The organism is Actinoplanes missouriensis 431 (assembly GCF_000284295.1).
Taxonomy (GTDB): Bacteria; Actinomycetota; Actinomycetes; order Mycobacteriales; family Micromonosporaceae; genus Actinoplanes; species Actinoplanes missouriensis.
Map to the genome: position 1 here is coordinate 3,231,737 of NC_017093.1, position 113,051 is coordinate 3,344,787.

A 113,051-nucleotide genomic window follows, 5' to 3' on the forward strand; every position below is an offset into this window, starting at 1 on the left:
GGGCTGTCGACGACGCCGGCCTGCCGGAGCAGCGTGTTGTTCGGGATCCAGAAGCCGCCGCCGGAGAGCGCGGTGGATCCGCCGAAATACCGCGACTTCTCGACGATCAGAACCGACAGCCCGGCTTCGGCGGCGGCCAGGGCCGCGAGCATGCCGGTGCCGGAGCCGACGACCACGAAGTCATAGCGTGTCTCGTCCATGTCGCACTCGCTTTCGACGCTGAGGAGGCAACAAGGAGGAACGCTATTCCTGCCGATAACTAAAGGCAACGGGTTGTTGCCATCGAGGCGGGATAGGGGTCAACCGCACCACCCTCTACCGCCGCTGGCCGTCCAAGGCCGCCCTGCTCGCCGCGATGATCGAGCCGGTCCTGGAGCGCTGGGACACCGACCCGGACACCGGCTCGCTCCGGCAGGACCTGCTGACCCTCACGCTGATGATGCGCGACAGCACCGCGCTGCCCGAAGGCCGGGCGCTCACCGCCGTGGCGACCGCGGGTGAGCTGCGGGATCTCCTGCGGCGCACCACCGAGCGGGCGATCGCGCCGTTCCACCGGGCGTTCGACCGGGCGGTCGCCCGTGGTGAGATCAGCGCGGTCGCCGACGCGTACATGATGGCGCATGTGATTTTCCACGGCGTGGTCGGCTGGGAACCTCGGCACGGCGCGCTGCCGACCGACGAGGAGTGCGCCCGGATGGTGTCCGTGGTTCTGGGCGGGCGTCAGGGTGAGAGCCATCCCCGGTAGATGACCTGCTCGGGCAGCCGCGCGGCGAGTCCTTCCCAAGCGTCGAGCCACCGGCGCCGGATGCGGGTGGGCGCCCAGTCCGGAGGCCGCAACTCCAGCGGGATGAGCGGATCGTCGCGCATCGCGCGTTCCAGCGCGTCGGCCAGCAGGATCTGCCGGGTCACCACCGGCACGTCATCGTCGTCGCTTCCCGCGAGCGCGCGCGCGACCGCCCGGTAGCCGTCCACGATCGGCGCGGCCGGCCACAGCAGTTCCGCGATCTCCGGCGGGGAGGTCACGCCACGGACGTCGAGGGTGGTCGCCACGGCCCGGACCAGGTTGCCGCCGTTGATCATCTCGGTGAGATCGTGCGGGCTCGCATAGAGGCCGGTCGACACCACGGCGGCGCCCGCGTCGATGAGCTCACGCCGTAACGCGTCACGGACGGCCCGCTCGCTCTCCGGGACGCTCACCGCGAGCAGCTGCCAGGTGCCGTCCCAGGGCGCCTCGCCGTGGTCCTGCGCGAACGCGAGACGCAGCCCGAGCCGGTCCCGGGCGAGCCGCTGCCGTCCGTTTTCGGTCAGGGTCAGGCGACCGCGCCGCCCGCGTCCGTCCTGCGTCACCTCACCGGCGGCGATCATCCGGCGGATCGCCAGCCGCAGCGGCTGATCCTCGATCCCGGCCGTGTTGCCCGCGTCATAGACCAGGCCGAGTTCGACATCACCGGCAAAAGGCAGAAAAGCCTCGATCACCGTACGGGGTAGCGGCCCCATCACCACGTCCTCTTCCGCATCGTCCGGTAACGGTCGAAACCGTACAGGTGACGCAGTGGCCCGAGGGATCCGTGCTCGGCGGTCGCGAAGCCGTGGCGGCGGTAGAGCGCCTCGGCCCGCGGGTTGGTGTCGATGACGGACAGCTGCACCCACTGATCGCCGTGCCGGGCAGCCAGCTCGGTGACGGCGTCGAGCAGCGCGGATCCGATGCCTCGGCCGCGGTGCTCGGCGGCGACGCAGATGCCGTCGAGGACCAGTACGCCGTCCCGCTCCCGGCGGTCGAGCGGCGCCAGGGTCAGGGCTGCCCAGGCGGCCGCGACGATCCCGAGGCCGGCCCGCAGTCCCGCCCACGACAGGTCGACGGCGCCGTGGCCGTCGTGGTGGAAGCCGCACATCCCGGCGACCTGCCCGTCCACCCGGGCGATCAGGGCGCGGTCCGGGCGCAGCGCCGCCGTGACCTGCGCGACGCCGGTGGCCTCGTCGCGGAAGGCGATCCGCAGCTTCGGGCCGAAGGCGGCCCAGTACAGCTCACCGACGCGCGCCCGCTCGGACTCGGTGAAACCGATCGACAGCTCAGTCATGCCGTTGATCCTATCGGATACTCTACGACCGTGAAGAAAATGATAGTTCCGCTTCTGCTCCTGCTCGCCGGGGTGGTCGTCGTGCTGATCGGCAACGACTACCGCATCGACGAGACCAGGCTGACCATCCCCACGACCGGCGGCAGCCTGGACGCGGTGCTGGCCGCCCCGAAGGTGGGAACCGCGCGCGGGCTGGTCGTGATGATCCACGGCGACGGGCCGGTCGAGGCCACCCACGACGGCCTCTACCGGCCCTGGTTCGAGGCGGCTGCCGACGCCGGGTTCGCCACCCTGGCCTGGAGCAAGCCCGGCGTCGGCGCCTCCACCGGCGACTGGCTGCGGCAGAGCATGGACGACCGGGCCGCCGAGGCGTCCGCCGCGATCGACTGGGCACGGCGGCAGCCCGGCGTCCCGTCCGGCCCGCTGGTGCTCTGGGGCGCCAGCCAGGCCGGCTGGGTCCTGCCGAAGGTCGCCGCCACCCGCGACGACGTCAGCGCGGTCATCGCCGTCAGCCCGGCCGTCAACTGGCTGCGCCAGGGCCGGTACAACCTGCTCGCCGAACTCGACCACGACGGCGCCGACGCGGACGAGCGGGCGCGGGCGATCGCTGCGAGCGACCGGACCCGGCAGTTGCTCGCCGAGGACGCCGGCTACGACACCTACCGGTCGAACACGCTCGACACCGAGCCGATGGACGCCGCACGCTGGGATTTCGTGCGCCGCAACTACCGCTCGGACGCCACCGCCGACCTGCGGGCGATGAGCGCGAAGCCGGTCACGGTCCTGCTGATGCTCGGCGAGCACGACCGCAACGTCGACATCGCCGAGACCGAGGCCACCTACCAGCGGATCCTCGGTGACAAGGTCACCACCGCGCGGTTCGACGCGGCACACTCGATGGCCCGCCCGGTGATGGAGGACTCCACGGTGGCCGGCCTCGTCACCGGCGTCTTCTGGCCCCGGGCGCTGTTCGCCGGCGGCGTCCTCCACGCGTACCGGGATTTTCTCGCGGCCCGGTGTGCCGGGTGTGGTCAGCCGGGGAGGTAGGGGTCGGCCCAGGCGCTGATCACGCGGGCCGCCCGCTGGGCCTGGCCCGGCGCCGTGAGCAGGTGATCCGAACCCTCCAGGGACACGAAGCTGCGCGGATGCTGCGCGGTCCGGAAGATCCGGCTGGCGTTGTCGACACTCACCGTGCTGTCCGTGGGGGAGTGCATCACCAGCAGCGGCAGGCCCAGCGCGACCACGTGATGGTGCAGCTCGGCGCGGCGGAAATCCTCCACGAGACTGCGCTTGAGGATCAGCGGCTTGCCGCCCACCAGCCACTCGGCGTGACCGTCCTCGATCACCCGGTCGACGAGGTCCTGATAGTGCCGCTCCACGTTCTTCGGCTCGAACGGCGCGCCGATCGTGGCAACCGCGCGGACGCTGGGAATCCGGTTCGCCGCGGCGATCACCGCGGCCCCGCCCAGCGAGTGACCGACCAGCACGTCCGGCGGGGTGCCGCGCCCGGCCAGGAACTCGGCCGCCAGAACCGTGTCGTCCACCTTCACCGCGAACGAGCCGTCACCCCAGTCGCCCTCCGAGTCGCCGAGCCCGAGATTGTCGAAACGCAGCATGCCGATGCCCTCGGAGGCGAGCTGCTTGCACGTCCGCGACGCGGCGGGGGAGTCCTTGCTGAGCGCGAACCCGTGCGCGAACACACCCCAGCCCCGAACCGGCTCGGCGGGCGGATCGACGAGCCCGGCCAGCACAGGCCCCCGGCTGCTGGCGAATCGGACGCGCTCGGCCACACCCCGATCCTAAGGCGGCCCGGGCGCCGGGTGGCCCGATACGGTCGTGGAATGAGCACCCCGTTGCCCGCCGGCGGCCGGGAAGTGACGCCCGACGATGCCGCAGCACTCGAGTCGCGGTGGGCCGCGTGCTGGGAGCCGGCCGAGCTCAGGCGCCGGCTCGCCGGGATCTCCACGCCCTGGTACACAGCGGGAGGCTGGGCCCTCGATCTGTTCCGGGGTGAGCAGACCCGCGAGCACCACGACATCGAGATCGGTGTCCCGGCCCGGCGATTCCCGGAGATCCGGGAGCGCCTCGCCGGATTCGTCTTCGACGCGGTCGGGGACTGTCACATCTGGGAAACCCCGACGCCGCAGGTGATGGGCGCCACCTGGCAGACGTGGCTGCGCGAGCCGGCGACGGGGCACTATCTGCTGGAGGTCTTCCGCGAGCCGCACGACGGTGACGTGTGGATCTGCCGCCGGGACGAGACGATCAGGTTCCCCTATGCCGAGATCATCCGATACACCGTGGACCGGATCCCGTACCTCACGCCCGAGCTCGTCCTTCTCTTCAAAGCCAAGCATGTACGGCCGGAGGACCAGCGCGATTTCGAGGGGGTCCTGCCGTTGTTGACGCGTCCCCGGAGAGAGGCTCTGTCCCGGCTGTTGAATCGGGTGCACCCGGGACACGAATGGCTGGCGGCCTTGCCGGAGTGAGGCGTCAGAGCCGAAGGCGCGCAGGTCTTGGAAGCCTCGCAGATCTTGGAAAGGCCGGTGCCGGCTGGCGCTCAGTGCGGACAAACCGGGCGCACGACAGCACTGGCAGCCAGCTCGGGGAGCCGAGCCGGTTACCAGTGCTGTCAGCGGGTGCGCGGGCAGCGCTCAGAGCCGGCCGGACCGGCCGGCGCGCAGTGTCGGCCCGCGGGGCAGCGCTCAGGATCGGCCGGACCGGCTGGCGCTCGGTGCGGACGAACAGCGCGTCGTCCGCCCGCCGATACCCTTTCGCCGTGCCGTATCGCTACTACCGCCGCCACTGGGACGACACCCGAGGCGACGAGTTCGACGCCTGGGGCCATTCGACCTGGTTCTTCGAGGTCGCCGACGACGGGCTCCCGGTTCGCCAGGTCGAGATGTACGCCGCCGGCCCCGTCATGCGCTACGGCCCCGATCACGAAGAGGACCGTTACGCCGGGCTGAGCGAAGCGCCCCTCTACGAGCCCGGCGACGACTGGAGCCGCTTCGAGATCACCGAAGCGGAGTTCGAGCGGGCCTGGAAGCCGGCCGATCAGGACCGTCGCCGCAGCATGTGACCAGCGGCGGCTGAACCGGCGTCAGGCAGCGTCGTAGTCGACGCTGCGGCCCAGTTCGGCCCAGCGGTCGTCCTCGGCCTTCAGCCGCTTCATCTCGGCGTCGAGGATGCCGACCGCGTCACTGCCGAGGGGCAGGTTCAGCGGCGGCTCGTCCATGGCCGCCACGTCGAGCAGGACGCGGGCGACCTTGACCGGGTCGATCGGCTCGCTGCCGGTGCGGCCGCGGATGTAGCGGCCCATCGCGCCGACCGTGGCGTCGTACTGCGGGGAGATCTGCGGGATCTCCATGGAGGAGCCGGCCCAGTCGGTGCGCATGGCGCCCGGCTCGGCGAGGGTGACCTTCACGCCGAGCGGGCCGGTCTCCTTGGCGAGGACGCCGGAGAAGCCCTCGACCGCCCATTTGCCGGACTGGTAGGCGCCCACGCCCGGCGCCGTGCCGCGCCCGCCGACGGAGGTGACCTGGATGAAGTGGCCGGCGCCACGGGACACGAAGTGGGGCAGGGCGGCTTTGGTGACGTACACGGTGCCGTAGAAGACGGCGTCCATCTGGGAGCGGAAGTCGTCGAGGGTGATGTCCTCGATGGCGACGAGGTTGGCGTACCCGGCGTTGTTGACGACCACGTCGAGGTGGCCGAACGCGGTGATGGCCGCGTCGACGGTCCGTTGTGCCTGGTCGGCGTCGGTGACGTCGAGCTCGAGGCGGAGCAGCCGATCGCCGTACTTGTCGGCGAGGTCGGCCAGGGAGTCGGTGCGGCGCGCGGTGGCGGCCACGCAGTGGCCGGCGGCGAGGGCTTCCTCGACGATGGCGCGGCCGAGGCCGCGGGAGCTGCCGGTGACGAACCAGACCTGCTCGGTCATTTCTTCTCCTTGAGGAGGGGGTGTGCCTCCGAGTATTACGCAAGCAACTTGCGTTAACAACGCAAACGGCTTGCGTTAAGGTGGTGTCGTGCCCCACACCCCGAATTTTCAGCGCGCCCGGTCGACCCAGGCCAAGGAGGAACGCTCCGCCGCTCTGCTGCGGGCGGCGGTGGAATTGGCCACCCGGTCCGGCGTACGGGCCGTCACCCTCACCGAGATCGCCACGGCCGCCGGGGTTCACGTCTCCGGCGTACGCCGATACTTCGGGTCCCGGGAGGAGATCTACCTGAGACTGGCCGCCCAGGAATGGGACTCGTGGGCGTCCGCCGTCGCGGAGGCGCTCGCCGGCCGCCACGACGTCCCCGCCGTCGACCTGGCCGATCTGCTGTCCGGCACGCTCGCCGAGCGCCCGCTCTTCTGCGACCTGCTCCCGCATGTGCCGCTGACGCTCGAACGCGAGGTTCCGCAGGAGACGGTCCGCGAGTTCAAGCTCGACGCTCTCGACGCGGTCACCACGCTCGCCGGAGCGATCACCGCGTCCACCGCGCTCACGATCGAGCAGGTCCACGACCTGATCGCGGCCATCACCGCGCTGGCCGGCAGCCTCTGGCAGATCGCCCATCCACCACAGACCCTGGCCACCCTGTACGAGCAGGACCCCCGCCTCGCCCATGCCGCATCCGACTTCACGCCCCGCCTGGCCAGGCTCGTCACGGCGCTGCTGACCGGTTTGCCCACCGCCGGATAGGCCCCGGACAGGACACCAACCCAGGTTCCTAGGATGCCACAGGCGGAGTGATCACGGCCCTGGTGTGACGCGTACGCGGCTCGCACACGAGAGATCCCGCCGCCGGAGGGCGATGTGCGGCAGCTGTGCGCCCCCTGCCAGTGACTCCCGGCAACCTTCCGTCCGAGATCGCGGCGCAGCGGCTGCGACAGGGCAGGGGCTCACCATGTACATCCGACAGTGGATCTCCGGCTGGGGGACGGCGCAGCAGCTGACGCCGGCCGCCGTACCGGAAGAATCAACCATCAAGATTGGCAACCAGACGGTACGCATGGTGGCGCGCACCACCGCGGCCGGTGCGGCCGTCCGTGTCGCTCTGGCGAACTCCTTCGGCGTGGCGCCGGTGCGCGTCGCGTCGGCTCGGATCGCGTCGGCTCGGATCACCGAGCCGGACGGCGGCGGCGGGGGCGTTCACCGGCTCACGTTCGCCGGGCGGCCGGAGGTGACGATCCCGCCCGGCGCGTGCCTGACCAGCGACCCGGTCGAGTGTCCCGTCACCGCGCAGGCCGATCTGGTCGTCTCGCTCCACGTCCCCGACCAGGGTGTCATCCCGACGACGCACGAGGTCGGCCTGCGGACGGCGTGGCTCGCGCCCGGCGACCAGACCGCCGCGCCCGAGCTGGACGACGCCACACCGTTCCGGTCCTATCTCTGGCTGACCGGTGTCGACGTCCTCGCCGAGCCGGACGCCGCCACCATCGTCGCCTTCGGTGACTCGGTCGTCGACGGCATGGAGACGACACCCGGCGCCGACGCGGCATGGCCGTCCGTCCTGGCGCGGCGGCTGGCCGCCCGGCCGGACCTGCCCCCGCGCGCGGTGGTCAACATGGGGATCGCCGGCAACCGGATCCTGCGCGAGACCGACGGCCTCGGCGCTGCCGGGCTGGCCCGCTTCGACCGGGACGTGCTGGCGCGGCCCGGTGTGCGCTGGGTGGTGCTGTCCGAGGGGCTCAACGACCTGATGTTCGGTCTCCTGCCGGGCGGCGAGCCGGTGACCGCCGAGGACCTCGTCGCGGGATATCGCCTGCTGATCGCCCGCGCGCACGCGTACGGCATCCGGATGATCGGCTGCACGCTGCTCCCGGTCGGCGGCGCCGGCATCGACGGCCTGGAGCCGCTGCGCCAGGACGTGAACCGGTGGATCCGCGAGTCCGGCGCGTTCGACGCCGTGGTGGATCAGGATGCCGCCGTCCGCGATCCCGACGACCCGGCACGGGTACGCCCCGGCCTGCTCGCGCACGACGGCGTCCACCCGAACGACGAGGGCCATCGCGTGCTGGCCGGCGCCGTGAACCCTGAGTTGTTCCGGGCGACCTGAGAAAGACGACGACCTGAGAAAGACGACGACCTGACAAAGACGACGACCTGACGACGACTCACCGCGCGGCGACCGGCACCGACAGCACCCCCGCCGGATGATCCGGTGTGTGCAGCGCCAGCGGCATGGTCAGCACGAACACCGAACCGTGCCCGGCAGCCGGCCGGTAGGTGACGTCACCGCCGTTGGCGCGGGCCAGCTCGCGGACGATGTAGAGGCCGAGCCCGGTTCCCGGCGCGGTCGACGCGGTGCTGTCCGCCCGGGTCAGTCGGCCGAAGAGCCGGTCGCGGAAGTCCGGTGGAACGCCCGGCCCCTCGTCGTGCACCTCGAGGACGGCGGTCCCGGACGCCCGCCGGGCGAACGCCACGATCGCGGTGACCCCGCCGCCGTACTTGGCGGCGTTGCTGATCAGGTTGATCAGGACGTGGTCCAGGTGACTGGGCTGCATCAGGGCGACCAGGCCGCGCGGGCAGTCGACCGGGACGCCGGTGGCGGCCCCAGCGGCCAGGGCGGCGTCGATGTGGTCGGCGACCACGGTGGGGCTGGGCAGCGCGGTGAGCTGGCCGGCGTCGATGCGGACCAGGGCGAGGACCTCGTTCACGATGGTGTCCAACCGGCGGGCGTTGCGGTGGATGCGTTCGAGCAAGCCGGCGAAGGGCTCGGGCAGGTCGTCGTCGGTGCGGGCCAGTTCCAGATGCCCGAGGATCATGGCGAGAGGGTTGCCGATCTCGTGGCCGAGCATGCCCATCAGGTCGGACTTGAGCTGGTTGGCCGCCTCCAGTTCGCGGTTGCGGTCGGCCAGTTCGAGGTGGGCGGCGTCGCGGGCGGCCTCGGCGGCCCGGCGCGCGCTGATGTCCTGCAGGATGCTGACCAGCTGGGCGGGCCGGCCGTCGGCGTCGCGGACCGCGGAGACGGTGACCTGGGCGTCGAGGTGGCGGCCGTCGGCGCGCATCAGGGTGAGCTCGCGGCTGATCCGCGGGCGCCGGTCGGCGATGACCTCGTCGAGGTCACGCCGGTGCGCATCCCGGTCCGGTACGGCGAACAGCTCGGTCAGCTTGCTGCCGGTGAGTTTGCGGGCGGTCGTGCCGACCATGTCGAGGAACGCCGGGTTGGCCTCCTCGATGCGGTCGTCGATGCCGTGGATGACCTGGCCGACCGCGGCGTGCTCGAAGTGCGAGCGGACCCGGCGCTCACTGTCGGCGAGGCGCCGGGTGGCGGCGGCGAGGTCGGCGGTGCGGGCCCGGACCGCGCTGTCCAGCGAGTCGTAGAGGATCGCGTTGTCCAGCGAGACGGCGAGCTGGCCGGCGATCAGCCGTACCGTCTCCAGCCGGTCGGTCGAGAAGATGCCGCGCTGCCGGTGGTTCTCCAGCACGAGCACGGCGTGCGCCACGTTGTGGCTGGGCACCGGGACGACCAGCAGAGCACAGAGATCAAGACCGGACAGGTACGGGTCGTGACTGAACCTGTCGTCGCCGGTGGCGTCGTCGACGAGCAGCGGTTCGCGGGTGCGTAACGCGTACCGGATGGCGGCCAGCGGCAGGCGGCTCTCGCCCGGGTTGGCGGGGTCGGCGACCACGGCCGCGGGCTGTTCCCGGTCCGGCCCGGCGATCGCCGACGCGTACCAGTCGGAGGTTTCCTGGTGTTGCAGGACGAGGTGCGCGACGGTGGCCCCGGTCATGCCGGCGAGCAGGTCGCCGACCTGGGCCTGCAGGCCGGCCACGGTGGTCTGCGAGCTGAGCGCCTGGGACGCCCGCAGGACGGCCATCAGGTCGATCGGCAGCGTCTCGCCGCCCGGCCCGTGCGATCCGGTGGCGGGGGAGGCGGCGGCCCGCAGGAACGGGTGCGCCGCGGTCATCGCGTCGGCCTTGCCCTGGGCGCCCCACCGGCAGTAGGCGTCGAGGGCATCGGCGAGCAGGCGGCGGCCGCCGTACTCCAGGCCCTGGCTCAGGTGGAACAGCCCGGCTCGTTCGGCCAGCAGCGCCCGGTGCCAGGGTCGTCCGGAGACCTCGGTGAGCCCGGCGTCGTACTCCCGGGTGGCCGTGACCGGGTCGCCGAGCGCCCACGCGCGCTCGGCCTCGACCAGATGCAGCAGCGGCCGGAAGTTGTGCGGGCAGTCCGCCGCGCGCCGGGCCAGCCAGCTGCGGGCCTCGTCGAGGTCGCGCACCGCGGCAGTGTCCGCGCCGGCGCGGATCCGCCGGGCGAGGCTGACCGCGCGCGTCACCCGGGCCAGCATCGAGTTGTAGAAGCCGCGGATGGCCCGGACGCCGGTCATCGCGGCGGCCGACGCCTCCTCCAGGCGTTCCTCGTCATCGAAGATCATCGCCGCCAGGGCGCGGTTCGTGTGGTAGGTCGCCAGCCCGGCCTGGGCGGCGGCGATCCCGGCCAGATACTCCGCCTCGTCGAAATCGGCGCTGACCAGCGAGCCCGGCCCATCGGTGCGGCCCTGCAACGCCCGGATCAGCTGCCGGTACCCGGTCAGCGAGAGCACCGAGAAGCGGGCGCCGGTCCGCTCGGCGAACGCCAGGCTCGAGGTGATCTCGTCGGCGGCCGCGTCCAGCGTCTCGCCGCAGTCGACGAGCACGGCCGACAACCGGTTGGACAGCATGCTCGCGACCTGCACGTCGCCGACCGCGATCAGGTCGTCGCGGGTCTGCTGGGCGACCTCCAGGATGCCCTCGGCGGGTTCGCACCAGTGCGCGGCCAGGCACAGGTGCATGTACCGGGCGACAGCGGTCTCGGCCTGGTAGCCGTGCCGGCGCCCGACAGCGGCGGTGTACGCGGTCAGCCGGTACCCGGTGCGGTAGTCGTCGCGCAGGTCGATGGTCACGGCCACCACCGCGCCCAGGGTGCCGACGAAGGGCGCGCACACGCCGTGCCGTTCCCACAGTTGCTGGGCCTGCAGCACCAGCCAGGCGTGCATCAGCGGATCGAGGTAGAACGCGGGCGCCAGCAGCCGGTTGATCACCCGGCCGGCCGCGATGATGCGCGGATCGGTGGTCTCGGCGGTGTTCTCCTGCCCCGCCTCGATGCGTTCCGCCCACCGGTACAGCCAGTCCACGCCGGCGTCGACGGCGGCGGCGAGGTCGGTGGGCAGGGCGATGCCGAAGCGGGCCAGGACCCGTACCCCGAGGTCGATGGCCGCCACGCTGGCGCCGCGCTGGGTCAGGCTGTTGATCTGGGTGGGCGTGGCGGCGGCGAGGGCCGGCAGCCCGGGGGAGCGGTCGACGAGGGACCGGTAGACCTCGTCGGCGTCGGCGAGCCGGCCGAGGCAGTAGAGCGCGGCGTGCCGGTCGGCCAGGATCACGTCCGCCGGGGCCAGCCGGTCGGCGCAGCGGTACAGCTCCTCGGCGACCACGTAGTTGGTCAGCTGGGCGGCCCGGCACCCGGCCGCGTGCAGCAGTTGCGCGGCGGCTCGTCGCTCCCGGGGGTCGTCGAGCAGGTCGGCGGCCGCGAGGTACTGCTCGGCCGCCTCCTGCCGGGCGTCGTCCCGGTCGGCCAGGTTGCGGGCCATGGCGAGCTGCATCCGGGCGCGTTCCGGCTCGTCGAGGGCGTCGTAGGCGGCGCGGTGGATCAGGTCGTGCCGGAACCGGACCGTGCCGGACGTCGTCCCGGGCCGGTCGGCGCCGATCAGGCGGGCCGCGGCCGCCGGCGCCAGGTGCTGGATCAGGGCGGCGGCCGGCATGCGCAGCGCGGCGGCGAGCACCGCCGGCGGGGTGTCGCCGCCGAGGCAGGCGAGCGCGGTCAGCACCCGGCGGGTCGGGCCGGGCAGCCGGGCCAGCCGGTCGGTCATCACGTCCGGGACGAGTTTGCGGGCCAGGAACGCGCGGGCCGCCTCCGGGTCCCAGCGCCAGCCGTCACGGCCCAGCGTGAGCAGGCCGTCCCCCCGCAGCGCGTTGAGCAGCTCCACCGCGGTGTACGGGTTCCCGCCGCTCGGCTCGTGCAGCAGCTCGGCCAGACCGGCCGCGGCGTCCACCGGCAGGCGCAGCACCGCGCCGACCAGCGCGGTGAGGCCCCCGGGGTCGAGACCGGTGATCCGGATCGGCGGGTCGATCCGGCCGTTTCGCTCGCCCCGGGCGGCCAGAGCGGCCAGCGGGTGGCCGGCGTCGTGGTCGCGGTAGGTGCCGACGATCAGCAGGCCGGGGATCGGGCCGGCCGCCACGATCGTCTCGAAGATCTGCAGCGAGGAGTGGCTCGCCCACTGCAGATCGTCGACGGCCAGGACCACCGGGCGCTGGCCGGCCACGGCCTTGAGCAGCGCGATGATCGCGGTGGTGACCCGCGCGGGCGCGGTGCCCGGGTCGTCGGCGGGCTCGGCCCGGGCGCCGAGCAGCGGCGTCAGCTCGGGGACGGCGGTGAGGATGACCGGCAGGTTCGCCCCGAGCGCGGCGACGATCCGGCGCCGGTCGGCGGTGATGTCCGGTTCCGGTTCGGCGAGCAGCAGCCCGGCCAGCTTCGCCATCGCGCGCCGGATGCCGCCGCTGCCGGTCCCGGTGCGAAACTGGTCGTACTTGCCGTTGATGAACCAGCCGCCCCGGGCGGTGACGACCCGGCGCAGCGCGGTCACCAGGGAACTCTTGCCCACTCCGGCCGGCCCGCCGATGAGCAGCGCTGGCCCGCCGGTCTGTGCCCGGTCCAGCGCCGCGACAAGCATTCTGATCTCGTCGTCGCGCCCGACCAGGTCGGCGGGCCCGGTCAGCACCGCAGGGAAGTCGTGCTCGCCCAGGCGCCAGTGCCCGGTGCCGAAACAGTCCAGGTCGTGGGCGAGGGCCTCGGCGCTCTGGTACCGCCGGTCGGGGTCCTTCTCCAGCAGCCGCAGAATGATGTCGGCGAACGCCGGGGGCAGCCCGTGGCGCCCGGCGGGGGAGACCGGGCAGCGGACCAGGGTGTCCCGGATGACGTCGAGCGGGTCGTCGCCGGGGAACGGGGACTCGCCGGTGGCCAGGGCGTACAGGGTGGCGCCCAGGCCGTACAGGTCGGCGCGTTGATCAACCGGCAGGCGCAACCGCCCGGTCTGTTCCGGCGCCTGATAGCCGAGGGTGCCCAGCGGCTGGTCCGGGGGCGCGATGGCGGGCGAGCCGGGCGGCAGGATCTCCGCCATGTCGTAGTCGATCAGCACCGGCGTGCCGGATCCGGTGAGCACCACGTTCGCGGGGGTGATGTCGTGGTGCAGCACGCCGGCCCGGTGCATCGCGGCGACCGTGCCGGTCAGTTCCCGTGCGACGTCGAGCAGGCGGGACGCGCTCAGCCGGCTCACCGCGATCGGAGCGCCGCCGTCGTCGATCGAGAACAGCGACTGGCGGGCCTGCCGGTCCGCGAGCCGCGGAACCCCCGGGACCCCGGCGAGATGCCGCAGCACGGCGCGCTCCCGGTCGATCCGCCGGACCGCCCCGGGGCCGAAGGCACGTTTGCAGATCAGGGAACCGGCGTCATCGGTTGCGGTCTGGCGGAGGACCTGGGTGCTGTCGTTGCGGTACAGCAGCTCCTCTGCCATAAATCATGATAATGCCACCCAAAACCTGATCGGGTGCCCCGACGGCGGTCGCATTCCGACCACCCCATCGGGTACGGCCGACGCACTCCCGCCCCGGCCGCCTGACCGCTCCCGGATCGCGCGGACCACCGTGCGCCGCAAGCCACCCAGGACGGCTCACCACGCACGGCGCCGCGCAGCGGTGACGATCAGAACCCCGGGAAGACCGCGCGCAGATCGTCCAGCGTGACGTTCCCGCTCACCGTGACGCCCTCGGGGGTGTGGCGCGGCGTCAACCGGCCGTAGATCAGCCGCAGCGCCGCCTCCAGCGACCCGGTGAACGTCGCGGTCACCGGCAGCTCCTCGGTCGTCAGCCGGACAGATTCATCAACCACGATCCGGTACGGGGTACCGCCGACCTCCACCACGGCCGGCTCGGGCGCCTCCTTCGGCTTGCCGATGAACCCCAGCATGAACCCGAGGTCACCCGCCAGATGCTCGGCGAGCACCGCGGCCGAACCCGCCGCGACCGTCGCCGCCGAATCGAGGCCGGCACGGACGTCCCAGGTGTGCTGGGCGACCTCACTGAGCCGCAACGCCGTGAACGTCGCGAGTGACACGGGATCCGGGAGGAACGTCCGTACCCGAAGGGTGTCGTGGTCCTGCTCCGGCACCGCCTCGAGGGCCGCGACCAGCGCCTCGTCGGACGCGACCGAGCCGGTGGCCTGCTCCTGCGGGCTCGCGGCGTTCCAGCGGTCCCAGACGGACTGGTTGAAGTCCGGGCCGGGCGCCTCGGCGGCCCCGACCGCCGCCCGGAATCCGGCAAGCGTGATCTCCGCGCCGCTGCCGACGTGCGACAGAACATCCGCGATCGTCCACTCCGCGGCGCCGGACGGCCCGGTCAGCTGCTTCGCGGACAGCGCCGGGACGAGCGCCGCGAGATCGTCGTGCTCACTACGCAGGGCCGTGACAGTGCGGCCGGCAAGGGAAGTCATGTGCCAAAGCCTATCGACCGAGTGTGCTTAACGCCGCGCGGCACCGCCCGCGCCCGCCGCTCTGCCGATGATCCGCTGAACCGGGCCCGGGGTGGGGTTATCCCGACCGGCCGGGGACCTGCTTCCTGGAGTGTGTATCGGCCCGGTGCCTGGATGTTGAAAACGATCTTGAGAAAGCAGGCTGAGCATGTCGCATTCACCGATCAGAGGAACTGTCCATGTTCACCAGGAAAGCCCTGCTCGCCGCCGCCGTCGGCGTCCTCGCCGCGACCATGACGGCCGGCAGCGCCCAAGCGATCGTCAACGGTTCCGACACGCATCGGTCCTACCCGTTCATGGCGACCATCCCGGAGTCCGCACCGGAGCTCGGACTTGTCGACGGCAACTGCGGGGCCTCGCTCATCGATCCCCGCTGGGTGCTGACCGCCGCCCACTGCGTACGCGGGGAAGGTCTCGTTCTCGACGGCACCGTCCGGGTCGGCAGCGAGAAGCGTAAATCCGGCGGCACCGTGCGTGACATCGAGCGGATCGTCGTGCACCCCGGCTACGTCAACGGCAACAACGAGGCACCCAACACCCACGACCTCGCCCTGATCCGCCTCGACCGGCCGGTCAAGCAGAAGCCCGTCGCGCTGGCCGAGCGCGCCGTGCAGCCCGGGACCCCGACCAGGCTCCTCGGCTTCGGCACCGTCTCGGACACCGAACTCGCGTTCGCGGAACGGCTGCAGCAGCTGGACACCCGCATCGGCTCCCGCGCGGAGTGCGCGCCCGGCTGGGCGAGCCGCTCCCGGTTGTGCACGATCAGCCGGAAGCCGAAAGCGATGGCCTGCTTCGGCGACTCCGGCGGCCCGCAGGTGCGCAAGGCACGGCATGGCCGCTGGGAGCTGGTCGGCGTCACGTCCGGCCCGGGCGCTCCCGGGGTGGCCTGCTCCGAGGGGCCGGGCCTCTACACCGACGTGTCGGCGCACGCGAGCTGGATCCGCAAGACGATCCGGTCCCGCGCCTGACGGCGGTGAGGACGTTGTCGCACGGAGGTTGCCTTGCCTCGATCGAGCACGATGGCGGTGAAGGCTGGGCGAAGGCCCGCGACAGGACTCTCGGAGGAGACGCGGTGACTCGACGGGAGGAGCGGCGGCGGGGCCATTGCCCCGTCTGCAGACGGCTCGTGGCCCTCGCCGCCGACGGGACGGTCGTGCGGCACAGCGGCACCATCCGGGCCTACGCCCCGCCTGAGGACTGCCCCGGCGGTGGACGCCGAGTGGAAGCCGCAGGTCACTAGGGGGCAGGGCAACGCCGCAGGTGACCGAGGTGATCGCTTACGCTCTGCGTGTGCTGGAGAGTTCGCGGATCTGCCGCTGCGTCATCTGTCACGACTACGGCGACCGCGACGAGTACGACGCGGGCGACCAGGGCGTGATCGGCAATGTGAAGGAGTTCGGGTCGAGCGTCACGGGCGTTGCGGCGGATGAGAAGGGGCCGGGGTGGTCGTACACCATCGGCCGCTGGCACAGCCGGGGTGAGCCGGAGCTGGCCATGTTCGGGCTCGATCTGCGTGTCATGCAGTCGTGCCTGAACATCCTGGGGGAGCGGGACGGCCTCGCCGACGGGCAGTCCCACGATGACGTCGTGAAGGGCTATCCGCTGCGCCTGCGGACCGTCGAGCCGGCCTGGTTCCGGGCGTTCTTCGGTCAGGCCATGTGGTTCTACCGGCAGCCGCCCATCCCGGTCCTGCAGGTCGTCTGGCCGGACCGGGAGGGCGCCTTCCCGTGGGACACCGGCAGCCTGGCCCAGCCGCACCTCTGGCGCGCGCCCGCCGACCATGTGCCGGGAGTGTGGACCCAGGACGTCTGAGCGCAGGTGAGCGCCGCCGGTCAGGTACGCAGGGCGCGGGCCGCGGTGGAGGAGACCGTCGCCAGTTCGGGACGCGCGGGGACCAGCAGGGTGGGGATCCCCAGCGCCTCGTTCATCGCCGCGAGCTGGTGCTCGTGCTGCAGATCGGCGGCGTTCCGGACGCCCCGGACGATCACGGTGGCCTGATGCTCGTGACAGAACGCAACGGTCAGGCCCTCCCATGCCGTCACGGTCACGGTGGTCCAGCTCTCCGGGAACCGACTGCGCAGGGCCGCTGACCGCTGCTCCGGTGTGGCGGTCGGCTGCTTGGCCTCGTTGACCGCCACCAGCACGGTGACCCGGTCGAACAGGCGCCGCACCCGCTCGACGACATCGCGGTGCCCGGCGGTGAAGGGGTCGAAGGTCCCCGGGTAGACCGCGTGTGAGCCGCGCGTTCGGTCAGACATCGGCTAAGTCTCCCGCCCGGTCACGCAGGGGTCGAGCCCTTAGGACTGGACCGGCGCGACGGTGCGGAGTTCGGCGGTCAGCCTGGCGGCGAGCTCCAGCGCGGACTCCCCGGGCGGCGGTGGGGTGGGCTCGAAGAACGTCACCTTGAGCCGGGGGCGTCGCGGGAAGCGGGCGATGTCCACGGTGCCGGAGACGGCCGCGCAGACGATCCGGGCTTCGGGGACGGCCTGGGCGAGGCGGCCGACACCGCTGCGGGCGCGCAGCTGGCGGCCCTGGGAGCGGGTGCCCTCCGGGAAGATGCCGATGCAGCCGCCGGAGGCGAGGCGCTGCACCGCGGCGTCCAGCGCGTCGGTGTCGGCCTGGCCGCGCCGGACCGGGATCTGGCCCATGCCGTCGAGGATGCGGCGCAGCAGCGGGTTCTTCCACAGTGACGCCTTGGCGAGGGCCTGGATCTGCCGGCGCCGGCGGGCGGCGTGGGCGATGACGACCGGGTCCCAGGCGCTGTCGTGGTTGGCCGGAATGATCGTCGCGCCGCTGGCCGGGACGGTGTCGAGGCCCTCCACCTCGAGGCGGCCCCACCAGCGGACGATCGGGCCGGCCGCGGCCATGACGGCTCGGTAGACCGGCGGGATCCGGCCGGGGGTGCCGGCCTCGGCGGGGGGACGCTCGCGTGTCATGGCCCCTATCTAACAGGAGCCGTGCTCACCGGCTGACGCGAGCAGGTCGTGCAACTGTGCCACGCACTCCGCCACCTCCGGCAGCGCCGCGCTGTGCCCCAGCGACCGCGGCCTGGCGATCTCCACGTCGAGGACCTTGCGTACCCGCCCGGGCCGTGGCGTGAGCACCACGACCCGGTCGGCGAGCAGCACCGCCTCCTGGATCGAGTGGGTCACGAAGACGGTCGTGGCCGGGCGGGCCAGGTGCAGCGCCTGCAGCTGGGCGGCCATGTCCTCGCGGGTCAGCGCGTCCAGCGCGGAGAACGGCTCGTCCATCAGCAGCACCCGGGGCTGCTGGATCAGCGCCCGGCACAGCGCCACCCGCTGCTGCATCCCGCCCGACAACTCGTACGGATGACGGTGTTCGAAGTCGGCCAGGCCGACCGCGGTGAGGAGTTCGCGGGCGCGGGCGGTCCCGTCGGCGCGTGGCAGCCGGGCCATCTCGACCGGGAGCAGGACGTTGCCGAGGGCGGTGCGCCACGGCAGCAGGGCCGGCTGCTGTTGCATCAGCGCCACCTCACGGCTCGGCGCGCGGACCGGGCGGCCGGCGACGGTGATCGTCCCGGAGGTGGGTTCGAGCAGGCCGGCGATGAGGCGCAGCAGGGTGGACTTGCCGCAGCCGGAGCGGCCGATGACGGCGACGAACTCGCCTTCGGCGACGGCCAGGTCGATCTCGTGGAGCGCGGTGACGGCGCCGGTCCGGGCGGGGAACGTGCGCGACACCTGATCCAACAGAATCATCCGCTGATCGCCCGCGCCCACGGCACCACCAGCCGTTCCAGGAGCACCACCAGGTAGAACAGCGTGGTGCTCAGCAGTGCGAGCAGGGCGATCGCGGCGAACGCGAGCGGGGTGTCGAACGACATCCCGGACAGCACGATCACCGAGCCGAGCCCGCCGGTGGGGTTGTTGATCTCGGCGACCACGGCGCCGATCACGGCGAGGGAGATGGCGACCTTCAGGCCGACGAACATCTGCGGCAGCGCCCAGGGCAACCGGATCTTCAGGTACGCCTGCCAGACGCTCGCCGACAGCGACCGGCTCAGTTCGCTCAGCTCGGCGGGGGTCGACGTCAGCCCGGCCATCGTCGCCACCACGACCGGGAAGAAGCAGATCAGCACCACCAGTACGATCTTGGGCTGCGCCCCGAAGCCGAGCCAGACCACGAGCAGCGGGGCGACGGCGACCTTCGGCACCGAGTTGAGCGCCACCAGCACCGGCAGGGTGGCCCGTTCCAGGGCGCGCCACGCGGTCAGCACGACGGCCAGCAGCAGGCCGGCCGCCACCGCGATGCCGAAACCGGTCACCGTCACGGTCACCGTGGACCCCGCCTCGCGCATCAGGTATCCCGGCTGCCGGCGGAACGCGGCGACGATGTCCGGCGGGGCGGGCAGGAAGAACGAGCGGATCCCGAAGACCGCGGTGGCCGACCACCAGAGCGCGACCGCTGTTACCGCGCCGAGCAGCGGCAGCGCGGACGAGTGGATCCGGCTCACCCGCGGCGTCCCGTCGTGGAGTAGGTGAGGTGGCCGCGGACCACCAGCCGGGGATCGGCGGCGAGCGCGGTCAGACGGTCCAGTTCCGCATCGGTGAACCCGGCGTCGCGCAGACCGTCGCCCACCTGTGCCACGTTCACCGCGATCAGCCGGGCCCCGGCCGTGCCACCGGCCCAGGACTCCGCGTGGATCGTGGTGCGCACGCCGGTCAGCCCGGCGTCGATCATCGCGGCGTGCACGCGGGCGGCCCAGGCCGGGTCGGCGCCGTTGGCCGGCAGCAGCCGCTCGACGACCGTGCGGTGGTAACGCTCGACCAGTTCGGCGGCGGCCGCGTCGGGGGCATCCAGGACCACATCGGGGTACGCCGACAGCCACTCCTCGATCAGCAGGACCCCGCCGGGGGCGAGGGCGTCCGCGAGCCGTGCCAGGATCCGCTCCCGCTCCGGGATGTGGGCCAGCACCAGGCGGGCGTGGATCAGGTCCCAGGGCGGGTCGGGGACGGGGTCGCCGGTCAGGTCGTGACGGCTCACCTCGTACCCCTGATCGTGGGGTAGGTGCCGGGGGTTGAGATCGGTGGCCAGGACCCGTCCGCCCGGCCCGCTGAGCGCCACGAGCCGTCGCGCGACGCTGCCGCCGCCGGCGCCCGCCTCCAGGCAGCGGCGTCCGCGCAGGTCACCGGCCGCGCCGAGCCGGTCGAACGTGACATGGTCGAGGATCTCGGCGAGCAGCTCGTGGCGCAGCGCGGCGTCCGGGGCGTCGTTGTCGAAGGAGTAGGCCGCCCTCATGCCGCCGGCACCAGGGAGAAGTCGACCACCGACTCCGGTGTCAGGCCGGGCGGGATCAGCGCGCCGCTTCGCAGCGTGGCGATGGCCGCGGCGACCCGGTTCTTGTCGATCTCGCCGGACGGTTTCACGGCCGGCGCCATCAGGGTGATCTCCCCGACCGCGGCCGTCACGTCGGCGGCCGGCTGCGCCTTCTTCAGGATCTGCGCGGCCTCGTCGGGATGCTCCATGGTGTAGCGCAGGCCCCGCAGCGCCGCGTCCCGGAACCGGCGCACCAGGTCCGGATCCTTCTCGATCACCGCGGTCGTGCTGACCAGCCCGTTGCCGAACAGCCCGGGGAGGAACTCGCTGTACGGCAGGACGACGGTCTTCTTGCCGCCGGCCGCCTTGGAGATGCCGCGGGCGCCGATCAGGAACGTGCTGAGCGCGTCGACCCGGCCGCTGGCGAGCAGTGCCGGGAGCTGGGCGGGCGGCGCGTTCACCCAGGTGACCTTGTTCGCGTCGATGCCGGCCAGTTTCGCGTACGCCGGGAAGAGCAGCTGGTTGACCGAGCCGGTCGCCGCGCCCAGCGTGCGGCCTTCGAGGTCGCGCGGCCCGGTGACGCCGGCGCCCTCCAGCGCGATGATCGAGACGAGGGTCTGCTGGTGGATCGCGGCGAATGCCCGGATGTCGCGGGCCTGGCCGGTGCCGGCCAGGATCCAGGTGCCGGTCATGTCGAGGTTCGCGAACTGGGCCTGACCGGCGCTGAGCACCTTGACGTTCTCGCCGGTGGCGGCGCCGAGCCGGATGGTGACGTCGAGCCCGGCGTCGCGGAAGTAGCCCTTCTCCTGGGCGACCCAGGCGAAGGCGTCGCGGCCGACCGCGCCGAAGGCGGTCAGGTAGGTGACCTTGTCGGCCTCGGTGGACGGGGAGTCCTCGGTGTCGTTGCAGCCCGCGGCGAGCAGGACGGCGACGATCAGGACAAGTGTGAAGATCCGCTTCATTGCCATGATCCCCCGCATCGGTGGCAAATGCGATCAAACGATACCTCTCGATGTGCATGATCGGTGCGGATCGGACGCGGGTGTGTGCGTGATGCCGATTCGGCCACCCGCCGGCGGTCAGTGACGGGTGGGCGCCGTCCAGCGCTCCAGGACGCTGCGCAGCTCGTCGGCGTCGATCGGCTTGGCGAGGAAGTCGTCCATCCCGGCCTGCCGGGCCCGCCGGCGGTCCTCCTTGAGCACGCCCGCGGTCATCGCGATGATCGGGATGTGCTCGCCGGGCGCCTCGGTGCGGCGCAGCTCCTCGGTGGCCTGGTAACCGTCGAGTTTGGGCATCTGACAGTCCATCAGCACGGCCTGGTAGGGATGGCTGCGCGCGAGTTCCAGGGCCTCGGCGCCGTTGCTGGCGATGTCGACGTCGTAGCCGAGCGTGGCCAGGGTGTCGGTGGCCACGATCTGGTTGATCTCGTTGTCCTCGGCGAGCAGGACCCGTCCCCGCGTGGACGGTGCAGGGCCGTCCGGGCCGGGCTGATCGTCGCCGGCGGCGCCGGTGGGCAGGCGCTGCAGCAGGTAGTTGTAGAGCGTCGAGGGGCCCACCGGCTTGGCGAGGACGTCGACGCCGTCGGTGTCGGTGAGGCCGTGGTCGGTGGACGGGTCGCGGGTGACGAGCAGGATGTTCGGCCGGGGCAGCCCGGGTGTGGCGAGGATCGTGCGGACCAGGGCCGGGCCGCCGATGTCGGGCAGGTGCTCGTCGATGACCGCCACGTCGAACGGCGTGCCGTCCCGGTCCGCGGCGGTCAGCTCCCGCGCCGCCGCCTCGGCGGTCGCGGCCGCCTGCACCGACAGCCCCCAGGCGCTGCCGTGCTCGGCGAGGAACTGCCGGCTGGTGTGATTGCCGTCGGCGATCAGCAGCCGCTGGACGGCCAGCTCGTCGCGGATCCGCCGGGGCCGGCGGGCGTACTCCTCGGCCCGTTGCAGCGGCAGCGTGAAGAAGAAGCGGCTGCCCCGGCCGGGACGGCTCTGCACCTCGAGGCGCCCGCCCATCAGCTCGACGAGCTGGCGGCTGATCGTCAGGCCCAGCCCGGTCCCGCCGAACTCGCGGGCGTGGCTGCCGTCGGCCTGGGTGAACGGCTCGAAGAGCGAGGCGATCCGGTCGGCGTCGATACCGATGCCGGTGTCGATGATGCTGAACGTGAACCGGTCACCGTGGTCCGCAGGGTCGAGCCGGAGCAGCACATGGCCCTCGTGGGTGAACTTGACGGCGTTGCCGACGAGGTTGAGCAGGACCTGGCGGATCCGGCCCTCGTCGCCGTGCACGGCCGCGGGCAGGTCCGCCGGGTAGTAGGTGAGAATGTCCAGGTCCTTGTCCCGCGCGGCCGCGGCGCCGGCATGTGCCACGTCCTCGACCAGGGCGCCGAGGTCGAACGGGGCGTCGACCAGCTCCACCTTGCCGGCCTCGATCTTGGAGAAGTCCAGGATGTCGTTGATGATCGCCAGCAGCGCTCGTGCCGACGTGCGGATGGCCTCGCCGTACCGGCGCTGGGCCGGCTGCAGCGGGGTGTCCAGGAGGAGCTTGGTCAGCCCGATGACGCCGTTCATCGGGGTCCGGATCTCGTGGCTGACCATGGCGACGAACTGCGATTTGAGCCGGGCGGCGGCGAGCGCCTCGTCGCGGGCGGCGGCGAGCGCCTGCTCGGTCCGGCGGCGTTCGGTGTCGTCGCGGGCGACCGCATAGATCACGCCCTCCTGGTCGGCCGCCGTGGCGGTCCAGTTCAGCCACCGATAGTCGCCGCCGCTCGTCCGGAAGCGGTTCTCGAAGGCGATCGCCGGGCGGCCGACGGTGAGCCCGGCCGCGGCGTCCGCGGTGCGACCGATGTCGTCCGGGTGGATGAACTCGACGTACGGCCGGCTCACCAGCTCGTCGGCGGAAAAGCCGAGCACCTGTTCCCAGACCGGGTTGACCCGCTTGAAGTAGCCGTCGGTGCTGGCGATGCAGAGCAGGTCACGCGACATCGTGAAGAAGTGGTCCAGCTGGCGGGCCATCCGCTGCCGCTCCGCCTCGTCCCGGTCCCGCCGGGTCAGGTCGCGGTAGGTGACGACCGACATGTGGGCGTGGTCGTCGGTGCGCAGCGCGGACATCGTGACGTGGACCGGCACCCGATGGCCGTCGGCGTGGACGACCTCGGTGTTGAACTCGAGCCGCCCGGACGAGCCGGATCGCTCACCGGCCCGAGGCGCCGGCCACCACGGGTACGGCGGCCGGCGTCCGACGACGTCGCCCGCGGCGTACCCGGTGAGCTCGCACCAGCGCGGGTTGACGTGCAGCACCTGGCCGTCCGGCGCGAGCGTCAGCACCCCCTCGTTCAGCGAGGCCATCACCGTCTCGTTGAAGTCGCGCTGCTCACGGAGCTGGTCGATCAGCTCGGTCTGCCGCTGGTCCGCCTCGTCGAGGACCGCGCCGGCGCGCAGCAGGACGACGTGGAGGGCGAGGAACAGCGCGCTGAGCGCGATGGTGACCACGAGCCCGTCGACGGCGATCCCGGTACGGGTGATGGTCGCGATGACCGCACCGATCAGCACGACCACGGCCGCCATCGCGGGGGCGAGATGGCGGACTGTCCGGCCGCCGAGGCGCGGGCTGGTGTAGATCCGCACGGTCAGGCCGTCGCGCCGGCAGGCGATCACCGCGACGGCGAGCAGCAGCAGGGTGACCTGCGTCGGGATCGGCATCACGTAGCCGCGCAGCTCCCGCGACACCGCGTCCAGGCCGAGGAAGGTGCCCAGGCCGGCGACGGCGACCACGAGCGCGCCGGTCGCCGCGAGCAGCTGCGCGGGCCGCCGCCCACGGCGGGCGTCGGTGTCCAGCAGCAGCAGGCTCAGGCCGATGAGCAGGAGAACGAGCGGGGACCGTACCGGCGACGGGCCCTGCGCCAGGTAGGTCGACGGGCTGGCCTCACCCCTGCCGAGCGCGAGCAGGTCGGGCAGTCCGGTGTCCAGGAAGCCGAATCGCTTGAGGATGCCGGATCCAGCCGCGGCCACCACCAGGGCGGCGAGGCCATAGCCCGTCCAGCGGCGGTAGCGGCCGGTGCGGGCCGGGGCCAGCAGCAGCAGCGCGAGGCAGGTGAGCAGGCTCAGGACCGCGATGCTCGGGGCCATCGGCGGCCAGCCGGGAATGACGCTGATCATCACCTCGACGCGGAGCAGGTATCCCAGCACCACGCCCGTGGCGACGAGTCCGGCGAGGGTGGCGGCGGCGGTCCCGAGCGGCGGACGCCTGCGGAACGGAAACCCGCCCGAAATACTCACAATAAGGAGCATTCCAGCTACCGTGAGACTGAGGTTCGGGTTTCCGTGGAGTCATGGATGGTCGTGGGGCAGGGCAGCGGCGGAGACGGCCGGAGTCGCGTCGTCGCCCTCGGCGCGCCGTTCGACCAGGCCGCGCCGTTCGACCAGGCCGCGCTGTCGAAGCTGGGGCACGAGCTGCGCGGCCCGCTCACCGGCATCATCGGCCTGTCCGGCCTGATCTCCCGCAAGATGACGCAGGGCGGCGGCGATCCGGCCCAGTGGGCGCGCCAGCTCGAGATGATCCGGGGCAGCGCCGCTGAGCTGCTCACCACGGCCGAGCGGGTCAGCGACCTGGCCCGGCTCGGCGCGGAACCACCCGGCGAGAGCAGCGCGTTCGACTGCCGCCCGGTCGTCACCGAGGTCGCCGAGGCGCTGCGCCCCGCCGCCGCCGAGCGTGGCAGGCGCATCGTCACCGGGATCCCGCCCGAGCCGGTCGGCGTCACCGGCGACCCGGACGACCTGCGGCGGCTGCTCGTCGAACTGGTCGACAACGCCGTCAAGTACGGCGACGGGACCGAGCTTCACCTGGACGTCCGGCGCGACAGCGCGACGCCGGAGATCGACGTGCGCGACGACGGCCCGGGCATCGCCCCGGACGAGCTGGGCCGGGTGCTGCGGCCGTTCGAGCGGGGCGCCGCAGCGCACGAGCGGGGCGAGACCGGCACCGGGCTCGGACTGTGCATCGCGGCGCGGCTGGCCACCCGGTCGGGGGCGCGCCTCGCGATGCACAGCGGCCCCGCCGGCACGCGCGCCACGGTCACCCTGGTCGCCACGCAGGCGCCCGAGCAGCCCGGACAATCGGAGCACCCATGGCCACCATCCTCGTCGTCGACGACCGCGCCGCCAACCGGGAGGTAGCCCGGATGACCCTCGACGACGGCGGTCACCACGTCGTCGAGGCCGCGGAGGGCGCGCAGGCCCTGGACCTGGCGCGCCGGATCCACCCCGATCTGGTCCTCGCCGACGTGGTCATGCCGGGGATCGACGGGTACGAGTTCGTCCAGCGGCTGCGCGCGGACACCGCCACCGCGGGCATCCCGGTCGTGCTCTACACCGCGAACTACCGGCCGGAGGAGGCCGCGCCGCTGGCGTCCGCGTACGGCGCCAACCAGATCATCTCCAAGTCGGCCGACCCCGAGCAGCTGCTGATCGCCGTCGAGCAGGCGCTGCACGCGTCACCGCTGCCGCCGCACAGCCCGGCACCGTCCGCCGATCACCTGCGCACGGTCAACGCCAAGCTGGTGGAGAAGGTGCTCGCGCTGGACGAGAGCGAGGCCCGCTTCGGCGCGCTCGCTGATGTCTCGCCGGTCGGCATCGTGACCGGCGACAACGAGCTGTCCGCCACGTACGTCAACCCGCGCCTCGCCGACATCACCGGCCTGACCGCCGAGGACCTGCTCGGACCCGGCTGGATGTGCTGCCTGCCGGCCGGCGAGCGGGCCCGGCTGCGGCGCGACGGCGTGCCCCGGGCCCAGACCGCCCTGCACGGCGACGTGACCCTGGCCGATCACCGGCGCCGCTGGCTGCACACCACGATCCGGCCGATCACCGACGACAATCAGGACCACACCGGCTTCGTCGCCACGATCGACGACGTCACCGCGCTGATCGAGGCCGAGCAGCGCCGGCACGCCGACGAGCGGGAGCGGGAGGCCGCCGAGCGCCGCCGGATCGCCGAACGGTTCGAGAGCCTGGCCCGGCTCTCCGGCGCGGTGGCCCACGACTTCAACAACATCCTCAACATCATTCTGTCGTTCAGCGAGTTCATCCAGGACGAGCTGCGCGACGCGGTCGGCGCGCCGCTGGACGCTGCCCGGGCCGCACCCATGCTCGACGACCTCGGCAACATCCACCGGGCCGGCAAGCGCGCCGCCCACCTCGCCCACCAGCTGCTCACCTTCGGCGGCCGGGAGATCGTGCAGCCGGTGGTGATCAACCCGAACGCCGTGGTCGACGAGGTCCGGGCCATGATCGACTCCAGCATCGGGCGGCAGATCACGGTCAGCGTCGAGCTCGACCCGGACGCCGGCAACGTCGTGGTCGACAGCAACCAGCTCAGCCAGGTGCTGCTCAACCTGGCGGTCAACGCCCGCGACGCGATGCCGCACGGCGGCCATCTCGCGCTCAGCACCCGGCACCTGCGCACCGCGGAGGTGAGCCGGGGCCTGCCACCGGGGGAGTACGTCCACATCGCGGTCCGCGACGACGGCGAGGGCATGCCCCCGGACGTGGTGGACCGGGCGATCGAGCCGTTCTTCACGACCCGGCCGAAGGGGCACGGCACCGGCCTGGGCCTGGCGACCGCGTACGGCATCATGCGGCAGGCTTCCGGTGACCTGCTCATCGAGTCCGCGCCGGGGGAGGGCACCACCATCAACCTCTATCTGCCGGCCACCGACGAGGCGGCGCCCGCGCCGGTCGCTCCGGCGAGCGTCACCGCCGACGCCGGCCGGACCGTCCTGGTCGCCGACGACGAGGACGGCGTCCGCGAGGTGGCGGCCCGGATCCTGACCAGGGCCGGCTATCACGTCCTGCGCGCCGCCAACGGGCAGGAGGCCCTGGATCTCACCCGGACCCATGCCGGCCCGATCGACGTGGTGCTCTCCGACGTGGTCATGCCGCACATGAACGGTCCGGAGCTGGCCGCCGCCCTCCGTGAGGACCATCCCGGGCTGCCGGTGCTCTACATGTCCGGGTACGCGGATCCGCTCATGAGCGAGCAGGGCATCGTCGACGGCGGCGTCACCGTCGTCGGCAAACCGTTCACCACGGAGGAGCTGCTGTCGGCGGTGGCCGGCACGCTCTTGAGTATCGACAGGTCGTGACTGGCTGCGCACCGGCAACCGGTGGGGTGATGTGACGATCGGCGAGGCCCGGTTCGGCTCCGCGATCACCGGACGGCCGCCGTGGGCGCTCAGGTGTCGCGGCGCTCCCGGATCCAGGCGGTCGCGTCGGCGTAGGCCCGCCGCACCGACGCGCCGACCCGCTCGTCACCGCGGTAGACCTCGACCAGCTCGGTCAGGCCGTCGACGCGCAGCTGCTTGCGGACCCGCTCATTCGCCGACACCAGCATCAGCCTGCTGTCGCAGGCCCGCAGCGCCTCCGCGTACCGGCGCACCACGCCCAGGAAGGTGGTGTCCAGCTGCTCACGCCCGCGCAGCCGGATGATCACCACGCAGTTCCGGGCCGGCGCCGGCAGTTGTTCCTCCAGCACCCGGGCGGCGGCGAACATCAGGCTTCCGTACGGCTGGAGCACCACCACCTCGTCGCCGGCCAACGCGGCCGGCGGGTCGGACTCCACCACCCGTCCGCCGTCGTCCAGCTGCCACCGCCGGATCGTCACCTGATGCGACTGGCGGATCACGTGCAGGACCACCGACAGCCCGACGCCGGCCAGCACGGCGTACTGCAGCGGGATCAGCATCGTCAGGACGAACGTGCTGACCAGCACCGTCTTCTGCACGCCGCCGGTGCGCCACACCGCCGCCAGCGCGGCCGGTTTGATCGTGCGCAGGCCGATCAGCATCAGCAGGCCCGCGAGCGCCGGCATGACGATCCGCCCGACCACGTCCGCGAACGCCATGACGACCACGGCCATCACCGCGGCGGCGATGAACAGCGACAGCCGGGAGCGGGCCCCGGCGGCCCGGTTCAGGCTGGTCCCGGAGACCGAGCCGCCCACCGGCATGCCCTGGAACACTCCGGAGGTGACGTTCGCGGCGCCCTGGCCGACGAAGTCACGGGACGCGTCCGGGTACCGGCCGTCCGGGTTCGGGAAACCGGCCGAGATGGCCGCACCCTGCAGCAGCCCCACGAACGCGAGCGCCAGCGCCGGCACCAGCAGCCCCGGAACGGCCCGCGGATCGGGGGCGACAGGCATCGGCAGCGCGTTCGGCACGGCGCTGAGATCCTCGACGACGCGCACCCCGGTCCAGCCCAGCAGCGGCACCGCGACCGAGGTGACGACGACCGCGACGACCAGGCCGAACGCGCCGACCCGGGTGCGCTCCAGGAGCAGGATCAGCGCGATCGTGACCGCTCCGGTGGCGACCGACTGCGCGTCCAGGAGAGTGGGGTGCAGCAGGGTGTCCAGGGCACGCAGCACCCGGTTGGCGCCGTCGGCCTCGTACCCGGTGAAGTTGGAGAGCTGGCCCAGGACGATGTTGACGCCGACCGCGCTGAGGAACGCCACCATCACCGTGTTCGGCACGAACCGCAGCACGAACCCGAGCCGCAGCAGACCCGCCACCACCATGATCAGTCCGGTCAGCATGGAGAGCGTGAACAGCGCCCGCGCCGGGTCGGCGGCGGCGTGGACCGAGGGCACGTCGGCCACGATGATGCCCATCGCGCCGGTGCCCTGCACGGCCATGAACGCCGAACTGGTGAAGACCGCGCCGCCGAGCGTGCCGAACAAGTAGGCGTAGAGCCCGGCCAGCGGGTTGACCCCGGCGAGCAGGCCGGAGGCGAGACCGTCGGGCACGCTCTCCACGCCGAGCACCACACCGGCGACGGTGTCCTTCCGGAAGGTCTTCTTCACGCCCCGATCCTCGGACCCGTCCCGTCCCGGCACGCCATCCACGGCGAATGAACCCGGGCGTGGCAGGCTCGGGGAACGCAGTGCCGACGGATCGACGCGAGGAAGGAAAACGGCGATGGGGTACGACCGTGAGCTCGCCGAACGGATCCGTGAGGTCCTCTCCGGACGGCCGGTGCGGGAGGTGAGCATGTTCGGCGGACTGACCTTCATGGTCAACGACAAGATCGCCGTCACCGCGAACACCGGGGGCGACCTGATGGTCCGCTGCGACCCGGACCGCGTCGACGACCTGCTCGACCGCGACGGCGCCCAGTGGCCGTCGATGCGCGGCCGGCGGATGAGCAAGGGCTGGATCGTCGTGGAGTCCGGGCGCGTCCAGTCCGACGAGGACCTGCGGTCCTGGATCGAGGAGGCCCTCACCTACAACGCGAAGACGACCGGCGGCGGCGAGTAGACGCCGCCGCCGGGCCGTGACGGGGATCGCTCAGCCCTTGATCTGTTTGCGGCCGGAGGTGCCGCCGCCGATGGCGATGCGGCGGGGCTTGGCGCGGTCGGAGATCGGGATGCGCAGGGTCAGCACGCCGTTGTCGTAGACGGCTTCCAGTTTCTCGGTGTCGAGGGTGTCGGCCAGGAACAGCTGGCGGTTGAACACGCCCATCGGCCGTTCGCTGATCACCGCCTCGACGCCGTCCCGGCTGCGGCGCTGTCGCTGCGCCTGGACCTGCAGGACGTTGCGCTCGACCGTCACGTCGATCGAGTCGGGGTCGACACCGGGCAGATCGAAGTACACGTAGAAGGTGTCGCCGTCGCGTTCGGCGTCGACGTGCATCACCGCGGGCCGGGCGCTGGTGCCGGTGAACTGCTCGAACATCCGGTCGAGCTCACGGAACGGGTCGGTACGCAGAAGCATGGTCATCTCCTCCTTCGGTGCTCCTTCACCGAGGTCTCGTCGTCTCTTCCTGTATTAGCACTCGATCCTGTCGAGTGCAAGCGCCAGCCATGGTGGGCTGCGAGAACGTGCACGCGACGGTACCGATCTCGCAACCGAACCGCTGCCCCGCACCACTAAACGGCCACGGCGAGATGTCGATCAGAGCTGCCGGACGGGATCGAATCGCGGCAGAGGAGAAGGACAAAAGCCATGGGTGACCGGCACAAGGTTGTCGTCGTAGGGGCCGGTTTCGGCGGGCTCTCCGCCGCGAAGGCGCTGCACCGCGCGGACGTGGACGTCACGCTCATCAACGGCACCACGCATCACCTGTTCCAGCCGCTGCTCTACCAGGTGGCGACCGGCATCCTCTCCGAGGGCGAGATCGCGGTTCCGGTACGCGAGATCCTCAAGAAGCAGGACAACGCCGAGGTGCTGATCGGTCACGTGGCCGACGTCGACGTGGACGGCCGCACGGTGACCGCCACCGCGCCGAACGGGACCGAGTACCAGGTCGGCTACGACACCCTGATCGTCGCCGCGGGCGCCTCGCAGAGCTACTTCGGCAACGACCACTTCGCCCAGTACGCGCCCGGCATGAAGACCGTCGACGACGCTCTGGAGCTGCGCGGACGCATCTTCGGCGCGTTCGAGATGGCCGAACTGGAGACCGACCCGGAGGCCGTGCAGCGCTGGCTCACCTTCGTCGTGGTCGGCGGCGGGCCGACCGGCGTGGAGATGGCGGGCCAGATCGCCGAGCTGGCGCACCGGACGCTGCCCGGCCAGTTCCGCCGGATCGACCCCCGGCAGGCCCGGGTCATCCTGGTCGACGCGGTCGACGCGGTGCTGCCGACGTTCGGCGGGAAGCTGTCCGAGAAGGCCAAGCACCAGCTCGAGAAGATCGGCGTCGAGGTCCAGCTCGGCACGAAGGTGGTCGGCGTCGACGGGACCGGCATCACCGTCGAGACCGCGCAGGGCCGGCAGCGCATCGAGTCGGTCACCAAGATCTGGGCCGCCGGTGTGGCCGCTCCGGCGATCTCCCGCCGGGTCGCCGAGGCGGCCGGCGCCGAGGTGGACCGGGCCGGACGCGTCATGGTCAACCCGGACTGCACGGTGCCCGGGCACCCGGAGATCTTCGTCGTCGGCGACATGATGTCGCTGGACCGGCTGCCCGGCGTGGCCCAGGTGGCGATCCAGACCGGCACCTACGCCGGCCGGACGGTCGCGGCGCGCGTCGCCGGCAAGCCCGCGCTCGCGCCGTTCGCGTACCGCGACAAGGGCAGCATGGCCACGATCTCCCGGTTCTCCGCGATCGCGTCGACCGGCGGCATGAAGTTCAGCGGGTTCACCGCCTGGATGATGTGGCTCGTCGTGCACCTGATGTACCTGGTCGGCTTCAAGAACCGGGTCTCCGCCGTGGGCCACTGGTTCGTGTCGTTCCTGGGCCGGGGACGCTCCGAGCGGGTCACCACCGCTCAGCAGGTGATGGCCCGGGAGGCGATCCAGCAGGTCACCGCGGCGGGCGAGCTGGTCAAGGCTGGTCGACCCGAGTAAACGTGCCCTGCAGCAGGAAGTCCACGAGCCGCTGGGCGTGCGCGGCCGGGTCCTCCTGCTTCTCCCTGGGCGTGCTCAGCGCGTGCATCATCGCCCCACCCGCCAGCGTGTCGAGCAGCATCGTGATCGACACGCTGGCGGGCAGCTCGCCGCGGTCGATGCCGCGCCGCACGATCGCGCGGGCGGCGTGGAACTGGGCCTCGCGCATCGCGTGATAGTTCTCCGCGACGCCGGGGATCGTGCCCGCCTCCAGGGTGAGGCGCAGCGCGGCGCGGCTGGACGGCCCGCCGTAGAGGCCGAGGATCTGGGCCGCCAGTTCGACCAGGTCGCCGCGCAGGGTGCCGGTGTCGACGTCGGCGACCCGGACCAGGCCGGTGTTCAACGCGTGGGTGAGCAGCGCTTCCTTGCTGGTCCAGCGCAGGTAGAGGGTGGCCTTGCCGATGCCGGCGCGGCGGGCGACGACCTCCATCGCGAACCCGGCCCAGCCGGTGTCGCCGAAGACGTCGAGCGCGGCCCGGGCGATGCGCCGGTCCACGTCCGGGTCGCGGGGCCGGCCCGGCCCGGGTGCTGCGCTCATTCCGGTCATCCTACGGGTTCGGCGCTATTGCTGAACGGTTACCGTCAGGATACAGTCGCGAAAAGTGAACGGGAATCGTTCAGGATCCCTGGAGCGCGACATGCCGCTGAACTACGACGATCTCGACCCGCGCACCCCGATCGTGGTGGGTGTGGGACAGGCCTCCGAGCTGCTCGACAGCCCGGGCTATCGGCGCCGGTCGCCGGTCGAGCTGGCCGCCGACGCCGCCCGTGAGGCGATCGCCGACACCGGCGCCGGGCTGATCGCCGTCTCCGCGAGCATCGACACGGTCGCCGCCACCCGCCAGTTCGAGAACTCGTTCCCCGGCGTGACGGCACCCCTGGGCCGCTCCGACAACTTCCCCCGATCGGTCGCGCAGCGCGTCGGCGCCCGGCCGCGGCGGGCGGTCCTCGAGGTCGGCGGCGGGCAGAGCCCGCAGCGTCTGGTCAACGAGTTCGCCGCGGCTGTCGCCGCCGGCTCCGCCGAGGTGGTCCTTCTGGCCGGCGCGGAGGCCATCTCCACCATCGAGCGGTACGCGGGAAGCGACGGCGCACCGGATTTCTCCGAGCAGGTCGAGGGTTCCCTCGAGGATCGCGGGTTCGGGCTCGAGGGCCTGCTCTCCGAGCATCACGCGGTCCACGGCCTGACCGACGCGCCCAGTCACTACGCGCTGTTCGACAACGCCCGCCGGGCCCGCCTCAAGCTGTCCCGCGCCGCGTACGCGCAGGCCATCGGCGAGCTGTTCGCCCCCTTTACCAGGATCGCCGCCGCGAACCCGCACGCGGCCGCCCCGATCGAGCGGACCGCCGCCGAACTCGTCACCCCGACCGACGCGAACCGGCCGATCGCCGATCCCTACACCCGGTACGTGGTCGCACGGGAAAAGGTGAACCAGGGTGCGGCGATCGTACTCATGTCCATTGCCGCGGCGAAGCGGCTCGGCGTGCCCACCGACCGGTGGGTCTTCCTGTCCGGACACGCCGACCTGCGGGAACGCGACCTGATGGACCGCGCCGACCTGTCGTCGTCACCGGCGTCGGTGCTGGCCGCGCGGCACGCCCTCGACGTCGCCGGCATCGGCGTCGACGATCTCGCGCACCTCGACCTCTACAGCTGTTTCGCGGCGCCGGTGTTCAACCTCGCCGACGCGTTCGGGCTGACGGCCGACGACCCGCGCGGGCTGACCGTCACCGGCGGGCTGCCGTTCTTCGGCGGCGCCGGCAACAACTACGCGATGCACGCGATTGCCTCGGTGGTCGAGCGGGTGCGTCAGTCGCCGGGCAGCCACGGGTTCGTCGGGGCGAACGGCGGCATGATGAGCAAGTACTCCGCGGGCGTCTACACCACGACGCCGTCGCCGTGGCGGGCCGACGACAGCGCCGCGCTGCAGGCCGAGGTCGACGCGTGGGCGGCGCCGGAGCAGGCGGTCCGGGCCGACGGGTGGGCGACCCTCGAGACGTACACGGTGAAGCACGCGCGCGACGGCAAGCGCACCGGTGTGGTGGTCGGCCGGCTGGAAGCCGACGGGCGGCGGTTCCTCGCGCTCGCCGAGGACGAGATGGTCCTCGACGACGTGCTGTGCAGCGCCGAGCCGATCGGGCAGCTCGTCCACGTGCGCTCGTCCAGCGCCGGCAACCGGATCGCCATGTCCGACTACTAGCTTGCCTTCAACGCCCGCCCCTGCCGGGCGCGGGCAGAGACGGGCAGCGCGCGCACCGCGGCATGTGAGTGAATCGGTCTTTACAGGCGCCGTCAGATCGAACTCCGCTGGCAGCGGTTAGCGGTGAATACTTACGGCATGATCACGTGGTGAGTGATGTGTGGGGCAGTCCGTTGACGGTCGCCGTCGGTCAGACCCAGATTCTGATGGGTCTGACGCCGCCAGCCGTGCTCGGCGGCTACCGGCAGCATGCCGACCTCTCGGAGGATTTCCCTGTCTCCGGTGACAGTGGATACGACGGATACTTCTTCCTCGCCGTCAACGACCATGGCGGCGAGTGGCCGCGACTGGTGGTCACACAGCGATTCGCGCCATCCGGAGCCGGTTTCACGCCGGGAGCGCTGTACGTTCCTGAGCAGCGTCAACTGTTCGTTGGAGCGGGCACCCGTCTACTCGCCTACGAGACACGCTCCGGCCTGTGGCACCGGAACTGGCTGGATGAGGCCGAGTGCGGGTTCTGGTCCTGGCGTCAGCATGACGACGTGGTCATCATGTCAGCTGAGCTCGAGATCGCCGCTTGGCGCACAGACGGCACGAAGCTCTGGACGACATTCGTCGAACCGCCCTGGTCTTACCGGGTTGATTCGGATCAAGTCGAGCTCGACATCATGGGCTCCGTGCGAACCTTCCACCTCAGCAAGGGCCCGTAGACCGGGCTCACATGGTCGCGGCAGAGGAGGGCTCACGAGAGATGGTGATCGCCATAGCCGGGACCCGGGCACACATGGTGCGTTGATCAAGAATTACCGTGGTCTCCATCGGCAACCCAGACCCGGAACTGGTGGATGGCTTCACTGAGATTGAGCGGTCCGCATGCCACCTCGAAGCGGTTGTCGACCACGCGGGCAATGAGCCAGTCGTGCTTGCTGCGGTGGACTTCATGCTTAGGGAACTTCAGGCCGTCCATCGCAGTTGCCTGCAGGTCGACTTTCAGGAACCAGCCAGGATTGTCGAGCGTCTCGATCGACACGCCGTACTCGTGTTCCCACTCTCCATCGCACTGGGTGGTGTACCACCCCTGAAGCCACGTCAAGGCGTCAGGCCCGTCGTAGTGGAACTGGAGATCTTGTCCGGTCACCCGGCCATGATGCCGAAAATAGTTCCGCTCCAACATCCGCTCATCGGCACGAGCGTGCGTCGGGCCGCCAACGGCTCGTGACGACTCGTCGCGGCCCGCCGTCGGCTCAGTGGTGGGACTTGCTTATCGCGGCCGCTGACCTGATGTGGCTTGGCTGAGACCGCGGCTTGGTGCCGGTGGGGTCGTTGGGAGAGCGTTCACGGGATCATCCGCGCTGAGTCGCGGTTGTTTCGGTCAGCGGAGGCGGCCGGGCCGCTGCCATCCCAAGTCCCGGCGTTCTGCGTCCTCTCTGGGATATCGAGCAGCGAACGCCGGCGGGAAAGCCCGATCTTCGAGTGGCGCGCATGTGGGTGGAATCTGCGCCGGAGTTGGCTCCGGGAACCATAGGGTTCGTCCGTCTCGCGCCTCTCGCGCCTCTCGCGCCGCTCGACTGGCGAGACCTGCAGGCAGGCCAGTCAATCACCATGCACGAGGGCACACACCCGCAGTCGGAGCAGGCACCGTCATCGAAGTAGCCGGACCGGTCCGACAGCGGTGACAGCACGCAACGCGCCAGGTCGATGTCAGGCGTATCGAACCGGATGACCACGCTCGACGACACGCGCGATCGGCGGCAGATCAGTGCGTTCGCCGCCTCGACAAACCTTGCGTTTCGACGGCTATGGCCGGGCGAATCCTCCGCCGTCGCCAGGCCGCAACCGCCCCGCTTGCGGGTCGAAGCAGACAAGTCCAAAACGGGCTGCCAGTTCTGCTGCGCAGAGCGACACCTCAGCGGCTCGGCTGTAGCTGAGCGTGATGTAGGCGATCGGTCCGGAGACGGAGACTCCCGACGAGTACGGACTGTCCTCGGAATCCTCGGGCCAGCGTGCCAGCAGGGCCTCAGCGAAGGCAGCGACAGGACCGACCGGTTCCGTCAGCCAATCGCCCTCGAGGTGCCGCCTGAACAGATTCTCGAAGGTCGCCTTCCCGCCAGCATCGGTTGTCGGCTGCGGCCCTTCCCACACGGCCAAGTCATAGCTCACGAGTAGCAGTATGCCGGGACGCTGCGGCGCCTCTACCCGGCGGCACGACGGCCTGCGCCCGGCATGACAGCATGTCGTTCACCATGATCAATGAGGCGACGACAGGGGACCACAATGATCGACATGCAGGTGCGTAGCGCGAGCGGTGAGGTGGTGGTTCATGGCGCGAATGGCATCCGATGGTCCGAGGCGCTGGCGCGGCTGGATCCAGAGGACTTCCCGTTTTTGAGTAGCTTGCTGCCATATGCGGATGCCATCTTCAATTCAAGGCAGACCGAGAGGCTGCGGCGGGAACTCTCCGATCAAAATGTTCGAACCATCATCGGAGAAGACGCCGCGGTGGAAGCTGAAAGACTCAGCAGGAAAGTCGAGGAGGGTTCCCATCTGTATTTGTGGTTCGTGGGCGACTGACTCACGTTCCGCCTGCTCAAGCGGGCGCCGGGTTGGACCGCTCCGCGGTCCCGGGCGCTCTGGCCCTCTTGAAGCAGGACCCAGCCCATCTTTGCTGAACGGTTAACGTCGGGATACCATACGAATAAGAGTACGGTTGGCGTTCCGTTATCCTCGCCGGAGGTCGTGATGGCCGGACTGATCGTCGTGGGCGTCGATGGCACCGACACGTCGATGCGGGCGGCCGCCTACGCCGTCGGCCTGGCCCGCCGGCAGGACGCCCGGCTGGTCGGCGTCTACGTCCGGCCGTTCGCGAGCAGCATGGTCTCGATCGCCGACACCTACGGTTCCGCGGTCGCTTCCGAGGTCGAGGCGCAGAACGAGGTGGAGAGCCAGTTCCGTGACACGGTGGTGCGCGAGCGCCCGCGCCTCGGCGTCGACTTCGAGCTGGTGGTGCGGCACGGTGACCCGTTCGCCGAGCTCTGCCGGGTGGCCTGTGAGAGAGCCGCCGACGCGGTGATCGTGGGCCGCTCCGAGCAACCCCTGCACCGGTTCGCCGGCTCGGTGGCGCAGCGCCTGACCCGCTGCGGCCGCTGGCCGGTGACCGTCGTCCCCTGAGCGGCTGACCGGCTCAGGAGCGGCGGGCTGCCGCCGATCGTACGGATATGCACAGTCGGGCCGGGGAGCCGTCGCGCTGGATGGGCGTGGGGCACAGCGCGAGCGCGGAGGCGGAGACCGCCGGCAAGGACGCCGCGGCGCAGGCCGCCGGCGGGCGGGAGCCGGGTCTGCTGATCGTCTTCTCCTCCACCGGGTACGACTTCGACCGCCTGCTCGACGGCGTCCGCGGGGAGGCCGGCGCGGGCACCGCCATCATCGGCTGCACCACCACCGGCGGGATCGCCGGCGGACCCGGCGGCGCCGATGCCGGGGTCGTCGTGACGGCCCTGGGCGGATCCGGTCTGGAGGTCCGCACCGCGGTCGGGCGGGACGTCTCGGCCCGGCCGCAGGAGGCCGGCGCCGACGCTGCTGCCGGGGTGGCCGGGCTGACCCGGGAGCACCGGGCCGGGCTGCTGCTCTGCGACGGGCTCGCCGGGGTGCAGCACGAGGTGGTGCGCGGGGCGTACTCGGTGGTGAGCGCGGTGGTGCCGCTGGTCGGCGGATGCGCCGGGGACGACATGACGTTCCGCCGCACCCACCAGTTCATCGGCGACCGCGACGGCGTGGAGGTGCTGACCGACGCGGTCGTCGGGCTCGGCCTCGGCTCCGACGCGCGGATCGGCGTCGGCATCGCGCACGGCTGGCAGAAGCAGGGCGAGCCGATGGTGGTGACCCGCAGCGACAAGGGCCGCCTGTACGAGCTCGACGGCGATCCGGCCCTCGACGTCTACCTGCAACGCCTCCGGGCCGACCGTTCGCTGGCCGCCGACGGGCAGGCGTTCCAGAACGCCTCCTTCGCCAAACCGCTGGGGCTGTCCCGGCGTACCGGGGAGGACATCCGCACCGCCCACGCCGCCGACCTGAAGGACGGCTCGCTGGTGTTCATCGCCGACGTGCCGCAGGGTGCGCTGGTGTGGGAGATGGCCACCGACGAGGACGCGCTGATCGCCGCCGGCGCGGAGTCGTGCCGCCAGGCGGTCGACGCGCTCGACGGCGCCGGGGTGGCCGGTGTGCTCGTCTTCGACTGCGGCATCCGCAAGGCCCGGCTCGGCCCCGAGGGCGTCGCGCAGGAGATCGCCGCCATGGAGCAGGCGATCGCCGGGGCTCCGATGGCCGGCTTCTACACGTACGGCGAGGTCGCCCGCACCCGGGGCGCCCGCGGCATGCACTTCCTGACCGTCGTGACGCTCGCGGTCGCCTGAGGGCGGCCGCCTGTGGCCCTGCACTGGTCGACCCACCAGCTCACCGAGTTCTTCTCGGCGGTCAGCGCCTCCGGCGACGCCGACGCCGCGGTCCGGATCGCGGTCCCGCGGGCGCTGGAGGCCCTCGACGCCGACGCCGGCGCCGTCGTCCTGGACGGCGAGACGGGCGTACGGGGGCTCACCGGCCTGCCCGGGGAGATCCGCGCCGAGCAGCTGAGCGCCGCCGTCGCCGGGGAGCCGATCATCGACCTGCCGCTGCTCGGCGAGGTGAACAGCGCGTACGCGGCTCTCGGCAGCGGCATCGGCGGCGGTCTCGTGGTCGCGCGCCTGGACGACGAGTTCAGCGCCGAGGAACGCCAGATGCTGCAGGGCATGGCCCAGGTGCTCGGGCTGGCGCTGCGCAACCTGCGGACCCTGGCCACCGAACGGGCGCTGCGGGAGGAGGGCGCCCGGCGGCAGGCCCTGCTGGAGACCCTGCTCGCCGTCCAGCGGTCGATCTCCCGGCGGGAGCCGCTGCAATCGGTGCTCGACGCGATCACCGTCGGGGCGTCCGGGCTGCTCGGGCAGGTCCCGGTCGCGCTGGCGCTGTGCGACCCGGCCGAGCCGGGCCGGCTGATCGTGGCGTCCCGGGCGCACTGGCCCGAGCCGGCCACCACCGCGAGCGTCGTGCTCGGTCCCGCCGCCGACGCGATCGAGGCGGGGCAGACGGTACGGCGTACCAGCCCGTCCGGCGACCGGATCACCGCCACGCCCGTGCACGCCCGCGGCGACGTCGCCGGGAGCCTGGTCGCGGCCGGGCTCGGCGACACCGACACCTCACACGTGATGACGGCGCTGAGCCAGCAGATCAGCATCGCCCTGACCGACGCCCGCACGGTCGAGGCGATGCGTGAGGCCTACCGGGACCCGCTCACCGGGCTGCCCAACCGCAGGCTCTTCGCGGAACGCCTGGACCAGTCGCTGACCGGCGAGCAGTGCCGTGCCGTCGTGCTCCTCTTCATCGACCTGGACCGGTTCAAGGCGGTGAACGACACCCTCGGCCACAACGCGGGCGACGAACTGCTCGCGGCGGTGAGCGAACGCATCCGCGGTCAGCTGCGGCCGTCGGACGTGGCGGGGCGTCTCGGCGGGGACGAGTTCGCCGTACTGATGGAGGATGTGACGATCGAGGATGCCCGCGCGGTCGCCGAGCGGATCGTGGCCCGGACCGCCGAGCCGTTCTCCATCGCCGGCCGCGTCGTGCACATCGGCGCCAGCATCGGCATCGCGGCGGCCGCCGTGGGCGGCGTCGACGCGACGGGAATCCTGGGCAACGCCGACATCGCGATGTACCGCGCCAAGCGGACCGGATCCGGCCGGGTCGTCGTCTACACGGCCGACATGCACGCGGGGGAGACCACCCGGCTGCGGCTGCGGGCCGACCTGGAGGACGCGGTGCCGGGCCGGCAGCTCCAGCTCACCGTGCAGCCGCTGGCCCGGCTCAGCAGCGGCACCCTGGACGGCGTCGAGGTGGCGGTCCGCTGGCGCCACTCCAGCGGCGCCGTCGCGTACGCGGAACTCGCCGCCCTCGCCACCGAGGCCGGGCTGATCGGCGAGATCGGCGGCTGGATGCTGCGCGAGACCATCGCCTGCCTGCACGACTGGCGCGCCGTGCGGCCCGGCCTCACCGCCGGCGTGAGCATCTGCGCGCAGCAGATCGCCGACGAGCGGTTCGCGTCCGACGTGGCGGCGGCCCTGGAGAACGGGAGTCTCCCCGGCAGCGCCCTCGTGCTGCAGGCGACCGAGGCCGCCCTCACCGCCGACCCGGTCCGGGCCGCGAGCACCCTGCGCCTGCTGCGCCATTGCGGGGTACGCCTGGCGGTCGCCGACTTCGGCACCGGACCGTCCTCGTTGTCCCTGCTGCGGCAGTTCCCGGTCGACCAGGTGCGGATCGACCGCAGCTTCGTCAGCGGCATGACCCGGTCGAGCGCGGACCTCGCCGTCGTGCGGGCGATCGTCGGCGCGGCGCGGGCGCTCGACCTGGAGATCGTGGCCGACGGGGTGCAGGACGCGGAGCAGGCGCAGGCCCTGGTCCGGATGGGGTGCCACCTCGGTCAGGGCAACCACCTGTACGGTCCGATGGAGCCCCGCCTGTTCACCACCCTGTTGCGGCGGGGGCAGGCCCTCCCCAGACTGACCGACCCCCTCACCGCCTGACGGTGCCGGCGGGCGTCAGGCGTTTCCCGTCGCGGGTGGAGTGATCACGGAGAGTTCCAGGATCGCGGGGAGGGGGGCCACACCGGGACCGCCGGCTCGCACCCAGGTCATCAGGCCGCCGAGCACCGCGTCGTCGTGGACCAGCCCGAACCACACCGGTCTCGCGCCGCCGCGCCGCGCCGCCGGGTCCGGCTGGACGACGATCACGTTGGACTGGTCGCACACGTCCAGGCACTGGCTCACCCGTACCCGATGGTGTGGTTCGAGGCCGGCGCGCAGCGTGCCGAGCTGGACGTCGTGATCTGTCGACGGGTGTTTGCGCGGGCTGCCGCAACAGCAGTCCCGGCACACCGTCACCGTGTTCCCCAACCCGTGCCCCTTTCGCTCCCGGCATTATGAACCGTCGCTAACTCGAACCCGCCGCCCGGCCACTGCAGCCGGTGCGTCCCCCGCTGCGGCCGCAACAGCCGTTCCCCGGCGTGCCCACCGTCGGCGGGCACGCACAGCATCGCCTGCACGCTGGTGGTCAGAAAGATGAGCCGCCCACCGGGCCGCAGCAGCCGTGCCGCCTCCGGGATCCACCGTTCCGGGTCGCACCACACGCACGCGCCGTACTCACTGATTACAAGATCAAAAGACCTGTCGGGCAGGGGTACGGTGGTCGCGTCGGCCTCCACGAGCGGGAACGACAGCCCGAATTCCTGCTGGCAGCGCCGGGCCGTGTCCAGCTGCGCGGGCGTCAGGTCCACACCGACCGGTCGCGCGCCGAGCCGGGCGAGCCGGGCCGAGACGTACGCGGTGCCGCACCCGAGCTCCACGACGTCCACGTTGCGGACGTCGCCGAGCACGCCCAGCTGCCGTTCGGCGTTCCCGAAGAGCCCCCAGGTGAACTCCTCGGCGGCCCACGCGTCGTGGGCGCGCGCGTCGGTGAACTCCGCGTTCACCAGCGTCCACAGCGCCCGGTTGACGGCCGGCTCGTCCCGGGAATCAAGCATGGCCCGACTGTCCCAGCCGGATCGGGCGCGTCCGTCATCCCGGACGGACGAGTTTTCCAGCCGGACATCCGACCCTGCACGAGGGAAAACGATTCCCGGTAGCGCTCAGGATCCCGGTCCACCCGACCGAGGTATTCAACCCGGTGAAGTCGTTCGGTCACGATGAGTTCCATCAACGACGAGATCGCGAAAAAAGCGATTTTGTACGAAAAATCATTGGGAGCATTGTGATGGGAACAGTCAAGAACGCATCCCGCGGCACGTCGCTCAACCACACCGAGGTGGTTCTCGGCCGGGGCCGCGAACTCAACCACACCGAGGTGACGCTGCGCCGCGGCGCGTCGCTCAACCACACCGAGGTGACGCTGCGCCGTGCCTGGGCGCTCAACCACACCGAGGTGACGCTGCGCCGGGGCGCGTCGCTCAACCATTCCGAAGCGCTGCTGAGCCGGTCCGCTCGCTGATCCGCCGACGGGCGATGGCGCTTTCCGTCGAGCAAGCCGTCGCCGGACGGCCGGGGAACCTCGCGGGGTTCCCCGGCGCCGTCTGGCTGCTGCTGGCCGGCGACCTGATCACGGCGGCCGCCGTCGGGCTGACCCAGCCGTACCTGGTGGTCTTCCTGCACGAGACGCGCGGTGTGCCGCTGGCGGTGGCGACCGGTCTGGTGGCTCTCGCCGCCGTCGCCAGCCTGGTCGGCAACCCGGTCGCCGGGGCGCTGATCGACAGGTGGGGTGGCCGTCCGGTCATGCTCGCCGGGCTGGCGGTGGCCGCCGCGGGCATGCTGACGCTGGCCGGCGCGCCCGGCTCGGCGGTCGCCGGGCTCGGCGTGGCGGTGACCGGCCTCGGCTGGTCGGTGTCGATGCCGGCTCTGTCGACCCGCCTGGCGACGCTGACCGTGTCGGCGCGGCATCCACGGGTCTACACCCTGCAGTACGCGCTGTTCAACGTGGGCATGGCCGGTGGCGCCGCGGCGGGCGGGCTGGTGATCGCGCGGGTGGCGCCGGCATCCGCGCAGGGCCGTACCGTGCTGCCGTGGCTCTGGATCGGCGCTGCTGTGCTGTGCCTGGCCGGCATGGTTCTCGCAGCCTCGGCCGGCCGGCAGGCGCCACCGGCCCGGGCGGCCGGAACGCCGTCCGGCGGCTATCGGCAGGCTCTCGCCGACCGGCGGCTGCTGCCGGTGCTGGGCGCGGCGACGCTGCTGTCCACGGTCGGGTACGGGATCTACAACGCGGCCCCGCCCGTGCTGGCGGTCGCCGCGAACGACGCGGCCGCGCTCTCCTGGCTGACCATCGCCAACGCGGTGACCGTGGTCGTGGGCGCACCCGTGGCGCTGCGGTACGCCGAGCGGCTCCGGCCCCGTACCGCACTGCTGTGGACCGCGCTGCTGTGGGCGCTGGCCTGGCTGGTCTGCGTGCCCGCCGTGGCCGGCGCCGGATTCGAGCTGCGGACGGCGCTGGTGTGCGCCGCGGTGCTGACCGGCGCCGGGGAGCTGCTCATCGCCGGCGCCCTGCCGAGCCTCGTCAACGCGGTCGCGCCGGAGGAGCTGCGGGGACGCTACAACGCGCTGTCGAGCTGGTCGCTGACCGCCGGCATGATGGCCGGGCCGCTGCTGACGTCGGCGGCCACGGCGTCCGATGACACGCTCGCGCTGCTGTGCACGGCCGCCGGGCTGGCCGGAGCCGCCGGGCTGCTCCTGCTGCTCACCCGCCGATCGGGGACGTCGTGACGACCGCGCAGGCCGAACTCGACCGCGCGGAGGAGCTGCGGGAACAGGGCCGGTACGCCGAGTCGGAAGCGGTCCTGACACCGCTGATCAGGCGCGTCGACCGGGAGTGCGGCGCGCGGTCGGTCGCCGCGGCGCGGGTGCGCAACGCCTACGGGCTGCTGCTGAAGGCCACCGGACGGTACGCCGAAGCGAAGACCTGCTACCTGCAAGCGCTGGACATCCTGTCGTCGTGCGGCTCTTCCCCGGGTGAGGTGGTGACCGATCTCGCGGCCGTGCACCACAACCTGGCGGGCATCGGGTTCGTGCTCGGCGAGATCGAGGAGGCGATCGGCTGGGGGAGCAGGGGACTGGAGCTCCGGCGTACCGTGGCCGGGCCTGATGATTTTGATCTTCTCTGCGACGAGGGGAACCTGGCGCCGATCCTCATCGCGGCCGGTGAGCTGGACCGGGCCGAACGGATGCTCGCGCACGTGCACGATCAGTTCGTGGCGCGGCTCGGCGCCGACGACTACGAGGTCGCGGTGGTGCTGACCAATCTCGGTGTGCTGGCCGCCCGGCGGGGTGATCGTGCGGCGGCGCTGACGCGTCTCGGCGAGGCGATCCGGATCAAGACCGATCGGCTGGGGCCGGAGCATCCGGAGCTGATCCGGACGCTGATCAACATCGCTGTGGTGGCGGAGGACGCGGGGGAGGCGGAGCGGGCCGGGGAAGCGGTGGCGCGAGCCCGGGGGATCGCGGAGCGCACGCTGCCGGAGGGCCACGAACTGCGGCAGACCCTGCGCGACTGGTGACGCCGAGGCCGCCCTCTTCGGCGACCTCGGCGGCTACTCGTGGATGGCCCCCGGGCGGATGTCCCGGATCAGTCGGGCGGGCCGATCGGGCTGCCCTGAGCGGCGGGACTGTCCGCGGCCCGCCCCGGAACGCCCGGCCCGCTCTCGTCGGCGAGGTGCCGGTGGTCGTGATCGAGGTCGCCGGGATTGTCGTTGTCGGGTTCGGTCATCGCGTCGGGATCGAAGGAGCCGGGATCCGCGACGCTGCTCAGGTCATGATTCGGGAGGCTCATGACACCGGGATACCCGCGAGCCTCGGTGCTATCCGCGATCAGCGCGCATCTCACAACCGGAAACGGTCGACGATGCGGCGCAGGTCCTGGGACATCCCGGCCAGCTCGCCGGCGGCCTGGTCGGTCCGGGCCACACCCGTGGTGGTCTGGCGCACGGAGGCCGCCTCGATCGTCGCGTTCAGCGCGAGGAGGTTGGTCTGCTCGGCGATCGCGGTGTTCGTCTTGATCACATTGCCGATCTCGGCCGACGACTCACCCAGTTTCGCCATCACCGCGCTGGTGGTCGCGGTGACCGCCACGGCCCGACCGGCCACCTGGACGGCCTGCGTCGTGCTCTCGCTGATCTCCGGGATCGACGCGCCCATCTCCTCGGCGCCGGCCGCCACCGTCTGGATGTTGTGCGACATCGTCGCCGCCGAGTCGGCGACCGAGGCGGCCTGCTGCGCGCCCTGGTCGGCGCTTGTCGCGCTCTGCCGGCTGGTCTCCGCCAGCATTCCCGCCTCGCTGGACAGGGTCTGCGCGTGGGCGGTCAGATCGGTGACGGTCTGCCGCAGCGTGCCGGTCGCCCGGCGCAGCGAGTCTGCCATGTGCCCGAGTTCGTCCCGCTGGTCGACCTGAGGGTCGCCGGAGAGGTCACCGGCGGCTACCGCTCCATCGGCCCGGCATCGATCGAAGTGATGACAACGGGCACCAGTTCACCTGCTGTTCACGACACGGGCGTCCGCAGACCCACCGTTCACCGAAGGTTCCCGAGGCCGGTACTGCCACCGCCCCCGCCCGGCCGAAGACTGGACCACAGACCTCGATCCGCGTCAGGCGGAGGACGACATGATCCTTCTGGTAGTCGTGCCACTCGCCCTCGTCGGCGGCAGCACCTGGCTGGTGCTGACCCAGTCCGTCGCCGGTGATCCCGGACGGCATCAGCGGCTGACCCGCGCCGCGCTGCTCGCCTGCGTGGCGGTCGCCGCCGCCGTTCTGGCCGTGACGGTCATGAGACTCTGACCGACTGTCGTACCGGTGACGGGTGCTGGCCCCGGAGGTCCAGGGGGTCGACACTGGACGGGTGGCGGCTTCCGTCCTCGGCGACGTCATCGAGCAGGCGCGCCGGCGCACCTTCGTCGGCCGCCGTGACGAGCTGCGGTCGTTCGGGGAGGCGCTGGCCGGGCGGTCGCCGCGGCGGGTGCTGTTCGTGCACGGGCCGGGCGGGATCGGCAAGACCGCGCTGCTGCTGGAGATGGTGGCCCGGGCGCGTGCCGCCGGCCGGGCCCCGGTGCTGCTGGACGGGCGGGAGATCGATCCGACGCCGGAGGGTTTCCGGCGGGCGGCCGGCGGTCACGGGTCGCTGCTGCTGATCGACTCGTACGAGTATCTGAGCGCCATCGACGGCTGGCTGCGCCGGGAGTTCGTCCCCGGCCTGCCGGTGGACGGCCTGCTGGTGCTCGCCGGCCGGGAACCGCCGCCGGCCGCCTGGCGGGTGGATCCGGGCTGGCGGCAGATCGTCGCCGTGCACCGGGTCGACCACCTCGACGACGGTGACAGCGCGGACCTGCTGGCCCGCGCCGGTGTCGCCGAGGCGGCGCTGCGGCAGCGGCTGCTGACGCTCGGCCGGGGCCACCCGCTGACCCTCGCGCTGCTGGCCGACGTGGCCGACGGCGGGGCCGTGCCGGAGAGCCTCGCCGAGGTTCCCGATCTCGTCTCGGTGCTGCTGGAGTCGCTGCTGCGCGACGCGCCCTCGGAAGCGCACATGACCGGCCTGGCGACGTGTGCGCGGGCCTGGCTGACGACCGAGGACCTGCTGCGCAAGACGGTCGGCGACGACGCGCCCGAGGTGTGGGGATGGTTGCTCCGCCGCCCGTTCGTGCACTGCCGGCCGGGTGGGCTGACCCCGCACGATCTGACCCGGGAGGTGCTGGAGGCGGAGTTCGAGCGCCGGTCGCCGGACCGATACCGATCACTGCACCGGATCATCCACGATCATGCCGTCGCGGGGATCCGGTCCACGACCGGGCTGGACCGGCAGTGGCTCGCCCAGCAGCTGGCGTACCTGCATCGGCGCAGCCCGCTCACCGACGCCTACTTCACGCTGCGCAGCCAGGGCACGGCCGCGGTGGTGCCGGCCAGGCCGGAGGACCATGCGACGCTGCTGGCGCTGATCGAACGCGACGAGGGCCGGGTGAGCGCGGCGCTCGCCGAGGGCTGGTTCGCCGACGAGCCGGGCCAGATGAACGTGGTGCGCACCGAGGACGGGGTCGCCGGTTTCACGTACGGGATCTACTGCCCCTGTGGCTCGCCGATGGAGGACCGTGATCCGGTCGTGCGGGCGATCCTGGACCACGTGGCCCGGACGGCGCCGACGCGTCCCGGCGAGCGCGTCGACATCGGCCGTTTCTGGTCAGGTGTGCGCGAGGGGCAGCGGGACAAGTACGCGCTGCTGGCCGGCTCGGTCACCTCGATCATCACCTGGTGCACCGAGCCGATCGCGTGGTCGTTCGTGGTGTCGGTCGACCCGGAGCACTGGGGGCCGTTCTTCGGCTATCTCGGCTTCTGTCCGCTGGTGGAGGTCACCGTGGACGGCCGGCTGCACGTCGCGTACGGGATGGATTGGCGTCGTTTCCCGGTCGAGGACTGGCTGGAGCTGATGAGCGAGCGGGAGCATCAGGGCGGCGCGGGACCGCCGCCGGAGTCGGCGCTGCGGCCGCCGCCGCTGACCCGGGAGGCGTTCGGTGACGCGGTACGCCATGCCCTGCAGAATCTGCACCGCCCGGACCGCCTCCGTGCGTGCCCGCTGGTCGGCAGCCGGATCGGCGCCGACACCGCCCAGGTGCGCGCGAGCGTGATCGCCGCGATCGACCGGCTGGCCGGCACACCGAAGGGCGACCAGCTCCGGGCCGTGCTGAACCGGACGTTCCTGCGGGCGGCACCGAGCCAGGAGGCCGCGGCCGAGGTGCTCGGGCTGCCGTTCAGCACCTATCGGCGGCACCTGGCGCGCGCGCTCGACCAGGTGACCGAGCTGCTGTGGGCAGTCGAGATCGGGACGGGTGAGCAGGAGTTGAGCACCGACTGACCTGGAGACCGGGCAGCTGCCCGGACCACGATGCCGCCATCGGCACATCGATGGAGGTGCGACATGGCACGGATCGTGGTTCTCGGTGCGGGACTCGCCGGTCTCGGCACGGCGTTGCTGCTGGCCCGCGACCGGCACGAGGTGATCGTGGTGGAGCGTGACCCGGCCGGGCCGCCGCCTCCCGCGGAGACCGACACCGCGTGGAACGACTGGCAGCGGCGCGGGGTCAACCAGTTCCGGCTGCCGCATTTCATGCTGCCGCGCTGGTGGCAGCTGGTGCGCGAGCAGCTCCCGGAGGTCGGTGACGCGCTGCCGGCGGTCGGGGCGCGCCGGGTGAACCTGATCGGCATGCTGCCGGAGGAGCAACGCGGCCCGATCCGTCCCGGCGACGAGCGGTTCGACACGGTGACCGCCCGCCGGCCGGTGCTCGAAGCGGTGCTGTCGGCCGCCGCCGCGACCGCCGGGGTGACGATCCGCCGCGGCGTCGCGGTCACCGGCCTGACCACCGACGGGCACACGCGGGTGACGGGCGTCCTGACCGCGGCGGGCCCGGCGATCCCCGCCGACCTGGTGGTGGACTGCGGCGGCCGGCGCTCGGCCCTGAGCGCCTGGCTGCAGGCAGCCGGCGCCAGAGCGCCCGCCGAAGAACGGTCGGACTCCGGCTTCGTCTATCACTGCCGGCAGTTCCGATCGGGTACGGGGGAACTACCGTCAGCGCTGGCCAACCTGTTGCACCACTACGACTCGCTGTCGGCCATCACCCTGCCCGGCGACAACGGCACGTGGAGCGTGGTCCTGGCGACCGCCAGCCGGGACAACGCGCTGCGCGGCCTGCGCGAGCCGTCCCGCTGGCACGCGGCGATCGCCCGTTACCCGCTGCTCGCCCCCTGGGCCGACGCCGAACCGATCTCCGGCGTCGACGTGATGGCCGGCATCGAGGACCGCTGCCGGCGTCTGGTGGTCGACGGCGATCCGGTCGCCACCGGCGTGGTAGCGGTCGGTGACGCGTGGGCCTGCACCAGCCCGTCGGTCGGCCGGGGCGCGTCGATGGCGATGATCCAGGCGGTGCTCCTGCGTGACCTGCTGCGGGAAACCGACCCGGCCGACCACGACAAGTTCGCCCGCGGTTTCGACGAGGCGAGCACCCGGGTCGTCGAGCCGCTGTACCGGGCGACCGTCTGGACCGACCGGCACCGGCTCGCGGAGATGGCCGCGGACGCCGCCGGCACGTCCTACCAGCCCGGGGACCCGCGGTGGGCGATGAGCAAGGCGCTGTTCGCGGCCGGGCTGGCCGACCCCGATCTGGCCCGCGGGTACGCCTCGATCGCGGCCTTCATCGCCACACCCGACGAGGTGTTCGGCGCTCCCGGCGTCGTGGACCGGGTGGTCGCGCTCGGCATGGGCGCACCGCGGTATCCGCTGCCCGGCGCCACCCGGACCGAGTTGCTCGCCGCTCTTTCCTGAGTTTACCGCTGCCGGTCCATGACTCGCGCCACGCCCCGCGCCGTCGGATAGTGGTTCGGGTTGCCGAGCCCGTCGAAGTCCGGGGCGGGGCGTCCGTCGACGTCCGCCGCGGCCGGGTCGCCACCGGCCGCGAGGGCCCGCTTGCGGGCCAGCACCCGGCGCGCCACCAGGAAGATCACGAAGGCGACGCCGAGCCCGAGCACGACCTTGGAGACCGGGCCGAGGATGCCCTCCACCCGCTCCCAGTTGTCGGCGAGCAGCCAGCCCGCGCCGATCAGAGCCGCGTTCCAGATGCCGCTGCCGATCGCCGTGAACAGCACGAACGTCTTCAGCGGCATCCGCGCCACACCGGCCGGGAGCGAGATCAGACTGCGGATGATGGGCACGCACCGAGCCGCCAGCACCAGCCAGGAGCCGTACTTCTCGAACAGCGCGTAACCACGCTCCACGTCCGCCCGCGTCGCCAGCACGAACCAGCGTTTGCCGGCCAGGGCGTGCAGCCGGTCGTACCCCAGAAGGGCGCCGACGTAGTAGAGCACCAGCGCACCGGCGAGCGCGCCGATCGTGGCCGTGGTCCAGACCGCGAAGACGTTGAGGTCGCCGTCACGGGCGCGGAAACCGGCGAGCGGCAGGATCAGCTCGGACGGGATCGGCGGGATGACGGTCTCGAGGAAGAGCAGCAGGCCGACGCCGATGGCTCCCAGCGCATCGACGAGCCGGAAGACCCAGTCGGTGATCAAGTCGGTGATGCCACCCACGCGGAAATCGTCTCCTCTGGCGGACCGGCCGGCCGGTGCGGCCGATGAACCGCCGAAGATACGGGCGAAATCTACGGACTTCCTGAGAACGTGCCCAGCGGGAACGATCTTGCCTGGTCGTTTGTTGCTCCGCGTATGAGTCAACCGCGTCTTTCGATCCTGGACCTCGCGCCGATCGCCCCCGGCGACAGCGTCGCGCAGGCCTTCGCGAACTCCGTCGCCATCGCGCAGGCCGCCGAACGGCACGGGTACGAGCGCGTCTGGTACGCCGAACATCACAACATGGCCCGCATCGCGTCCAGCGCGACCAGCCTGCTGATCGGGCACGTCGCCGCGCACACCTCCACGATCCGGCTCGGCGCCGGCGGCATCATGCTGCCGAACCACTCGCCGCTGGTGATCGCCGAGCAGTTCGGCACCCTGGCCTCGCTCCACCCGGACCGGATCGACCTCGGCCTCGGCCGGGCGCCCGGCAGCGACCAGGCCACCATGCGGGCGATGCGCCGCAACCCGATGTCCGCGGAGAGCTTCCCGCAGGACGTCCTGGAACTGCAGGGCTACCTCAGCGGCGAGTCCCGGATCGAGGGCGTGCGGGCCACACCGGGCGCCGGGACGAACGTGCCGCTCTACATCCTGGGGTCGTCGATGTTCGGCGCGAAACTCGCCGCCGCGTACGGCCTGCCCTACGCGTTCGCCTCGCACTTCTCGCCCGGGCTGCTGGAGGAGGCGGTCACGCTCTACCGCCGCGAGTTCACCCCGTCGGCGCAGCTGTCCTCGCCGTACGTGATCGCCGGCGTGAACGTGGTCGCCGCCGCGACGCCGGAAGCCGCGCGGGAGCAGTTCGAGATCACCCGCCGGATCCTGGTGCGGGGGCTGGTCACGCGGACGCCCGGAGCGCCGGACTACAGCGACGCAGAGATCGACGCCTTCCTGGGCACGCCGAACGGGCGTCAGCTCGCGGCGATGCTCACGTACACGGCAGTGGGCACGCCGGACGAGGTGGGCTCGTATCTGACGAGGTTCGCCAAGGAGGCCCAGGCCGACGAGTTGATCGTCGTGCACCAGGCGACCCGGATCGAGGACCGGTTGGAGTCGGTCGCCCTGACCGCCCAGGCCATCGCTGCTTAGCGCCCCGCGTGTGGATTTCGGGCGCGCTCCGCACCCGAAATCCACACGCAGGCGAAGGACTCACGCGGCGCGTGGAGTCCGGGTCCGCTCACGAGTGGCGGAACATCGCCGCCAGACTGGTGTCCGAAGCGTCCAGCGCCGCCCGGTCGAACGTGCTCCCCGCCGCGACCACCTCCACCGCCCCCGTCCGCTCGATCAACTCCGCGAGCCGGCTCTCCACCCGCCCCGCCGTCCCGATGATCGCCGCCGCGACGGTCTGCTCCACGTACTGCTGCTGCCGCGCCGTCTTCCGCGCGGCCCGGACCTCGGCCACCGGCTCCAGCGGCGGAAACACCCCCGTGGTACGGCTCGAAGCCATCGCCCACGCCTCCGGCAGGATCAGTTCCGCCGCCTCCTCGGCGGTGTCCGCGATCAGCACGTCGAGACTGACCGCCACCCGGGGCTCAGCCTGCTGAGCCGACGGCCGGAAGTCCCGCCGATATCCGGCCAGCGCCTCCAGCCCCGGCCCCGGATCCCCGCCGATCCCGAGCAGCGGCCCGCCGACGATCACCGGCAGTCCGGCCTCGGCGGCGACCCGTAGCCCGGTCCCGGTGGCGAGCACGTGGAGCGGCACCGGCCCGTCCGGCTGCGGGTGCAGGGTGACGTCCGCGGTCCCGCCGAGGAACCCGCGCAGCTCGGCGATGTCGGCGGCGAAGTCGTTGTCGCCCTGTCGCAGGGCACGGCGTACCGGCGGGGTGAATCCGGGGGAGCGGCCCAGCCCGAGGTCGACCCGCCCCGGCGCGAACGCGGACAGGGTGGCGAACTGCTCGGCGACGACGAGCGGCTGATGGTGCGGCAGCATCACGCCGGCCGAGCCGAGGCGGATCCGCGAGGTGGCGCCGGCGACAGCGGTCAGCAGCACCGCCGGTGCCGCACCCGCGATCCCGGGGACTCCGTGGTGCTCGGCGACCCAGAACCGGTCGTACCCATTCTGCTCGGCGTGGGATGCCCGCGCGACGGTCCCGCGCAGCGCCGCCGTCTCGGTCTCTCCGGCGCGGGTACGGGACCGGTCCAGCAGCGAAAGCATGATCACGAGAGGTGCAGCGCCGGGAACGGGCCGGCTGTTCCCCCGGTGGGCGGATCAGGAGGTGGCGAGCCCGAAGCGGCGGACCACGTCGGCCAGCCACGGGGTGTCCACGAATTGGAGCCCGTGCTCGGCGGCCAGGGCGGCGCCGCGTTCCGGATCGGGGTCGTCGGCCTCGATCATGTCGGCGACGGCCCGGAAGAACAGCTCGAATCCGGCCGGGCTGATCACCTCGATCATGCGGGCCGGCTCGGAACCGGCGTTCCACATGGCGTGGGCTTCGCCGCGCGGCTTGGTGATGTAGCCGCCCGCGCCGAGGACGGCCTCCCGGTCGCCGGAGCGGAACCCGATCGTGCCTCGGGTCACGATCGAGTGTTCGTCCTCGTACGTGTGGATGTGTGGTGGAACGAGCGCACCGGGCGGGAACTCGTGCTCGACGATCGCGAGGGCCCCGCCGGTGTCGGCGCCCCAGAGCTTGAAGTCGACGGTGATGGCGCCGAGGCTGCCGGAGCGGCCCTCGCCGGGCCGGACGACGCGTAGCGGAGGTGGGGTGGTCATGACTGCAGCCTGACCGAGACCGCCCTCTTCCGCCATCGGGTTACGGCATGGAGAATCGTTCGCCGCCGATCATTGCCGACCCGGGGACCGGACCATGCCTTTTGACGGGTTCATCTCGTACAGCCATGCCGCTGACGGGCGCCTCGCGCCCGCCGTGCAGCGTGGCCTGCACCGGCTCGCGCGGCCCTGGCACCGGCGCCGGGCGTTGTGGATCTTCCGGGACCAGACCGGGCTGGCCGTCACGCCCGGCCTCTGGTCGTCGATCCAGACCGCGCTGGACGGCTCGCAGTTCTTCGTGCTGCTCGCCTCGCCGGAGGCGGCCCGCTCGCCGTGGGTGAACAAGGAGATCGAGCACTGGGTGGCCACGAAGTCGCCGCAGCGCGTCCTGCCGGTGCTGACCGACGGCGAGTGGCGCTGGGACCCCGCGACCGGCGACTTCACCGACGACTCCACGGCGGTGCCGGACGCGCTGCGCGGGGTCTTCGCCGAGGAGCCGCTCTACCTGGACCTGCGCTGGGCCCGTGACGACCTGCACCTGACCCTGCGGCACGCCCGGTTCCGGGACTCCATCGCGCAGCTCGCCGCGCCGATGCACGGGGTCAGCAAGGACGAGCTGGAGAGCGAGGACGTGCGCCAGCACCGGCGGGCCCGCCGGCTCTGGTCGGCGGCGACCGCGACGCTGGTCGTGCTGGCGATGGTGGCCTCGTTCACCGGGGTCCTCGCGATGCGCAACGCCGGCCGGGCCAACGCCGAGGCGGTGGAGGCGCAGCGGCAGCAGCGGATCGCCGCCGAGCAGCGCGGCAGCGCCGAGCGGGCCACCGAGGAGTCCCGCCGCCAGCAGGAGAACGCGCAGACCCAGGAGGAGCGGGCGCGGGCGGCCGCCGAGGAGACCCGCCGGCAGGAGCGGCTCGCCGGCGAGCAGCGCGTGCTGGCCGACGAGGCCGCGGCGGAGGCCGCCACGCAGCAGGAGAACGCCGGCCGGCAGGCGCAGAACGCGCGGCGCGAGCAGGAGAACGCCCGGCGCGCCGCGGAGGACGCCCGCCGTGAGCAGGAGAACGCCCGCCGCCATGAGGAGGACGCGCGCCGCCAGAAGGAGAACGCCCGGCGGCAGCAGGAGGACGCCCGCCGCAACGCCGAGGACGCCCGCCGCCAGCGCGAGGACGCCGAGCGGCAGAAGGACAACGCGCGGCGCTCCGAGGGCGAGGCCCGGCGGCAGCAGCAGCTCGCCGATCAGGCCGAGGAGCGGGCCCGGGAGCAGGAGAAGCTGGCGCGGCACCACCGGGATCTGGCAGCCGAGGCGACCGAGGAACGACGCCGGCAGGAGAAGATCGCCCGCGAGCAGGAGGCGCTGGCCCGGGAGGCGGCCGAGGAGGCCCGCCGGCAGCGCGAGGAGGCCGCGCTGCAGCGTCGGATCGCGATCAACCAGCGGCTCGTCGAACGCGCCCGGGCGATGATCGAGGACGATCCGCAGAAGGCCCTCATGCTCGGCGTGGCCGCCCAGCGCGTGCACCCGGGCACGACCACCGATGACCAGCTCAGCCACCTGGTCATGTCCACGAATTACGCCGGTGCGATGCCCGGTGTGACCGATGTCGTCACGGTCGCGGACGATGTCCTCGCCACCGCGGACGCCGACCGTACGGTGTCGTTGTGGAACGTGGCGGATCCGGCGCGCCCGGCCCGGCTGACGCGGCTGCCCGCCACCGGCACGGCCGCTCCGACGCTGACGGTGAGCACCGACGGGAAGACCCTCGCGATCGCCGACGGGAGTCCCGCCGCGGCCTTGTGGAACATCACGGACCACACCTCCCCGGTACGGGCGGAACCCCTCACCGACGCGGCGGGAATCGTCACGGTGGCGTTGAGCCCGGACGGCCGTACCGTGGCGACCAGCAACCGCGCCAAGGACACCGTCCTGTGGGACGTGACGCCCGGCCGGGCCCCGGTCATCCTCGCGACCCTGCCGCAGGCGTCGTCGCTGACGTTCAGCCCGGACGGGCGCACCGCCGTGACCAGCGGTCCGACGGTCACCGTGTGGAACCTGGCCGACCGCGCCACCCCGGCCGCGCTCAGCACGCTCACCGGCGCCCGCCCCGGCGGCATGGTCGCCTTCAACCCGAAGCTGAACGTGGTCGTCGTCGAGGAGGATCTCGGCTGGGTGGCGCCCTGGGACCTGCGGAACCCGGCCGCCCCGAAACGCGGCTCCGGACTGGATGCCAAGACCCGCGGCTCCACGCTCACCGGGGTGGGGTTCAGCCCGGACGGGCTCATGGTGGTGGTCAGCGACTCCAGCGGGACGACCAGCCTGACGAACTTCTCGCTCGGTTCCATCCCGGGCCAGGCGATCGCGCTGGGCCGGGTCGCCACGCTGACCGGCCGGGACGGGCCGATCACGTCGGTGACGATGAGCCGTGACGGCCGGATGCTGATCACCGCGGGGGAGCGCCGGACCGCCACGCTGTGGCGGATCCGGGGAATGTTCGGCCGCGACCCGATCGGCGCGTTCACCCGGCCGTCGCCGGCGGACGTCGTCGGCGTGGCGTTCGGCCCCGACGGCCGTACGGTGCTCGCCGCCGACGCGCCGGGCACGGCCGTCACCTGGGACCTGTCCGATCCGGCCAACCCCGTCGAGCGTCCCGCGCGGGAGCTGAACACCGGCCGGATCCAGCTGATGAAGCAGAGCCCGGACGGCCGCACCCTGGCCGTCGGCGGCATGGACGAGGTGGTGACGCTGCTGGACATGACCGCCCCGGACGGCCCCGCCGTGCTGGCCACGATCGGCAAGGGCGGCGAGGACGTCACCGCGTTCACGTTCAGCCCGGCCGGGAAGACCCTGGCCGTCGGCCGGGCGGACGGCACCACCACCCTGTACGACCTGACCGACCCCACCGACCCGGCCGCCATCACCAAGGTCACCGACCGCGCCACCGTGAACGTGATCGCGTTCAGCGCGGACGGCCTGACGATGGCCGTCGGCGCCGGGTTCGCCGTCTCGCTCTGGACCCTGGCCGACCCGTCGGCCCCGATGCGCCACGCGGAACTCGGCACGGGCGACTTCGTCTTCGCCGCGGCGCTCACCCCCGACGGCCGCACCCTCGCCGTCGGCGCCGGCCTGACCGGGGCGTCGACCCTGTGGGACATCGCCGACCTGGCCCGCCCGCACCGGCTCGCCACGGTCCAGGGCACCACGAGCGGGGCGCGCTGGCTGGGCTTCAGCCCGGACGGGCGCACCCTGGCGACGGCGGGCACCGGCGAGGCCCGGCTGTGGGACGTCACCGACCGCAGCACCCCCTTCCGGTACGCCACGCTGGCGAACCCCAAGCTGAAGACCATCGACCTGACGTTCAGCCCGGACGGCCGCACCCTCGCCGCAGGCGGCAGCCGTCACGTGACCCTCTGGGACTACTCGGTCCCGCAGTCACTCGCCGCCGCGCCCGAGGCCCACGCCTGCGCCGTCACCGGCCGAGGCCTCACGAAGGAGGAGTGGACCGGCTACATCCCCGAGCTCCCCTACCAGCCCACCTGCTGACCTCCGCCGCCCGCCCCGCCCCGTGCCTGATGCGCGTGCGCGCCGTGGGTGACGTCCTGCGGTCCGGGGCGGCGTCTTGCCCGGTCCGGGGTGGCGTCTTGCCCGGTCCGGGGTGGCGTCTTGCCCGGTCCGGGGTGGCGTCTCGCGGTCCGGGGTGGCGTCTCATGGTCCCCACGTTTGCGGATCTTGGAAACGCCGATGCCGGCTGGCGCTCAGTGCGGACAAAACGGGCGGCTGGCAGCACTGTTAACCAGCCCAGCGAGACGAGCTGGTTAACAGTGTTGCCGGCAGCGTGCTCGGACAGCGCTGGGAGCCGGCTGGACCAGCTGGTTCACAGTGTCGGCCCGGCGGTTTTGATCACGCGTGCGGGCGTCATCGACATGCGCGATCGCTTAGCTTGTGTTTTAACCCGTGCGCCGGGGTTTGGTGCCTTCTTGTGGTGGGCCAGGCGTAGCTGAGTATGCGCGGCCAGCACCAGCCAGGTCCACCGGTCGGCCGCGGCCGGCTCGTAGAGCTTCGGGGCGGTCCAGCCCAGGGTCTGTTTCAGCAGCCTGAAGGTGTGCTCAAGATCGAAGCGGCGTAGGAACGCCTGCCAGCACCGGTCCACGTCAGCGGCGGTGGCGTCGACCTTGGACCACCACAACCAGACCGGCTTCGGCTCGCCGCTGCTGGGCAGATGGTCGACGGTGAGCCGGATGACCGTGCCCGCGATGATCGGCAGCGGCTCGCCGTGGTCGGCCCAAGCGGCGCGGCGGGTCAGTCGCGGGTGCAGCCGGTCCCACGATTGGGCCCGGGCCTGGCCGTAGAGGCGGGTGTCGGTGTGTGTGACTGCCTGCTCGACGCCCCAGCTGGCGGGGTCACCGAAGACGAACTCGCCGCCGTGCTTGGCCGGCCGACCGCCCTCAGGGTTGTAGACCCGTGGCGGAGTCGGGCGGCGCAGCACCCGATCTGAACGCATCCGGCCGAGGATCTCCACCGGCAGGTCCCGCAGCAGCCAGGCGATCCGCGGCGCTTCGTAGCCGGCGTCCAGCACGATCAGAATGTCGCGGTCCCCGGCCCGCCACTGCTCGGCCTGGATGAGACGGTCGACGAGTTGCCGGATCTGCGCGCACGTTATCGCGGTGAGATCCGCGCCGGGCGGCAGCCGCACGGCATCCAGCAGCGCGGTCCACGAGGTGCGGCCGGTTTCGAGGGCGGCGATGAACGAGTACGGCCAGCCCGGGATCATGCGGGTGTTCTTCCTTGCCACGGCCGTAGGTGTGGCAGAACGAGCGCTGCGGACTACAGTTCCCGTCCGGGCGCAGCCACGGGGAGACGTCCACCGCGAGAACCAGGCGGCCGTCCGCAGCCCCGCGGCAACGGTGTCTCGGCCAGCTGCCGGCGCAGCGCCTCCACCTGGATACGGCCGTGGTTGAGCGCGTCGTACAGTGCGCCGTGCCCCCGGCGGTGCTCCGGAGCCAGAGACAATCCGACCAGGGTCTTGACCGGCCCGTCGGTGCACAACAGCGCCTCGGTCAGCTCGAACAACGCATCCGCCCGCGCAGTCAGGCACCGGTAGAACTGCTGCCGGAAGCTCGCCAGCGCATCGATCGCTTCCGCCTGATCCGTCATGCCCGCAACAACGAACATCGATACGGCCGGACACGGCTGGAGCTTTGTCAGGGCTGCCTGCTTCGCGACGCCATTTCTGAAGTCGTCGCGAGATGCCCCTTCTCCGGGGTGGCACCCATCGGCAAGGGCCGGTAAAGTCGCCGCAGTTGGATCCGCAACGTTGATCTAAGTGGTGCGGGAAAGCCGCCCGGCTGACCACTACTGATCACGCGCAAGATCCCCGCCAACTCTTGGAGGGTCTTGCCATGGACCGATCTCACTCGTCCCAAAGCCGGCCAATCGCCGAGGACGTCAAGCTACTCACGGTCGTCGCGCCGAGTATGGATGAGGGCTGCAGCCCTACGGGGCTTGTCGGACGACGCTTGGCACGGCAATTGCTTGCCGCCGGGCATCCCGTAAGGGCGCTAGCGGAGCCCGAGGAGTGCAGTGGCTGGCCGGCCGAGGTAGAAGTGGTAACCGGCTCCATCAGTCAGCCGTTGCCGTCAGCCGAGATCTTCGCTGGCGTTGATGCGATATTCCTTGCCGGCGCGCATCCCTCAACCGTCGAAGCGTCATTGAGGTTGGCGCGTGACGCCGGTGTCCGACGGATCGTGCTGCTGTCGTCCCACGGGCCCGAGTACGAGCAGTACAACCCGCCGGAGACCTGGCACTGGCTCGCCATCGAACGCGCTGTAGAGCGTTCCGGGCTCGAGTGGACTCATCTCCGGCCCTCCGCCGTGATGGGCTCCGTCAGGAGCGGCACGTATCCCGCGACTGGCTCAGACTGGCCGCAGTCCATCCGAACGGAGGGAGCCGTCCGGGAGGCCTTCCTCGACACCGGGCACTACCCGTTCATCCATGAAGACGACCTTGCCGCTATCGCTGTGGCGGCGATGCACACTGACCACTATGCCGGCACCGTCATCGAGGCGGTGGGATTGCCTTTGTCCACCCAGTCTCGAGTACGCAGCATCGCTGACGCCATCGGTCGCGACATTCAGGCTATCAACGTGACGGCTGCTGAGAGCCGGGCAACGTGGCAACGTAACGGCTGGCCCGAAGGCGCCATTGAGGTAACGCTATACGCCCTCCAGGAGTACGGTGCGCGCTTGACTGAACTCACCGAATGGACGGTCACACAACGGCCCTCCGTCCGCGACATCATCGGCCGCTCGCCGCATACCTACGACGAATGGGCCGCTGAGAACGCCGACCTATTTCTCTAAACAGAGCGCCCTGCGTCGCGAAAAGGAGGCGCTCTCATGACCGCAGCCCGGTCCTGCTCGCGCCCGGCACGCTGGTAGGCACTCGCTGTAGTCAGTCTTGATCACCAGCGGTCGGGTCTGGTGCCCGGCGATGCTGGAGGGGGCGGGAGGTTAAAGCACAAGCTTAGTGCCTGTCTCTCTACTTCAAGGTCGAGTTGAGGCCGGTTCTACGCTCGGGGAATGAGCGGTGTGAAGCGCGCTGCCCGGGGCCGGTTGTCGCTGGTCCCGCAGCCGACCGGCACGGTCGAGAAGCCGTCGCCGCGGCGGTGTTCGGTCTGTGATGGCCGGTTGCCGGTAGCGCCAGGTCCTCGATGGTGTTCTGTTCTCCGCGGTGCCGCACGAGGGCCTGGCGGCAGAGGTCCTCACACCGGGTCAGGCGGACGGGTGACCGCTGGCGGGTGACCGCGACCTTGCTGACCTGCGGTTCAGCCTGCCTGGTATCGACCGTAGTTGCTGACGGCGGACCTTGTTCGCCGCGCTGCGGGCGCCCCGGGTGGTGGAAACGATGGTGGCGACGATCGGGCAGGTGACCCAGCAGCGGTATGACGAGCTGGGGGGCGCAGTCGCGGGAGCTGGTGCGTGAGCATGGCCGCATTCAGTTCAAGTTGGGGGACAACGCGCTGGAGATCGAGCCGATGGGCCCGCACGGTGGTTCGCAGCCGCATCAGGTGCCCGGTCTGGGTGTGACCGAGGCGTTGCGCATGTTCGCCGAGGACATCGTGGTGTCACCGAACACGATGAAGGACTGGCGATGGGTGGCGTCACGGTGGCCGGCCAAGCAGCGCCGCGACGACGTGCCGTTCCACATCCATCGCGTGCTGGCCTCGATCGCCGATGCCGACCAGCGGTTCGCGGTGATCGCCGAGCCGCCGATGCTGGCCCGCACCGGTGAACGCCGATGGACCGAGGACGAGGCGAAACGACGGCTGGGCTGGCAGGTGAGCCGGCCGGAGACGGTCCAGGAGAAGGTCAACGCAGTGCACGCGCTGGTCGACGATGACGAGGTCGCCACCCGCGTCGCCACCGATCTGCTGCGCCGGCCGGAGGTCGCCGCGCGGGCGATGAGCGACACCACGGCCCGCCACCTGGTCAACCGCGCTCAGGCCGACCAGGCCCGCCAGGGCACCGAGCTGGTCCGGCAGCGCACGCCCGCGCTGCAGCACATCGAGCACACCCGTGAGTTCCTCGACCTGGTCGGGGCGTGCGCGCAGTTCGTCGCCTCGGCCGGCCGGATCGTCCCGGGGCTGCGTGGGCAGAACTACACCGAGGACGAGAAGGCGACGGTGCAGCGCAACCTGGCCCGGGTCCGGGCGGCTGCGGACTGGATCGAGGGCGCGGTCGCCACCGGTCAGGTCACTCCGGAGGAGGGCCTGGCCCGCCTCCTGGCCGGCGAGTAGGGCCGAGCCCCGCTCGGGCCCACAACCGGCGCCAAGCCGCTGCGCCCGTGACGGTCGCGGCCTCGAGTCACCTCAGTGGCGCGGCTTGATGACTTTCATGGTCATGCGGAAGCCGGCTCAGGCGACGGCAGATCTTCGAGCAGCTGGGCGGTCAGCCAGCTGCCGTAGGCGGGCAGGTCGCCGACCTGCCCGCGGTGTCGCCGCGAGGGAGCGCTGCCTGCTCGAAGGCGATTGCGCGGTGGTCCGATGACAAGAGCCTCGTGCCGAGGCCATGCCATCTTCTGAGGGGACTTGTCGTAGGCGTCCGGGGTCTGTTGCACGTCGAATCGGCGCCCGTTCGTGCAGCAGCCCCGCCGGTCCTTGTGGTGCTCAGATCTGGCCCAAGCCACCGTCTACGGGGATGTCGGCACCGTTGATGAAGGACGCCGCATCAGAGGCGAGGAAGGTGACCGTGTTCGCCATCTCGAATGGCTCACCGATGCGGCGTGCGGGAGACCTTCGGACAGCGTCGTCGATGAACGCCTTGAAGGAGTCGTCCATCTCGCCGCTCTTGAAGCCTTCGCTGGCGATGGGGCCAGAGGTGACGACATTGACACGGATCTTCCGGTCGGCGAGCTCCAAGGCCCATGTGCGCGCGAAACTGCGCATCGCGGCCTTGGTCGCGGCGTAGACGCTTGCCGCCGGGACGCCCTGCTGCGCCGCAAGTGACGAGGTCATGATGATCGACCCGCCGTCCACCATCAGCGGAAGGGCGGCCTGGACAAGGAAGATCAGCCCTTTGATGTTGACGCCGAGCTGTCGGTCGAGGGCTTCTTCGGTGATCTCGCCGAGGGTCTGATAACTGGCTGCTGCGGCGTTGGCGAAGAGGATGTCGAGCTTGCCCGTTGTTGACGTGATCTGTTCGATCAGGGCCTCGATGTCTTCCTTGCTTCCGGCGTCTGCACGCACTCCGATCAGCTTCGGTCCGAGTGCGGCTTCAGCCGCGCGCAGCTGCTCGACCGTGCGGCTGGTCACGAAGACCGTCGCCCCCTCGGCGATGAGCTGCTTGGCAGTGGCGAAGCCGATGCCCACACCGCCCCCGGAAACCAGTGCGACCTTCCCATCGAAACGACTGCTCATTTCGCTTTCCTTAATGATTGTTCGCTGATGCCATGTATTGCTGGTGCGATGAACCGACGTGCAGCTCCCGGGCGGTTAGCCTGGGAGCCGCACGTCAGCGGCCGGCCGGCGGACAGGTCGCCGGCTGCGGAGGTGTCCGGGCTCTGTGAAGGGGTGCTACCGGTTCTACTTGGTGATCTCGCGGTAGATGTCGACGCCGTTCACCATGTCGACCCCGGTCTCGGGCGTGTACACGGCTTGGATCATCGCGACCCGGTCGTGGTCCAGTCGCGTCCTGTCGGCGCGCGCGAGCGCTGCCCGCAGAGCGGTGGCGTCCAGATCGGTGCAGTACGCGGGCGAGCCCGGCTGCACGCGCCACGAGTCGGCCAGGCTTCCGGCGTCGACAGCCTCGAACCCGGTGTCCTCGACCAGCCGCATCACGACCTTCTTGGCTTCCAGGTCGTCCCCGGCCACGGGCAGCGCCACCCGCTCCGGCTCGCCGGCGGTGCGTCCCTTGAGGGCGAGGCTGCGGGAGAAGATCGAGCTCCAGGCCTTGATGATGGGCCGGCCGACCTGCTCGCTGAGCCAGGCGGTGTCCGAGGCGGCCTCCGCCACCCCCTCGATCACGCCGGCTTCCGGGTAGTAGTTGGACATCTCGACGATGACCGTCGACGCGGGCGCGTCGCGAAGGATCTGCCCCAGCTCGGGAATCGCCACGAACGGGATCGACAGCACCACCACCTCAGCCGCCGCCACGGCGTCAGCGACCGTGGCAGCGCGCGCCCCGAGCTCCTCGGCCAGGTCCTTCAGAGACTCCGGGCCGCGGGAGTTGGCCAGGATCACGTCGTGGTTGGCGCCGGCAAGTCGCCGTGCGAGCTGGCTTCCGATGTTGCCGGCTCCGATGACCGCGATGTTCACAGCATTTCTCCTTGATCTGGCGCCGGGCTCGACCCGTGCGCCGGGTGGTTCGCCGGAGCTCGTGAGACGGGAGGAACCGTCCCGCGCCGACCTTTGTCACTGTACGCCGAACGTGTCAGCGACTGTCAACATCGCGGGCTGCTAGAGTTTGTGACATGGGCAGGCAAGGGGTTCGTGAGGTGGCGCGGCGCGCCGTCCACGCCGAGATCACAGCCGTGGCGGAGCGTCTGTTTCGCGAGCAGGGCTACGACGCGACCACGGTCGACCACATCGCCGAGCAAGTAGGCATGTCGCAGCGCACCTTCTTCCGGCACGTCGGAACGAAAGAGGATCTGGTCCTGGCGGACGCCGATCTGCAAGGAGATCGCATGGTCGAGGCCCTGCGGTCACGTCCCGCCACGGAGAGCCCCTGGACTTCTCTGCGGCATGCGTTTCAGGTGGCCGTCGACTCCCGCCGGGAGAAGGCCGCTCGCGAGCGCGCCCAGCTGATGTGGTCGATCATCGAGTCCAGCCCGACCCTGCGCGCCGCGTATCTCGACCGGATGGACCTCGTTCAGCGCCGGCTCGTCGACGTCCTGCTCGAGCGCTCCCTCGACGCCGGAAGCCGTGTGCTCAACCGGGCCCTGGTCGGGGCCGCTTTCGCCGCCCTGCATGCCGTCATGGAGGGCTGCGATCCTGATGCCGAGGGACCGGACACCTTTGCTGCCGACCTCGATCACGTCCTTGCCCGGCTGGAACCCACCAGCGCTTAGCCAGAGCAGAACCCGGGTTCGCGCCGAACCCAGACGTCCCCGCCGCGCCGAACTTCACTGACAGGAGTACGCGGGGAACGTAACCGCCGGTGGCGCGGAACCGCGCGCTACGGGGAAGCCTTCCCGAACGTCGTCTTGGATACTCGGCCCTTGAAAGTCTGTTCACCTGCAAAAACAGGTTCAAAGACAGCCATTTGACTGCTCGGCATTGCGCCCTGGGGGGCGGTCAGCGCACGCGCACGGCCATCGTGTGCGCTGGTAGCCGCTCCGGAGGCGATGGTCGCGCACGCAGTGTCAGCTAGGTGGGTGGCTGTCACGCTCGAGTTCTCACGCGGGTTGCGCAACGGTCAGTGGCTTATGAGCCGCGGCCATTGCGCGAGGCCACCTCCTCCCCCCGTGGCAGGAGGTGGCCTCACCCCCCCTGTGCTGATTCCCAGGTAACCGGGTGCCGGGGTTGTTCAGTAGCCCCGGCCCGGACTGAACAACCCCGGCTCATCGCGGTGGGAGGCGGAACGTTTCACGTTCGGCCGCGGAGAGGGTACGGGTGACCAGCGTGCCCGCCTCGGCACGGACCCCGGCGATCGGGCCGCAGACCCGGCACTGCCAGATCCGGACGGTCCCGTCGCGATGCGCGGTGACCAGCCGGCCGTCGGGAAGGAAGTCGGCCTGGGTGGCGGTGGAGCCGTGACCCCGTACGGTGACCAGCTCCTGCCCGGTCCTGGCCTCCCAGATCCGGACGCCGTCGCCGTCCTGGCCGCTGCTGGCGAGCAGCCGCCCGTCCGGGCTGAAGGCGACGCTCCAGACGGTGTCGCGATGCCCGTGCAGGGAGACCGGGGAGCCGTGACCGTCGGCCGGCCAGATCCGCACCGCGCCGTCCTGGCCGCTGGCCGCCACCCGGCTGCCGTCCGGGCTGAAGGCGACCGACCAGACCTGCCGGCCCGGCGGCTGGTCCTGGATGACCGTGGGCGTGCCGGTGCCGTCGGCGTTACGGACGTGGACCGTGCCGTCGCCGCCGGCGCTCGCCACCCGCCGCCCGTCCGGGCTGAGCGCCAGGCCGCCGATGCCGCCCCGGTGGCCCTGCAGGATCCGGGACAGATCCCCGGCGAGCGACCAGATGCGGGTCGTGCCGTCGTGGCCCGCGCTGAGCACGAGCTCGGAGTCCGGGCTGAAGGCGACACCGGACACCGCCCCGCTGTGACCGGCCAGCGCGGCTCGCAGGTCACCGGTCCGGGCGTTCCAGACGCGGACCGTCCGATCCGTGCCGCCGCCGGCCACGAGGCGCCCGTCCGGGCTGACCGCGACCGCCGAGACCTCGCCCTCGCTGCCCCGCAGCACGGTCGGCGCTGCGGTCCACGGGTGCCGCCAGACGCGTACCGTGCCGTCGGACCCGGCGGCGGCCAGCACCCGCCCGGCGGCGTCCGCGTCGACCGACCACACCGGTCCCCGGTGGCCGCGCAGGACGAGCGGGTCGGCGGCGACCGCGGGATCCCAGAACCGCAGCGTGCCGTCGGTGCTGGAGCTCGCCAGCCGCCGCCCGCCCGGGCTGAACGCGAGACTCCACACCGCGCCGTCGTGCCCGCGCAGCACCACCGGGTCCTGGTCGCCGAGGACGCTCCAGATCCGGATCGTGTTGCTGCCGCTGTGGCTGCTGGCCACCCGCCGGCTGTCCGGGCTGAACGTCACCGTCTCCACCGAGGAGTCGTTGCCGCGCAGGATCACCGGGTCACCGGCGCCGACGGCGGGCCAGATCCGGACGGTCCCGTCGTCGCCCGCGCTCGCCAGCAGCCGCCCGTCCGGGCTGAAGTCCACCTTCTTGACCGCGCCCTCGTGGCCGGTGAGCGTCCTCGGCGTACCCAGGCCCGACGCGTTCCAGATCCGGATGATGCCGGTCCCGGCGGCGGCGACGCGGGTGCTGTCCGGGCTGAACGCGACGCCCAGCGCCGGGCTGCCCAGCTTCAGCGTCGCGAGCGGCCGTCCCGTCACGTCCCAGATCCGGACCGTGCCGTCGCCGACCGCGGCGGCCACCCGCCTGCCGTCCGGGCTGAACGCGACGGCGTGCACACTGTCGCCGATCGGCGAGCGCAGCATGCGCGTGGTGCCGCTGGCGATGCCGAGCACCGAGACCAGGCCCGCGGCGCTGCCCATCACCAGCCACCGGCCGTCCGGGCTGAAGGCGACGTCGTTGATCGCCACGCCGCCGGACGGGACGACCTGCGGGGTGGCGTCCAGCCCGTCGGCGCCGTCACGGCGCCACAGCCGGACCGTGCCGTCGACACCGGCGCTGGCGACCACGGCGCCGTCCGGCCGGTACGCCACGTCCAGGACCTGACCGTGTCCGGTGGGGACGACGGCCCGTACCCGGGAATCGGTCACCGCCTGGCGCAGCGCGGCCTGCGCCTGCGCGGTGGGCTGGGTGTCGTAGGCCTCGATCGCCAGCAGCAGGGCGACCTCCTGGTCGACCCCGGCCTGCGCCGCGGCGTTCGCCACCAGCTGATGCGAGCGGGCCAGATCGCGCTGCTGGTGGGCCCGGGACGCCTGGACGGCGGCGACCGCGGCGAGGACCGTCATCACCACCACACCGGCGGTCAGCGCGGTCAGGGTGAGCCGCTGCCGGCGCCGCCGGGCGGTCGCCTCCCGGGTACGCCGGTCGCGGCTCGCCGTCAGGAACTCCCGTTCCAGGGCGTTGAGCCGCTGCAGGTCACGGCCGTCCCAGGCGGCCAGGGGAGCGCCCCGGTAGAGCGCGCCGCTGTCCCGGTGATGCGAGCGCCAGGCACGGCTCGCCTCGGTGAGCCGGCGGTGCAGGCGCAGGTCGTCGCGGCTGCCGTGCAGCCAGTCGTCCAGCCGCGGCCAGGCCGTGATCAGCGCCTCGTGGGCGATCTCGACGGTGTCGGCGTCGAGCACCAGCAGGCGCGCGGCGGCCAGCGCGCCCAGCACCGTGCCGGCCGCCGGCTGGTCCAGCTCGTCGCGTGGCACCCGGCGCCGGGTGTCCGGCACGCCTTCGCCGAGCGTGACCAGCCGGGTCAGCACCTCGCGGGCGGTCTCCCGCTCGGGCGGGGTCAGCTGCTGGTAGACCGATTCCGCGGTCTGGGCGATCGCGCCGCTCATCCCGCCGGCGGCCTGGTAGCCGGCCACGGTCAGGACGTCGCCGCGCCGGTGCCGCCAGGTCTCCAGCAACGCGTGCGACATCAGCGGCAGGGCACCCGGCTGGCCCTCGGCGTCGGCCACGATCTGGGTGACGAGCGCCCGTTCGGCGCTGAGGCCGGCGCGGCGAGCCGGTTCGGTGATCACCTCGCGCAGCTCGTCGGGGGTCAGCGGGCCGACCGGGACGTTGGCGCCGGCGAGCAGGCCGGCCAGCGGCGCGGACTCGGCGCAGCGGGCGTAGAAGTCGGCGCGGACCGCGATCACGATCCGCCGGTCCGCCGCGGAGGCGCCGGAGTCCGGTTCGGCCGGAGGCGGGCCGGGCTCGGCTGCCGCTGCGAGCTCGGTGATGAAGGCGTCCCGCTCGGCCGGGTCGGCACAGAGCGTGAACAGTTCCTCGAACTGGTCCACCACCAGCAACGCCGGCGCCGGATCGAGGGCCCGGCGCAGAGCCTTGTGCGGTTCGGCGCCGGGGGTGATCACCGTGACCGGGCCCGCTCCGGCGTGGTCGCGGCGCCAGGCCGGGATCAGACCGGCCCGCACGAGCGAGGACTTGCCGCTGCCGGATGCGCCGAACACGGCCACGAAGCGATGGCGTTCGAGCGTCTCCCGCAGCCGGGTGACGATCCGTTCCCGCCCGAACAGGCGGTCCGCGTCGTCGGCACCGTAACTGATCAGCCCCAGATAGGGCGGCCGCTCCCCGGAGGCGCGCTCCTGCCGCTGGGCGGCGGAGGCCTGCCGCCAGCGCTCCTCCCAGGCGGACTCGTCGCCGCCGCAGGCCCGGACGAACGCCAGCGTCACCGGCAGGCTCGGCAGCTGCCGGCCGCCGGCGGCGTTGGAGAGGGCCGCCACCGAGTACCCGCTGGCGGCGGCGAGCGCGCGGTAGCCCGGGTTGCCCGCCTGCCGGCGCAGGTCACGCAGCTCCGCGGCCAACAGCTGCACCGGGCCGGCCGCGGGATCCAGCGAACGTTCCGGACGCGGCATCCCGTCACATCCATTTCAATCGATGGGGTACGCCCAGCATCTCGGTAGATGAGCGGAAAGTGCCGGTGATGTCGGATTGTCGTCGCCCGCTTCCCCGCGGTGCCGGACGCATCCGCCTTCGACCTACCATGGTCGATGTCTGCCCGCGTCCGGAGGGGGAACCGGTGACGCTGTTCGACGACGCGTACGCGAAAGACCCGCACCCGGCCCTGGCCGCGCTGCGGCAGGCCGGCCCCGCGCACCGGGTGACATCTCCGGCCGGGATCCCGTTCTGGCTGGTCACCCGCTGGGACGAGGCGCGCCGGGTGCTGGCCGATCCGTCGCTCTCCAAGCAGCAACCGGTCGACCAGCTGCCCCCGCCGCTGCGCGCGGCCCTCGCCACCCAGATGCTGCTGCGCGACCCGCCGGATCACACCCGGCTGCGGCGACTGGTCTCGGCGGCCTTCACCCCGCGCCGGATACAGGCCCTGGCGCCGTGGATCGAGCGGATCGCCGACCGGCTGCTCGACGACATGGACACGGTGTCCGAATCGGATCTGATCGAGCGGTTTGCCGTACCCCTGCCGTTCGAAGTGATCTGCGAGCTGCTCGGCATCCCGGTGGCCGATCGCGGCCCGTTCCACGCCTGGTCCACCGTGATCATCACGGGTGGCGCGACGATGGTGGACGCGATGTCGCAGATCGTCGGCTACTTCCGGGACCTGCTCGCCCGCAAGAGCGCGCAGCCGGCCGACGACCTCCTCAGCGCGCTGGTGACCGCCGGCCGCGCAGACTCAGACGCGCGGGTCACAGGCGGCGGCCGCGCCGGCGACGGGCTGCTGCCGGCGGGCGGCGGCCTCTCCGATGACGAGCTGGTCGGCATGGCCCTGCTCATGCTGGTGGCCGGCCACGAGACCACCGCCAACCTGATCGGCAATGCCGTCTACCTGCTCTGCCGCTGGCCGGACCAGCGCAAACGGGTCCTGGCCGACCCCGCGCTGCTGCCCGCCGTGATCGAGGAGGTGCTGCGGATGGCGAGTCCCGCGGCCACCAGCACCTACCGGGTCACCACCCAGCCGATCACGCTGGGGGAGACCACGATTCCGGCGGGGGAGCAGGTGCTCGTCTCGCTGCTCGCGGTGAACCGTGACCCGCAACGGTTCCCCGACCCGGACACGTTCGACCCGGATCGGGGCGATGGCGGGCATCTCGCTTTCGGTCACGGTGTCCACTTCTGCCTGGGGGCGCCGCTGGCCCGGCTGGAGGGCCGGATCGCCGTGGGGAGGCTGCTCACCCGGTACCCCGGCATCCGGATCGCGGCGCCGCCGGACAAACTGCGCCGGCGGACCGGCCTGCTGATGCACGGCCTGGAGGCCCTGCCGGTCCACCTGCGCGGGGCCCCCTGATCGCACCGGTCAGGGGGACACCGCGTCAGGCCACCGAAAAGCAGACCGCCGAAAGCGGACCACCGACAAGCACGCCGCCGGCAATCAGGTCGCCGGCGAGGAGGCCACTGGCGATCAGGCCGCGGGCAGGCGCAGACCCGGCGTCGGGAACCGCATCGCCCCCGTCGCGGCCGGAGCCCTCGTCGCGGCCGGAGCCCCCGTCGCGGCCCGGGCCGCCGGCGCCGTCACCCCGAACGCGGCCAGGGCCAGATCGTTCAGCGCCTCGTCGAAGTCACCGATCCACGGATTGACCGAAACCGTGAGCTGCGTAGCCGCGTCCGCCGTGGAGAACGAGTAGCTGAGATACCCGAAGATCCCCCCGCTGTGCCCCCACAGGGTCAGCCCGCCGGGCAAGATCTGCTGATAGATGCCGAGGCCGTAGCCGCTCTCGCCCACCGGGTCGGCCAGCATCTCGGCCAGCTGCGGGCGCCGCAGCAGCCGCCCGCCCAGCAGCGCCCGGTAGAACCGGTTGAGATCCCCGGTCGTCGAGACGATCTCCCCGGCGGAGCCCGCCATCGACGGGTTCAGATCAGTGAAGTCCAGCGGGACGGTCTCGCCGTCGCGCTCGATCGGCTCGTACCCATGGGCGTGTGGTCCGTCGATCGTGGTGTCGATGCCGGGCACCTCGGTCCCGCGCAGGCCCAACGGCCGCAGGATCCGACGATCGACTTCCTTCCGGTACGGGTGACCGGTCACCACCCGCACGATCATGCCGAGAAGGATGTAGTTGGTGTTGGAGTACGACCACGACGTCCCCGGTTCGAACACCGGCGGCCGTCCGGCGGCGAGCGCCACGAGCTCCTCCGGCCGGAACGTGCGGTACCGGGCGGCCAGCACGTCGTCGATGCTTCCGAACAGCGCCTCGGTGTAGTCGAAGATCCCGCTGGTGTGCTGCAGGAGGTTGCGGATCGTGATCCGGTTCCCGTTCGGGATGGCGCCCGGCAGCCACCGGTCCAGGGTGTCGCCGAGGCGCAGCCGCCGCTCACCGGCGAGCTGCAGGATCACGGTGGACACGAACGTCTTGGTGATGCTGCCGACCCGGAACTGCCCGCCCGCCGCCGGGCGCGCCGGATGCCCGAGGCGCACCACCCCGCTGGCGCCGCGCCAGCTGCCGGAGGGCCCGTCCACCCGGGCCAGCGCGGCCGTCGCACCGGTCGCCACGATCCGATCCAGCGCCTCCTGCAGAGCGGCCCGATCCAACCCGCCGGCCCGATCCAACCCGCCGGCCCGATCCAACCCGCCGGCCCGGTTCAGCCCGCCGGCTGACGCGTCGGCTCGGGTCGCTGTGCCGACACCCGCGACGATCGCCGCCGCGGCCGAGCCGGCCAGAACGGATCTACGGCTGAGCATGATGAGTCTCCCCCCGAACGGTGACGTCTGACGCTGCCGACGCTTCCAGCATCAGTGATCACATTCAATGTCCGCGGGCCCTGGTCGCGCCCCTAAGGGAAGCCCCGCACTGATAGGTTCGGTCCCGCTGACCGATGCGGACCATGTCTGGAGACGCTCATGGGTGAGGTGGCACTGCGGCCGGTCGACGACTCCGATCTGGACGCCCTGTTCGAGCAGATGCGCGACCCGGAGTCGGTCACGATGGCCGCCTTCACCGCGGCGGATCCCGACGATCGCGCCGCCTTCGACGCCCACATGGCGAAGATCCGCAGCACGCCCGGTGTCCACCTGCGCGCCATCACCCTCGACGGCCGTCTCGTCGGGAGCATCAGCAGCTTCGTCATGGACGGTGACACCGAGGTCACGTACTGGATCGAGAGGTCTTCCTGGGGTCGGGGCATCGCCGGCCGGGCACTCACGCTGCTCCTCGCGGCGGTCCCGGTCCGCCCGATCTTCGCGCGCGCGGCGAGCGACAACGCCGCCTCGCTGCGGGTGCTGCGCAGGGCGGGATTCACCCCTATCGGTACGGACGTGGGGTTCGCCAACGCCCGTGGCGCCGAGATCGAGGAGACGATCCTGCGCCTGGACGAGCCGGCGCCGTAATTCGGAGGCGGCGTCGATCTTGACTGGACATACTGCTCCCATGAAACTCGCCGAAGCTCTCGCGCTGCGCGCGGATGCGTCGCGCCGTGCCGAACAACTGCGCTCCCGCATCGCCGGCAGCGCCCGTTTCCAGGAGGGCGAGGCGCCGGCCGAGGACGCGACCGCCCTGCTCACCGAGGCGGGCGAGGTGCTCGACGAGCTGGAATCACTGATCCGGAGGATCAACCGCACCAACGCCGCCACCGTGGTCGACGGCGGCACGCTGACCGACGCGCTCGCCCGCCGGGACGTCCTGCGGCTGCGGCACAGCGTGATCACGTCCGCGGCCGATGCGGCGGCCGGTGAGGGTCAGCGCGGTTACCGGCAGCTGCGGTCCGAGCTGAAGATGATCCCGGCCCTGCCGGTCGCCGAGCTGCGGCGTCAGGCCGACGACCTGGCCCGGCAGATCCGGGAGGTGGACACGCTGATCCAGCGGACGAACTGGGAGGTCGACCTGCTCGACTGACAGGCGCGGAGCAGGTAGCCGACGTGGAGGCGTGCGCGAACCCGAGAGCCGGCGGGTAATCCGGCTCATGCCTGGCGCGCCGGGGGCAGGCGCGGGGGTTCGATTCCCCGACACACACCGCATGCCCAGCACACGGCACAGGTGACGGCGCACAGGGCACAGCACACCACCGGGCGCAGATCCACGACGGCGAGGGCGGGACAGGGGCACTCCGCGCCCCGGCTTCCGGTCGCTCAGGGCACCACGCCCCGGCTTCCGGTCGCTCAGGGCACCACGCCCCGGCTTCCGGTTGCTCAGGGCGCCACGCGGGCGACCGGAACATGCGCGACCGATGGCGTGTCAGCCGATGCGGGCGCAGCCGTCCTGCCTGCTCTGGATCCACGGTGTGCCGTGCAGGGCCACCGGCGCGACCGTCCGCATCTGCTCGTCCTCGGTCTCCGCAGTGATCGACGCGGCGAGATTCAGGGGCTCGTCAGCCGTGCAGTCGAACTCGACCGTCACGTCGACCGGCATCTCCGCGCCCGGCGCGATCTGGCGTTCCCTCTCCGCGCTGCGCACGGTGACGCCCGGCTGCCCGGCCCGGACGGCCATCACGTTGACCGGTGCCGGCCCGGCGTTCACGACCGTGACCTGGGCTTCGATGCGGACCCGCCGCCGCGCGCCGTCTGCCGTCACCATCCCGGGTTCCGCGAAGAGCAGCACCGAGACGGTCGAGCTCGCGGCCCGATCGGCCTCCTCCGCCGAGGAGGCCAAAGGCCGATACCACCGGAGGTACGCGGTGACGCCGCCCACCAGCACTCCGGCGAGGAAGGATCCGAGCACGACCAGGGCCAGCGCCCGCGTGCCGGTGAGCCGCCGCCTCGAGTCGCGCTGGGGCGGTTGGTCCAGATCTATCACCACGGCCGCAGCGTACCCATCGACGGCCACCGTTCGGATCAGAAGGTCGCCATGACGAACGACCCCGCCAGCACCAGCACGACACCGATCGCGACGCCCGTGACCTTGATCCCCAGCACCGGTCCGGACCGCGCCGACCGTGACATGACGACGATGGCGGCCGCGCTCAGCGCCATCCCGATGAGCATCATCGGCAACCCGAAGAGGAAGCCCATCGCGAGGAGCATGCCCCGCGTGTTGAGGCATTGGATCCCGCTGCAGCCGGGTGGCGCCCCCTCGGTGGAGAACGCCACGATCAGGTAGACCACCGCCACCCCGAGCCACCCGGCGACCGAGACCAGCAGCGCCCGGCTCCGCACCCGCCCGACATCGGGTCGCGCCTCCCCGCCGTCGAGGGAGGGCCGGCTCACGGGGTGGTGCGCGCTTCTCACGGGTACACCGATCGCGCGCTCATCATCCGGATCATGGCGGCGACCCTACGCCCCGGTTGTGCGCAACCCGTGGAGATCCCGGGCCCAACGGGTGCAGGGTTCGCCGCCCTCGCCGGGGTAATCACCTTGGTTCGAATCACGCCGAGCTTTGTACTTGCCCTGGGCACAAGCTCTGGGGAGGGCAAGCGCGGTGGCGGCCATCCTGGGAACCGCTCGCTACATGGCCCTAGTGTCGTCTGTCCGGAGTGGATCGCCGGCCCCGGCCTTGTCGTACCTGGATGTCAGGATGCGGACGTGGATGATGCATTGACCGTGTTGAGGCAGGAGTTCGAGGCAGCGGAGGGTAGTTTCCTGTTGCGCTTGCGAGGCGCCGACCTCGTCTGGGACCGGGCGGCTTTCAGCCGGCTGGAGCAGGCGATGCGGAAGGCCTGCAAGCAATACGAAGGCCATGATGGCCTGCCTCGCTGGATGGCGGAGGGGTTCTACTACGCGTCACACTTCGTGGCGGAGTGGACCAGTCACCCGAACTTTCCTCGCCCTGAGCCGGTGCAGTACTACGAGGACTGCCTGGAACGGCTGCGGGACCTCGCGGACTGGTTCTTCTACGGCTGGCACGCCTACCAGGAGCCGCACGTATGGCAAGACCTCTGAGGTCACGCCGAAGGCTTACGGTGAGCGCTCGTGAAGCTGCCGCGGCGGATGGCTTGGGCCGGTGGGCTTCGGCGACCTGCTCAGGAAAGCCAGGAACTCGGCGTTGAAGTGCTGCTCGTAGCAAGCATCCCCGGTGACGCGGTGTCGGCCGATAGGCGCACTGGCGTCCCTGGCGAGCCCCTGTGATGTTCGCGTCATCGCTCCCTCCAATATGGTCGATAGACCAGGAACAGGTAGCCGTCCGGGCGAGGCTGGCCGCCCGATCTGGTAGAGATAATGCGTCAATGCCACAACTCGAGGCGCATGAAATGCCGCTCCATAAGGTCTTCTGCAGCGACTACAGCTTTAGCATCCCTGATTATCAGCGCCCCTATGCGTGGCGTAAGGAACAGGCGCTGCAGTTACTGGACGATCTGAGCGAGGCGCTGGACCGCGACAGCACGGAGCCATACTTCCTCGGCTCCATCGTTCTCGTGAAGGACAAGCAGGAGCCGGCAGTTGAGGTCATCGACGGCCAGCAGCGGCTGACGACCTTGACCATTCTGCTCGCGGTCCTGCGGGATTTGGCCGACGATGATGAGGTTCGCTCAAGCCTTGGCCAGTTGATCTCCGAACCGGGTGACAAGATCCTGGGGTTGGAATCTCGGCCCCGTCTTGCGCTGCGGAAACGTGACCGCGCGTTCTTCGCGCATCACATCCAGCGCGCTGGGAGCGTGACGCATCTGCGGGCTCTCAAGGAAACGGCGGCCAATACCGATGCGCAGAGGGCCGTTCAGGAGAACGCAAATGCCCTGCACGGACGCCTCGCCCAATGGCAGCCTCACCGCCGCCTCGACCTCATGCGGATGTTGAGCAGGCGCACCTACCTGGTAGTCGTCAGTACCCCGGACTTGGCCAGCGCCCACCGTATCTTCAGCGTGATGAACGCCCGTGGGCTCGATCTGCTCCCCACTGACATCTTCAAATCGAACATCATTGGCAGTTTGCCACCTGGTGACTTAGATGCGTACGCCGAGAAGTGGGAGAGCGCTGAGGAGCTGGTGGGCCGTGAACTCTTCGCCGAGCTCTTCCAGCACATCAGGATGATCTTCGCCATGAAGCGCCCGGAGAGGGAGCTGCTCAAGGAGTTTCCCGAACAAGTTCTCGCTTCTTACCTACCGGGCAAGGGCGCCGACTTCATTGACGACGTGCTAACGCCGTATGCCGAGGCCTACGGTCAGATCCGAGACTTCGCTTACGCGGCGCCAGTTGGTGCAGAAAAGGTCAATAACTGGTTCCGGAGGCTGGCGCAGATCGACAACGGTGACTGGCTGCCGCCTGCTTTGTGGGCACTCCGCCGTCACGGTGATGATGCCGCATGGCTGGACGACTTCTTCAAGGCACTCGAACGGCTGGCGGCCAGCATGCTCATCCGCCGGGTCTACGCGACCCCGCGAGCCCAGCGCTACGCCGCACTGCTGCGAGAGCTCACTGATGGCGCGGGACTGGACGCACCGTCGCTAGCCCTGTCCGAAGCCGAGAAGGAGGAAGTCGCGCAAAAGTTGAACGGCGATCTCTATCTCCAGGAAAAGGTGCGGCGTTACGTGCTGCTGCGCCTCGACGAATTGCTTGCGCAGGCACCCGGCGTCACGTATGAGCATGCGCGGATCACCGTGGAGCACGTGCTGCCGCAGAACCCGGCACCCGCCTCCATGTGGAAGGTCAAGTTCACTGATGAGCAGCGGGAATACTGGACACATCGTATCGCCAACCTGGTGCTGTTGAACCGTACGAAGAACTCACAGGCACGGAACTTTGACTTCACGAAGAAGAAGTCGGCCTACTTCGCCGGGAAGAATGGCGTCGCCACGTTCGCGCTGACGAGCCAGGTCCTTCTTCAACCCCAATGGACTCCGGAGGTCCTGCGCGCGCGTCAATCCGCGCTTCTCAACGTGCTGAAGGAGGCGTGGTTGACGAATTGATCGCCTCTCGGGAACGGCTATGTGGCTACACCCATGACGGGTCTGGCCACATCCGGGGGGCGGGTGTAATGACGACGGGACAGCAATGTCTCGAGGATCTGTTCAGGGCGCTACGGCATGCGTCGCCCGCGTCCGCCACGTCATGCCGGCAGGCGTGACGCTGGCGTCACGGCCGCCGAGTCGGAACGCGCGGCGTCGATGACCGCCGCGAGGTCAGCAGGTGCGGGCGGGACGGTCTGAAGGGGCCGAGCTCGTCCCGGCCGCCCGGGCATCGACCGAATCGGTCAGTGTGGGAAGGCGCGGGGCGTACGGAAGGTGATGTCCTCGCGGAAGGCCTCGATCCGCGTCGCGACCTGGCGCATGCCGACGGTCTGCTCGATGCGGTCGAGGTAGAGGCATCGGCCGGCGAGCATGACCAGGTCGACCGTGAAGTACGCGGCCATCAGCGGGTTGACGAACAGCGTGCTCCCGGCCGTCCGGCGGGTGAACTGGACGTCACCGAAGTCGCCCCGGGTCGCCGCGGCGATCTGGCCCTGCACGATGCTGGGGCGCATCGGTGTGGCCCGGTGCGCGTCGGCGACGGCGTCGCGGTACAGCACGGCTTCCCGACCTGCACCGGGGATGGAGAGCATGCCCAGGTAGCCGCCGTCCCGGTCGAGCGCGGCCAGGTTCTCCAGCACCTGGCTGTGCACCACCCCGTGATAGGCGTCGATGCCGAAGCCGAGGCAGCTCACCAGCTTCACCGGCACGTCCAGACCGGCGACCGCGGCCAGGCTGGTGATGTCCTCCGCGGGCGTGCCCAGGCCGGACTCGTCGCCGCGCATCAGGATGTCGGTGCCGCCGTCGATCAGCACGATCGCGTCGATGCCGAGTTCGCCCGCCAGATGCCGGTACGCGGCCCGCAGCGGCTGCACGCCGGTGCGCGCGAAGGCGTACACCGTCGCCGGTAGGTCGTGGGCGGCCAGCCAGCGGGCGAGGGTCCGTTCCGGGAAGTACTCCTCCGGCCCGGCGGTCTCCGGGCGGACGACCGCCACATCGGGCGCCGTCCACACGTTGAGATCGAGCATCTCCAGTGGGGTGAACGACAGATTCGCCAGGTGAACCGTGACGCCGCGGTTCCACAGAGCGATGGCCAGCGGCAGTGCCGCGTACACGTCGAAGCCGCCGCCGGCCCCGGCGAGCAGCACGCTGCGTGCGCCGTGCAGGGCCGCGAACAGCGGTGGTGTGTCCAGCGGGCTCGACGCCGGCGGGGTGGAAGCCACTATCGGGCCCATTTGGTGACGGCGTGGAAGCCGTCTGCCTGGCGCATCCAGAAGTAGCCGTACGCCGGGGTGCTGCCCAGGTACGAGCCGATCTGGGTGAGCAGCGCCCGGGTGCCCTCGCGGTCCCGGTCGGACAGGTGATTGGCGAGCGCGAGCCAGTGCCGCAGGGTGATGCCGCGGCCGGTCAGGCGGGGTTCGCCGGCCGCCCGCCACTTGGTCGCGCACCAGGTGATCTCCTCGATCACCTCGGGGCGGTGGAAGTACTCCTTCTTCGCGGCCAGCGACTCGGCGCGGGTCTCGAAGCCGAACTCGCGTAAGGCGTACTCGAAATGGGCGAGCAGCGGCAGCAGGACCACCGACGCCCCGGCCGGCGCCGCCGTGGCCGGGCCACGGGCGGCCACGAACATCTCCTCGTGCGAGCCGTACCACTTCTGGCAGAGGAAGGTCACCGCCGTGAGATGGGCTTCGAAATGGTGCGGGTCCCGGGCGACCGCCTCACCCAGGGCGACCGGGAAGTCGTCGCGGTGCTGGTACCCGTTGGCGAGCATCGAGTCCATCCGCAGCACCCAGGGATAGGGGTCCTCGGGGTTGAGCGTGACGGCCCGTTCACTGGCGTCGGCGGCCAGGGCGGCCAGCCGGTGGAACTCCTGGAACTGCTCCGGGGTGGTGTTGCGCGCCGACGCCGCGCCGCGGGCCCGGCCGGCCAGTTCCAGCAGCCCTTCGGCCCGCAGGATGGCGACGGTGGGGTCGCCCGGGATCGCCGTCTCCCAGGCGTCCACCCACTGCGGGGCGTGCCCGGCCGCGATGCCGAGAACCGCGAGCCGCCGGCTGCGTAACTCCCAGTCACGGCCGGTCGCGTGCATGAGCTGTGAGGCCGCGTTCCAGTCACCGGAGGTCGCCCGGCTACGGGCGTCACGCAGCTGGAGATCGGCCTGCGCGTAGTCGGTGTCGGGGGTGAAGGTTCTGCGGAAGCGTCCGAACATCCGGTGATGCTAGAGCGGGCGCCATTCGCCGAGATCACTGGCCCGGCCGGTGCGGAGAAAGGCGCGCACCAGGTCCCACGCGCGGTGAACCGCGAGCACCACCTCGCCGTCGACCAGGCCCGGCTCGCGTCCGCCGCCGTGGACCGATCGTCCTCGGGCGTCAGGTCGGGGATCACCACGGCCGCTATGGCGGCTCCGGCAGGGCCGCTATGGCGGCTCCGGCAGGGCCGCTATGACGCCTCCGGCAAGGCCGCTATGACGGCGTCGAACGCCTCCGCGTCGCATCGGCCGGCCCTCGGCGGCGGCAGCTCCGCGGGCAGTCCGGCAGGGGGCAGCTCCCACACGACGTGAGCGGCGCCGGCGCGTTCCACCGCCCGGTACCACTCCCGCAGCGGCCCGGCCAGCCGGACATGGAGGTCGAAGTTGCGGCGCCGGCGCGTGGGGTCGGCATCGCGGCGCCGGCGCAGCTCGTCCTCCGGCGGCGCAGAGACCAGGACCAGGTCGGCGAATCCGAGCCGGCCCGCCGCCACGGCGGTGCGGTGCGCGTCCACCTCGGCCCGCCAGTGCGGCCACGACAGCTCCCCGATCCGGGCGAGCGACCAGGCGTAGTGCAGCTTCAGCGGGTCGTCGTCGCAGACCGCCAGGCCGCTGCGGCGCTCCTGGCGTTCGGCCTGCCGCCACCGCCGGGCGCCGGCCTCGCACCAGAACGCCGCCTGGCCGGCGGGGTCCGGCCCGGGCGTCTCGCCGGGGTCCGGAACGTGCTCGGGCACGGTGTCGTCCGGGACGTGCCGGCGGCACCACGTCGTCTTCCCGGCGGCGCTCGGGCCGGTCACCACCACGATCACGTCACCGTTCTACCGCCACACCGCAAGACCAGGGGGTACGGGGTGAACCCGCCCGTTGGGCGCACGGGCGCTCGTGTGGTTTCCTTTGACACGGGCGACGGGTTCTCCGGCGTACCCGTCGTTGTGGTGGCGCAGCGCTAGGTAACAGGTGTCGGATGACTACTCTGACAGCACACTTCGACGTACCCATCGGCCCGGATTCACCCCGGACCGCACGGAAAGCCGTGGTCAGCGTGCTCCAGGTCTGGGGTTACGCCGACGAAGGCTGGGCGGCCGACGTCGCCGTGGTGGTCAGCGAGCTGGTGACGAACGCCGTGCAGCACGGCGCGGGGTCGGTGGTGCTCGAGATCGAGGCGTACGGCGATCAGGTGATCGTCTCCGTGGCGGACGGGTCCTCGGTGGTTCCCCGCAGACGGGAGCCGGACGGCCGGGGCGGGCGCGGGCTGGCGCTGATCGAGGCGCTGACCCGGCGCTGGCACGTCGAGGAGCACCAGGGCGGCAAGCGGGTCCGCGCCGAGATACAGGGCTACCCGGATCCCTGGGGTCCCGCCACGGAGACCGGCAGCGGCAGGGAGCACCCGTGAAGATCACTTCGCAGTACGCCGACGGTGTGACGCGGTTGCTGGTCTCCGGCGAACTGGACATGTCCACGGCCCCGGACCTGCACGATCACGTGGCAGCGGCGCTGGCCGGGGCCGAACCCCGTACCCTCGTGATCGATGCTGTTGATCTTGACTTTTGCGACTCGTCGGGCATCCAGGCGCTCGTGCAGACCCATCGGCGGGTCACCCAGCGAGGCATCGCGTTCCGGCTCACCAACGCACACGGCGTGACCCGCCGGACGCTGCAGCTCACCGGCGTGCTGGACGTCCTCACCGGCGGGCCCGGCGACGGAGAGCGGATCAGGTGATCGCCCTGATCACGCCCCGGACGTGACCACGTCGCCGGGGAAGGAATGCATGCCGATGGCGCCGAGCAGGGCCAGCGTGCGCGCGTCGGGCGATCCCGGGTCGGCCGTGTAGACGACGATCCGCAGATCACTGCCTTCGACGGTGAGGACGTCGCAGTCGAGGGTGAGCTGACCGACCTGCGGATGCCGGATCGTCTTCCGGGTCGAGGCATGCCGTGCCACCGCGCCGCGCTGCCACAGCTCCGCGAACCGCGGGCTGGATTGCCGCAGCTCAGCGATGAGAGCCCGCAGGTTCCGGTCATGGCGATGACGCCCCGCCGCGGCGCGCAGGTCGGCGACGGCGGCGGCCTCGAAGGCGGCGTCCGTCTCCGGCGTGGAGACCACCCGGGACGCCACGCCGGTGAAGTGACGCCACAGCAGGTTGCGCCGCCGCCCCGATTCGCCGTTCAGGTCGCCGAGCAGCGCCGCGCAGAGCGGGTTGAGGGCCACCAGCTGCCACGCCGCGTCGAGAACCATGACCGGGACGTCACCGAGCCGGTCGAGCATGCGCTGGACGCCGGGCGTGAGATGCCGGTTCACCCCGGCGGACCGCGGATTGGCGTGCCCAGCGAGCTGGAAGAGGTGGGCGTTCTCGTCGTCGCTGAGCCGCAGGGCCCGGCCGAGGGACTCCAGCACCGAGGGTGACGGGTTGCCGGCCCGGCCCTGCTCGAGACGCGCCAGGTAGTCGACGGACAGGCCGGCGAGATGCGCCACCTCCTCGCGGCGCAGGCCGGGGGCTCGCCGCAGGGCGCCGCTGGGCAGGCCGGCGCTCGCCGGGGTGAGGCGGTCGCGCCAGGCGCGCAGGCAGCGCGCCATCTCGTGGTGACTCATGCGCCCATGGTCGCGTATCCGCGGCCGATCAGGGTCGCCCTGTCAGTCCTAGGCAGAAGCGGTCTCTCGTGCTCCGAGCCGGTCCGCGGCACGGTGGTGATCACGCCTCCAGGGCTCCTGGAGAGAACGACATCGTGGAGATCGACATGACAGTCAACCCCAACCACCACCCGGCCCCGATCACCATCGAGGGCCGCCGTCTGCAGGGCCGCGTCATCCTGATCACCGGTGCGTCCGCCGGCATGGGCGCGGCCGCCACCCGGCGCTTCGCCGCCGAGGGCGCGCACGTCATCGCCGGGGCCCGGCGCACCGACCGGCTGGCGGAGCTGGCCGCCGAGCTGTCCACCGGCGACAACGAGGTGGTCGCCGTGCCCCTCGACGTCACCGACGAAGCCTCGGTGGAGGCGGCGGTCGCGCTGGCCGTCACGCGGTTCGGCCGGCTCGACGGCGCACTCAACGCGGCCGGTGTCACCAGCGACGGCACGCCGGTTCACCAGAAGGCCACCGCGACGTACGACCGGGTCATGGACATCAACGCCAAGGGCGTGTTCCTGTCGATGAAGCACGAGATCCCGGCGATGCTGGCGGCAGGCGGAGGGTCGATCGTCAACGTGTCGTCGATCGGCGGCATGGTCGGCGTGGCGGGCATCTCCGAGTACGTGGCCTCGAAGTGGGCCGTCAACGGCCTCACCAAGAGCGCGGCGCTGGAACTGGCGCCGTTCGGCGTCCGGGTCAACGCGCTGGCTCCCGGCTCCACGCGTACGGAGATGTGGGACCAGCTGCCCGTCGACTTCCAGATGCACCTCGCGGCGATGGCGCCGATGAACCAGATCGCGCTGCCCGACGACATGGCGCGGGCCGCGCTGTTCCTGCTCTCCGACGAGAGCCGCTGGACCACGGGTGCGGTGCTGCCCGCCGAGGGAGGCCATCACGTCGGGCGGTGATCGCCCGGTCCCCGGCTGATCCGGTCGACCGCTGCCTTCGCCTCGGCCAGGCTCGCCCCGGTGCGCTGCCGGTACCGCTTGATCGCGGCCACGCCGCCGCTGCGCGCGAGCTCCTGAGCGATCTCGGCGCGCAGCGTCTCGGGATCGACCGGCGGGAGCGGGGCGGCGGCCGCGCGGCGGCGCCGGAGGGCGGCGGCCGCGAGGAGCAGGAGCACGCCGGCGACACCGACGGCGACGGCAACAGTGATCATCGGGTACCCCGTTCGGTCAGCAGCGCCGTGGTCAGCGCCTCGGTGGCCCAGGTCTCGGACTCGTCGAGCGACCAACCCAGGTCGTCGGTGCGGATGAAGTAGGCGGCGTTGCACAGGTGCAGCCACAGGATGTCGGCTGCTCGGGCGGCGTCCACGCCGTCGCGCAGACCGCCCAGGGCGGCGAGCCGGTCGGCGGCCAGCCGGAAACCGCCGCGCATGCTGTCGTGCGCGATGTCCAGGGTTTCCCGCACGCCCGGCTCGCGCGGGGCGGCGGCGACGACCTGCCGCATCAGCGCCGACCACTGCTCGAAGGTGGCCCGCGTCGCGTGCGCGATGAAGCGGAGCAGCTCCGCCGGGTCGGTGATCGCCTCGATCCGGGCGATGACCTGTGCGACGTCCTGGCCCGCGGTGCCGTCCGCGATCAGGGTGCGGAGCAGGCCGTTCTTGCCGCCGCCGACCGCGTAGACGGTGGCGGGCGCGACCCGGGCCACCGCCGCGATCTCCTCGACGCGGGTCTCGAAGTAGCCCTGGGACACGAACAGGTCCCGCGCGGCTTCCAGGATCGCCTGGCGGGTCAGTTGGGCGTATTCGGCTCTTCGCCCGCGAGGGTCGGAAGTCCGGGGGCCGGAGGTTCGGGGGCCGGAAATCATGTGGTGATCATAGCTGCTACTTTTCATCAGAGTCAGCTCTACCGAATAGAGTCGACAGTGATGACTAGGGAGTTCCTCATGCGAGCGGTGTGGCTGACGGCCTTCGGGCCCCCGTCCTTGCTTCAGGTTCGGGACAGGCCGGATCCGGTCGCCGGCCCGGGGGAGGTGCTGATCGCGGTCGAGTTCGCCGGCATCACCTGGATCGAGACGATGTTCCGGGCGACCGGCTTCGGCCCGTTCCCGGCGCCGCCGATGATCCCCGGCAACGGGGTCGCGGGCACCGTGCTGGCGGCCGGCTCGGCGGACGTGCGGCACCTGGTCGGCAGGAGAGTGGTGACCGGCACCGGCGGCTCCGGTGGCTATGCCGAGCTGGTCGCCGTGGACGCCGGGCAGGTGATCGAGGTGCCGGCGGGCGTCGCGACCGAGGACGCCGCCGCGCTGCTGGCCGACGGGCGGACCGCGCTCATGATCATGGAGGCGGCGGCGGTCCGGTCGGGCGACCGGGTGCTGATCGAGGCGGCCGCCGGAGGCGTCGGGTCGCTGCTGGTGCAACGGGCCGTGGCCGCCGGCGCCGAGGTGGTGGCGGTCGCCGGGACGGCCCGCAAGCTGGAGGTGGCGCGCGGGCTGGGTGCCCGGCACACCGTCGACTACCTCGAGCCGGGCTGGCCGGAAGCGGTCCGCGCGGCCGCAGGGGAGGTCGACGTCGTGCTGGACGGTGTCGGCGGCGCCGTCGCCGAGACCGCGTTCGACCTGCTCGTCACGGGCGGCCGGATGATCAGTTTCGGATTCAGCGGGTCGACCGGGTGGCCGGACATCTCGGACGAGGCGGCCGAGCAGCGCGGTATCCGGATGCAACGCGGCGTCTTCGCGTCGCCCGAGGATCAGCGCCGGCACACCGTGGCGGCACTCGACCTGGCCGCGGCGGGCGCCCTGCGAGCCGTCGTCGGCCAGCGGTTCCCGCTCGAACAGGCCGCGCAGGCGCACGCCGCGATGGAGTCCCGCGCCGCTGTCGGCAAAACCCTACTGAAGGCCTGAGGAAATCATGCGAATCCTGTTCACCAGCGTGCCCGCTTTCGGCCACCTGCTTCCGATGCTGCCCCTGGCTCGCGCCGCCGTCCGTGCCGGTCACGAGGTGGCGCTGCTGACCCACCCGTCCCTGCGCGACGCGGCGCCGGACCTGACCCTGCTCCCGGCCGGCCCGAGCATGCCCGAGACACTGGCCGACGTGACCGGCCGGACCAGTCTGGACGCCCTGCAGGACATGGCCCGGGGCGCCGTCGAGTTCTTCGTCGAGTCCCGGTTGAACCTGGGCGCCACCGAGGCGCTCGCCGCCGCGGCCACCTTCGCGCCGGACCTCGTCGTCGCCGACATGGTCGATTTCGTCGGGCAGCTCGTCGCGGCCGCCCGCGGCGTCCCCTTCGCCGTCCACGGCTCGACCCTCCCGCTCGCCGAGCCCCTGCACCGTGCCTTCGAGCAGGAGATCAACACCAGATTCACCGGGTACGGGGTGACCCGCACCCCGCCGGTGGCCTTCGTCGACCCGTGGCCGGACAGCCTGCTGCGCCCCACCGACAGCTTCCCGGTCCGGAGGATCGCGATCCGCCCGGAACCGCACACCGCCGGCGGCCCGGCCTGGACCCCGCCGCGGTTCCCCGGCCCCGGCGCCCGGCCGACCGTGCTGGTCACACTCGGGACCGTTGTCGAGGACGCGGACGCCCTCGCCGCCGTCGTGGCCGCGCTGCGCCGGCTGGACGTGAACATCCTCGTCGCCCCGTTCCACGGGGACGAGGCGTCCACCGGTGACCGGGTGTGCACGGCGGGGTTCGTACCCATGAAGCAGCTCCTCACGACCGCCGACGTCGTCGTGTCCGCGGCCGGCGCCGGCACCGTCCTGTCCGTGCTGAGCGCCGGGCTGCCGATGGTGCTGTTCCCGATGGGCCTGGACAAGCCGGTCAACGCCGAGCGCGCGGCCGCCGCCGGCGCGGCCCTGGTCGTCACCGAGCCGGCGGACATCGCCACCGCTGTCGAGAAGGTCCTCGCCGACCCGTCCTACCGCACCGCGTCCGCGGCCGTGGCGGCCGAGATCGCCGGGCGCGCGGCACCCGGTGACGTCCTGGAGCAGCTCCTGGCCCTGCGCTGAGCGTCCGGGGCGGGGCTCAGCCGCGTGGTGTCAGCGGAAGGCCGCCTTCGGCCCTGCGCTGAGCGTCGGGGGCGGGGACTAGATTGTCCTGATGGGTTCCCTTGACGAGGTCGCGAAGCGTGACGGCTGGCGCTGCTGGGTGTGTGACGAGCCGGTCGATCCGGACATGTCCGTGAACGATCCGCGGGGGCCGAGCGTCGACAGCCGTACCGCGGACCGCAAAGCCAAGATCGCTGAGCGCCTCGCGCATCGGGCCTGCAACACCCGCAAGGGCGCGGTCAAGGTGGTCATCGCGTGGCCGGAGCGGCTCAACGTGGTGGAGCCAGCGCCGCTGATCACCGTGGCGGAGCGGCTCGAGCGCAAGGGCGGTCGTGAGCTGGTGGCCCGCTGCCCGAGCAAGAGGGACGCTCAGGAGGCCGCGGACTGGCTGGTCGACCGCTTCTCCCGGCTGGTCCCGGGTCTGCCGGTGACCGCCACCGTCGACGCGGGCGGCGGCCAGTTCCTGGTCGCCCTCTCCACCGGCCGCCGCTGATCCCCGCCGGATCGACGTGGCTGCTCGGTTCGTGTGCTTCCATCCCTGCCCTGGCGTTGATGGATCGCCACGCAGGCGTTGCGTGTGACCTCGTCCCCGCGGTGCCGGCGTTGCGTGTGGCCTCATCCACGCTGCCACGGCCGCACCGCCGCGGGTCCGGCGCCCGCGGAGTGGGAATGCGAGCGAACCGGTTTGCGGCGGCGGGGCAGCATCGGGTCCATGAAGGTGCATGAACGAATCGACGGGCGCCTGCGGGCGTTCATCGAAGCCCAGCCGATGTTCTTCGTCGCCACCGCCCCGACCGGGCCCGGCGGGCATGTCAACGTCTCGCCGAAGGGGATGGGCGGCACGTTCGCGGTGCTCGGTGAGCATCGGGTCGCCTACCTGGACTATCACGGCAGCGGCGCGGAGACGACGGCTCACCTGAGCGAGAACGGGCGGATCACCCTGATGTTCTGCGCGTTCCAGGGCCCGCCGAACATCGTCCGGCTGCACGGCCGGGGCCGGGCCGTGCCGGTGACCGAGCCGGAGTTCCCGGAGCTGCTGCGCCTGTTCGGCGCGGCGCCGGACACCCACGGCGTCCGGTCGGTGATCGACGTCGCCGTCGACCGGGTCAGCGACTCCTGCGGGTACGCGGTGCCGTTGATGTCCTACGAGGGCGACCGGGACCTGCTGCTGCGCTCTCACGGCCGGCGCACCGACGCCGACCTGGCCGAGTACCGCAGGGTGAAGAACGGTCACAGCATCGACGGCCGTCCCGTCTTCGCCGAGGCGGCGGCCACGGACGGCTGACCTGAGGCCGCGCGGGTCAGCCGTCCACCCGGTACCGGGCGAAGATCGTGCCTTTCGAGAACGTGCGCTGGTCGATCAGGGTCAGGTCGCGGCGGACTCCGCCCTGCAGCGCCCGCGTGCCACCGCCGACGATCACCGGGCAGATGAGCAGGCCGACCTCGTCGATCAGGCCCGCGCGGTAGGCCTCGCCGGCCAGGGTTGCGCCGCCGATCGCCAGGTCCCGGGTGGACGACTCCTTCAGGGCGCGCACCGCCTCCGGGTCGAAGGTGGGCTCGATGCGGGTGCGGGCGGTCCGCGGCTCGGTCAGCGTCGACGAGTACACGATCTTGTCGGAGGACCGCCAGATCTCGCTGTAGTCGAGGACGTAGTCGGGGGCGGCCGGGTCCTCGTGGGCGGTCTCCCAGAAGGACATCACCTCGTAGAGCCGCCGCCCGTACAGGTGGGTGCCGATCTCCCTGTCCAGGTCGTTCATGAAGCGGTGCACCTCTTCGATCGGCTCGGCCCAGCCGAACTTGCCGTTCTCGTCGTTGACCCGCCCGTCGAGGGACACGATGTCGATGTTGATCAGCTTGGCCATCGGTATGCCTCCGCATCCGGTTGCAATTTGCAACCAGTAAGCAGCCTAAGTGGACCGATTGCGGAGCGCAACCGGTGGATCAGGCGGCGCGGACGCGGAACTCGTGGACCGGGCGCCAGCGATCGTGCAGCGTTGTGATCAGGGAGATCATCGTCAGGAAGAACAGCGTCTCGTAGCCGTCGATGCGCAGCCCGAGCAGCGCGTTGGCGACGACGGACAGCACGATGTTGAGCACCAGCCGGGCGGCGAAGGCGAGCGCCGTGGAACGGATGGTCCAGCTGCGCCGGGCGACGGCCAGGGAGATCGCCGCATTGAGTACGACCGTGACGCCCACGCCGAGGAACAACTCACCCGTGCTCCCGGTGAAGTCCGGCAGCATCTGCCCGAAGACGCAGCAGATCAGTCCGAGCAGCAGCGCCTTCTCGGCGGTGTTCCAGGACAGGACCCGGTCGTTGCGGATGCGCCAGGCGCTCTGCTCGTGCGGCTCGTCGATCTGCTCGGGCAGCGGCTCGGGGCGGAACCGCCATCCCCAGTCGGCGGGCCGCAGCCGGGGCCGGAGCAGCCGCTGGAACGTGACCGCGAGACCGGCGACCAGGGCGACGATCAGCCCGAGGATCCACCGGTGTGCGGCTATCTCGTCGGTGAGGTCGAGCTGGGCGACGTGCAGCCACCACTCCTGCGGCAGCTTCACCACCACCCAGATGATGCCGGCGAGACTCAGCCACCAGGTGGTCAGCACGGTGACCGGCGACCAGCGGGACCGGATGGTCTCGTACCCGATGAAGAAGTATTCGAAGACGTTGGGGAAGACCAGCAGCAGCCAGCGCGCCTGCGTCAGCTCGAAGATCAGAGCGCCGGCGAGCCGGTAGAAGAACAGGAACCGGGAGATCCGGAACGCCGCCTCGCTGGTCCAGTTCCGCAGCGTCGACAGGTAGGCGATCGCCAGGTAGTAGACGTCCATCGCCTTGTCGTAGGACTGGTAACCGGGAGGGTCGTACCCGAAGGTCTGGAAGATGGTCTGATCGACGCCGTCCAGGACGAGGCAGGCGATCACGGCCGGCAGCGGGAAGTACGGGATGGCCAGCGGCAGCAGGAAACGCGCCGCGACGACGGCGAGGAAGACCACGGCGACGCCGGCGCTCATGATCATCATCCTCGCACGACGCCCGCGGAGGGTCAGCCGGGATCGGACTCGTGCCCGGCCGGGTGGGTGCGCAGCAGCCCGTCGTAGGCCCGCGCGGCGGTGATCTCGCCGGTGACCACCCGGTGGATCGTGCGGGTGATCGGCATCGCCAGCCCGTGCCGGTCGGCCAGCCGGACCGCGGCGTGCACCGTCTTGACCCCCTCGGCGACCTGTCCCATCTCGGCGAGGATGTCGTCCAGGCCGCGCCCTCGGCCGAGCTGCTCGCCGACGTGCCGGTTGCGGCTGTGCGGGCTGATGCACGTCGCCACCAGATCGCCCATCCCGGCCAGCCCGGCGAGCGTGGTCGGCTCGCCGCCCATCGCGACCGCCAGGGTGGTCAGCTCGGCCAGACCACGCGAGATCACCCCGGCCCGGGTGTTGTCGCCGACGCCCAGGCCCTGCGCGATGCCGGTGGCGATCGCCACGACGTTCTTCAGCGCCCCGCCGACCTCGCAGCCGATCACGTCGTGGTTGGTGTAGACGCGTAGCAGCCCGCGCCGGAACACCCGCTGGATCTCGGTCGCGACGGTCAGGTCCTCGGTCGCGATCACGGTGGCCGCGGCCATCCCCGCCATGATCTCCTTGGCCAGGTTCGGGCCGGTCAGCGCGGCGGCCGGGTGTCCCGGCAGTACCTCCTTGATCACCTCGGTCATCCGGGAGAGCGAGTCCCGTTCCAGACCCTTGCTGAGGCTCACGACCGGGATCCACGGGTGCAGATCCGGGCGGACCAGCTCCAGCGTGGTGCGGAACGCCCCGGTCGGCACGCCGACGACCAGCAGCTCGGCGTGGGCCGCCGCCTCGGCCAGGTCCGCTGTCGCGCGCAGCCGGTCCGGTAGCGGGAAGCCCGCCAGGTACCGCTCGTTGGTGTGCTTCGCGTTGATCTCGTCGGCGGTGGCCGGGTTGCGCGCCCAGATCAGCGACTCATGATCGCGGCGGGTCAGCACGGACGCCACCGTGGTTCCCCAGGAGCCGGCGCCCAGCACGGTGATTCGCACCATCAACCTCCACGGGTACGCAGGGATCACGCCCGCCGAGCACTCATCCGGACGGGGTGATCCGGCAGCGCCGGCGCGATGCCAGGCTGCCGGGCATGAGGAGCATCCCATGACCGAGCCGGAACCGGGGGCATGCTGCTCGCCGGCACGCGCGGGAGGTGCGTCGGCCGTACCGCGGACCGTGGTTCTGACACCCGGCCGGCCGGACACCGGGGACATGATCGAACTCGGCGGCGGGCGTTTCCTGATGGGGACCGATGACGCGGACGGCTTCCCGGCCGACGGCGAGGGGCCGGTGCGCGCGGTCACCGTCAGCCCGTTCCGGATCGCCCCGGTCGCGGTGACGAACGCGCGGTTCGCCGAGTTCGTCGCCGACACCGGGTACGCGACCGAGGCGGAGCGGGCCGGCTGGTCGTTCGTCTTCGCCGGCCTGCTGCCCGACGACTTCCCGCCCACCCGCGGGGTGCGGGCGGCGCCGTGGTGGCGGCAGGTGGAAGGCGCCGACTGGCGGCATCCCGAAGGCCCGCAGTCGGCCGTCGGCGATCGGGCGGACCATCCGGTGGTGCACGTGGCGCACACCGACGCCGTCGCCTACTGCCGCTGGGCCGGCGTGCGGCTGCCGACCGAGGCGGAGTGGGAGTTCGCCGCCCGCGGTGGCCTGGAGCAGGCGCGGTTCCCGTGGGGGGACGAGCCGCCGCAGGGCCGGTGCAACATCTGGGAGGGTACGTTCCCCGGCCGCCACACGGGTTCGCCCGGAACGGCGCCGGTACGGTCGTACCAGCCGAACGGGTACGGCCTGTACGACATGGCCGGCAACGTGTGGGAGTGGTGCTCGGACTGGTTCAGCCCGGCGTACCACCGGGACGGGCCGCGCGCCGACCCGGCCGGCCCGCCGACCGGCACGGCCAGGGTGATCCGCGGTGGCTCGTACCTGTGCCACGAGTCCTACTGCAACCGTTACCGGGTGGCCGCCCGCAACCAGAACACCCCGGACAGCTCCACCGGCAACACCGGCTTCCGGGTGGCTCAGCCCTTCGTCTCGATCTCTGCGCGCATGTCCGGGAAATCGCCCTTCACGTCGACCGCGGTCTCGTAGAAGAACAGGAACATGCCGACGCTGCCCTCGTCGGCCCAGCCGCAGAGCGCCACGTTCTCCTTGCCGATGACGCTGTCGCCGCACTGCGCCACACCGCCGAGCGCGCCCGTGCTGGCGGGGGAGACCCCGGTGAGCTGGCTCTCCCCGCTGAACGACTGGAACATCGTGTCGAGCATCCCCTGCGGGTCGTCGATGTCGACCTCGGCCGCGAGCGCGGCGATCAGCTTCTTCTCGCCCAGCGCGCCGTAGGCGGCGCCGAACGCGTTGTCCGCGCCCGGATAGCCCTCCACCTCCTTCTCCAGGTCCCGGGTGAGCGAGGACAGCTCCTCCGCCTCGATCTTGTCGTGGCCGTTCAGCGTGTCCGGCTCGCTGATCGTGATCGTGTCCTCGGGGCGGGCCACCGACGCGCTCGGGGCGGCGCTCTCCACCGACGGGCTCGGGGCGGTGCTCTCCCGCTGCGCCGTGCCGTCCTTGCTGTTCAGCTTCTTGCCGGCCAGATAGGAGACGGTGCCGCCGCCGACGAGCAGGACCAGCGCGATCGCCACCGACAGCAGGACGATCGCCGCGGTCCGCGACCGGGCCGGCGGAGGCGGGGGCGGCGGGACCGGCGCCATCGGGTACGTCGGCGGAAGGTAACCGGGATGAGCCGGGCCGGCTTGATGCGGACCGGCCTGATGCGGGCCGGGCTGGGCGCCGGGCCGGCCGTAGTCGGGCTGTTCGAAGAGCGGCTGCGTGTGCTGCGGCGTCTCGAAGGGGTCGACAGGCGGCGGGTATGTCATCGACGCTCCAGTGGTCGAACTGTCTGTGGATACTAGCGACGGCCCCGCACCGGACCGACATCGAGGAGCGCACCCCATGGCACGAGTCATCATGCAAGCGGTGGTTTCGGTGGACGGATACATCGCGTATCCCGACGATTCGGTCGGGCCGCTCTTCGACTGGTACGGCAACGGCGACGTGACGATTCACGCGAACGAGAAATGGTCCTTCCGGGTGAGCCGCGCCTCCGCCGATTACGTGACGCCGTTCTGGGACGCGATCCGCTGCACGGTGATCGGCCGTCACCTGTTCGACATCACCGACGGCTGGCAGGGTGTCCCGGCCGCGGGGGAGCACGTGGTCGTCGTCACCCACCGGCCGCTGCCCGAGGAGTGGCTGGCCCGATTCCCCGACGCCCCGTTCCACCCCGCCGGCTCGGTCGAGGCCGCCATCGAGCTCGCGGCGGAGCTCGCCCGGGACGGCCTGGTCTGCGTGCCCGCCGGCGACGTCGGCGGCCAGGTGTTCGCGGCGGGCCTGGTCGACGAGGTGGCGATGGACGTCGCCCCGGTGGTCCTCGGCGAGGGGGTGCGCTTCTTCGGCAGCCACACCGGCACGGTGCTGCTCGACGACCCGGACACGGTGGTCCAGGGCGACCGCGTCCTGCACCTGCACTACACCGTCAAGCGGTGACCGGCGTCGTGGTCCGGTGCAGTACTTAGGCAGACGGCGGCGGCTGACAACGGCGGCAGACTCGTGGCTCGGGGAGCGCCCGGTCGGTCCGGGGCGTGTTGTCTGAGGAGAGTTCGTCGTGACGTTGATCGGCCGGGAGCGTGAGCTGGCTGACATCGCCGCCGTCGTCGATGCCGCTGAGCGGGGACCGTCCGCCATGCTCGTGCACGGTGACGCCGGCATCGGCAAGACCGCTCTGCTGAACGCCGCCACCGCGCGCGCCCGCCGCCGTGGCCACCGGGCTCTGACGCTCGGCGTCACCGGGAAACGGCCGTTCGCGCTGGTGCAGGCGCTGCTCGATCCGCGATGCGGGGGACCCGCCGATCTGCCGCGCCCGCTGCGGGAGCCGCTCGCGGTGCTCTGGGCGCCCGCGCCGCCCGGTGACCTCGCGGATGCGCCGGCCGTGGTCAGCGCGGTGCTGCTCGCCCTCGAGGAGCTGTCCCGTGACTGCCCGATCCTGATCCTGGTCGACGACGCTGACCGGGTCGACGGCGAGTCGCTGCGGCTGCTCGGGCACGTGGTGGCGCACGGCTCCGGGGAGCGTGTCGCGCTGCTGCTGGCCGTGCGCGACGACAGGCTGGCGGGAGTGACCGCGCCCGGTGTGCGCCGCTACCGGATCCGGCCGCTCGCCGAGCAGGCCGCCGCCCGGCTGCTCGACGCCCTGCCGGTGACCGTGCCGGCCCGGCGGCGGCTGGACGTGCTGCGCCGGGCACGGGGCAACCCGCTGGCCCTGCGGGTGTTCGCCGGCGCGGGTGAGCCGATCCCGGCGGAGTTCGCCGATCGGGTTCGGGGCCTTCCGGCCGCGACCCGCTGGCTGTTGCTGCACGCGGCGCTCACCGAGGACGCCGAGCAGATCGGGATGCTCACCGCGGTGGCCGAGGGTGCCGGGGACCTGCGGGACTGGGCGCCGGCCGAGAGGGCCGGGCTGATCACCGTACGGGATGGGCGGGTGCACTTCCCGAATCCGTTCGTGCGGGCGGCGTGGGCGGCCGGTCGTGGCCCGAACGACGTGGTGCGGGCCCATCGGGCGCTGGCCGCGGCGACCGGGCGGGTCCTGCACCTGGCCGAGTCGAGCACCGGACCGGACGAGGCCGTCGCCGCCACGCTGATCGAGGCCGCCGACGCCGCCGTGGCCCGGACCGACTACTTCGCGGCGGCCGACGCGCTGCAGGCGGCGGCCGAGCGCAGCGTGCGGGACACCGACGCGGCCCGCCGGTACGCGCGGGCCGTCTACGCCGCCTACCGCAGCGGCCACCCCGGCTGGGCGATCGAACTGTACGAGCGGGTCACCCGGACCGCCGCCGACCCGGACTCGGCCGGCGCGGCGGCCAGCGGCGCCGCGTTCTCGCTGTTGCAGCTGGCCGAGCCGTGGCAGGCCTTCGAGGTCGCCTCCCGGGCGCTGCTGCGCAGGCCGGACGACGACCGGCTGGTGCTGTCGGCGGTGTTCGCCGCCGCGTCGGCCGCCTTGCAGTCCGGCGCCGCCGCACACCGCGGGCAGCTTCTCGGGCTGCTGGCGCTGATCGAGGAGCGGGACGGCGACGGCGGGCCCGCCGAGGCGCCGCAGCCGATGATGCCGCCGCTGGACGACGCGGTGGTCCGGGCCGCGGTCCGGCTCGTCGCCGACCCGGCCGGTTACACCGGCCGCTGCCCGGTGCCGGTCGGCACCGGACCGTCCGAGCTGGTCCGGATGATCTGTACGGGCACCGTCGCGTTCCTGCTGGACGACTCCGCGCGGGCGGCCACCGATCTGCGGGCGGTCTGGGACGCCGGCGCGCGGTTCGGTGGCGCCGGCACCACGTTCATCACGTTCCAGTTCATGATCATGGCGATGATCGACGCCGGGATCTGGTCCGGCGTGGACGATCTGCTGGACCAGGCCGAGGACCTGGCCGTGGTCCGTCACGTGCCGCTGTTGGTGACCGTCGTGCCCGCGCTGCGGATGATGCTGCGCGCGCTGCGCCACGACGGCCCGGCCCCGGTCGCCGGTGACCTGCCGATGCTGCCGGGCAGCAGCATGGTCGACAACGTCATCCAGCGGGCGGCCGGGCTCGCCGCGCTGGCCGACGGCGACCACGACCGGGCGTATCTGCATTTCCGCAGGATGTTCGACGAGGACGGCGAACCGCGGCACTACCTGCTCGGGCCCCGGTCGCTGCCGCAACTGGCCCTCACCGCGGCGCGAACCGGGCGGACCGCGGAGGCGCAGCGGGCGCTGCACCGCTGCCGCCGCGCCGCCGGCCCGGCGCCGACGTCCCGGCTGACCATGCTGTTCGCGCACGCTGCCGCGCTGCTCGACGACTCCGAGGACGCGGAGACCCACTTCCAGCGTGCCGTCGAGGACCCGGAGCGGATGCTGCGCTGGCCGCTGGAGTACGCCGAGGCGCAGCTGAACTACGGCATCTGGCTGCGCACCCGGCGTCGCTGGCGGGTCGCCCGCCCGCACCTGCTCGCGGCGCGGGACACGTTCCTGCGGCTGGGCGCCCACGCGCACGCCGACCAGGCCGCCCGCACGCTGCCCGCCGGGCTGCGGCCGGCCGGGGAGGCGGCGCCGGAGCCGGCCGCGTTCACGGCGCTGACCGCGCAGAAGCAGATGATCGCGCGGATGGCCGCCGGAGGCATGAGCAACCGGGAGATCGCCGGTCGCCTCTACCTGTCGCCCCGCACCGTCGGCTCCCACCTGTACCGGATCTACGCCGAGATCGGCGTCGGCAACCGGTACCAGCTCCGCGCGCTGATCGGCGGCGCGGGCACCTCCACCGGCCACGAATCGGCCTCCCACTGAACAGATCACGAAAGCTGACCGATGCACCCCGTCACGTCCTCGCCGCCCGGCCACCAGCTGATCGGGCGCGACACCGAACTGGCCCGGATCGAACAGTTCCTCGGCGCCGACTCCGCCTGCTGCGGCACGCTCGTCATCACCGGTGACCGCGGTTCCGGCAAGTCCGCGCTGCTCAGCGCCGGAACGACCCGGGCAGTCGGCCCTCGCGGGCGCCGGCTGGTGCGGGTTCAGCACCGGGAGCACGCCGCTTTCGACCCGATGCGGCAGATGCTGCTCGCCGTGCGTCACGACCTCGTCGCGCTGGAGCCTGCCATCAGCGAACCGGCGCTGGCGCTGCTCGGCCTCGCGCCGGGAACGCCGCCGGCCGACGGCGACCTGCCGTCGCTCGTCGCGGCGGCGTTCCCGGCGATCGCCGCCCGGTCGCCGCTGCTGATCGTCGCCGACGACCTGCACGACGCCGGCGACGCGTTCGCGGGCCTGCTGTCACGGCTCTCGGCGGCGCCCGGGACCGCCGTGCTGGTGACCAGCCGGATGCCGATCCCGCCGGCCCTCACCGGCATGCCGGTCATCGTGCTGAACCCGCTGCCGGGCGACGCCGCGGAACGGCTGCTCGCCGACCGGCGGCCCACGCTGACCGCCGCCGCGCGGACCCGGGTGCTGCACCGGGCCGGCGGCAACCCGGCCGCGCTGCTGGAGCTCGGCGTGGTCAGTCCTCCGCCCGAGGGCCTGCTCGCCGAGTACGTCGAGGCCTTGGCCGGGCTGCCCGGCGACACCCGCGCCCGGCTGCTGCGCGGCGCCGCCCTCGGCCCGGCACATCTGGACCTGCTGGACGCCGGCGGCCACCGCGACGGCGGCACCGATGCCGGCACTGATGCCGCGTGGTATCCGGCGCTGCGGGCCGGGCTGATCACCTGTACCGGAGATGATGTGGCCTTCGCCCATCCGCTCGTCGCCGAGGCCGCCTACCGGTCGGCGCCCGCCTACCTGCGCCTGCGCACCCACCGGGACCTCGCGGTGGCGCTCACCGGCCACCCGGAGCACCAGGCCCTGCAACGCGCCGCGGCCGAGCCGGACGCCAATGAGGAGACCGCGGCGGCCCTGGAGACCGCGGCGGCCATCTTCCGCGGGCGGGGCGACAGGTACGCGGCCGGCGTCGCCATGCATGAGGCCAGCCTGCGGTCGCCGTCGCGGCAGAGCGCGGCCCGCCGCCTCACCCAGGCCATCATCGACGCGCGTGACCTGCGCGACAGCGCCTGGGTGGCGGAGCTGCACGCGCGGATCTGGCACCTGACCGACGACCCGGACGTCCTCGCCGTGGCCGCCGCCCCCGCCGCCACGGCCATGCTCTGGGCCGGCCGGTACCACGACGCGTACGGCATCGTCCTCGCCGTCCACCACGCCGGCCGTCCGGCCGACCGGCGCCACGCGCTGCAGCTGACCGTGGCCGCCGCCCTGATCGCGTGGCTGACCTGCGACGAGGAGCACCTTACCGGGCTGGGGCCGATGCTGGGCGCCGCCGAGCCGGCCCCCGACCAGGTCGCGGCCGCGCTGGTGCGCACCCTGATCGACCCGCACGCGCATCCCGGCCGGGAGATCTGCGCCGCGGCGAGCCTGCCGCCGGCCGGCACGCCGCTGAGCCCGGAGGCGCGTTCGCGGATGGCCCATCTCGGGATGCTGGCCTGGCTGGAGGACCACTGCCGGCTCGCGGTGCGGGCGCTGCAGCACGCCCTGGCCGACGACGTCGCCGGGGATCTGATCGTCCGGCAGTCGTCGCCGACGCTCGGCCTGCTGCTCTCCCGGGCGAGCGCGCTCATCGACATCGGGGACTGGCGGCTCGCCGACGTGTGCGCCAGTCCGCGGCTGGCACACGGCATGCCGGCGGTGGAGCTCGGGTTCGCGTCGCTGCGCGCCCAGCTGCACGCCCTGCGCGGCGAGAACGAGCAGGCGCTGACCCTGGCCCGGCAGACCTGGCAGCAACTCGATCTGCGGGCGAATCTGCCGGCGCACGTGCGGCTGCTGCGCGCCGCCGGGCTGGCCTCGATCGGCAACGGCGACCACGACGACGGGTACCGGTACCTGCGGTCGATGTTCGACGTGAACGGGCGGCCGTTGCATCCGTACCTGTCGTCGCGCTGCGTGGCCGACTTCGTCGTCGCGGCCGTCCGCTGCGGCCGCGACGAGCAGGCCCGGATGGTCGTCGACCGGGTCCGCGAGACCGCCGGGCCGCAGCCCGGGGCACGGATGAGCATCCTGCTGCACCTGAGTGAGGCGATGCTGGCCGGGCCGGACCGGGCCGAGGAGCACTTCCGGCTGGCCGCCTACGACCCGGCCGGGCCGGAGTGGCCCTACGAGCACGCCGTGGCGCACCTGCACTACGGGTTCTGGCTGCGCCGCCACCGTAGCCCGCGGGAGGCGAAGGCGCTGCTCGCGCATGCGGCGTACATCTTCACGGCGCTGGGCGCGGCGGACGCCGGCGCGGCCGAGCACGAGATCGTGGTGGGCGCCCGGCCGCACCAGCGGGACGGCGGGTTCGACGTCGACGCGCTGACCACTCAGGAGCGCCAGGTGGCGGAGCTGGCCGCCCGCGGGCTGGTCAACCGGGCCATCGCCGAGCAACTGTTCCTGTCGGTCCGGACGGTGAGCACGCACCTGTCGCGGATCTACCGCAAGATGGGCATCCGGGGCCGGCACGAGCTGGCCACCGCCCTGTTCGCCGGATCCGCCGCCGAGGGCGACCTCAGCTGAACGCCGACCACAACTGGTGCCGGCCCTCCAGGCCGGCCTTGCGATAGACCCTGGTCAGGTGGGTGTTCACGGTCCGCGCCGAGATCAGCAGGCGGTCCGCTATCGCCCGGTTGCTCAGGCCCTGCGCCGCGAGCTCCGCCACCTGCCGTTCCTGGGTGGTGAGGTGGGTCGCCACCGCATGCCGCGCGGCGGTGGCCGGCTGCGCGCCGACGGCGATCTCGCGTTCGGCGATCGCGGCCGGGCCGGGCGCTCCGAGCCGGGTGAAGTCGGCGGCGGCGCGGGCCAGCAGGGTCCGTGCCTCCCGCGGGCTGCGGTTGCGGCGCAGCCAGAGGCCGTACTGCAGGTTCGCGTACGCGTGCTCGTACGGCCACCGCGGCGCGGCGGGATCGGTGACCGCGGCCCGGAAGTCCGCCTCGGAGTCGCCGAGCAGGGCATCGCTGAGGCGCAGCAGGATCCGCATCCGGGCGCTGGGCTCGGCGCCTGCGGTCCGCCGGACCTGCTCCACGACGAGACCCGCGGCGTCGTGGTGGCCGCCGCGCACCGCCGCGACCGTGAACTCGGCGACGCAGCGCGGGGAGAGATGCGGATGCAGGGGCCGGCCGTCCCGGTCGAACATCGAGCGCAGGTACCGGTACGCGTCGTCGTGGCCGCCGCCGGCCGCCGCCGCCAGGGCCGCCGCCCGGAGCAGGCGGATGTGGGCGGCCCGGTTGCCGTGCACGTCGAGCCCCTGCCAGGTGGTCCGGGCCAGCCGCAGCGCGTCGTCGCCGTGCCCCCGCAGGGCGAGCAGCTGGGCGCGGACGGCGGCGAGGTTGGCCCGCATCATCGGCCAGCCGGCCGCCCAGCGCTCGTCGGCGAAGACGTCGGCGCGCGCCCAGTCCCCGATGTCGATCAGCGTGCCGGTCAGGGCTGGGAGGGTGTGGAAGGTGGGCGCGGGAAGCGGCGGGGGAGTGTCGCCGATCGCCCGCAGCAGCAGCCGGGCGGCGAGCTCGCTGTGGTCCTCGAACCAGGCGATCATGCCGAGTTCGGTCAGCCGGTGCCAGGTCCGTGGGTCCAGCTCGGTGTCCGGCGCCGGGACGACGGCGGTGTCGCAGAGATCGCGGCCCGGGTGGGCGCCCGGGTCGATGAGCTCGCGGACGTAAGCGGCGATCGACGGCTCCGGCACCGGTTCGGCGGCCGCGAGCAGGGCGGTCAGGCCCTGCCGATGGTCGTCGTCGCCGGTCGAGTCGGCCACCCCCGTCGCGATCATGGCGAGAATCAGGGCGGCGGCCGGATCGGTGGCGGGTCCGGCCCGGTGCGCCGCCATGATCATTCCGTACGCCTGGTGCTGGCGGTCGGCGTAGAGCAGGGCGGTGGCCGCCGGACGGGTGGCCTCGGCCAGCACGTCGGGGTCGCCGGTGAGGTTCCAGACCCGGGCGTGCAGGTCGGCCGCCCAAGTGGCGTCGCGCAGGTCACGGGCGTCGGCGATGGCCCGGGTGAGCCGGCGTGCGGCGCTCGTCGGGTCGGGGGAGAGGTCGGCGGCCTGCCGCATCGCGTCGGCCGCGCGGTAGCGGTCGCCACGGTCGCGGAAGACGCTCGCGGCGGCTTCCAGCCGGGCCGCGATCGTCTCGCCGGGATGCGGGTCGGCGGCGGCCAGGTGCAGGGCCTGCCATTCGGGGTACGCGGCGACGGTCGCCGCGAGCCGCTGATGCGCCCGCCGGAGCGTGCCGGCGGTGGCGGTCCGGAGAACGGCCTCCGCAGCCAGCGGATGCACGAACGCCAGGCCCTCCGGAGTGTGCCGGACGAGACTCGCCGGGGCCTGGGCCTGGGCCTGGGCCTGGGCCTGGGCCTGGGCCGGGGCCGGGGCCGGGGCAAGGGCTGGGTCCGGGTCCGGGACGCCGGTGACCGGCAGCAGCGCGGGATCGACCGGGCGACCGGCCGCCGCCAGGTGCAGCAGCATCGTCCGCTCCCGCTCGGTCAGCGATCCGAGAGCGGCGGCGAACGCCGACAGCAGACTGCCCGAGGGCACGTCGGGAGCGGCCAGTTCGAGCAGCGCGGCCGGATTGCCCTGCGCGCGGTGCAGGATCGACGCGCGGACGCCGGCGGTCAGATGCGGGGCGCCGGCGTCGAGCAGCCGGACCGCGTCGGCGGGCGGCAGCGGCGCCAGCTCGAGCCGGGGCTGACCTCGGAGCGCGGCCGGCAGCGGCGCGCGGGCCGCGACGATGACCGTGACCGCGGGCAGCGCGGACAGGCCCACCAGCGTGGTCAGCGCGTCGTCGTCTAAGCGCCTGGCCAAAGGTTCTGTCCGTAACCCTCGGGGAGCCACGGTGAGGTCCAGGGTGCTGTGGTGGTGAGGTTGTCGGCGTCGGTGCGGTAGCGAAAGAACGCGTGGGCTTGGCGGACGCGGTCGGCCATCGTGGCGGGTGCGGTGTTCGCGATCTTGCGTTTCAGGGCTGCCCAGATTCGTTCGACCGGGTTGTCCTGAGGGCTGTATTTGGCGCCTTCGATCACCTGCAGGCGTGGGTGTTCGGTCAGCCAGCGTTTCGTGATGCCGCTGTGGTGGGTGGTGCCGTTGTCGCAGATCACGGCCACCACGGGTGCGTCTGGGTAGGCGTCGAGCAGTTGTTGCAGGAAGTAGCAGAACACCACGGAGACGTTCTTGACGCTGACGTGGTGATGCCAGGTGCCGGTGGCCAGGTTGATCGCGCCGTGCATGGTGCGGCGCAGGTTGGTGCCGGGAGTCAGGATCCGGTGGCGGATCCCGGCCGGCATCCAGCAGGCGCGGATGCGAGGCAGCAGGTCGAGGTGGGTTTCGTCTTCTGCGAGGACGACTGACCCTGCCGGAAGGGCGGCGATGCGGTCGCGGATGTCCGCGCATTTCTGATCGTGGTCGGGGTCGCTTTTGGCGATCAGCCGGGGCCGGCACCAGCGGGCTTGTTCGCGGATGCGGCGGCGCAGCGTGGACAGGCTGAGCTGTGGGCGGCCCAGAGCACGCCAGAGCCGGGCTGTGGTCCAGGCCTTCGGAGTCAGGAGCAGCCGGTGGATGCGTTCGCCGAGGCGGCGGCTGCCTTTGCGGGGTCGTCCGCTGCGAGGCCGGTCGGGTAGCCCGGCCAAACCTTCGTGCTGGTGTCGGGCGATCCATCGCCGGACGGTGGCGGGGTCGTAGTGCAGCAGATCGGCGATCTCGCTAGCCGGCCAGCCTGCGGCGGACAGCACGACGATGACCATGCGGGTCGCCGTCCGCCACGGGCCGTGCAGGGCGGTAATCAGTTCGGTGTGTTGCTCGGCCGGCATCCGGGCGTAGATGTGCGCAGGGCGCATACTGGTCGTGACCTCGTCGGGGGTTTCGGTCTTGTGTGGAAACCTGATCCGAACCCACGACGAGGTTTTTCTGTCGCTATGTACCTCTAACTGAGCAAGTCCCAGCCGAGACCGTTACGCGCAGAACCTTTGCTCACGCGCTTAGGTGGCACGCGTCGTCGACCACGATCGTGATCGGCCGGTGTCGGGCGGCCGCGGCGACGACCGTACCTACGATGGTGTTGATCCGGTCGTGAGCCGGCGGCGGACCGCCCGGCGCGAGACCCAGGAAGGTCATGGCCGGACCGCTGACCGCGGGCGGCGCCGCGGCGAGATCGTCGCGCAGGGCGAGCAGGAGCGGCAGCGGCCACAGCGCGGCGGTCTCGGCGCCGTGCCCGGTGATCACCCGGCGCCCGGACCCGGCGGCCTGCCGTGCCGCGGCGCTGAGCAGGGCGGACTTACCGCAGCCGCGGTCGCCGGTGACCACCAGCAGGCCGCTCGGCGGCAGCGCGGCGAGCCGGGCCAGCTCAGCGTCGCGGCCCAGCAGGATCGGATCCATCGTCACACACCCCCGCCGTCGAGCAGCGTGCGCAGCTGATGGCGGTTGCGCACGCCCAGCTCCGGATAGAGCCGGTAGAGATGCGAGGCCACGGTGCGCGGCGACAGGTGCAGCCGCTCGGCGATCTGCTTGTTCGTCAGTCCGGCGGCGACCAGTTCGGCGACCATGCGCTGGTGGGGCGTCAGCGCGTCCAGCGGGTTCGCGGTCTGCCCGGCGGACGGCTGCTCCGGCGGCAGGGCCTTGCCGGCCTGCTCGGCATGGGCGTGCGCGCCGAGCCGCAGGAAGGTGTCGCGCGCCGGCAGCAGGTGCGCCCGCGCGAGCTGGCCGCGACGCCGGGTGCGCAGCCACAGTCCGAACGCGAGTTGCGCCTCCGCGTACTCCAGCGGCCAGTGCAACGCCCGCTGGGTGTCCTCGATCGCCTTCTGGAACCACTGCTCGGCGGCGGGAGTCTCATCGAGCAGGGCGGCCGCGTGGGCCAGCAGCATCACCATCCGGGAGCCCGGCGCGTCCCCGGCGGCGCGACGGCACCTGTCGAGGATCCGGCGGGCCTGCTCGGCGTGACCGGCGCCGGCCGCGCTCAGCGCCAGCTGGGGCAGGGACCGGGGGCCCAGGAAGTAGTGCCGCGGATCGCCGTCCTCGTCGAACAGGCGGCGGAAGTGCGCGTAGGCGCGGGCGTGGTCGCCGGCGCTCAGCGCGGTCAGTCCGGCCGCGCGTTCCCGCAGGCTGTCGCTGAGCGAGGTGCCGGGCAGGGTGGGCAGGCCGGCGACGGGCGGCGCGGGCCCGTCCCCGCGCAGGGCCCGCAGCGCCGCGCGCAGCGCCGGCACCACGATCGACAGGTACGGGGAGCGGACCGCCGTCGCCCGCTGGGCGGCCACGTCCAGCAGCCGCTCGGCGTCGGACCACTTCCCGCCGTCGATCAGCGCCGTCACCAGCAGCGGGAACGAGGCCAGCGTGGATCCCGGCGCGCCGAAGTTGACGCCCAGCTCCCAGGCGGCGCGCAGCTCGGTGGCGGCCGTGAGCGAGTCGTCGAGCAGGAAGGCGATCGTGCCGGCGAACAGCGTGCGGGTCAGGTCGGCCGGTCCCTTGCCGGCCGGCTGCGGGCTGCTCGCCGTACGGGCGTAGCCGGCCGGGTCACTCATCGCGCGGATCGCGGCGCGGGCCAGGCCGGCCTCGGCGCACGGGATCATGCTCTCACCCAGCGGGCCCCCGGCGCCGCTGCCGGCGAGCGCCAGCAGGCCGGGCAACTGCTCGCGGTGGGCGGGCGCGCCGGACAGCAGCGCTGCGGCGGCCGCCACCACCACCGTCGTGAGCGCCACCTGGGTGTCCGCGGGCCCGCGGCGGGCCGCCCGCGCGGTCACCTCGAACGCCTCCCACGGCTGGGCCAGGTGCAGCAGCGCGAAACCGGCCCCGCACGCGGCGACCCCGGTGACGTCCGGGTCACGGGTCAGGGACAGGGCCCGGTCATAGAGGTCGAGCGCCCACTCCGGCTCGCCGCTGCGGTGCGCGGCGAAGACCGCCCGGGCGTACCGTGACGCCGCGTCCGCACCGTCCGGGCTCAGCTCGGCCGCGAGCTGCAGAGCGCGGGTCGCCGCCGGGTAGTCGGTGCGGCGGATCGCGCCGGCGGCGGCGTCCTCCAGCGCGGCGGCCACGGTCTCGTCCGGCCCGGTGGCGGCGTGCGCGAGATGCTCGGCCCGGCGGAACGCGTCGCCGGTGGTGGCGGCGAGCTCGCGATGGGCCCGGGCGATCTGCTCGGCCGGGTACCCCGCCACGGCGGCCATCCGGATCAGCGGATGCGGGAACCGCACGTGCCCGTCCCGGACGACGACCAGTCCGGCCCGCTCGGCGGGCGCCCAGTCGCGCAGATCGGGGGACGCGCCGGCCGCCCGGGTCAGCGTCGTGATGCGCTCGTCGTCGCCGGCCACCGCGGCGTGCGCCAGCAGCCACCGGGTCGTCTCCGGCAGCGCCTGGACGCGGCGGGAGAACTCCGGCGGCAGCGCGGTGGCGGGCTCGCGGAGGAGCCGGAGGGCCAGCGGATTGCCCGCGGCCCGGCGCAGATCACCGGTACGCCGGGACGGTGACGCGCCGAGCAGCCGGGCCGCCGCGTCCTCCGGGAGCGGGCCGATCTCGTACCGGACGATGCCCGGCGACACCCACGGCAGGTACCGCTCGTCGCGCGCCCCGATCAGCAGCGCGACCCGCGCCGAGCTGCTCTGCAGGGCCGTGGTGAGCAGCCGCATCCAGGTGTCGTCGGCCCGGTCGGCGTCGTCGGCGACGATCAGGGCCGGCCGGTCCCGGGCCAGCTGTTCCAGGGCGACGACCAGCGCGGTCACCGCCGCCGGGCGTAGATCCGGCGCGGCCGGCGCGCCGCGCAGGTGCTCGGGCAGCCCGGTCGGGTCGATGCCGTGCGTGGTCAGCAGCGGCTCCGCGCCCTGCACCTGCACGCATCGATGTCCGCGCAGCCGGGCGTGTGCCACCGCGGCGTCCAGCAACGCGGTCTTGCCGATGCCGGCCTGGCCGCGGAGCAGCACGGCGACCGGTCCGCGTGCGGCGGCGTCGACGGCGGCAGTCAGGTCCGCCAGTTCCCGCGCGCGGCCGGGCAGCGCTGTCCCTGGTTCGACCCCCACACCCGCGGAGTCTAGGAAGCCGGATGCCGTGCCGGCCTCCGGCGGCGAGTGAGGTCACACGTCAAAACGCCCGAAGCAGCAGTAGGGCGACGGATGGTGGCGGCGTTTCCGGGCGGCAGTCTCGGTGGTGAAAGGAGCGCCGATGCCATTCCTCACCACTGACGACGGAACCGAGATCTTCTACAAGGACTGGGGCAACCCGGACGGGCAGCCGATCATCTTCAGCCACGGCTGGCCGCTGAGCGGCGACGCGTGGGACGTCGAGATGAAGCTCGCCGCGGACAACGGGTTCCGGGCCATCGCCCACGACCGACGCGGTCACGGCCGGTCCACCCCGACCTGGTCCGGCAACGACATGGACACGTACGCCGCGGATCTCGCCGCGCTGGTTCGTGACCTGAACCTGGAGAACATCATCCTGGTCGGGCACTCCACCGGCGGTGGCGAGGTCGTCCGGTACGCGGCCAGGTACGGCCGGGGCCGGGTCGCCAAGATCGCCACAGTCGGGGCGGTTCCACCGATCATGGTCCGGTCGGATACCAACCCCGAGGGCACGCCGATCGAGGTCTTCGACAGCATCCGCGACGGGGTCCTCGCCGACCGGTCGCAGTTCTTCCGAGACCTGTCCGCGCAGTTCTTCGGCACCAACCGGCCCGGCTCGACGGTGTCGCAGGGCCAGCGCGACCAGTTCTGGCGGCTCGGCATGCAGGCCGGGTTCGCCGCGGTCCACGACTGCGTCAAGGCCTTCTCGGAGACCGACTTCTCCGCGGACCTGGCCGCGCTGGACGTGCCGGTCCTGATCGCCCAGGGCGACGACGACCAGATCGTGCCGATCGCGGACGCGGCGTACAAGTCCATCGAGCTGGTCAAGGACGGCACCCTCAAGGTCTATCCCGGCGCGCCGCACGGCATCGCCGGCAGTTACCAGCGGGCGCTCGACAAGGACCTGCTCGCGTTCTGGCTCAGCTGAACCCTCTTTAAGGAGATTTATCATGAACATTCGTACGTCTCGGATCGCCCTCGCCGGTGTCCTCGCCGCCTCCACCCTCGCCCTCATCCCGGCCGGCGCGAACGCCAGCACCCCGGCCACGACCAGCACCCCGGCCACGACCGCCGCAGCGAAGAGCAACCACGCCGTCAAGCCCACCGTCGTGCTGGTCCACGGTGCCTGGGCCGACGCCTCCGGCTGGAACGCCGTCACCCGGCGGCTCCAGGCCAAGGGCTACACCGTCATCGCCCCGCCGAACCTGCTGCGCAGCCTGGACGAGGACTCCGCCTACCTGAAGAGCTTCCTCGCCACGATCAGCGGCCCGATCGTGCTGGTCGGCCACTCCTACGGCGGCGCGGTCATCACCAACGCGGCGACCGGCAACCCGAACGTGACGTCGCTGGTCTACATCTCGGCGTACGCGCCGGACCAGGGCGAGACGATCGCCGAGGCCGGCGCGCTGGCCGGTGGGGACAACTCGGTGCTGGTCTCGCACCTGATCAAGCGGCCGTACCCGAACGCGACGGGCGCGGTCGACACCACGGTGGACCCGGCCTGGTTCCCGAAGCTGTTCGCCGCGGACGCCCCGCTGAACGAGACGAAGCTGATGGCCACCCAGCAGCGGCCGCTGTCGTCGGCGGCGTTCGCCGGCGAGACCGGCGTCCCGGCGTGGAAGAGCATCCCGGCGTACTACCTGGTCTCGCTCGACGACAAGACCATCCCGCCGGTCGCCGAGAAGGCGATGGCCGCGCGGGCCGCGAAGGGCCGCACCGTGGAGATCCACAGCTCGCACGCCGCGATGGTCGCCCACCCCGCTCAGGTGACCGACCTGATCCTGCGGGCCGCCCGGTCCTGACCGCCCGGCACGCCCCGGGGACCCGTTCGTGGGTACCCCGGGGCGAACCGGCTCACGTAGCGTGGACCAGTCATGTCTGCTCCGGCGTCCTACGGCCCCGACCGCCTGTCCGATGTGGACCGCCCGGCGGCCGGCGACGGCACGTGGCCGCTGTGGCGGGTGCTCTGCCTCGTCGTGGCCCTCTACGCCGCCGGCGCGTCCCTGGCCTTCCTCGGCTTCGGGGCGCCGTCGATCGTCGTGCTGTTCCTGCCGGCCGGGATCACGCTGTCCGCGTTGCTGCTCAATCCCCGTACCCGATGGCCCTGGATCCTGATCGCGGTGGCGGTCGCCGAGGTCGTGGTGGACGTGTCGCACGGCATGTCGCCGCGCTGGGTGTGGGGGTTCGCGCTGGCGAACACCGTGGAACCGCTGATCGGTGCGCTGCTGCTGCGGCGGTACGTGCGCGGCGACGTCGACCTGTTGCGCCGCGACCACCTGGTCGCGTTCCTGGCCTGCTGTGTCGGCGCGGGTCCGGCGGCCGGCGGCCTGATCGGCGCCACCATGCTCGCGCTCAGCGCCGGCCAGCCGTGGCCGACGTCGGTGGTGTCGTTCTGGGCGGGTGACGCCACCGGTGTGCTGGTCGTCGGCGGGTGCGTGCTGGCCTGGTGGCACAGCCGCCACGGCCGCCCGGTCGGCGCGCGATGGCCGCTGTGGGTGGCGTCGGCGGTGCTCGCCACGGTCGCCGGTTTCTGGCCGCAGCACGTGCCGCTCTTCTACCTGTGCGTTCCGGTGCTGTTCGCGCTGGCGTTCACCCAGCCGCTGCCGGTCACCATGACCGCGGCGCTGGCGACCACCGTGACCGCGAACCTGATGACCAGCACCGGTCACGGCCCGTGGGCGGCGGTCGGCACCTCCGACCAGTGGCGGACCCTGACGCTGCAGGTCTTCCTGGTCACCACGATCCTCGGCGCCCTGCTGCTGGCCGTCGGTGTGGCCGAGCGTGACCTCGCCCGCCGGGACACCTCGCTGGAACGGGAGGCCCGGCTGCGGCTGCACGCGTTGCAGGTGCTGACCACCGACCTGGCGAAGGCGGCCACCTCGGAGGCGATCGCGCAGGCCATCGTCCGGGAGGGCATCGGTCTCGCCGCCGACCAGGGCAGCGCCGCGATCCTGGCGCCCGACGGCGCCGGGCTGCGGGTCTGGACCACCGGTGGCCGGCCGGCCGGGGTGCCCGGCACTCTGGACGCGGACACGCCGCACACCGCCGCGATCCGGCTGGGGCGGCCGGTGCTGCACCAGACCCGCGAGGAGATCGAGGCCGCGTTCCCCGAGCTGGCGCAGGACTTTGCCGCGCTCGGCATCCACAGTGGGCTGTGCGTGCCGATCCCCGGTGACGACGGCACGCCGCTCGGGGCGCTGACGTTCGGCTTCCTCCGCGAGCACGGCGTCGACGCGGACGTGCTCTCCTTCGCCGACGCGCTGGCCAGCCTCAGCGGCCAGGCTCTGCGCCGGGCGCAGACCTACGAGCAGGAGATCAGCGCCGCGCACCAGCTGCAGCAGGCCCTGCTGCCGGCGGTCGCGGCGGACGGGCTGCCCGGCGTGCGAGTCAGCGCCGACTACCGGCCCGCCGACCTCGCCTCCCAGGTGGGCGGCGACTGGTACGACGTGTTCGCCCTGCCCGGCGGCCGGATCGGGTTCGCCGTCGGTGACGTGGTCGGTCACCACGTGACGGCGGCGGCGGCGATGGCCCGCCTGCAGGCGGCGCTGCGCTTCGTCGCCCAGACCGCCCGGCACCCCGCTCAGGTGCTCGAGGACCTCGACCGGGCCAGTGCGGTCATCCCCGACTCGATGATGACCACCGTCGGGTTCGCCGACTACGACCCGGTGACCCGGCTGCTGCGGTTCGCCTGCGCCGGGCATCCGCCGCCGCTGCTGGTCACCGGCAACGACGCGCAGTTCCTGTGGGGCGGCCGGTCGCTGCCACTCGGCGTCGGCGCCACCGCCCGGGAGCACGCCGAGTGCGTGCTGGCGGAGCAGGCCGTCGTGGTCTGGTACACCGACGGTCTGGTGGAACGGCACGGCCAGCACATCGCCGCGTCCATGCAGCGGCTCGCCGACGCGGCCGGGCGGCACGGTTCCGGCGACGCGCACGCGCTGCGGCCGCACCTCATGCGGCACATGGTCGGCGATCGGACGCTCGGCGACGACACCGCGATCCTGTGTGTTCAGTTCACCGCGGCGGCCGACCGCGGTTGACAGCGGTGACGGCTGCCGCCGATGCTGGCAGGGCTGAGCGGCAGCGTGACTCTCGGGGAAGGTCTTGCGGCGGACCATGTCGGACTTCCAGATACGCACCGCCACCCAGGCGGGCCGGATCGTCGTGTCCGTGGCGGGTGAGTGCGATCTGCGCCATCGCGACGAGATGACCACGGTCCTGGAGGCGGCGGTGCAGGCCGCGCCGGTGGTCGCCGTCGACCTCGCTGCCGTGCGCTTCCTCGACTCCAGCGGCCTGCACGCCCTGGTCTCCGCCCGCCAAGCCGCGAGCCGCCGCGACGGTGTCGTCTACGTCGTCAACGCCACCGGCACGGTCGCCATGGTGCTGGAGATGACCGGCGTCCTGCAGCTGCTGCGACCACCGTCATGAGCATGGATTACCACAAACCCCAAGACCTCCCTTCGGTACGGGGATACGTCCGCGACCAGGCACAATCGGCCGGCCTGGACGAGTCCGCCGTGGAGGGCATGGCGATCGCGGTCAGCGAACTCGTCACCAACACGCTGCAGCACACCACCGGCGGCGGGCAGGTCCGGGTCTGGGCGGAGAACGGCTCGGTGTTCTGCGAGGTGGCCGACGGCGGGACCCCGCCGGCGTTCCCCCGCGCGATGCCGGCGGCCGACGCCGAGCGGGGGCGCGGGCTGGCCATCGTGGAGATGCTCTGCGACGAGGTGACGGCGATCGCCGAACCGGGGCGGACCGTCGTCCGCATGCGCTTCGCGACCAAGCCGCGGGTGTGACGCCCGGGGCCCGGCTGATCAGCTGGTCAGGCCGAACGCGGCGGACAGCCCGGTCACCGCGATTGCCTTGGCGACCGGCGGCGACGGGCTCACCAGCGTCAGCGTGACACCGGCCGCCGCGGCCGAGTTACGGGCGCTGATCAGCGCGCCCAGCGCATACGAGTCGATCAGCGTCACCCGGGAGACGTCCACCTGCAGGAACCGGCACGGGGAGGCCTGGGCGGCGGCCGCCAGGTTGTCCCGGACCTCGTCGGCGTCCGCGAGGTCCAGCTCCCCGGCCAGCGCGGCCCGCAGGGTGATCCCGTCACTGCTGGTCTCATACATGATCATGGCGCTCCCCGGCATGCGTCGACCGTATCGGCCCGCCGCCAGGCCCGCCCGGCGAGGGGCCCGCGTACGAGGATTTAAGGATCTTTAAGGTTGCGGTCCAGTCCGGTGCTGAACCGATCTCCGTAGAGGTGGGCATGAGACCCACCTACAGGCGGCCGGGCAGCGGCTTCAGTGGACGTAACCGCAAGATCGTGATCGGGGCCGTGGCGGCCGTGGTGCTCGGTGGTGGCCTCGCCGTGGGCACCGGGATGAGCAGCGCCTCCACCTTCTGTGACGGGCTGGACGAGCAGATCCGTGCCACCCAGCAGTTCATGGCGGAGCAGCGGGCCGACCCGACCGCGCAGACCGAGGCGATCCTGCAGAACCGCCAGCAGGTGATCGACCTGATCAACGTGCAGAAGGCGCAGGGCGGCTGCGGCGGCGCCGGAACCCCGGTGGCCCAGCCGACCACCGCACGCCCCGAGGCCCCGGCCACCGAAGCCCCCGAGGCTGAGGCGCCCGAGGCTGAAGCGCCCGAGGCTGAGGCCCCCGAGGCAGGGGCGCCCGAGGCTCCGGCCACGCAGGCGCCCCCGGCGGCGGGCGGCGACGTCGTCTGTGCCGGCTCGACCGTCACCCTTTCCGGTGAGGGCGGCGCCCCGGCCGCGTCCAGCGGCACCCTCCCGATCGGTACCCGGCTCAAGGTGACGAACCTGGACAACAACAAGAGCATCACGGTCACCGTGGCGACCACGTCGGGCAGCTGCGTCCTGCTCAACAACGCGGCCTTCGAGGAGGTCCGCGAGCCCGGGAAGTTCCTGATCAGGCGGGCGGTCATCGAACGGGTGGGCTGACCCCTGCGGGCCGTGCTGCACCCGGCCGGATGAACCGCGGCGAACGGCCCCGGCACTGATGAGCATGATCGTTACGGTGCCGGGGTGACTACCGAGAGAGATGACAAAAGCACCCTCCGACGCGGCGCCGGCCGGATCGCCGCGGTGACCATGATCGGGCTGCTCGCCTCGACCGCCGCCTCCACCGCCGCGCGGGCCGACCAGCAAGCCACGCTCATCGCGGGATCCGCCGCGGCCCCGGCCGGCGCGCTCACGGCGGGATCCGCCGCGGCCCCGGCCGGCGGGCTCACGGCGGGATTCGCCGCGGCGCCGGGCCGCAGCGTCATGCCCGGCACGGCCGGGATCATCGCGGTGCGCCCGGACGGCAAGGTGTTCGCCACCGCGAGCACCGGCAAGGTGAAGCAGTGGAACACGGCGACCGGCCGCCCGGCCGGGACGTCGTTCTCCGCCCACGCCGGCCCGCTGCACTCCGTCGTGTTCAGCCCGGACGGCAAGCGGCTGGCCGTCGCCGGCGACCGGGGGGCGTCGATCTGGGACGCCGCGAGCGGGGAACGGTCCGGTCCGGCGCTGACCGGCCACGGCGCGCCGGTCCGCTCGGTGGCGTTCAGCCCGTCCGGGCGCCTGCTCGCCACCGCCGGTGACGACGGAACGGTCCGGCTGTGGGAGGCCGCCTCCGGCGATCCGGTACGCACCCTGACCGGTCACACCGGCGGGGTACGGTCGGTCGTCTTCAGCCCGGACGGCAAACTGCTCGTGACGGCCGGCGCGACGGGCAGCGACAAGACCACCGACACCGACGACGACAACACCGTCCGGCTGTGGCACACCCGCACCGGCCGGCCGGTCGGCAAGGCGCTGTCGATCAGTCCCGGCCCGGTGTTCGCGGTGAGCTTCACCCCCGGCGGTGAGCTCCTGGCCACCTCCGGTGGCGGCCGGGCGATCCGGCTGTGGGACACGGCGACCGCCACTCCCGACGGCGACCCGCTGGTCAGCAGCTCGGCGCCGGTGTTCGCGCTGACGTTCAGCGCCGGCGGGAAGCTGCTGGCCACCTCGTCCGGCGGCGACAACACCGTGCAGCTGTGGGACACCGCGTCGCGGCGGCCGGCCACCGCGCCGCTGACCGGTCACACCGGCCCGGTGCGGGCCATGCGGTTCAGCCCGGGCGGGAACCTGCTGGCCACCGGCAGCGACGACGGCACGGTTCGACTGTGGAACGCCGCCACCGGCAAGCTCGAGGGCAAGCCGCTGACCGGCCACGACGGACCGGTCTGGGCGCTGCGGTTCACTCCGGACGGCAAACGCCTGATCACCGCGGGCGCGGACGAACAGGTACGGCTCTGGACGCTCGACGAACCGGACCCGGCCTGATCGGATCCGGACCGGCGAAAGGGCGGCCCGCGAAAGCGGGACGCCCTTTTCGTAGCCGCCGTCAGGCGGTCATCGCCGGGAGAAGGTCAGAACCATACTTTTCGGCCGGCGACCGGGCGGCCGACAGCGCCGAGGATCCAGAGCACCGCGCCGATCACCAGAAGAACGATGCCGATCGTGTAGAGGATCGACACCTTCAGGAGAACGCCCAACAGCAGAAGAATGAGTCCGAGTGCCAGCATGACTGTGCTCCGTTCCGTCGGCGGGCCTCTCCCGCCGGACGCTGCTGTACCCCAACCATCGAAAAATCAATCAGCCTCCACATCGACCGGAGCCGACGCCGGTCTGACCAGCAGCGACAGGGGCGTTGCCAGCAGCGCCACCGCTGCCGCCGCGACGAACGCGGCGCCCGCCTCCCCGGTCACGTGGATCAGCTGTCCGGCCGCCGCCGAGCCCACCGCGTAACCCGCCCACGTCGACGCGCCCATCCAGGCGTACGCCTCGGTGCGGAAGCGCTCCGGCGCCGCCTCGCCGAGCACCACCTGGATCAGCGTGTCCTGCGGCCCGGTCACCATCCCGGCCGCGAGCAGCAGCACGGCGAGTGCCACCAGCGTCGGCGCCGCGCCGGCGGCGAGCAGCACCAGCGTCACCGCCGCGTGGGTCAGCGCGAGCTGCGGGCCGGGCGCGCCCCGGCGGCGCCGGCTGCCGTAGATCAGGGCGCTGACCACCGAGCCGACGCAGAGCGCGGCGACCAGCACGCCGGCCACGTCCCGGTGACCGGCGCCGGTGGCCGCGGCCGGCCCGCCGACCGTCACGGCGCCGAACGTGAACGCGCTCAGCACGATGACGGCGAGGATGAGCCGTACCTGGCCGGTGGCGAGCGGGCCCAGATAGTCACGGCGGGCGCCGGTGCGGGCCGGGGGACGCCGCCGCAGGCCGGGCGTGGCGACGAGCAGCAGGACACCGGCGGTCAGGATCGCCGCGACCACGCCGAGCACCACGATCGGGCGGGTGACCAGCAGCAGCGCGGAGACCAGCACGGGACCGCAGACGTACATCGTCTCGTTGAGCGCGCCGTCGAGCGCGAAGGCGGTCGGCAGCCGCCCGGCGTCGACCAGCGACGGCCAGGTGGCGCGGGCGACGGGTCCGCACGGGGGCGCGGTGACGCCGAGCGCGGCGGCACAGACGATCAGCACCCCGGCCGGCCGGCCGTCGAGCAGGGCCGCGGCCGTCACCCCGTACCCGATGAGGTTGGTGGTCAGCAGGGCCAGGAGGATGCGATGGGCCGGGTAGCGGTCGATCAGCCGCGAACTGAAGGGCACGCAGACGGCGACGGCGACCGCGTAACCGGTCAGGGCGAGACCGGCGGAGGCGTAGGAGCCGCCGGCGTCGACCACCGCGAGCAGCAGCGTGAGCGTCAGCATCGGCGGGGCCAGCCGGGTCGTGACGATCGCGAGGAGCAGCCGGGGCACCTCGGGCACGGCGAGCAGGTCGCGGTAGGCGCGCATGCAGCCCATTGTTGAACATCGATGCATTAAGTGTTCGTCGCCGGGTAGCCGGTACCGCATGAGAGCGATGGTCTACCGCGGTCCCTACCGCGTGCGGGTCGAGGAGAAGGACCGGCCGCGCATCGAACACCCCAACGACGCGATCGTACGGGTCACCCGCGCCGCCATCTGCGGATCCGACCTGCACCTGTACCACGGCATGATGCCGGACACCCGGGTCGGCATGACGTTCGGCCACGAGTTCGTCGGCGTGGTCGACGAGGTGGGCTCCTCGGTGCAGCGGCTCAAGGCCGGCGACCGGGTGATGGTCCCGTTCAACATCTTCTGCGGCACCTGTTTCTTCTGTGCCCGCGGCCTCTACTCCAACTGCCACAACGTCAACCCGAACGCGACAGCGGTCGGCGGCATCTACGGCTATTCGCACACCTCCGGCGGCTACGACGGCGGCCAGTCCGAGTACGTCCGGGTGCCGTTCGCCGACGTCGGGCCGAGCCTGATCCCCGAGTGGATGGAGGACGACGACGCGGTGCTGCTCACCGACGCCCTGGCCACCGGGTACTTCGGGGCGCAGCTCGGCGGCATCGTCGAGGGCGACGTGGTGGTGGTCTTCGGCGCCGGGCCGGTCGGCCTCTACGCGGCGAAGTCGGCCTGGCTGATGGGCGCCGGACGGGTGATCGTCATCGACCACCTGGACTACCGCCTGGAGAAGGCGCGCACGTTCGCCCACGCCGAGACCTACAACTTCACCCGGTACGACGACATCGTCGTCCACATGAAGAAGATCACCGATCACCTGGGCGCCGACGTGGCGATCGACGCGGTCGGCGCCGAGGCCGACGGCAACCTGATCCAGCACGTCACCGGCGCGAAGCTGAAGCTGCAGGGCGGCTCGCCGGTCGCGCTGAACTGGGCGATCGACGCGGTCCGCAAGGGCGGCACGGTCTCGGTGATGGGCGCCTACGGCCCGATGTTCAGCGCGGTGAAGTTCGGTGACGCGGTGAACAAGGGGCTGACCCTGCGAATGAACCAGTGCCCGGTGAAACGGCAGTGGCCGCGGCTGTTCGAGCACGTCCGCAACGGTTACCTCAAGCCCAGCGACATCGTCACGCACCGGATCCCGCTGGAGCACATCGCCGAGGGCTACCACATGTTCTCGGCGAAACTCGACGGCTGCATCAAGCCGATCATCGTCCCGAACGCCGCGTAGGGAGCACATCATGGCGTACACGCCGGACAAGCCCAAGCTCGCCGAGTCCAGCGACGAGCTGCGCGCCCGCATCCCGGGCTGGGGCGCCGACCTCGACCCGGCGGACCGCCCGTCGGTGCCGCAGGAGGTCTTCGATCCGCAGTTCAGCGGCGCGCACTGGGAGTTCCCGGAACGGCAGCCCGAGCGGTGGCCCCGGGAGAAGTCGATCGAGCACAAGTTCGTCACGCCGGTCTTCGGCACGGCCTGCCCGCCGCGTGGCCTGTCCGGCGCGATCCGCCGGTACTCCTACGCGAAGTACAGCGAGGGCCGGGCCGCCCACTGGCTGCTGCTGCTCGCCGCCGACCGGGTCGACGTGGCCGAGAGCGTGCTGCGATCGTTCACCACCGGTCATCCCGACAACCCGATCACCCAGACCGGGGTACGGGCGGAGCTGTCCCGCCACGGGCTGCGCTCCCGCCTCGGCCAGAACCGCGCCGACGTGGCCCATCACGCGCTCGACCCGGTCATCGTGGCCGCCCCGTGGATCGCCGGCGCGGCCGTGACCTACGCCCTGATCCGCCGGATCACCCGCCGTACCGGTTGAGTCACCGCGCCCCGGGCAGGTATCACATTGAGGACAGGCGATGTGGTCAGCGGCGGGGAGGGCACGGATGGTGGACCGGGAACGCAGGTCACCGGAGGACCGGTTGCTGGCCCCCGACGAGTGGCGACGACTCCGTGCCGCCCGGCTGGAGGCGCTCGCCGACGCCCCGGACGTTCTGCTGCCCGGCCGGCCGCCGGAGTCGACCTGGTCCGAGCAGCGCTGGCGGTTGTCGTGGCGAGCCGCCCGGTGGGCGGTGGCGGAGACCGGCGACGAGACGGTCGGGCTGGCCCGGCTCTCCTGGACGGAGACCGGCGCCTACATCGAGTCCGTCTGGACCCGGCGCGACCATCGGCAGCGCGGAGTGGCGTCGGCCATGGTCCGCCGGCTCATCACCGAGCATCCGGCGGACCGGGGCGAGATCTTCGTCTGGGTCGCCCAGCCGAACGACGCCGCGATGCGC

Annotated in this window: 104 protein-coding genes and 1 pseudogene (2 of these 105 running past the window's edge); 55 read left to right on the forward strand and 50 right to left on the reverse strand. The window is 72.1% G+C overall.

The genetic code is table 11. From position 1 onward, the window contains the following. Window positions 1-200, reverse strand: the beginning of a protein-coding gene (locus AMIS_RS15145) for an FAD-binding protein (protein WP_014443193.1). 1,441 nt of this gene lie to the left of the window's left edge; only the first 200 of its 1,641 coding nucleotides appear in the window; it begins with the start codon at window positions 198-200; its stop codon lies off the left edge, out of view. A 155-nt stretch (window positions 201-355) separates the two neighbouring features. On the opposite strand from AMIS_RS15145, the gene AMIS_RS15150 reads away from it, so the two are divergent. After that, entirely contained in the window at window positions 356-745 is a 390-nt protein-coding gene (locus AMIS_RS15150) for a TetR-like C-terminal domain-containing protein (protein WP_014443194.1), read from the forward strand. Here the strand turns inward: AMIS_RS15150 and AMIS_RS15155 are convergent. Together AMIS_RS15155 and AMIS_RS15160 are read right to left on the reverse strand one after the other, a co-directional pair. Continuing rightward, the gene (locus tag AMIS_RS15155; RefSeq protein ID WP_014443195.1) at window positions 721-1,497 is read right to left on the reverse strand and encodes a PaaX family transcriptional regulator; all 777 of its coding nucleotides are present in this window, start codon (window positions 1,495-1,497) and stop codon (window positions 721-723) included. The genes AMIS_RS15150 and AMIS_RS15155 overlap by 25 nt on opposite strands. Continuing rightward, entirely contained in the window at window positions 1,497-2,078 is a 582-nt protein-coding gene (locus AMIS_RS15160; RefSeq protein ID WP_014443196.1) for a GNAT family N-acetyltransferase, read from the reverse strand. Before AMIS_RS15160 ends, AMIS_RS15155 begins: the two co-directional genes overlap by 1 nt. A gap of 39 nt (window positions 2,079-2,117) precedes the next feature. On the opposite strand from AMIS_RS15160, the gene AMIS_RS15165 reads away from it, so the two are divergent. After that, window positions 2,118-3,125 (forward strand): alpha/beta hydrolase family protein, encoded by a 1,008-nt coding sequence (locus tag AMIS_RS15165; RefSeq protein ID WP_014443197.1) that lies wholly within the window; start codon window positions 2,118-2,120, stop codon window positions 3,123-3,125. Here AMIS_RS15165 and AMIS_RS15170 read toward each other — a convergent pair. Then, window positions 3,110-3,868 carry an alpha/beta hydrolase family protein gene (locus tag AMIS_RS15170; protein ID WP_041829798.1) on the reverse strand — a complete coding sequence of 253 codons (759 nt, stop codon included), beginning with the start codon at window positions 3,866-3,868 and terminating at the stop codon, window positions 3,110-3,112. The two genes, AMIS_RS15165 and AMIS_RS15170, sit on opposite strands and share 16 nt — an antisense overlap. 51 nt (window positions 3,869-3,919) lie before the next feature. Between AMIS_RS15170 and AMIS_RS15175 the strand changes: the two genes are divergently transcribed. Next, entirely contained in the window at window positions 3,920-4,567 is a 648-nt protein-coding gene (locus tag AMIS_RS15175; protein ID WP_014443199.1) for a nucleotidyltransferase domain-containing protein, read from the forward strand. A gap of 290 nt (window positions 4,568-4,857) precedes the next feature. Continuing rightward, window positions 4,858-5,160: a hypothetical protein gene (locus tag AMIS_RS15180; protein ID WP_014443200.1), complete on the forward strand. Its 303-nt coding sequence runs from the start codon at window positions 4,858-4,860 to the stop codon at window positions 5,158-5,160. A 21-nt stretch (window positions 5,161-5,181) separates the two neighbouring features. Here the strand turns inward: AMIS_RS15180 and AMIS_RS15185 are convergent, their stop codons facing one another. Then, window positions 5,182-6,018: an SDR family NAD(P)-dependent oxidoreductase gene (locus AMIS_RS15185; RefSeq protein ID WP_014443201.1), complete on the reverse strand. Its 837-nt coding sequence runs from the start codon at window positions 6,016-6,018 to the stop codon at window positions 5,182-5,184. 88 nt (window positions 6,019-6,106) lie between these two features. Between AMIS_RS15185 and AMIS_RS15190 the strand changes: the two genes are divergently transcribed. Together AMIS_RS15190 and AMIS_RS15195 are read left to right on the forward strand one after the other, a co-directional pair. Beyond that, the gene (locus AMIS_RS15190) at window positions 6,107-6,766 is read left to right on the forward strand and encodes a TetR/AcrR family transcriptional regulator (protein ID WP_014443202.1); all 660 of its coding nucleotides are present in this window, start codon (window positions 6,107-6,109) and stop codon (window positions 6,764-6,766) included. 205 nt (window positions 6,767-6,971) lie between these two features. Next, on the forward strand, window positions 6,972-8,123 hold the full coding sequence (locus tag AMIS_RS15195; RefSeq protein WP_014443203.1) for an SGNH/GDSL hydrolase family protein: 1,152 nt from the start codon (window positions 6,972-6,974) through the stop codon (window positions 8,121-8,123). Between the two features lie 58 nt (window positions 8,124-8,181). Here the strand turns inward: AMIS_RS15195 and AMIS_RS15200 are convergent, their stop codons facing one another. After that, entirely contained in the window at window positions 8,182-13,614 is a 5,433-nt protein-coding gene (locus AMIS_RS15200; RefSeq protein WP_014443204.1) for an AAA family ATPase, read from the reverse strand. A gap of 188 nt (window positions 13,615-13,802) precedes the next feature. Beyond that, window positions 13,803-14,588, reverse strand: coding sequence for a maleylpyruvate isomerase family mycothiol-dependent enzyme (locus AMIS_RS15205; RefSeq protein WP_014443205.1), 786 nt, complete (start codon window positions 14,586-14,588; stop codon window positions 13,803-13,805). Window positions 14,589-14,806: 218 nt separating this feature from the next. Here AMIS_RS15205 and AMIS_RS15210 point away from each other — a divergent pair, with 218 nt between their 5' ends. Together AMIS_RS15210 and AMIS_RS15215 are read left to right on the forward strand one after the other, a co-directional pair. Beyond that, window positions 14,807-15,595: a S1 family peptidase gene (locus AMIS_RS15210; protein ID WP_014443206.1), complete on the forward strand. Its 789-nt coding sequence runs from the start codon at window positions 14,807-14,809 to the stop codon at window positions 15,593-15,595. A 301-nt stretch (window positions 15,596-15,896) separates the two neighbouring features. Next, window positions 15,897-16,439 (forward strand): DUF4262 domain-containing protein, encoded by a 543-nt coding sequence (locus AMIS_RS15215; protein ID WP_197538025.1) that lies wholly within the window; start codon window positions 15,897-15,899, stop codon window positions 16,437-16,439. Between the two features lie 20 nt (window positions 16,440-16,459). Here AMIS_RS15215 and coaD read toward each other — a convergent pair whose 3' ends face one another. The 7 genes from coaD to AMIS_RS40555 all read right to left on the reverse strand — a co-directional run bounded on the left by coaD (window position 16,460) and on the right by AMIS_RS40555 (window position 24,166). Beyond that, a complete protein-coding gene (gene coaD, locus AMIS_RS15220; protein ID WP_014443208.1) occupies window positions 16,460-16,885 on the reverse strand; it encodes a pantetheine-phosphate adenylyltransferase in 426 nt (141 codons plus the stop codon). 39 nt (window positions 16,886-16,924) lie between these two features. Continuing rightward, on the reverse strand, window positions 16,925-17,563 hold the full coding sequence (locus AMIS_RS15225; protein ID WP_014443209.1) for a lysophospholipid acyltransferase family protein: 639 nt from the start codon (window positions 17,561-17,563) through the stop codon (window positions 16,925-16,927). A gap of 9 nt (window positions 17,564-17,572) precedes the next feature. Then, complete coding sequence (locus AMIS_RS15230; protein ID WP_014443210.1) at window positions 17,573-18,343, reverse strand: ABC transporter ATP-binding protein; 771 nt, start codon at window positions 18,341-18,343, stop codon at window positions 17,573-17,575. Beyond that, on the reverse strand, window positions 18,340-19,098 hold the full coding sequence (locus AMIS_RS15235) for an ABC transporter permease (RefSeq protein WP_014443211.1): 759 nt from the start codon (window positions 19,096-19,098) through the stop codon (window positions 18,340-18,342). Before AMIS_RS15235 ends, AMIS_RS15230 begins: the two co-directional genes overlap by 4 nt. Continuing rightward, the gene (locus AMIS_RS15240) at window positions 19,095-19,883 is read right to left on the reverse strand and encodes a methyltransferase domain-containing protein (RefSeq protein WP_014443212.1); all 789 of its coding nucleotides are present in this window, start codon (window positions 19,881-19,883) and stop codon (window positions 19,095-19,097) included. The genes AMIS_RS15235 and AMIS_RS15240 overlap by 4 nt, the downstream gene beginning before the upstream one ends. Further along, the gene (locus tag AMIS_RS15245; protein WP_041829799.1) at window positions 19,880-20,863 is read right to left on the reverse strand and encodes an ABC transporter substrate-binding protein; all 984 of its coding nucleotides are present in this window, start codon (window positions 20,861-20,863) and stop codon (window positions 19,880-19,882) included. The genes AMIS_RS15240 and AMIS_RS15245 overlap by 4 nt, the downstream gene beginning before the upstream one ends. Window positions 20,864-20,980: 117 nt before the next feature. Beyond that, complete coding sequence (locus AMIS_RS40555; protein WP_051042006.1) at window positions 20,981-24,166, reverse strand: PAS domain-containing hybrid sensor histidine kinase/response regulator; 3,186 nt, start codon at window positions 24,164-24,166, stop codon at window positions 20,981-20,983. A gap of 57 nt (window positions 24,167-24,223) precedes the next feature. Here AMIS_RS40555 and AMIS_RS43370 point away from each other — a divergent pair, with 57 nt between their 5' ends. Then, window positions 24,224-25,063 carry a sensor histidine kinase gene (locus tag AMIS_RS43370; RefSeq protein WP_014443215.1) on the forward strand — a complete coding sequence of 280 codons (840 nt, stop codon included), beginning with the start codon at window positions 24,224-24,226 and terminating at the stop codon, window positions 25,061-25,063. After that, window positions 25,015-27,030, forward strand: a complete 2,016-nt coding sequence (locus AMIS_RS15260; RefSeq protein ID WP_041829800.1) for a hybrid sensor histidine kinase/response regulator — start codon at window positions 25,015-25,017, stop codon at window positions 27,028-27,030. The genes AMIS_RS43370 and AMIS_RS15260 overlap by 49 nt, the downstream gene beginning before the upstream one ends. An 89-nt stretch (window positions 27,031-27,119) precedes the next feature. Here the strand turns inward: AMIS_RS15260 and AMIS_RS15265 are convergent, their stop codons facing one another. Then, window positions 27,120-28,745: a SulP family inorganic anion transporter gene (locus AMIS_RS15265; protein ID WP_014443217.1), complete on the reverse strand. Its 1,626-nt coding sequence runs from the start codon at window positions 28,743-28,745 to the stop codon at window positions 27,120-27,122. 115 nt (window positions 28,746-28,860) lie between these two features. Here AMIS_RS15265 and AMIS_RS15270 point away from each other — a divergent pair, with 115 nt between their 5' ends. Then, a complete protein-coding gene (locus AMIS_RS15270; RefSeq protein WP_014443218.1) occupies window positions 28,861-29,199 on the forward strand; it encodes a TfoX/Sxy family protein in 339 nt (112 codons plus the stop codon). Between the two features lie 30 nt (window positions 29,200-29,229). On the opposite strand, the gene AMIS_RS15275 is transcribed toward AMIS_RS15270, so the two are convergent. Then, on the reverse strand, window positions 29,230-29,655 hold the full coding sequence (locus AMIS_RS15275; protein WP_014443219.1) for an Hsp20/alpha crystallin family protein: 426 nt from the start codon (window positions 29,653-29,655) through the stop codon (window positions 29,230-29,232). 231 nt (window positions 29,656-29,886) lie between these two features. Here AMIS_RS15275 and AMIS_RS15280 point away from each other — a divergent pair, with 231 nt between their 5' ends. Next, the gene (locus tag AMIS_RS15280; RefSeq protein WP_014443220.1) at window positions 29,887-31,227 is read left to right on the forward strand and encodes an NAD(P)/FAD-dependent oxidoreductase; all 1,341 of its coding nucleotides are present in this window, start codon (window positions 29,887-29,889) and stop codon (window positions 31,225-31,227) included. Here AMIS_RS15280 and AMIS_RS15285 read toward each other — a convergent pair. Next, window positions 31,205-31,804 carry a TetR/AcrR family transcriptional regulator gene (locus AMIS_RS15285; RefSeq protein WP_157434874.1) on the reverse strand — a complete coding sequence of 200 codons (600 nt, stop codon included), beginning with the start codon at window positions 31,802-31,804 and terminating at the stop codon, window positions 31,205-31,207. The genes AMIS_RS15280 and AMIS_RS15285 overlap by 23 nt on opposite strands. Window positions 31,805-31,868: 64 nt before the next feature. On the opposite strand from AMIS_RS15285, the gene AMIS_RS15290 reads away from it, so the two are divergent. After that, entirely contained in the window at window positions 31,869-33,464 is a 1,596-nt protein-coding gene (locus tag AMIS_RS15290; protein ID WP_231859309.1) for an acetyl-CoA acetyltransferase, read from the forward strand. A 149-nt stretch (window positions 33,465-33,613) separates the two neighbouring features. Continuing rightward, window positions 33,614-34,174, forward strand: coding sequence for a hypothetical protein (locus AMIS_RS15295; protein ID WP_157434875.1), 561 nt, complete (start codon window positions 33,614-33,616; stop codon window positions 34,172-34,174). Window positions 34,175-34,260: 86 nt separating this feature from the next. Here AMIS_RS15295 and AMIS_RS15300 read toward each other — a convergent pair whose 3' ends face one another. Both AMIS_RS15300 and AMIS_RS42690 read right to left on the reverse strand, forming a co-directional pair. After that, window positions 34,261-34,602 carry an immunity 53 family protein gene (locus AMIS_RS15300; protein WP_231859310.1) on the reverse strand — a complete coding sequence of 114 codons (342 nt, stop codon included), beginning with the start codon at window positions 34,600-34,602 and terminating at the stop codon, window positions 34,261-34,263. Between the two features lie 659 nt (window positions 34,603-35,261). Beyond that, window positions 35,262-35,624 carry a hypothetical protein gene (locus AMIS_RS42690; protein ID WP_014443226.1) on the reverse strand — a complete coding sequence of 121 codons (363 nt, stop codon included), beginning with the start codon at window positions 35,622-35,624 and terminating at the stop codon, window positions 35,262-35,264. 114 nt (window positions 35,625-35,738) lie between these two features. Between AMIS_RS42690 and AMIS_RS15305 the strand changes: the two genes are divergently transcribed. From AMIS_RS15305 to AMIS_RS40565, 4 genes are all read left to right on the forward strand, one after another. Then, window positions 35,739-36,035, forward strand: coding sequence for a hypothetical protein (locus AMIS_RS15305; protein WP_014443227.1), 297 nt, complete (start codon window positions 35,739-35,741; stop codon window positions 36,033-36,035). 168 nt (window positions 36,036-36,203) lie between these two features. Beyond that, window positions 36,204-36,632: a universal stress protein gene (locus tag AMIS_RS15310; RefSeq protein ID WP_014443228.1), complete on the forward strand. Its 429-nt coding sequence runs from the start codon at window positions 36,204-36,206 to the stop codon at window positions 36,630-36,632. A gap of 47 nt (window positions 36,633-36,679) precedes the next feature. After that, window positions 36,680-37,873 carry an FIST signal transduction protein gene (locus tag AMIS_RS15315; RefSeq protein ID WP_157434876.1) on the forward strand — a complete coding sequence of 398 codons (1,194 nt, stop codon included), beginning with the start codon at window positions 36,680-36,682 and terminating at the stop codon, window positions 37,871-37,873. 12 nt (window positions 37,874-37,885) lie between these two features. Next, a complete protein-coding gene (locus AMIS_RS40565; RefSeq protein WP_014443230.1) occupies window positions 37,886-40,069 on the forward strand; it encodes a putative bifunctional diguanylate cyclase/phosphodiesterase in 2,184 nt (727 codons plus the stop codon). Window positions 40,070-40,084: 15 nt separating this feature from the next. Here the strand turns inward: AMIS_RS40565 and AMIS_RS15325 are convergent, their stop codons facing one another. Beyond that, on the reverse strand, window positions 40,085-40,426 hold the full coding sequence (locus tag AMIS_RS15325; protein WP_014443231.1) for a hypothetical protein: 342 nt from the start codon (window positions 40,424-40,426) through the stop codon (window positions 40,085-40,087). After that, entirely contained in the window at window positions 40,423-41,064 is a 642-nt protein-coding gene (locus AMIS_RS15330; protein WP_014443232.1) for a class I SAM-dependent methyltransferase, read from the reverse strand. The genes AMIS_RS15325 and AMIS_RS15330 overlap by 4 nt, the downstream gene beginning before the upstream one ends. Before the next feature lie 230 nt (window positions 41,065-41,294). On the opposite strand from AMIS_RS15330, the gene AMIS_RS15335 reads away from it, so the two are divergent. The 3 genes from AMIS_RS15335 to AMIS_RS15345 are packed head-to-tail and all read left to right on the forward strand — an operon-like array spanning window position 41,295 to window position 43,581. Continuing rightward, window positions 41,295-41,528 (forward strand): hypothetical protein, encoded by a 234-nt coding sequence (locus AMIS_RS15335; protein WP_014443233.1) that lies wholly within the window; start codon window positions 41,295-41,297, stop codon window positions 41,526-41,528. A gap of 14 nt (window positions 41,529-41,542) precedes the next feature. After that, the gene (locus tag AMIS_RS15340; RefSeq protein WP_014443234.1) at window positions 41,543-42,790 is read left to right on the forward strand and encodes an MFS transporter; all 1,248 of its coding nucleotides are present in this window, start codon (window positions 41,543-41,545) and stop codon (window positions 42,788-42,790) included. Continuing rightward, a complete protein-coding gene (locus tag AMIS_RS15345; RefSeq protein ID WP_014443235.1) occupies window positions 42,787-43,581 on the forward strand; it encodes a tetratricopeptide repeat protein in 795 nt (264 codons plus the stop codon). Before AMIS_RS15340 ends, AMIS_RS15345 begins: the two co-directional genes overlap by 4 nt. Window positions 43,582-43,649: 68 nt before the next feature. On the opposite strand, the gene AMIS_RS15350 is transcribed toward AMIS_RS15345, so the two are convergent. Further along, window positions 43,650-43,853, reverse strand: a complete 204-nt coding sequence (locus AMIS_RS15350) for a hypothetical protein (RefSeq protein ID WP_014443236.1) — start codon at window positions 43,851-43,853, stop codon at window positions 43,650-43,652. Window positions 43,854-43,903: 50 nt separating this feature from the next. Further along, window positions 43,904-44,440 carry a methyl-accepting chemotaxis protein gene (locus AMIS_RS15355; RefSeq protein WP_014443237.1) on the reverse strand — a complete coding sequence of 179 codons (537 nt, stop codon included), beginning with the start codon at window positions 44,438-44,440 and terminating at the stop codon, window positions 43,904-43,906. Window positions 44,441-44,681: 241 nt separating this feature from the next. Here AMIS_RS15355 and AMIS_RS42695 point away from each other — a divergent pair, with 241 nt between their 5' ends. The 3 genes from AMIS_RS42695 to AMIS_RS15365 all read left to right on the forward strand — a co-directional run bounded on the left by AMIS_RS42695 (window position 44,682) and on the right by AMIS_RS15365 (window position 48,381). Next, window positions 44,682-44,855, forward strand: coding sequence for a hypothetical protein (locus AMIS_RS42695; RefSeq protein ID WP_014443238.1), 174 nt, complete (start codon window positions 44,682-44,684; stop codon window positions 44,853-44,855). Window positions 44,856-44,916: 61 nt separating this feature from the next. Beyond that, window positions 44,917-46,917 carry an ATP-binding protein gene (locus AMIS_RS15360; protein WP_231859311.1) on the forward strand — a complete coding sequence of 667 codons (2,001 nt, stop codon included), beginning with the start codon at window positions 44,917-44,919 and terminating at the stop codon, window positions 46,915-46,917. Between the two features lie 63 nt (window positions 46,918-46,980). Further along, complete coding sequence (locus AMIS_RS15365; RefSeq protein ID WP_014443240.1) at window positions 46,981-48,381, forward strand: FAD-dependent oxidoreductase; 1,401 nt, start codon at window positions 46,981-46,983, stop codon at window positions 48,379-48,381. Window positions 48,382-48,383: 2 nt separating this feature from the next. Here the strand turns inward: AMIS_RS15365 and AMIS_RS15370 are convergent, their stop codons facing one another. Then, window positions 48,384-49,139, reverse strand: a complete 756-nt coding sequence (locus AMIS_RS15370; RefSeq protein ID WP_014443241.1) for a DedA family protein — start codon at window positions 49,137-49,139, stop codon at window positions 48,384-48,386. Between the two features lie 135 nt (window positions 49,140-49,274). On the opposite strand from AMIS_RS15370, the gene AMIS_RS15375 reads away from it, so the two are divergent. Further along, entirely contained in the window at window positions 49,275-50,267 is a 993-nt protein-coding gene (locus AMIS_RS15375) for an LLM class flavin-dependent oxidoreductase (protein WP_014443242.1), read from the forward strand. Between the two features lie 88 nt (window positions 50,268-50,355). Here AMIS_RS15375 and AMIS_RS15380 read toward each other — a convergent pair whose 3' ends face one another. Continuing rightward, window positions 50,356-51,333: an MsnO8 family LLM class oxidoreductase gene (locus tag AMIS_RS15380; protein WP_014443243.1), complete on the reverse strand. Its 978-nt coding sequence runs from the start codon at window positions 51,331-51,333 to the stop codon at window positions 50,356-50,358. A gap of 54 nt (window positions 51,334-51,387) precedes the next feature. Further along, window positions 51,388-51,888 (reverse strand): cupin domain-containing protein, encoded by a 501-nt coding sequence (locus AMIS_RS15385; protein ID WP_014443244.1) that lies wholly within the window; start codon window positions 51,886-51,888, stop codon window positions 51,388-51,390. Window positions 51,889-51,982: 94 nt separating this feature from the next. On the opposite strand from AMIS_RS15385, the gene AMIS_RS15390 reads away from it, so the two are divergent. Next, complete coding sequence (locus AMIS_RS15390) at window positions 51,983-55,417, forward strand: TIR domain-containing protein (RefSeq protein ID WP_014443245.1); 3,435 nt, start codon at window positions 51,983-51,985, stop codon at window positions 55,415-55,417. Window positions 55,418-55,859: 442 nt separating this feature from the next. Here AMIS_RS15390 and AMIS_RS44855 read toward each other — a convergent pair. Beyond that, window positions 55,860-57,046, reverse strand: a pseudogene (locus AMIS_RS44855) (NF041680 family putative transposase); the annotation flags it as partial. A 302-nt stretch (window positions 57,047-57,348) separates the two neighbouring features. Between AMIS_RS44855 and AMIS_RS15400 the strand changes: the two are divergent. Together AMIS_RS15400 and AMIS_RS15405 are read left to right on the forward strand one after the other, a co-directional pair. Then, window positions 57,349-58,233 carry an SDR family oxidoreductase gene (locus AMIS_RS15400; protein ID WP_014443248.1) on the forward strand — a complete coding sequence of 295 codons (885 nt, stop codon included), beginning with the start codon at window positions 57,349-57,351 and terminating at the stop codon, window positions 58,231-58,233. Window positions 58,234-58,814: 581 nt separating this feature from the next. After that, window positions 58,815-59,669, forward strand: coding sequence for a DUF6192 family protein (locus AMIS_RS15405; RefSeq protein ID WP_014443249.1), 855 nt, complete (start codon window positions 58,815-58,817; stop codon window positions 59,667-59,669). A gap of 369 nt (window positions 59,670-60,038) precedes the next feature. Here AMIS_RS15405 and AMIS_RS15410 read toward each other — a convergent pair whose 3' ends face one another. Next, complete coding sequence (locus AMIS_RS15410) at window positions 60,039-60,788, reverse strand: SDR family NAD(P)-dependent oxidoreductase (RefSeq protein WP_014443250.1); 750 nt, start codon at window positions 60,786-60,788, stop codon at window positions 60,039-60,041. A 165-nt stretch (window positions 60,789-60,953) separates the two neighbouring features. Further along, window positions 60,954-61,685: an NADPH-dependent F420 reductase gene (locus tag AMIS_RS15415; protein ID WP_014443251.1), complete on the reverse strand. Its 732-nt coding sequence runs from the start codon at window positions 61,683-61,685 to the stop codon at window positions 60,954-60,956. A gap of 155 nt (window positions 61,686-61,840) precedes the next feature. Here AMIS_RS15415 and AMIS_RS15420 point away from each other — a divergent pair, with 155 nt between their 5' ends. Further along, window positions 61,841-62,437 carry a TetR/AcrR family transcriptional regulator gene (locus tag AMIS_RS15420; protein WP_014443252.1) on the forward strand — a complete coding sequence of 199 codons (597 nt, stop codon included), beginning with the start codon at window positions 61,841-61,843 and terminating at the stop codon, window positions 62,435-62,437. 492 nt (window positions 62,438-62,929) lie between these two features. Here AMIS_RS15420 and AMIS_RS15425 read toward each other — a convergent pair whose 3' ends face one another. Beyond that, complete coding sequence (locus AMIS_RS15425; protein ID WP_014443253.1) at window positions 62,930-66,559, reverse strand: nSTAND1 domain-containing NTPase; 3,630 nt, start codon at window positions 66,557-66,559, stop codon at window positions 62,930-62,932. 164 nt (window positions 66,560-66,723) lie between these two features. Here AMIS_RS15425 and AMIS_RS15430 point away from each other — a divergent pair, with 164 nt between their 5' ends. Further along, the gene (locus AMIS_RS15430; RefSeq protein WP_051042010.1) at window positions 66,724-67,944 is read left to right on the forward strand and encodes a cytochrome P450 family protein; all 1,221 of its coding nucleotides are present in this window, start codon (window positions 66,724-66,726) and stop codon (window positions 67,942-67,944) included. Between the two features lie 114 nt (window positions 67,945-68,058). Here AMIS_RS15430 and AMIS_RS15435 read toward each other — a convergent pair whose 3' ends face one another. Then, window positions 68,059-69,333: a serine hydrolase domain-containing protein gene (locus AMIS_RS15435; RefSeq protein ID WP_014443255.1), complete on the reverse strand. Its 1,275-nt coding sequence runs from the start codon at window positions 69,331-69,333 to the stop codon at window positions 68,059-68,061. 159 nt (window positions 69,334-69,492) lie between these two features. On the opposite strand from AMIS_RS15435, the gene AMIS_RS15440 reads away from it, so the two are divergent. Both AMIS_RS15440 and AMIS_RS15445 read left to right on the forward strand, forming a co-directional pair. Then, window positions 69,493-69,978 carry a GNAT family N-acetyltransferase gene (locus AMIS_RS15440; RefSeq protein ID WP_014443256.1) on the forward strand — a complete coding sequence of 162 codons (486 nt, stop codon included), beginning with the start codon at window positions 69,493-69,495 and terminating at the stop codon, window positions 69,976-69,978. Window positions 69,979-70,018: 40 nt separating this feature from the next. Continuing rightward, the gene (locus AMIS_RS15445; RefSeq protein ID WP_014443257.1) at window positions 70,019-70,483 is read left to right on the forward strand and encodes a DIP1984 family protein; all 465 of its coding nucleotides are present in this window, start codon (window positions 70,019-70,021) and stop codon (window positions 70,481-70,483) included. 339 nt (window positions 70,484-70,822) lie between these two features. On the opposite strand, the gene AMIS_RS15450 is transcribed toward AMIS_RS15445, so the two are convergent. Both AMIS_RS15450 and AMIS_RS15455 read right to left on the reverse strand, forming a co-directional pair. Next, window positions 70,823-71,383, reverse strand: a complete 561-nt coding sequence (locus tag AMIS_RS15450; RefSeq protein WP_157434877.1) for a hypothetical protein — start codon at window positions 71,381-71,383, stop codon at window positions 70,823-70,825. A 35-nt stretch (window positions 71,384-71,418) separates the two neighbouring features. Further along, window positions 71,419-71,790 carry a hypothetical protein gene (locus tag AMIS_RS15455; RefSeq protein ID WP_157434878.1) on the reverse strand — a complete coding sequence of 124 codons (372 nt, stop codon included), beginning with the start codon at window positions 71,788-71,790 and terminating at the stop codon, window positions 71,419-71,421. A 315-nt stretch (window positions 71,791-72,105) separates the two neighbouring features. Here AMIS_RS15455 and AMIS_RS15460 point away from each other — a divergent pair, with 315 nt between their 5' ends. Together AMIS_RS15460 and AMIS_RS15465 are read left to right on the forward strand one after the other, a co-directional pair. Continuing rightward, window positions 72,106-72,462, forward strand: a complete 357-nt coding sequence (locus AMIS_RS15460) for a hypothetical protein (protein WP_014443260.1) — start codon at window positions 72,106-72,108, stop codon at window positions 72,460-72,462. Window positions 72,463-72,746: 284 nt separating this feature from the next. After that, window positions 72,747-74,423, forward strand: a complete 1,677-nt coding sequence (locus tag AMIS_RS15465) for a DUF262 domain-containing protein (protein ID WP_014443262.1) — start codon at window positions 72,747-72,749, stop codon at window positions 74,421-74,423. A 284-nt stretch (window positions 74,424-74,707) separates the two neighbouring features. Here AMIS_RS15465 and AMIS_RS15470 read toward each other — a convergent pair whose 3' ends face one another. The 3 genes from AMIS_RS15470 to AMIS_RS15480 all read right to left on the reverse strand — a co-directional run bounded on the left by AMIS_RS15470 (window position 74,708) and on the right by AMIS_RS15480 (window position 77,513). Beyond that, the gene (locus tag AMIS_RS15470; RefSeq protein ID WP_014443263.1) at window positions 74,708-75,685 is read right to left on the reverse strand and encodes a DUF1152 domain-containing protein; all 978 of its coding nucleotides are present in this window, start codon (window positions 75,683-75,685) and stop codon (window positions 74,708-74,710) included. Then, a complete protein-coding gene (locus AMIS_RS40570) occupies window positions 75,685-76,668 on the reverse strand; it encodes a hypothetical protein (RefSeq protein WP_014443264.1) in 984 nt (327 codons plus the stop codon). The genes AMIS_RS15470 and AMIS_RS40570 overlap by 1 nt, the downstream gene beginning before the upstream one ends. A 230-nt stretch (window positions 76,669-76,898) precedes the next feature. Next, a complete protein-coding gene (locus AMIS_RS15480; RefSeq protein ID WP_014443265.1) occupies window positions 76,899-77,513 on the reverse strand; it encodes a hypothetical protein in 615 nt (204 codons plus the stop codon). A gap of 155 nt (window positions 77,514-77,668) precedes the next feature. Here AMIS_RS15480 and AMIS_RS15485 point away from each other — a divergent pair, with 155 nt between their 5' ends. Further along, entirely contained in the window at window positions 77,669-78,097 is a 429-nt protein-coding gene (locus AMIS_RS15485; RefSeq protein ID WP_083888640.1) for an ATP-binding protein, read from the forward strand. Next, window positions 78,094-78,423, forward strand: a complete 330-nt coding sequence (locus AMIS_RS15490) for an STAS domain-containing protein (RefSeq protein WP_014443267.1) — start codon at window positions 78,094-78,096, stop codon at window positions 78,421-78,423. The genes AMIS_RS15485 and AMIS_RS15490 overlap by 4 nt, the downstream gene beginning before the upstream one ends. 9 nt (window positions 78,424-78,432) lie before the next feature. Here the strand turns inward: AMIS_RS15490 and AMIS_RS15495 are convergent, their stop codons facing one another. Then, window positions 78,433-79,293, reverse strand: coding sequence for a helix-turn-helix transcriptional regulator (locus AMIS_RS15495; protein ID WP_014443268.1), 861 nt, complete (start codon window positions 79,291-79,293; stop codon window positions 78,433-78,435). 146 nt (window positions 79,294-79,439) lie between these two features. On the opposite strand from AMIS_RS15495, the gene AMIS_RS15500 reads away from it, so the two are divergent. Then, complete coding sequence (locus AMIS_RS15500; protein WP_014443269.1) at window positions 79,440-80,237, forward strand: SDR family NAD(P)-dependent oxidoreductase; 798 nt, start codon at window positions 79,440-79,442, stop codon at window positions 80,235-80,237. On the opposite strand, the gene AMIS_RS15505 is transcribed toward AMIS_RS15500, so the two are convergent. Both AMIS_RS15505 and AMIS_RS15510 read right to left on the reverse strand, forming a co-directional pair. Then, window positions 80,222-80,488: a hypothetical protein gene (locus tag AMIS_RS15505; RefSeq protein WP_014443270.1), complete on the reverse strand. Its 267-nt coding sequence runs from the start codon at window positions 80,486-80,488 to the stop codon at window positions 80,222-80,224. The genes AMIS_RS15500 and AMIS_RS15505 overlap by 16 nt on opposite strands. Beyond that, window positions 80,485-81,138: a TetR/AcrR family transcriptional regulator gene (locus tag AMIS_RS15510; protein WP_014443271.1), complete on the reverse strand. Its 654-nt coding sequence runs from the start codon at window positions 81,136-81,138 to the stop codon at window positions 80,485-80,487. Before AMIS_RS15510 ends, AMIS_RS15505 begins: the two co-directional genes overlap by 4 nt. A 78-nt stretch (window positions 81,139-81,216) precedes the next feature. On the opposite strand from AMIS_RS15510, the gene AMIS_RS15515 reads away from it, so the two are divergent. The 4 genes from AMIS_RS15515 to AMIS_RS15530 all read left to right on the forward strand — a co-directional run bounded on the left by AMIS_RS15515 (window position 81,217) and on the right by AMIS_RS15530 (window position 84,602). Next, a complete protein-coding gene (locus AMIS_RS15515) occupies window positions 81,217-82,173 on the forward strand; it encodes a zinc-binding dehydrogenase (protein WP_014443272.1) in 957 nt (318 codons plus the stop codon). Between the two features lie 7 nt (window positions 82,174-82,180). Beyond that, window positions 82,181-83,278 (forward strand): glycosyltransferase, encoded by a 1,098-nt coding sequence (locus AMIS_RS15520; protein WP_014443273.1) that lies wholly within the window; start codon window positions 82,181-82,183, stop codon window positions 83,276-83,278. Between the two features lie 91 nt (window positions 83,279-83,369). After that, complete coding sequence (locus tag AMIS_RS15525; protein WP_014443274.1) at window positions 83,370-83,810, forward strand: hypothetical protein; 441 nt, start codon at window positions 83,370-83,372, stop codon at window positions 83,808-83,810. A 219-nt stretch (window positions 83,811-84,029) separates the two neighbouring features. Then, window positions 84,030-84,602, forward strand: coding sequence for a pyridoxamine 5'-phosphate oxidase family protein (locus AMIS_RS15530; protein WP_014443275.1), 573 nt, complete (start codon window positions 84,030-84,032; stop codon window positions 84,600-84,602). Window positions 84,603-84,618: 16 nt separating this feature from the next. Here the strand turns inward: AMIS_RS15530 and AMIS_RS15535 are convergent, their stop codons facing one another. From AMIS_RS15535 to AMIS_RS15545, 3 genes are all read right to left on the reverse strand, one after another. Next, window positions 84,619-85,179: a dihydrofolate reductase family protein gene (locus AMIS_RS15535; RefSeq protein WP_014443276.1), complete on the reverse strand. Its 561-nt coding sequence runs from the start codon at window positions 85,177-85,179 to the stop codon at window positions 84,619-84,621. 79 nt (window positions 85,180-85,258) lie between these two features. Continuing rightward, window positions 85,259-86,323, reverse strand: coding sequence for a hypothetical protein (locus tag AMIS_RS15540; RefSeq protein ID WP_157434879.1), 1,065 nt, complete (start codon window positions 86,321-86,323; stop codon window positions 85,259-85,261). A 32-nt stretch (window positions 86,324-86,355) separates the two neighbouring features. Continuing rightward, the gene (locus tag AMIS_RS15545; protein ID WP_014443278.1) at window positions 86,356-87,360 is read right to left on the reverse strand and encodes an NAD(P)H-dependent glycerol-3-phosphate dehydrogenase; all 1,005 of its coding nucleotides are present in this window, start codon (window positions 87,358-87,360) and stop codon (window positions 86,356-86,358) included. Window positions 87,361-87,466: 106 nt separating this feature from the next. Here AMIS_RS15545 and AMIS_RS15550 point away from each other — a divergent pair, with 106 nt between their 5' ends. Beyond that, window positions 87,467-88,453, forward strand: a complete 987-nt coding sequence (locus AMIS_RS15550; protein ID WP_014443279.1) for a formylglycine-generating enzyme family protein — start codon at window positions 87,467-87,469, stop codon at window positions 88,451-88,453. On the opposite strand, the gene AMIS_RS15555 is transcribed toward AMIS_RS15550, so the two are convergent. Beyond that, window positions 88,384-89,232, reverse strand: coding sequence for a hypothetical protein (locus tag AMIS_RS15555; protein WP_041829805.1), 849 nt, complete (start codon window positions 89,230-89,232; stop codon window positions 88,384-88,386). The genes AMIS_RS15550 and AMIS_RS15555 overlap by 70 nt on opposite strands. Window positions 89,233-89,308: 76 nt before the next feature. Between AMIS_RS15555 and AMIS_RS15560 the strand changes: the two genes are divergently transcribed. The 3 genes from AMIS_RS15560 (at window position 89,309) to AMIS_RS15570 (ending at window position 95,468) form a co-directional block, all read left to right on the forward strand. Further along, the gene (locus AMIS_RS15560) at window positions 89,309-89,902 is read left to right on the forward strand and encodes a dihydrofolate reductase family protein (protein WP_014443281.1); all 594 of its coding nucleotides are present in this window, start codon (window positions 89,309-89,311) and stop codon (window positions 89,900-89,902) included. A gap of 118 nt (window positions 89,903-90,020) precedes the next feature. Then, entirely contained in the window at window positions 90,021-92,723 is a 2,703-nt protein-coding gene (locus AMIS_RS15565) for a helix-turn-helix transcriptional regulator (RefSeq protein ID WP_014443282.1), read from the forward strand. 21 nt (window positions 92,724-92,744) lie between these two features. Next, a complete protein-coding gene (locus AMIS_RS15570) occupies window positions 92,745-95,468 on the forward strand; it encodes a helix-turn-helix transcriptional regulator (protein ID WP_014443283.1) in 2,724 nt (907 codons plus the stop codon). Here the strand turns inward: AMIS_RS15570 and AMIS_RS15575 are convergent. From AMIS_RS15575 to AMIS_RS15590, 4 genes are all read right to left on the reverse strand, one after another. Further along, window positions 95,461-97,740, reverse strand: a complete 2,280-nt coding sequence (locus AMIS_RS15575) for a helix-turn-helix domain-containing protein (protein WP_157434880.1) — start codon at window positions 97,738-97,740, stop codon at window positions 95,461-95,463. The genes AMIS_RS15570 and AMIS_RS15575 overlap by 8 nt on opposite strands. After that, window positions 97,725-98,765 carry an IS630 family transposase gene (locus AMIS_RS15580; RefSeq protein ID WP_014443285.1) on the reverse strand — a complete coding sequence of 347 codons (1,041 nt, stop codon included), beginning with the start codon at window positions 98,763-98,765 and terminating at the stop codon, window positions 97,725-97,727. The genes AMIS_RS15575 and AMIS_RS15580 overlap by 16 nt, the downstream gene beginning before the upstream one ends. A 133-nt stretch (window positions 98,766-98,898) precedes the next feature. Next, window positions 98,899-99,303, reverse strand: coding sequence for an ATP-binding protein (locus AMIS_RS15585; RefSeq protein ID WP_041829807.1), 405 nt, complete (start codon window positions 99,301-99,303; stop codon window positions 98,899-98,901). 2 nt (window positions 99,304-99,305) lie between these two features. Further along, window positions 99,306-101,927 (reverse strand): helix-turn-helix transcriptional regulator, encoded by a 2,622-nt coding sequence (locus tag AMIS_RS15590; protein ID WP_014443287.1) that lies wholly within the window; start codon window positions 101,925-101,927, stop codon window positions 99,306-99,308. Between the two features lie 142 nt (window positions 101,928-102,069). Here AMIS_RS15590 and AMIS_RS15595 point away from each other — a divergent pair, with 142 nt between their 5' ends. From AMIS_RS15595 to AMIS_RS15615, 5 genes are all read left to right on the forward strand, one after another. Then, window positions 102,070-102,897 (forward strand): alpha/beta fold hydrolase, encoded by an 828-nt coding sequence (locus tag AMIS_RS15595; protein ID WP_014443288.1) that lies wholly within the window; start codon window positions 102,070-102,072, stop codon window positions 102,895-102,897. A gap of 22 nt (window positions 102,898-102,919) precedes the next feature. Next, window positions 102,920-103,771: an alpha/beta fold hydrolase gene (locus AMIS_RS15600; RefSeq protein WP_014443289.1), complete on the forward strand. Its 852-nt coding sequence runs from the start codon at window positions 102,920-102,922 to the stop codon at window positions 103,769-103,771. Window positions 103,772-103,843: 72 nt separating this feature from the next. Next, window positions 103,844-106,006, forward strand: coding sequence for a SpoIIE family protein phosphatase (locus tag AMIS_RS15605; protein ID WP_014443290.1), 2,163 nt, complete (start codon window positions 103,844-103,846; stop codon window positions 106,004-106,006). A 76-nt stretch (window positions 106,007-106,082) separates the two neighbouring features. Next, entirely contained in the window at window positions 106,083-106,394 is a 312-nt protein-coding gene (locus AMIS_RS15610) for an STAS domain-containing protein (protein WP_014443291.1), read from the forward strand. A gap of 2 nt (window positions 106,395-106,396) precedes the next feature. Beyond that, window positions 106,397-106,765 (forward strand): ATP-binding protein, encoded by a 369-nt coding sequence (locus tag AMIS_RS15615; RefSeq protein WP_231859314.1) that lies wholly within the window; start codon window positions 106,397-106,399, stop codon window positions 106,763-106,765. Window positions 106,766-106,783: 18 nt separating this feature from the next. Here the strand turns inward: AMIS_RS15615 and AMIS_RS15620 are convergent, their stop codons facing one another. Beyond that, window positions 106,784-107,110 carry an STAS domain-containing protein gene (locus tag AMIS_RS15620; RefSeq protein ID WP_014443293.1) on the reverse strand — a complete coding sequence of 109 codons (327 nt, stop codon included), beginning with the start codon at window positions 107,108-107,110 and terminating at the stop codon, window positions 106,784-106,786. 119 nt (window positions 107,111-107,229) lie between these two features. Here AMIS_RS15620 and AMIS_RS15625 point away from each other — a divergent pair, with 119 nt between their 5' ends. Both AMIS_RS15625 and AMIS_RS15630 read left to right on the forward strand, forming a co-directional pair. Further along, window positions 107,230-107,925: a hypothetical protein gene (locus tag AMIS_RS15625; protein ID WP_014443294.1), complete on the forward strand. Its 696-nt coding sequence runs from the start codon at window positions 107,230-107,232 to the stop codon at window positions 107,923-107,925. Between the two features lie 84 nt (window positions 107,926-108,009). Continuing rightward, on the forward strand, window positions 108,010-109,293 hold the full coding sequence (locus tag AMIS_RS15630; RefSeq protein WP_231859315.1) for a WD40 repeat domain-containing protein: 1,284 nt from the start codon (window positions 108,010-108,012) through the stop codon (window positions 109,291-109,293). A gap of 86 nt (window positions 109,294-109,379) precedes the next feature. Here AMIS_RS15630 and AMIS_RS43375 read toward each other — a convergent pair whose 3' ends face one another. Further along, window positions 109,380-109,535 (reverse strand): hypothetical protein, encoded by a 156-nt coding sequence (locus AMIS_RS43375; protein WP_014443296.1) that lies wholly within the window; start codon window positions 109,533-109,535, stop codon window positions 109,380-109,382. A 66-nt stretch (window positions 109,536-109,601) separates the two neighbouring features. Beyond that, complete coding sequence (locus AMIS_RS15635; RefSeq protein WP_014443297.1) at window positions 109,602-110,801, reverse strand: MFS transporter; 1,200 nt, start codon at window positions 110,799-110,801, stop codon at window positions 109,602-109,604. A gap of 58 nt (window positions 110,802-110,859) precedes the next feature. Here AMIS_RS15635 and AMIS_RS15640 point away from each other — a divergent pair, with 58 nt between their 5' ends. The 3 genes from AMIS_RS15640 to AMIS_RS15650 all read left to right on the forward strand — a co-directional run. Further along, on the forward strand, window positions 110,860-112,008 hold the full coding sequence (locus tag AMIS_RS15640; protein WP_014443298.1) for a zinc-dependent alcohol dehydrogenase: 1,149 nt from the start codon (window positions 110,860-110,862) through the stop codon (window positions 112,006-112,008). A 10-nt stretch (window positions 112,009-112,018) separates the two neighbouring features. After that, the gene (locus tag AMIS_RS15645) at window positions 112,019-112,591 is read left to right on the forward strand and encodes a hypothetical protein (RefSeq protein ID WP_014443299.1); all 573 of its coding nucleotides are present in this window, start codon (window positions 112,019-112,021) and stop codon (window positions 112,589-112,591) included. A 67-nt stretch (window positions 112,592-112,658) separates the two neighbouring features. After that, window positions 112,659-113,051 carry the 5' portion of a GNAT family N-acetyltransferase gene (locus AMIS_RS15650; protein WP_014443300.1) on the forward strand. It continues 108 nt past the right edge of the window, so the window shows 393 of its 501 coding nt (coding positions 1-393); the start codon lies at window positions 112,659-112,661; its stop codon lies beyond the right edge, outside the window.

Coding starts and splice junctions, on each gene's coding strand:
- AMIS_RS15205 (WP_014443205.1), bottom strand. CDS start 14,588: ATGACTTCCCTTGCCGGCCGCACTGTCACGGCCCTGCGTAGTGAGCAC.
- AMIS_RS15640 (WP_014443298.1), top strand. CDS start 110,860: ATGAGAGCGATGGTCTACCGCGGTCCCTACCGCGTGCGGGTCGAGGAG.
- AMIS_RS15585 (WP_041829807.1), bottom strand. CDS start 99,303: ATGGATCCGATCCTGCTGGGCCGCGACGCTGAGCTGGCCCGGCTCGCC.
- AMIS_RS40570 (WP_014443264.1), bottom strand. CDS start 76,668: ATGTTCGGACGCTTCCGCAGAACCTTCACCCCCGACACCGACTACGCG.
- AMIS_RS15365 (WP_014443240.1), top strand. CDS start 46,981: ATGGCACGGATCGTGGTTCTCGGTGCGGGACTCGCCGGTCTCGGCACG.
- AMIS_RS15200 (WP_014443204.1), bottom strand. CDS start 13,614: ATGGCAGAGGAGCTGCTGTACCGCAACGACAGCACCCAGGTCCTCCGC.
- AMIS_RS15535 (WP_014443276.1), bottom strand. CDS start 85,179: ATGGCCAAGCTGATCAACATCGACATCGTGTCCCTCGACGGGCGGGTC.
- AMIS_RS15315 (WP_157434876.1), top strand. CDS start 36,680: ATGCACAGTCGGGCCGGGGAGCCGTCGCGCTGGATGGGCGTGGGGCAC.
- AMIS_RS15270 (WP_014443218.1), top strand. CDS start 28,861: ATGGGGTACGACCGTGAGCTCGCCGAACGGATCCGTGAGGTCCTCTCC.
- AMIS_RS15645 (WP_014443299.1), top strand. CDS start 112,019: ATGGCGTACACGCCGGACAAGCCCAAGCTCGCCGAGTCCAGCGACGAG.
- AMIS_RS15340 (WP_014443234.1), top strand. CDS start 41,543: ATGGCGCTTTCCGTCGAGCAAGCCGTCGCCGGACGGCCGGGGAACCTC.
- AMIS_RS43375 (WP_014443296.1), bottom strand. CDS start 109,535: ATGCTGGCACTCGGACTCATTCTTCTGCTGTTGGGCGTTCTCCTGAAG.
- AMIS_RS15260 (WP_041829800.1), top strand. CDS start 25,015: ATGGCCACCATCCTCGTCGTCGACGACCGCGCCGCCAACCGGGAGGTA.
- AMIS_RS15380 (WP_014443243.1), bottom strand. CDS start 51,333: ATGCTTTCGCTGCTGGACCGGTCCCGTACCCGCGCCGGAGAGACCGAG.
- AMIS_RS15310 (WP_014443228.1), top strand. CDS start 36,204: ATGGCCGGACTGATCGTCGTGGGCGTCGATGGCACCGACACGTCGATG.
- AMIS_RS15240 (WP_014443212.1), bottom strand. CDS start 19,883: ATGAGGGCGGCCTACTCCTTCGACAACGACGCCCCGGACGCCGCGCTG.
- AMIS_RS15210 (WP_014443206.1), top strand. CDS start 14,807: ATGTTCACCAGGAAAGCCCTGCTCGCCGCCGCCGTCGGCGTCCTCGCC.
- AMIS_RS15185 (WP_014443201.1), bottom strand. CDS start 6,018: ATGACCGAGCAGGTCTGGTTCGTCACCGGCAGCTCCCGCGGCCTCGGC.
- AMIS_RS15550 (WP_014443279.1), top strand. CDS start 87,467: ATGACCGAGCCGGAACCGGGGGCATGCTGCTCGCCGGCACGCGCGGGA.
- AMIS_RS15350 (WP_014443236.1), bottom strand. CDS start 43,853: ATGAGCCTCCCGAATCATGACCTGAGCAGCGTCGCGGATCCCGGCTCC.
- AMIS_RS15540 (WP_157434879.1), bottom strand. CDS start 86,323: ATGAGCGCCGGCGTCGCCGTGGTCTTCCTCGCCGTCGTCGCGGCGCGT.
- AMIS_RS15280 (WP_014443220.1), top strand. CDS start 29,887: ATGGGTGACCGGCACAAGGTTGTCGTCGTAGGGGCCGGTTTCGGCGGG.
- AMIS_RS15165 (WP_014443197.1), top strand. CDS start 2,118: ATGATAGTTCCGCTTCTGCTCCTGCTCGCCGGGGTGGTCGTCGTGCTG.
- AMIS_RS15570 (WP_014443283.1), top strand. CDS start 92,745: ATGCACCCCGTCACGTCCTCGCCGCCCGGCCACCAGCTGATCGGGCGC.
- AMIS_RS15390 (WP_014443245.1), top strand. CDS start 51,983: ATGCCTTTTGACGGGTTCATCTCGTACAGCCATGCCGCTGACGGGCGC.
- AMIS_RS15465 (WP_014443262.1), top strand. CDS start 72,747: ATGCCACAACTCGAGGCGCATGAAATGCCGCTCCATAAGGTCTTCTGC.
- AMIS_RS15545 (WP_014443278.1), bottom strand. CDS start 87,360: ATGGTGCGAATCACCGTGCTGGGCGCCGGCTCCTGGGGAACCACGGTG.
- AMIS_RS15230 (WP_014443210.1), bottom strand. CDS start 18,343: ATGATTCTGTTGGATCAGGTGTCGCGCACGTTCCCCGCCCGGACCGGC.
- AMIS_RS15275 (WP_014443219.1), bottom strand. CDS start 29,655: ATGCTTCTGCGTACCGACCCGTTCCGTGAGCTCGACCGGATGTTCGAG.
- AMIS_RS15625 (WP_014443294.1), top strand. CDS start 107,230: ATGAGACCCACCTACAGGCGGCCGGGCAGCGGCTTCAGTGGACGTAAC.
- AMIS_RS15435 (WP_014443255.1), bottom strand. CDS start 69,333: ATGCTCAGCCGTAGATCCGTTCTGGCCGGCTCGGCCGCGGCGGCGATC.
- AMIS_RS15305 (WP_014443227.1), top strand. CDS start 35,739: ATGATCGACATGCAGGTGCGTAGCGCGAGCGGTGAGGTGGTGGTTCAT.
- AMIS_RS15150 (WP_014443194.1), top strand. CDS start 356: ATGATCGAGCCGGTCCTGGAGCGCTGGGACACCGACCCGGACACCGGC.
- AMIS_RS15445 (WP_014443257.1), top strand. CDS start 70,019: ATGAAACTCGCCGAAGCTCTCGCGCTGCGCGCGGATGCGTCGCGCCGT.
- AMIS_RS15195 (WP_014443203.1), top strand. CDS start 6,972: ATGTACATCCGACAGTGGATCTCCGGCTGGGGGACGGCGCAGCAGCTG.
- coaD (WP_014443208.1), bottom strand. CDS start 16,885: ATGTCTGACCGAACGCGCGGCTCACACGCGGTCTACCCGGGGACCTTC.
- AMIS_RS15610 (WP_014443291.1), top strand. CDS start 106,083: ATGTCGGACTTCCAGATACGCACCGCCACCCAGGCGGGCCGGATCGTC.
- AMIS_RS15525 (WP_014443274.1), top strand. CDS start 83,370: ATGGGTTCCCTTGACGAGGTCGCGAAGCGTGACGGCTGGCGCTGCTGG.
- AMIS_RS15530 (WP_014443275.1), top strand. CDS start 84,030: ATGAAGGTGCATGAACGAATCGACGGGCGCCTGCGGGCGTTCATCGAA.
- AMIS_RS15420 (WP_014443252.1), top strand. CDS start 61,841: ATGGGCAGGCAAGGGGTTCGTGAGGTGGCGCGGCGCGCCGTCCACGCC.
- AMIS_RS15400 (WP_014443248.1), top strand. CDS start 57,349: ATGGATGAGGGCTGCAGCCCTACGGGGCTTGTCGGACGACGCTTGGCA.
- AMIS_RS15485 (WP_083888640.1), top strand. CDS start 77,669: ATGACTACTCTGACAGCACACTTCGACGTACCCATCGGCCCGGATTCA.
- AMIS_RS15580 (WP_014443285.1), bottom strand. CDS start 98,765: ATGCGCCCTGCGCACATCTACGCCCGGATGCCGGCCGAGCAACACACC.
- AMIS_RS15500 (WP_014443269.1), top strand. CDS start 79,440: ATGACAGTCAACCCCAACCACCACCCGGCCCCGATCACCATCGAGGGC.
- AMIS_RS15560 (WP_014443281.1), top strand. CDS start 89,309: ATGGCACGAGTCATCATGCAAGCGGTGGTTTCGGTGGACGGATACATC.
- AMIS_RS42695 (WP_014443238.1), top strand. CDS start 44,682: ATGATCCTTCTGGTAGTCGTGCCACTCGCCCTCGTCGGCGGCAGCACC.
- AMIS_RS15285 (WP_157434874.1), bottom strand. CDS start 31,804: ATGAGCGCAGCACCCGGGCCGGGCCGGCCCCGCGACCCGGACGTGGAC.
- AMIS_RS15595 (WP_014443288.1), top strand. CDS start 102,070: ATGCCATTCCTCACCACTGACGACGGAACCGAGATCTTCTACAAGGAC.
- AMIS_RS15175 (WP_014443199.1), top strand. CDS start 3,920: ATGAGCACCCCGTTGCCCGCCGGCGGCCGGGAAGTGACGCCCGACGAT.
- AMIS_RS15375 (WP_014443242.1), top strand. CDS start 49,275: ATGAGTCAACCGCGTCTTTCGATCCTGGACCTCGCGCCGATCGCCCCC.
- AMIS_RS15410 (WP_014443250.1), bottom strand. CDS start 60,788: ATGAGCAGTCGTTTCGATGGGAAGGTCGCACTGGTTTCCGGGGGCGGT.
- AMIS_RS15440 (WP_014443256.1), top strand. CDS start 69,493: ATGGGTGAGGTGGCACTGCGGCCGGTCGACGACTCCGATCTGGACGCC.
- AMIS_RS15505 (WP_014443270.1), bottom strand. CDS start 80,488: ATGATCACTGTTGCCGTCGCCGTCGGTGTCGCCGGCGTGCTCCTGCTC.
- AMIS_RS15330 (WP_014443232.1), bottom strand. CDS start 41,064: ATGCTTGATTCCCGGGACGAGCCGGCCGTCAACCGGGCGCTGTGGACG.
- AMIS_RS15425 (WP_014443253.1), bottom strand. CDS start 66,559: ATGCCGCGTCCGGAACGTTCGCTGGATCCCGCGGCCGGCCCGGTGCAG.
- AMIS_RS15510 (WP_014443271.1), bottom strand. CDS start 81,138: ATGATTTCCGGCCCCCGAACCTCCGGCCCCCGGACTTCCGACCCTCGC.
- AMIS_RS15225 (WP_014443209.1), bottom strand. CDS start 17,563: ATGACACGCGAGCGTCCCCCCGCCGAGGCCGGCACCCCCGGCCGGATC.
- AMIS_RS15515 (WP_014443272.1), top strand. CDS start 81,217: ATGCGAGCGGTGTGGCTGACGGCCTTCGGGCCCCCGTCCTTGCTTCAG.
- AMIS_RS43370 (WP_014443215.1), top strand. CDS start 24,224: ATGGTCGTGGGGCAGGGCAGCGGCGGAGACGGCCGGAGTCGCGTCGTC.
- AMIS_RS15405 (WP_014443249.1), top strand. CDS start 58,815: ATGACGAGCTGGGGGGCGCAGTCGCGGGAGCTGGTGCGTGAGCATGGC.
- AMIS_RS15335 (WP_014443233.1), top strand. CDS start 41,295: ATGGGAACAGTCAAGAACGCATCCCGCGGCACGTCGCTCAACCACACC.
- AMIS_RS15635 (WP_014443297.1), bottom strand. CDS start 110,801: ATGCGCGCCTACCGCGACCTGCTCGCCGTGCCCGAGGTGCCCCGGCTG.
- AMIS_RS15385 (WP_014443244.1), bottom strand. CDS start 51,888: ATGACCACCCCACCTCCGCTACGCGTCGTCCGGCCCGGCGAGGGCCGC.
- AMIS_RS15495 (WP_014443268.1), bottom strand. CDS start 79,293: ATGAGTCACCACGAGATGGCGCGCTGCCTGCGCGCCTGGCGCGACCGC.
- AMIS_RS15520 (WP_014443273.1), top strand. CDS start 82,181: ATGCGAATCCTGTTCACCAGCGTGCCCGCTTTCGGCCACCTGCTTCCG.
- AMIS_RS15355 (WP_014443237.1), bottom strand. CDS start 44,440: ATGGCAGACTCGCTGCGCCGGGCGACCGGCACGCTGCGGCAGACCGTC.
- AMIS_RS15160 (WP_014443196.1), bottom strand. CDS start 2,078: ATGACTGAGCTGTCGATCGGTTTCACCGAGTCCGAGCGGGCGCGCGTC.
- AMIS_RS15605 (WP_014443290.1), top strand. CDS start 103,844: ATGTCTGCTCCGGCGTCCTACGGCCCCGACCGCCTGTCCGATGTGGAC.
- AMIS_RS15600 (WP_014443289.1), top strand. CDS start 102,920: ATGAACATTCGTACGTCTCGGATCGCCCTCGCCGGTGTCCTCGCCGCC.
- AMIS_RS15155 (WP_014443195.1), bottom strand. CDS start 1,497: ATGGGGCCGCTACCCCGTACGGTGATCGAGGCTTTTCTGCCTTTTGCC.
- AMIS_RS15620 (WP_014443293.1), bottom strand. CDS start 107,110: ATGCCGGGGAGCGCCATGATCATGTATGAGACCAGCAGTGACGGGATC.
- AMIS_RS15245 (WP_041829799.1), bottom strand. CDS start 20,863: ATGAAGCGGATCTTCACACTTGTCCTGATCGTCGCCGTCCTGCTCGCC.
- AMIS_RS15615 (WP_231859314.1), top strand. CDS start 106,397: ATGGATTACCACAAACCCCAAGACCTCCCTTCGGTACGGGGATACGTC.
- AMIS_RS15555 (WP_041829805.1), bottom strand. CDS start 89,232: ATGACATACCCGCCGCCTGTCGACCCCTTCGAGACGCCGCAGCACACG.